Source organism: Serratia ficaria (assembly GCF_900187015.1).
Lineage (GTDB): Bacteria > Pseudomonadota > Gammaproteobacteria > Enterobacterales > Enterobacteriaceae > Serratia > Serratia ficaria.
In genome coordinates this window covers 2,044,086-2,157,881 of the sequence record NZ_LT906479.1, presented here as the reverse complement: position 1 = coordinate 2,157,881, position 113,796 = coordinate 2,044,086, and the positions used below count along the sequence as shown (strand labels likewise).

Sequence of the window (113,796 nt, the reverse complement as noted above, 5' to 3'; positions counted from 1 at the left end):
CGGCGCCCCCAGCCTCGGACCGCACGACAGCACATCGCCGCGCTGCAGCGGCCGGCCCTCGAGTCCGCCGAAGCCACCACGCAGAGCGGTACTGCGCGAGCCCAGCACCAGCGGAACATCAATACCGCCGGCCACACACAAATAGCCGCGCGCGCCGCGGCGGGGAAAGCGTAGTTCCAGCATCTGGCCTTTACGTACCGCGCAGCCCCACCAGGCCGGTAGCTCTGCGCCGTCAAGCCTGGCCCGGCAGTCGGCGCCGGTGAGCGCGATCCAGGTATCCGCCAGGAAACGCACGCGGAAGGGAAACATCTGCACTTCGATTGCCGCCGCGTTTTCCTCGTTTCCCAGCAGCGTGTTGCCGGCACGCAGCGCCAGCGGGTCCATCACGCCGCTCACCGAGACGCCAAGGTGGCGCCACGCCGGGCGGCCTAAATCCTGGATCGTATTTAGCGATGCGCTTTGTTCAATCTCAATCACAGTTCGACTCTCTCCGGCAGAAAACGGATGATATCGCCTGGCGCCATCAGCGCAGGAATGGCGGCATGGGGGTTGAATACCTCAATTTCCGCGTAGCCGATGGCGTTCCAGCCGTTCGGCCCGGTCAGCACCGAGACTCCGGCCTGCGGCCCGCCGATGGTGACCGTCCCCTTGAGCATATTCAGCGAAGGCACCTTTTTACGCGGCGTCGCCAGGCGCGGATCCAGGCCGTGCAAATAGCCGAACCCCGGCGCGCTGCCGAGCGCCACCACGGTGTAGACGCCCTGCGAATGCCGACGAACGACCTCCCGGGCGGAAAACCCGGTATGACGACAAACCGCCTCCAGATCGGTGGCGTGTTCCCCGCCGTAGCACACCGGGATATCAATCTGCCGTCCTTCGACGTTGAGCGCCTGCGCCGCCAGCCAGCACTCGCGCAGACGGCGCTCCACCCCCGTCGGCTCCTCCGGCGTATCGCGTAGCAGCACCAGTAAATTGGTCACGCCGGGGATCAAGGACTCCACCTCCGGCCACTGCTGCAGGCTTTGCGCCAGCGACCAGATGCGCCGCTGCGCCGGAAGGTCGAAGGCGCCGGGCGCTTCGATAAGCCAGGCTCGGCTACCCATCATGGAGATCCGCGCCGGGGCGCCGGCATGAAGCTCAATGCGGCGCTCGGGTAACAAGGTTTTCGATGTCGGCGTCATACTTATTCCAGCGGTTCAAACGTGAGGCTGGATAGCGGCTGTACCCGTTCTTCGCGGGCCATTTTGTATTCGGTGTTCGGTCCAATCCAGGTATTCCAGATTTTGTCTATCGTCCCGTCGTCATCCATCGCCTTCAGGCTTTCATTGACGCTGGTCAGCAGCTGCGGTTCGCCCTGTTTCATCCCCACGCCGATGGGTTCAAGCGCCATCGGCTCTTTAATCATCGCCAGATTGATGCCGTCCTTTTTCGCCTGGCCGATCATTTTGATACCGGTCATGGTGTTGGTGACGAAGCCCTGCGCTTTATTCTGTTCAAGGGCAAGGAAGGCCGAAGCAGCGTCCTGGAAGGTAACCGGCTTGCCGCCCTTCAGCACGATGGATTGTTCTGAGGTGGTGCCCTTGGTAGCGCTGATGCGCTTGCCTTTGAAATCGGCGAGGGTTTTATCGGCATTCGCCTCTTTGACCAGCAGCATCTCTTTGGCGACGTAGTAAGGGTCACTGAACTGGATCTGGCGGCCGCGCGTTTTGGTATAGGCAAGGTTGGCGATCAGCACGTCGGCTCGCCCGGTGGCGATGACCGCGATACGCGCTTCAACGGAGGTGGGAACCAGCTGCGCCTTGACCCCCATCTGTTTCGCCAGCGCATGGCAGAGCTCAACGTCCATCCCGACCAACTGACGGGTTTGCGGATCCGGCGCAGAAAACGGCGGCACATCGGAATAGACCGCGCACCTCAGCTCACCGCGCGTATGAATATCCGCCAGCATGTCGGCGCACGCGGCGCCGGACACCGACACCAGCGTCAGAGCCAGCGCTAAACCCGCATTTCGCTTCAGTTTCATTATTGTTTCCCTCGGTCTGGATAAAAGAGTACCGACGTCCGGTAAGGGGTTCCCCGTTTCGCCAGTATGGCTAACCACTTGTCGCGACTATATCGGCATTGTTTGCGCGGCGGGTAAGAGGGAAACGCTGTCGGGAGATAGGTGATTTATATGACCGCGCCGGCGGGGAGAAATAAGCAAAAATTATCCTGACAGAACGAAATTATCTTATCTACCCACCCTGCGCACCCTCTACTGTAACGCCAAGCGCGACATCCACGCCGCGCCCCACCGCGACCGTTAACCGAAGGTAGTCACATGAACGCCCGACCTGGGATTTATCTAAAAATACTCTCCACCCTGTGCGCGACCTTAATGCTGGCCTGCGTCAAAGGGCTACAGGGGGCGATTCCGACCGGCGAAGTGATTTTCTTCCGCTCCTTTATCGCCATGTTCCCCCTGCTCATCTGGTTAAAAATTCAGGGCAACGTGCTGGCCAGCATTAAGACAAAAAATATTTTCGGCCATTTGATTCGCGGCTTTTCCGGTACCGGCGGGATGTACTTCAACTATCTGGCGCTGGTGTCGATTTCCCTCGCCGATGCCACCGCCCTGAGCTATGCCGCGCCGCTATTCACCGTCATCATGGCGGCCTTACTGCTGAAAGAGCGGGTGCATTTTTCCCGCTGGCTGGGGGTGCTTGTCGGTTTTTCCGGCATCCTGTTTATGCTCTCCGCCAGCTTGACCGCCAGCGGCTCCCTGTTCGCCGGCGGCCAGCCGCCGTCCGGAATGGCCCTCGGGGTCGTCTTCGCTCTGCTGGCCGCGCTCTGCACCGCCACCTCCAACATTCAGATCCGTTTTCTCAACGGCATCGAAAAACCCGGCGCCATCGTCTTTTACTTCTCGCTGATGACCAGCCTGATTGGTCTGGCAACCAGCCTGTTCGGCTGGGCACGGCCAACGCCGGGGCAGCTTCTGTTGCTGGTGGGCTGCGGTTTTTTCGGCGGTATGGCGCAGATTCTGGTCACGCTAAGCCTGCGCTTTGCCGACGCCTCGCTGCTGGCGCCGTTTGATTACACCACGCTGGTCTGGTCGATGGCGATTGGCTACCTGTTCTTAAACAGCCTGCCCGGTTCGTCAACGCTGATCGGTGCGGGGATGGTGGCGCTGGCGGGGATCTTCACCCTGTGGTGCGACCAGCGGCGGCGGCGGGCGCATATTGCGCGCGCCTCGTCATGATTTTGGCAGATGACCCGCGCTGGCTGCGGGGGACTTGTCATCCTTCAGGCTAGCAGGACGATAGTCCGCGATCCCTACTCGCCGGCAAGAATGGCCTGTCCGTGCGAGCGCCGTTCGGACAAAAACGCCCTCTGCTGGCGACTCCGCGCCGACAGAAGCGGCTGGATCACATATGGCAGCGGACGTCAGCAGTTTGCTGACACTGTATATCTGGCCATTGAACGGTATGCGGAACTGGTCAACAATCCCCCAGATCGGGATCCCACCACCACGCCAACCTTCTGATTGATCCTCTGTGCGTGTTCAATGGCATCCCCATGAACAATCCATATCTGACGGTAAGACTGAAAGCATGAAGCGCAGCAGAGAACCACAAATCTGCGGGGATTAATGCAATCCTGTCCCAATTGCCATGTTCAACATTATTTCGCCGCTTCTGGCTATCTGTCTGGATAATTAAAAACCATACCTTATCAAGCGATATCCTAATCTATTAATTATAAGGTCAAACTTGATTTGCAATGGTTAATCAATACTCACGCCGTTTCAGACAAAATTGGGAGCGGGAGCCGTGGTTTCATGTAACAAAACTACATGTGACACGGGCTACAAATTTATTTTATGCGTCATTTTATACTGGCTGCACAAATCATAGTGAAATTGATAAACCGCGTAGAAACAATGGCGCATATGGCTTCGCCGTACCGCAAGTTCTGAGTAGCTACAGGCGTTGTTAGATAGATATTCCGGCATCTTATCTCCGTTAGCATCGGTCATAACGGCCCATGCTGAGTACACATGTTTGCGTAATTAAGGTGTGTTTATGTCTGCAAATGGAAAACATGGCGCCTACGAAAAGCTGAGCCTTAAAGAGAAAATTGGCTACGGCATGGGCGATGCCGGCTCCTGTATGATATGGAGCGTTCTGGCGCTGTATCTGACCTGGTTTTACACCGATGTTTACGGTCTGGAACCCGGCATCGTCGGGACATTATTTTTGGTCATCCGTATTTTTGACGCTTTCAGCGATCCGGTGATGGGCGCGGTTTGCGACCGCACCAAAAGTCGCTGGGGTAAATTCCGCCCGTGGCTGCTGTGGATGGCTCTGCCCTTTGGTCTGGGCGCAATAGCGATGTTCACTACGCCAGACCTGAGCATGAGCGGGAAAATCATTTATGCCTGGGTTACCTACCTGATTATGTCGCTCATTTATACAGCGATAAATATTCCCTACTGTTCGGTAGCGGGAGTTATTACGTTAAATCAGAAAGAGCGCATGAGCTGTCTGTCATGGCGTTTTTTCCTTAACGGCCTGGCAACCCTTATCATCTCCTCCAGCATTCTTCCCCTGACCGACTGGTTGGGTAACGGCAACCGGGCTTCCGGCTTTCAGATGACGATGATAATTATGGGTGGCGCCGCCACCCTGATGTTCCTGTTCTGCTTTTCCAGCATTAAGGAGCGCGTTGTGTCGGTTAAGGCCAATGATTCATTAATGCGGGATTTGAAAGATATCGCCAAAAACGACCAGTGGCTGCTGATGATCTCTATTACGTTCCTTAACGTCTTTCCGGCATTTATTCGCGGCGCGGTCACCATCTATTACGCCACTTACGTGATGCACGCCTCCGTCGGGTTCATTACCTTTTTTATGGCGCTTGGTGTCGCCTGCAACATGTTGGGCAGCGTTATTGCAAAGCCGCTCACCGATCGCTTCGATAAAGTTAAGCTATTTCGCGTTATCAACGTTATTTTGGGTATCCTGTCTTTCGCGCTGTGGTTTGTCGACCCGACATCACTGACCCCCTTGTTGACGCTGTTTATCGCCATCAACATACTGCATTTGGTTCAGTCCGGTCCAATCCTGTGGGCCATGATGTCCGACGTTGATGACTATGGCGACTGGAAATTTGGCAAACGTCTGACCGGCATCTCCTTCGCTGGCAATTTGTTTATGCTGAAAATGGGTCTTGCGGTAGCCGGGGCCATTGTCGCCTGGATCCTGTCGTATACCGGCTATATCGCCAATAAGCCCGGGCAAAACCCGCAGACGATTCAGGGAATTATTATCATGTTTTCGTTGATGCCAATGGTGAGCTATTTCATCAGCGCATTTATGGCACGCTATTTCAAGCTCAATAATCATTTCCTGGAAAAGATCAAGGTCGATCTCGCGAAACGTGAACTGGAAAGTGGCAAATCAGAGTCACCGTCGCATAACGAGGTTCCTGCTATCCAGCCTACACATTAATTAATGCATATAAACGAGGTGTGGCCGATATCGGCCGGTCTCTGCTCGACTGTATATTGTAGAGGAGTAGTTATTAATGGCCAGTAAAAATTATTACGACGTAACCGAATGGGGTGTTGGCAATCCGCATCAGGATATCGGCATGGTAATTAACAGCATTATTGCGGATATTAAAAACCGGCAGACGCAAACAGACATTAATGATGCTGGAAAGCCAGGTGCGGTTATTTACATTCCACCGGGCGACTACCACTTAACCACCCAGGTAGTGATTGATATCAGCTATCTTAAAATTATGGGGTCCGGCCACGGGTTTACCTCTTCGAGCATCCGCTTCAATACTCCCCAAAGCGACTGGAAAAACTGGCATGAAGTGTGGCCGGGCGGTAGCCGCATCCTGGTCGATCTTGTTCCTCAGTCCGGTGATGAAGAGTATAAAGGCGCCGCATTTTACGTTAGGCGGGACGGCGAACCACGTATCAGTTCGGTTGAGTTCGCTGATTTCTGCATCGACGGTTTGCACTTTGTGAACGATAACCCGGGCCATAACGAGCCGGAAAACAGCTACGTTAACGGCAAAACGGGTATCTATATCGCCAGCGCTCAGGACTCATTTCGCATTACTGGCATGGGGATAGTCTATCTTGAGCATGGGGTGACTATCTACAATGCGGACGCGCTTTCTGTCCACGATAATTTTATCGCCGAGTGCGGCAACTGCATTGAACTGCGTGGTGCCGGGCAGGCATCCAAAATCACCGATAATTTGATAGGCGCCGGTTATAACGGCTACTCAATTTATGCACAGAACTTTGGTGGTCTGCTCATTGCAGCAAACAATGTCTTCCCGCGCGGTTCCAGCAGCGTCCATTTTTCCGGGGTGATGCGCTCAACGATTACCGGCAACAGGCTCCACTCGTTTTATCCGGGTATGCTGGTGCTTGAGAATAACTGTTCGGAAAACCTGGTTTCAGCCAACCACTTCTTGCGCGAGCATGAGCCCTGGCCCCCCATGCAGGGATATGATAATGGATTAGATGACTCATACGGCCTGCTCTATCTTAGCGGTGATAATAACTCCGTTATCTCTAACCATATTTCGGAAAATATCGACACTCAATATCTTAAACCATCCGGCATTAAGCCTGTGATTATCCGCGTTGTGGCAGGGAAAGGTAATTTTATCACCAGCAATCACATCGTTGCCACCACAGAAACTTCAGCGGAAAAATCCCCGGCAACGCACTCGTGCTTTGATGCGCAGGTGGGCGCGTTGCTGACGGTCGAAGCCCTTGAACCGCTCGATGTGACTGCCGTACAGGTGGAGAAAGCCGCACAGCAAAATACAGTCCTGGATTCGGGAACTGAGACGCAGGTTGTTATGGACAGAACGGTAAATGCGTTCCGGGCAACGCCTGCGCCTGGAGTGTAGTTAGCCTAGTCTCCTTGATTTGAATTGCAGAGGTGAGTGCCCTGATGGCACTCACCTCTTTCGTTGCGGTTTAAGACAACAGGATAAAAATAAAAAACAACGCCTACGACCGGGGCATGTCCTAGTAAAGTCACTCGCGAGATATAAATTAACAAAGCGTCGGAATTATATGTTTGTCATTGTCATCCCCAGACTGCTTCCCCGAACAATAAGCCTGGTGGTTAATATTATTGAGTCGACATGCTCTTTCTTTTCCGTGCTGCTTATTAGCTCGAAAGCCAGCTTTCCCATTTCGTTAATGGGCTGAGCGATACTGGTAATATTCAACATCTGCGCGATAATCGTATTATCGAAGCTGGCTACGGCAATGTCCTGGGGGATCTTAATGTGCCGACGACGGAGGTGTTCGATAACATAACTTGCGGCCACGTCGTTATAGATAAACAGGCAGTTTATTTTATCTTCACAGGCCAGAATGTTATCGATAATATTATCGAGCGAATGAATATGCCCACGGTTATGTTCACCATCCCCTTTAGGGATCCAGTAGCTGTCGCGTTTGTCCACCCGATAACCATGACTGAGAACTTTTTTACAGTAGGCTGACATCTTACGGTTGTCGACGCCATCCTGGCCGATAAAGCCAAAGCGAGTACGACCAGTATCGATAAAATGCTCAGCTATCGTCTCAGCTCCGCGTTCCTGGTTGTTGGAAACCGAATTAAAAAAGCGGGAGGTTTGTGTCACCACGGCGGTATTGATGCCAGTGGCCTGCAGCCAGCCGGAGATTGACGCTTCCACCTCGGTGGGCACCCATATCAGAGCCTCTATCCCCATGCCGGCCAACGCCCTGACCCGTTGCCGATCCTGAAATGGCTGATTCTGGTGGGTCTTGACCAGAATCGTCTTGCCGACATAGCGGGCCTCTTCTTCGAGGGTAGCTAACAGCTCGCAAAAATGCGGATTGATGAGATTGGGTACCACCACACCGATCAGCCCGGAACACTTGCCGCTAAGCTGGACGGCATTCCTGTTGGGAACGTAGCAGAGAAAGTCCATTGCCTCATGTACTGCGCGGCGGGTTTCCACGGTGACGCTGGGATGGTTATTGATTACCCGGGATACGGTGGCGGTGGAAACCCCCGCTCTGGTTGCTACATCTTTGATCGAAGCCATCGTCAAAATGTTACCGCTTACATCAGTTACATGGGTGGTAACCAGTGTAACGCCTGCAATAGCTCAATAATGTCGGCCAGATCTCATGTTGTTTTGTTACATGAACATCAGATCGCGATCACAGATATTTGACGAAAGGCAATAATCTCTATGAAATTTATTGTCTAAAACAAATCATCAAAGAGTATGAATCCACCGTTCGGCATAGCAACAGGCTACCGCCGAGTTATGCTGTAAGGATATCCTGTCACAATAATTATATCTCGAACCTTTAGGGCATGTTTTTCGGAAAGCTGACAATAAGGCACCTTACTGTGCTATGGTGAATTTTTTGCCACTAAAAGAGGATAATCCAATGATTGTAAGGACTTGGCATGGATGCGTTCCGCTTAAACATGCGGAAGGTTTTGCGAAACACCTTGAAAGGACAGGTGTGGAGCATGCAAGGAGCATACAGGGGAATAAAGGCGCATTCGTGCGCAGGGAAACTCAAGGTGCCTTGGAACACTTCTTTCTGGCAACCTATTGGCAGGATCTTCAGTCGGTAAAGGCATTTGCCGGAGAAAACTATCATGTGGCGGTGACTTACCCTGACGACGAAGCATTTGAGCTACTTTCCGATCCCTATGTGTTCCAGCATGTTGTGAATGCCACTTCACCGCTTTAACCTCATTTCCAGGGTAACCTGTCGGTTACTCGGATTTGCCATAACATCCGTATTGTTTCAAAAGGCCAGGGTCCGCTTCTGGCACAAAAAGCCCGATACAGAAGCACAGTCCGGAATGAGCGGAAGCGGACATCCTCATGGACCCTGGTGCATTACCTTTTCATCGAAAAGTTTTCATGAAGAGAATGCCGTTACTTTCTTCGTAACAGGAACAGTAACAACGATATTAGACAGGCTGCTGCCTGTATGCCCCCCAATGAGATAGCCGCGGGGAAAACCAACACCGAGCCCAACCAGGTTGTGACTGCAGCTGCCCCCATAGTAAGAAATCCCAGCAACGCGGATGCCAGCCCGGCCTGTTTCCCAAAGGGGCCCATGGTGATTGCCGTTCCCAACGGATTGGCTAACCCCATGCCCCAGAGAAACATAACCATCGACAGGGTATACCAACCCAAGCCGGGATCTTCTGGCCCGATCAACAACAGGCTACCGCCGAGCAATGCCGTAAGAATGCCTCCCGAAGCAATGAGTTGCGGGCCATAACGGTGCGCCAGCCGCGGTGCCGCCATACCCGCGGCAAAGACCACGAATACGGTGGCGGCAAAGTACAACCCGGCTTGCAATGATGACAACCCCATCCCGTTCATCAGGATGGCGGGGGCGGCGCCGAATGACGCAAACAATCCGCTCATCAACAGGCTCATCGACAGAGCCGGAAGGATAAATTTCCCGTCAACAGCCAGTTTGCCATATGCAGCAATAACGCCCGAAATTGAAAATGGAGTGCGCCTTTCGACAGGATGCGTTTCTCCCAATGTATTGGCATAGAATACGGCGACAGCGAAAGCGGCAAGGCCCACCAGGATGAAGATTGCCCTCCAACCCAAAGTTATCGCCAACACGCTGCCCGCCAACGGCGAGAAACCGGGTGCGGCCGCAGTGGCTATCATGGTCAGGGATAGTGCACGCGCCAATGTTTCACCTTCGAACAAATCACGTGCAATGGCACGAGCCAGAACTGCAGCGGCACATACGCCCAACGCCTGAATGACGCGTCCGACAATAAGCGTTTCAAGTGAGCCGGCAAGCCCCCCCACGACCGTCCCGACGATGAATACCGATAGCCCCCCCAATATAAGTTTTTTCCGTCCGTAACGGTCCGCCAGCGGGCCGACCACGAGTTGTGCCAGCGCATAAGTGATGAAAAAGCTGGAAAGCGTAAGGCCAAGCTCGCGTGCTGATATCCCCAACTGCGCGCCGATATCCGGAAACGCAGGAAGGATAATATTCGTGGACAGTATGCTGATGGCCGAAAGCCCCGCCAGCAACAAGATAATTTTTCCTGTTAGCCGCCCGGGCAACGCGGCTTCAGGCACGATTGCGGTAGGAGAACTTCCTGGATTCATAATAAACGCTCGCAGTATGTTGCTGGACATGGCAATGTTTTTTTTGTCTGAGTCATACCCCACCTCGGGGCCTTCTGAAAGTGTTGGCACCCGTCAATCCCTGCTCCTGCTCCGCTCACTGAAGAAAGGTTTCTTATGCCCGAACGGCCTTCAAGAAACCTGCGCAGACGGTCTCTGCACCACATCCCAGGGGACTGATAACGCCGTCTTCAGGGACGCCGGGATCGGATCCGGCGCCCCTCCGCTTCAGGCGATCGTCACACCGCCGCCTGCGTTTCCGTACGCTTGCGATCGTCAGGACCTATCCTGAACCAGATGGCATACATGGCCGGCAGGAAGACCAGCGTGATGATGGTGCCGCCAAAGGTCCCGCCAATCAGGGTATAGGCCAGCGTTCCCCAGAACACCGAGTGCGTCAGCGGGATAAACGCCAGAATGGCCGCCATCGCCGTCAGCAACACCGGCCGGGCTCGCTGCACCGTCGCCTCCACCACCGCATGGAATGGCGCCAGCCCTTCCCGTTCGTTGTGATGGATCTGACCTATCAGGATCAGGGTGTTACGCATCAGAATACCCGACAGCGCGATTAAGCCTACCAGCGCATTGATGCCAAACGGCTGGTTGAAGAGCAGTAGCGTTGGCACCACCCCAATCAGCCCCAGCGGCGCGGTGAGGAATACCATCACCATCGCCGACATCGATCGCACCTGCAGGATGATAATCAACAGCGTCATGGCGATCATGATAGGGAACAGCGGCGCCATCGCTTTGGTGGCTTTGCCGGATTCTTCAATAGAACCCGCCTGTTCAATGCGGTATCCGGCCGGCAGCTTATCGATGACCGGCTGCAACTGTTTCATAATGGCCGTGGAGACATCCGGCGGCTGCAGATTTTCGGCGATATCGCCCCTGACGGTAATGGTCGGGGTACGATCGCGTCGTCGCAGCACAGGCTCTTCCATTTGCACCTCAACCTCCCCTATCTGTGAGAGCGGAATGCGCTGGCCGGAAGCCCCCACCAGGGTAAAGCCCGCTATTTTTGCCGGATCGAGCCGGATATCCCCCGCCGCACGCCCCATCACCTGCACCGAACGAATGTCTTCGCGCACAGAGGTGATCGGCACGCCTGAAAGCAGGAACTGCAGCTGCTGCGCGACCGCGTTCGATGTCAACCCCACCGCCTGCAGGCGGTCCTGATTGAGCGTGAAATGCAGCGTCGGCACCCGCGGCCCCCAGTCGGTGTTGACGGTTCTCATCATCGGGCTGGCCTGCATCACCTTTTCTACTTTGTCGGCAATTTCGCGCAGTTTAGTCGGATCCGGCCCCATAACGCGCCAGGCCACCGGATAAGGTGAATACGGACCAAACACCAGCTGGGTCACGCGCACGCGCGCCTCAGGTGCCAGGCCGCCGGCCGCCGCTTCGCGTAGCCGGAACTTAAGCGCCTCGCGCGCATCCTGGCTGGCCGTCAGCACGACAATTTTTGCGAACGACGGGTCGGGCAGCTCGGGCGCCATGGCCAGATAAAAACGCGGCGACCCCTGCCCGATGTAGGACGTGACGATTTTTGCCTCTTTCTGCTTTTTCAGCCAGGCTTCAATTTTCGCCGTGGTGGCACTGGTCTCCTCAATCGAGGTGCCGTAAGGCATCTGCACTTCAACCAGCACCTCCGGGCGATCGGATGTCGGGAAAAACTGTTTTTTCACCACTCCCATGCCGAGAATAGCAACGGTAAACACGGCAACAACGGTGCCGGCCACTATCCATTTTCGCGCGATAACCCGGGTCAGTATCCGGCGGAAGCGGTTGTAATGGCGGGTGTCGTAAATGGCCGCATGCCCGCCCGCCACCGTTTTGATTTTCGGCAGCATTTTCACGCCCAGATAAGGCGTAAACACCACCGCCACGACCCACGAGGCAATCAGGGCGATACCGACAATCCAGAACATGTTGCTGGTGTACTCACCGGCGGTGGACTGCGCAAAGCCGTTGGGCATGAAACCGACGGCGGTGACCAGCGTGCCGGCCAGCATCGGCGCCGCCGTGTGGCTCCAGGCATAGGCAGAGGCTTTGATGCGGTCGTAGCCCTCTTCCATTTTCACCACCATCATCTCGATGGCGATGATGGCATCATCGACCAGCAAACCGAGCGCCAGGATCAATGAACCCAGCGTAATACGGTCGAAGTTCTTGCCGGAAGCCTCCATCACCACAAAGACGATAGCCAACGTCAAGGGTACGGCAGCGGCAACCACCACGCCCACGCGCCATCCCATACTGACGAAGCACACCGCCATGACCACCAGCAGCGCGACAAAGAATTTGATCATGAACTCGTCAACGGCTGAGCTGATGTTGACGGACTGATCGGTCACCTTCGTCAATGTCATGCCGAGCGGCATGCCTTCGTTGATTTTGGCCGTTTCCTCATCCAGCGCCTTGCCCAAATCCAGGCCGTTCCAGCCCTCACGCATCACGATCCCCAGCAGCAGCGCCGGTTCATCTTGGTTGCGGACCAGGAAGGTCGCAGGATCTTCATAGCCGCGCTCAACGGTTGCCACGTCGGAAAGCTGCAGGGTTCGGCCCTGTGCGACGATGGGCGTTTCGCGGATCTTTTCCAGTTTGTCGAAGGCGCCATCAAGGCGAATAAACACCTGCGGCCCTTTGGTGTCGATCGAGCCGGCGGGCGTCAATACGTTCTGGCTGTTGAGGGCGGCGAAAATATCCTGAGGAGAAATGCCCAGCGTGGCCAGCCGGTCATGCGAGAACGAAACAAAGATGCGTTCGGCCTGCTCCCCGATGATATTGACCTTCTTGACCCCGGGGACATGCAAAAGGCGCTGGCGCAACGATTCCGCATCGCGCACCAGCCGTCGCTGCGGCTCCCCTTTCGCCTTCAGCGCAAAGAGCGCAAAGGTCACATCGGCGAATTCGTCATTGACCATCGGCCCGATAACGCCCGCCGGCAGGTTTTCGGCCTCATCGCCGAGCTTCTTACGCGCCTGATAGAATTCTTCCTGCACCTGCGAAGGCGGCGTACTGTCCTGCAGTGACAGCATGGTAAAAGCCAGGCCGGGGCGGGTGTAAGTTTCACTGCGGTCATACCACTTGAGTTCCTGCATGCGCTTTTCAAGCGGTTCGGCCACCTGATCCTGCATTTCCTGCGCAGTGGCCCCCGGCCAGGCGGAAATAATGGTCAGCTGCTTGACCGTAAAGGGGGGATCTTCAGCCCGCCCCAGCTCGAAGAACGAAAGAATCCCGGCCACGGTAATCAGGATAATAAGAAACAGTGTGATTGAGCGCTCACGCACGGCGAGCGCTGAAAGATTGAATCTCCCCTCGCTCATGGCTGGCTCCCGGCGACGCCGACGTCGCGCTGTTCGGTACGGACGGCCTCACCGTCGTGCAGCAAATGCGCCCCCAGGGCAACCACCTGTTCACCGGGTTTGAGGCTACCGGTTACCCTTGCAGCATCGTCACCCACCCCCAGCACCTGAACGGAACGCCATGACACTTTGGCGGGTTTAGCTGAAATGCTCCAGACGCCCGGCCCCTTTCCCGGATCATAAATTGCAGCCAAAGGTACCTGCATCACCTGGTGGGCCGCCTTATCTTCTGCAATATGGAGCGTAACGGTGGAGCCGAGCGGTGCGCCTGCCAGCGCCCCCTCAAGCACATATCTCGCCTCGAAGGTGCGTGTTACCGGGTCGGCGGCATCGGAGAGCAGGCGCAGTTTCGCGGGAGATGACCGTTTTCCGGTACCGTAGAGCGTTGCCTGCGCCTCGCTTCCTGGAGCTGGCCGCAGCGTTTCGGGCAACTGTACGATGGCCTCGCGTTGACCGGCTCTGGCCAACCTGACCACCGCTTGCCCGGCACTGACAACCTGCCCGGGTTCGGCCAGCGTATCCATGACCACGCCGTCGGCATCGGCCAACAGCACGGCATAGCCCGTCGCATTTTGCGCCACATTCGCCTGCGCCTGGGCAGCGCTGAGTTCTGCTTTGGCCGTATCGGCGGCGGCTTTTATCTGATCGTAGGCCGATGCCGACACCGCGCCTGTCGCGACCAGGCCGCGATAACGCGCCTCATCATCAGCGCTCTGTCTGGCGCGAGCCCGTGCGGCCGCGACGGCCTGTTGCTGAGCCTGCGCCTGCAGGCGCAGGTCAACGGGATCCAGGCGCATTAACGGCTGACCACGTTTAACGGTCTGCCCGGTATCGACCAGACGTTCAAGGATCTTGCCTGGTACTCTGAAACCGAGGTCGCTTTGCACCCGGGCGACAACGACGCCGGTAAATGCGCGGGAGGCATCGACGGCACTTGCTACGGTTGCCGCCCTGACCAGAGGCGGCTGAGTGCGAGGATCGTCGGTGCCGGAAGGCTCGCCGCAGCCCATGAGGGCAAGCGGCAACAGGCATACGGCAAAGGTGACAGGTTTGAGCCTGAGCATGGGTTCCCTTCTTGATTTGACAGGACAGTAACCGCATTCTCAGATCAGTGACCATTAATGTCAATGGTCACTCGGGATGACAGACTTCTCAATAAATGCTCGGCCGCGGCTGCCACGACCTGATCGCGGATACTGTGGCCCCATCACCTCGTGTGGGATATACATTTTCCTGCCTGGTCATTTTTCCATGCTTAGCCCAATGCCCCTGGTTGACAATGAGTAACCATCCTTAAATTAAGTCACCTCACTAAACTGAGCCAAGGATATCGGCATGATTCGCGAGAAATAACCCAGGGTATTAACAGGACAGCAAAAAATGACGCATTATTCACTTCGCCAGAGTGAACTCCTTATCGATCAAGTTATTAACATTCACCTGATGTGGCAGTATTTTTAACCGATAAAACAAATCGGCCACTGGCTGCAACACATTAATGTCCTGCTGATTGACGCTATGCGCGCCCTTTGACGTCCGATCCGCAATGTGCCGGGCGGTTTCCGGCGGCAAACGCGTCAGTTGTGCGTAAACCCTGGCGTATTCCTGCGGATGATCGATCGCCCACTGCCGCGCCCTGGCGACGCGTTCGGCAAAGTCTTTGATGGCCGCTCGCTTGTCCGGATCGGTCAACGAGGGCGTAGTGGCGGTTAAGAAACCGAGCGACGGGGTCAATCCCCGACCATCGCGCAGCAGGCGCGCGCCGCTTTGCTCCGCAACGCCCAAATAGGGATCAAAAACCGCCCAGGCCGCCACCTTGCCAGTGCTGAACGCTGCGCTGGCATCGGTGGGCATGACGAATTGAATCTTCACATCCTCCCGCTTCAGCCCAGCCTCCTGCAGCGCCGCGTACAGCAGGTTTTGCGAGATGCTGCCACGCGCCGAGGAAACCACCACCGTTTGCCCTTTCAGCTGCTGAACGCTGCGCAACGGCGAATCCTTCGGCACAATAATCCCGTTAGACTGGCCATAGCCGACGTTGGTCTGAATCAGCTTAAAATCCACCCCGCCCGCCGCCGCCATTAATACCGGCAAATCCCCGGCATAGGCCGTATCTACGGCTGCTGCGCGCTGCGCTTCAAACAACGGCGCCGCCCCCTGGAAATTGGCCCATTGATACTGATAGGGCGCATCCTTCATCACGCCGGCGGCTTCTACCAGGCTACGCAGCCCACGGGCCTGATCGCCCAGAACCAGTTTGGCATCGCCGATTGCCCCCTGTGCCAGCGATGCGGTTAATAACAAGGCGCTCAGCCCCACGCCCCTCAGTAATACCGAAAAATGCGCCATACTTTCCCTCTTTGCCGGTGATGGTCATGCGTATTGTCGGATGATTCAAAGCACGGTAAAGCCATGGGTTGCATCGCGCTCAAGCTGTTCCACCAGCCCGAACTCCCAGTCCAGATACGCTTGCATCGCTTCACGCGGATTGTCCGTGCCTTCGTACGGGCGGCGATAACGGTCAATGCGCGGCGCGGCTAACCGCCCTTCGCCCTTTTCCAACGGCCGATTTTCGGCTATCCACGCCTGGGTGCCGCCGGCAAGCAGCTGCACCGGCTTGCCGCTCAGCGCCACCACTTCCGGTACCGCGTAGCGCGCCAGCTGGCTGCTGCCGCAGGTCAGCACATAGCGTTTCGCCGGCGGCAGGTTTTCCAGCGCCAACGGCAACTGTGAACGAAGGACCCAATGCGCGCCGGGAATATGGCGCGCCACATAGTTGGCGCTGGTGGTGAAATCCAGCAGCACCGTGCCTTCCTGGCCCAACAGTGCGGCCAACCGCGCCGGGGCTATCTCATCCGCCGGCGGCGGCGGCGGCAGCTGCGCCGCCGGATCGCCCCGCTCGCTAAAGTCGGCGCCCTCCAGCCCATCGAGTACCGCCGCATCCCAGCCCATTTGCGCCAGCCAGGAAGCGCTCATATTGGCACGCACGCCGTCGTCATCCACCAGCACCACGCGGGCGCCGCGCACGCTGGCATAGTGATCCGTTTCCTGCACCAGCTGCCCGCCGGGCGCACCGTAACTGCCCGACAAATGCCCGGCGCGGTACTCCTCGGGGCTGCGCACGTCAAACAGATAGGTGGTGCGCGCCGCATCCTGCTGCCACAGCCCAAGCGTCTCGCGGTCAATGCGCCGTACGCCGGCCGCGTCCGCCACTCGCCGCGCCCGCTGCTGCGCCAGCGCCAGGTTGTCCACCTTCTCGGTGTAACGCCGCTGCCGCTGACTTTCCAGCGCAAACCCCGCCAGCCCCCAGCCGATTGTCCCGTTGCGCAGCGCCGCCACCGGGTTGCTGATGCCGGCGTTGATCAACGACTGGGCGCCGATAATGCTGCGTGTACGGCCGGCGCAGTTAACTATCACCTGCGTATCAGGATCCGGCGCCAGCGCATTGATCCGCAGCACCAGCTCCGCCCCCGGCACGCTGGTGCTGGTGGGGATACTCATGGTTTGGTATTCATCAAAACGGCGCGCATCGACGATCACCACATCGGCATGCCGATCGATCAGGGCCTTAACCTGCTGCGCAGTCAGCGATGGCGTATGCCTGCGGCTTTCCACCCATTCGCCGAAGGCCTTGCTCGGCGTATTTACGTCCTGGAAAAGCTCGCCACCAGCGGCTTGCCACCCCGCCAGGCCGCCAGTCAGCAGGGCGACATCCCCATAACCGAACTGCCGTAGCCGCCTGGCCGCCCGTTCAGCCCGCCCATCGCCGTTGTCATAGACGGTAATCGGGGTACTGCGGCGCGGAATGCGCCGGTAGACTTCCAGCTCCAGCTTGCTCAGCGGGATGTTCACGGCGAACAGCGGGTGGCTTTCAGCAAATTCGGCTTCTTCACGCACATCGATCAGCGCCAATTCCCGGCGGGCCAACAACGCGGCGCGCAGGGTGGAAAAATTACGGTAAACAAAGGCAGGCATAATTACACTTCCTTAGAAAGGTCCCAAATATTAGGCAGTTGAGTATTGGAATAACCGGAGATAAAGGGCTTCACCGCGCCACTTTCGCCATACACGGCGCGCTTAACGGCGCCGATATTGCCGCCATACACATGAATGCTGATTGACACGCGATCGTTAAACGCATTGCGGACCTGGTGAATGTCGCCGTCCTGTTCGGACAGTTTCGCCACCTGCCCGGCGGTTAACCGCTCGGCGCCGCCTTCAGGCTGGGGCACGCCCTGGCCGTCAAGCAGGTAACGCTGGTTGATTTCAGCCCCGCGCAGCATGCCAATCAGCCCCCACACCCGGTGATCATGGATCGGCGTGACCTGCCCCGGCCCCCAAACGAAGCTGACGATGGAAAAACGCTGGGCGGAATCAACGTGCAGCAGGTACTGCTGGTAATGTTCAGGGTGTGGGCGGGAGTACTCTTCTGCCAGCCAGTCATCCTTGCCGACCAATTCGGCAAGCCATTGCGCCGCGTTATCGAGCCGCGCCGCGTCGCCCAGCGGCTGTTGGTGCAATTGGGCCAGCCGCGCGATGAACTGGCGTAAACGGTCTAAGCGTAAGGGCGTTGTCATGAGGCATTCCTGTCTGAAGGACTGCTTATCACGCTAACAAAGAACTTTTTATTATTTAAATGCATTTTTGTAATAAACTAAAATGCAAAATACACATAAAGAGAATTTCCATGCGTACAGATGATATTGACGCACTGCTGGCGGTGGTGCAATTCGCTTCGCTTAACCAGGCCGCGGAATACCTTGGCATTAGCCAATCCGCCATGACCCGCCGCCTGCAAAGCTTTGAACAGAGCCTGGGCGCCACGTTGCTGGATCGCCAAACCAAACCACTGAAGCTGACGGCCATCGGTCACCGCGTCTATGAACAGTGCCTGACGATCAAGCGCGAAACCAAGCGGCTGGAAAGTTTGCTTAATCAGGATGCGGAACCCAGCGGCCCGCTGCGCCTGGGGATCCCGCAAAGCCTGAGTGAGATAGCCCTGCTCCCGGCGCTCATTGCCCTGGGCGAGCATTACCCGCAGTTGCGCCCGCAGGTGACCTGCGGTTGGGGCGGGCAGCTGATAAAACGCCTGGAAAACGTTGAGCTGGACAGCCTGCTCGCCATGGGGCCGGCGCAGCAAATCTTCGATGACCACCTGGTGACGAAGGCACTATGCCCGTTAGAGGTTGTCGTGATCGCCGGCAAAAGTCTTCGCATCCCCGCCGCCCGGCTCAGCGGTTGCGCCCATTATGGCTGGGTGTTAAACCCTGATGGCTGCGGCCTGCGCGCCGGGTTAGACCGCGATCTGCAGGCGCAAGGGTTAGGGCTGAAAATCAATGTGGAGACCACCGGCACCCAGTTGCAAATCGGCCTGGTGGCCCAGGGGCTCGGGCTCGGGTTGGTGCCGAAGGCAGCGCTGGCGCACAGCCCGCATCGAGGCGACATCGCGATTGTTGAGCTGAGCGATTTCCGGCCAAAAGTTCAACTGTGGCAGGTCAGCAGCCCGGGGCTGGGCAACCTGCAAAGGCCCACCACCTTTTTTGCCGAAAAGATCGTTCGGAGCTTAGCATTTAATTCCATGAATGATAAGGAGTTAACCTTATAATTAACTTTATGCATATTAAGATATGATAAAAATGCATTTAAATCATTAGAACATCGCGTATAGGGTATAAACACCATGCTGCTTATTGCCAGACATTATGGCCGGCAGCCAGACCCTATCACGATCCCTGACAAGGAGTTCTAATGAGCGTCCAATTTTTAGGCATGATCGGTCACCGTCTGTCTTCGGAAATCATCCCTCCGGCTGGCCCAATATTTGACCGCGATTACATTGTGCGTTTTGCGCAAACCCACGAGGCCGCCGGTTTTGATCGCCTGCTGGTCGGGCATTGGTCCGATCAGCCCGACGGCTTTTTAGTCACGGCGCTGGCCGGGCTATCCACGCAAAAAATCAACTTCTTGCTGGCGCACCGGCCGGGCTTCGTCTCGCCGACCTTGGCGGCGCGTAAATTCGCCACCCTGGAACACCTGTTGGGCGGACGCCTGGCGGTGCATATCATTAGCGGCGGGAACGACGCAGAACAGCGCCGCGACGGCGACTATCTCGACCACGATCGGCGCTATGCCCGCACCGAGGCATTTTTGGAGATCGTGCGCCAGGTCTGGACCCAGGAACGGCCGTTCGACGCCCATAATGACTTCTATCGGGTCGAACAGGCTTTTTCGGCAATAAAACCGCTGCAACAGCCCCATATCCCGATTTTCTTCGGCGGCTCATCCGACGCGGCGATCGCCGTGGCCGGCAAGCATGCCAATGTGTTTGCCCTGTGGGGCGAATCGCTGGCGCAAACCCGGGAAACCATCCAGCGCGTGCGGGCCGAAGCGGCCAAACACCAGCGCCAAATCGACTTTAGCGTGTCATTCCGACCGATTATCGCCGCCACCGAAACGCAGGCTTGGGAAAAAGCCAAAGAGATCCTGCATGTCGCCACTGAACATGCCGCGCAAACCGGCGCGGGCCATAAGAACAAGCCCAACAGCGTGGGCGCTCAGCGTCTGCTGCAAACCGTGGCGCAAGGCGATGTGGTGGATAAACGTCTGTGGACCGGCATCGCCAGGTTGGTCGGCGGCGGGCACAACTCCACTGCGCTGGTGGGTACGCCGGAGCAAGTGGCCGATGCCCTGCTTGATTATTACGATCTGGGCGTGCGCAACTTCCTGATCCGCGGCTTTGATCCCCTCAACGACGCTCAGGAATACGGTAAAGAACTGTTGCCGATCGCCCGCGCCAAAATCGCCCAGCGCGGCGCCAAGCAAAGCGCCTGATGGGTAACGGAAGAGACGCCGGTATGAATTCTGTCCAGTCTACCCGCCAGCTTGCGCGGCGACGGCACATGCAGCCGCCGCTTGAGCAGATCACCGAGCAACTGGCGCAGCAGGCTGCGGCGCTGGATCGCAGCGGCGCATTCCCGCACGCCAATCTGGCCTTGCTGCATGAATATGGGCTGCTGGGTCTGGCCTGCGAGCAGCGTTATGGCGGCGCCGAAGCCAACCTGTTCACTTTGCAGCAGGTTGTCGGCGCCATCGCGCAGGGCGAACCCTCAACGGCGCTGATCGTCTGCATGCAGTACCTGCACCACCTGCGCCTGGCTTCCAACCCCAGTTGGCCAGAATCGCTGCGCGGCGCAGTCAGCCACGGCGCGGTGCAGAACGGGGCCTTAATCAACAGCCTGCGGGTAGAGCCGGAACTGGGTTCCCCTGCGCGCGGCGGCTTGCCCCACACCGTGGCGGCTCGCACGTCCGCCGGCTGGCGGCTCAACGGCCATAAGCTCTATACCACCGGAATCGAAGGGCTGAGCTGGCTGGCAATCTGGGCTCGCAGCGATGATGCCGACCCGCAGGTGGGCACCTGGCTGGTTCCGCGCGATAGCCCGGGCATCACCATTAAACGCAGTTGGGATCATCTGGGCATGCGCGCCACCGGCAGCCATGAGGTGATACTGCGCGATGTGCTGGTACCGCTGCCCCATGCGGTGGAGATTTATCCGGCCGATCGGCCGCCGGCGCCGGATACGGCGCAGATCCAGGCCGCCGCCAATGCGCATGCCGCCCTGCTGCCGGCCATCTATGACGGCGTCGCGCGGGCGGCGCGCCGCTGGCTGATCGCCTGGCTGCAGCAACGGGTGCCGGCCAGTCTGGGCGCCCCGTTAGCCAGCCTGGCCCGCGTGCAGGAAAACCTTGGGCAAATCGATGGCTTGCTGCTGGTCAATCAAAGTCTGCTGCGCCAGGCGGCGGCGCGGGCATTCAGCACTGAACAAGCCAACCTGGCAAAAGTGACCATCACCGAAAACGCGATAGCGGCAGTGGAAAAGGCGCTAACCCAGAGCGGCAACCACGGCCTGAGCCGCCACAACCCGCTGGAGCGCCACTACCGTAACGTACTCTGCGGCCGGATACATACCCCACAAAACGACAGCGCATGGATCAACGCCGGCAAGGCTGCGTTAAAACCATAGGACGATAATCAACATGTTGCATATTAAACACACCCTGGGCGCCCTATTGCTGTTCGGCCTGGCAGGCCAGCCGTCGTTCGCCGACGCACGCATCACCCTGCATATCGCCGATCAAAAAGGCGGTATGCGTTCACAAATGGAAGCGGCCAACGAACTCGCCAACCTGCCTTACGACATCAAATGGGCCGAGTTCCCCGCCGCCGCACCGCTTGCCGAAGCATTGAACGCCGGCGCGGTTGATGTCGGCATTATCGGCGATGCCCCATTATTGTTTGCCCTTGCGCAGGGCGCGCCGGTTAAAGCGGTCGCGGTGGACAAAAGCAACCCGGCAGGCACCGCGGTGCTGGTGGGCGAACACTCGCCGCTGAAAAGCGGCCAGGATCTGCAAGGTAAACGCATCGCCACCGGCAAAGGTTCTATCGGCCACTTTGTGGCGTTGAAGGCGCTGCAGCAAGCCGGCCTGAGCGCGGCGGACGTACAGTGGGTCTTTTTGGGGCCAGTGGACGCCAAGGTCGCGCTGCTTAGCGGCTCGGTCGACGCCTGGGCCGCCTGGGAACCTTATACCACCCAACTGGTTAAAACCGGGCAAGGCCATGTGCTGGTCAGCGGCACCGGCCTGCTGCCGGGAAATACCTTCCTGGCGGCCACTGATGCAACGCTCGCCGATAGCGCGAAACGCCAGGCGCTGCAGGATTACCTGAACCGCCTGGCAACGGCGGAGCGCTGGGCCTATGCCAATCTCGACAGCTACGGGAACACCCTGGGGAAAATCATTAAATTCCCGCCCGATATCGCGCGCGAACAGTTCGCCAGCCGCCAACTGCGCTGGCAGCAAATCGATGAGACGACCGTACGCCAACAGCAGGCCACGGCCGATTTTTATCAGGCCAACGGTCTGATCCGGCAACCACTCGACGTTACCCATACCTTTGATAATGGCTTTAGCGTGCCGCCGTTGGCGCAGACACAACAGGAAGGTCGACCATGAACCCCATTGCTCATCATTCGCGCCGCAGATTCCTCCGGCTGGCCGGCAGCCTGCTGGCGGCCCCGGCGTTGGCCGGCATCTCGTCGCAGCTGTTCGCCCATGATATGGCAACCCGGCATCAGGGTAGCGACCACGCACTGCGCCTGCCCGAACCTTACAAGTTGAAACTCGCCATCAACCAGAGCGCGGTATGCATTGCCCCCGTCACCGTGGCGGAGCGGCAGCGCTTCTTCAGCAAGTACAATTTGGACGTAGAATTTGTCAACTTCGGCAACTCGACCGATCTGCTGTTGGAAGCGATCGCCACCGGTAAAGCCGATGCGGGCATCGGTATGGCCCTGCGCTGGCTGAAGGCGCTGGAGCAAGGCTTTGACGTAAAGCTCACCGCCGGCACCCACGGCGGCTGCCTGAATCTGCTGACCGCCAAAAATGCGCCCTTTACCAGCCTGGACAAGCTGAAAGGCCAAACCATCGGCGTGACCGATATGGCCGGCCCGGACAAGAACTTTTTTGCCATTCTGCTCAAACGCCACGGCGTAGACCCGATCGCCGACGTGCAATGGAAGGTTTATCCCGCCGATTTATTGAGCGTCGCGTTGGATAAACAGGAAATTGCCGCCATCAGCGGCAGCGAGCCCTTTAGCTACCGCTTATTGGAGACCGGCAAATACCAACTGCTGGCAAGCAATATGACCGGGGAATACGCCAACCTCAGTTGCTGCGTGGTTGGCGTCAGCGGGTCGCTGGCCCGCCAACACAAAGCCGTAGCGGCGGCGTTAACCCAGGCGCTGCTGGATGCCCACAGCTATGCGGCAGAGCACCCGGAGAGCGTTGCCGAAGCCTTTATGGCCCACGCGTTAAACACCAACGTCGAAGAAGTGGCCGGCATTATCCATGGCCAGGCCCATGGGCATCATGCCGTTGGGGAAGCCTTCGTCCAAGAGCTTACCCAGTACGTCAGCGATTTACAGCGGGTACAGGTGATTAAACCCGGTACCGATGCCCATCAGTTTGCGGAGAGCATCTATGCCAACGTATTTGCTTGATCGCACCATAAAAGGTGAAAAAAACGCCGGCGAACGATGCTGGCTCACCGGCCTGCTTGCCGCCGCGGCGTGGCTGGCGGCCGGGCTTTTCACCACCTATTGGCCCGACGCCAACCGCCAGTGGCCATACAGCCAGGCCTGGGCTTATCTGCAACTGGCGCTGGGGGTGGCGTTGCTGGCCCTGGCGCTGAGCTATCGGCGCTGGAACGGCCGCGGGCAGCGCTTGCAGCGCGCCGGACAATGGCTGGTCGCGCTGCCGCTGTTTTTCAGCCTGTGGCAGCTGCTCACGGCGAAAACCGGGGTGCTGCCGGTGCCGTTCTTCGCCCCGCCGCAGGCGCTGATTGAGGTTTACCTCACCGACTGGCCGCGCCTGCTGAACAGCCTGTATCACTCGCTATCGTTATTGTTGCTGGGGGTAGCGATCGGTACCCTGGCCGGCTTTGTCAGCGGCGTGGCGATCGGCTGGTCGCAGCGCATTGGCTACTGGGTGCATCCGATACTTCGCATTCTCGGGCCGGTGCCTTCAACCGCCTTGCTGCCGCTGTGCCTGTTTATCTTTCCCAGCAGCTTTGGCGCCAGCGTGTTTCTGATCGCTCTGGCGACCTGGTTCCCCGTTACCGTTCTCACCTGGTCGGGCGTCGCCAACATCGATAAGGCCTATTACGACGTGGCGCGCACCCTGGGCGCCAGTCAGCGCTTTTTGATTTTCCACGTGGCGATCCCCGCCGCCCTGCCCAGCGTGTTTGTCGGCCTGTTCATGGGGTTAGGGGCATCTTTCTCCGTGCTGATCGTCGCGGAAATGGTTGGGGTCAAAGCCGGCATCGGTTTTTATCTGCAGTGGGCGCAGGGCTGGGCTGCCTATCCCAATATGTACGCCGCGCTGATTGTGATGGCCTTTCTGTGCTCGGGGCTGATCAGCCTGCTGTTTTTCATACGCGATCGACTGCTCGGTTGGCAAAAAGGAGTGATGAAATGGTAGCGCAAGCCGCACAGGCTCAGATAAAAGCCACGGGTACGGCGATTGACGTGCGAAACGTCAGCCACAGCTTCACCCTGGGGAAACGGGAAATCGCCGTACTGGATAACATCAGCCTGAGCATTGCCCCCGGTGAAAGCGTCGCACTGCTCGGCCCTTCCGGCTGTGGGAAATCCACGCTGCTACGCCTGCTGGCCGGACTGGAACCGTTGCAGACCGGCCAGCTGCTTGCCGATGGCCGCCCACTCGGCGCCCCCAGCCCCGAGCGCATTCTGGTGTTCCAGGATCCCACGCTTTACCCATGGCGGACGGTGCGGCAGAACGTGCTGCTCGGGCCGCAGGCGCAGGGGCTGAGCGGCCAGGAACGGCAGGCAGACGACCTGATTAGCCGTATCGGCCTCGACGAGTTCGCCAACGCCTACCCGAAGCAACTGTCCGGCGGGATGGCCCAGCGCGCCGCGCTGGCGCGCGCGCTGCTCAACGAGCCGCGCCTGCTGTTGCTCGATGAGCCGCTGGGAAAACTGGATTCACTGACCCGTATCGGTATGCAGCGCGAATTGATTAACCTCTGGCAAAGCCAGGGCTATACCAGCCTGCTGGTCACCCACGACATCGAAGAAGCGCTGCTATTGTGCGATCGGGTGATCGTGCTGTCGCCGCGACCGAGCCGAATTCTGGCGCAGTTTGCCGTGCCGCTCGCCTACCCGCGCCACCGGGACGCCCCGCTGCTGATTAAACACCGGCAGGACATTTTGAAAATCCTGGGCCAAGAGATCGATTGGTAACGTTACTGCCCATCGCTGCCGACACTTATCAAACCACCATTAACGGGAGTTGTTATGTCTTTGGTATCTACCCCTACCGCCAATGCCGGCGAGGTAAAAAACGGCGTCAGCCAGGAAGAGTGGCAGGAGCGCGTCAAGCTGGCCGCTGCCTATCGGTTGGCTGCCCTGTATAACTGGACCGATCATATTTATACCCATTTCTCGGTGCGCGTACCGGGTGCGGAAGAGCATTTCCTGATTAACGCCTACGGCCTGTTGTTCAGTGAAATCACCGCCTCCAACCTGGTGAAAATCGATTTGGACGGCAACATTCTCGCCGACCCGACCGGGTTCGGCATCAACCGGGCCGGCTTTGTGATCCACAGCGCCATACACCGCGCCCGGCCCGATCTGAAAGCCGTGCTGCACACCCACACCAAAGACGGCGCGGCGGTATCGGCGCAAAAAGACGGCCTGTTGCCGCTGTCGCAACATGCGCTGGCTTATTATTCGCGTATTACCTATCACGAATACGAAGGCGTTGCGCTTGATCTGGATGAGCAGGAACGGTTGGTCGACGATCTGGGCCACAGCAACGTGATGATTTTGCGCAACCACGGTTTGCTGGCCGGCGGCGTAAGCATCGAGCACGCGTTCCGCGAACTGCACGGTTTGGAGCGCGCCTGCAACATTCAGGTGGCGGCGCTCGCCGGCGGACGGGACAACTTGCACTACGCGCCGCCGGCCGCGATCGAAAAGGTCAAGGCGCAGTCTGTTCGTTTTCGCGGCGGCTCGGATGAAATCACGCAAAAACACTGGGCGGCGGCCATCCGCCAGCTGGAAGCCAGTGGTTTATCCCGCTTTAACCAGTAACCTGTTATCGAGGTTAACGGCTCGCGCCCCGATATCGTTTTGCCATGCAAGGGCGCGGCAAGTATGAAAAGACCGTGACTTGTTTTTCCTGCCAAAAGTAGTAGTTACGGGTTTTTGCTGACCGTATCATCGTTTAACATTTAAATCGCAGCGGTTGTTCTTGCGGTAAAAAATTCACGCCCAGCGTGGATTTTTTATGAATGATCATACACTCCGAGCGCTTCTCTACAGTTTCTTAAAGCATAGGCAGCTTCAACCCGAACTTCTTCGCCATGGCAATGGCTTGCTCGTAGCCGGCATCGGCATGTCGCATTACGCCAGAACCGCAGTCGTTAACCAGCACACGCGCCAGGCGTTTGTCTGCCTCTTCACTACCGTCGCAGACGATAACCATGCCTGAATGCTGTGAATACCCCATACCCACCCCTCCCCCATGATGCAGACTAACCCAAGAAGCACCTCCGGCAGTATTCAGCATCGCATTGAGTAATGGCCAGTCGGAAACCGCATCGGAACCATCTTTCATAGCTTCAGTCTCGCGATTAGGGCTGGCCACCGAGCCAGTATCCAGATGATCGCGCCCAATAACGACCGGCGCTTTGAGTTCTCCTTTGCGTACCATTTCATTGAAAGCCAGCCCCGCCACATGCCGCTCCCCCAATCCCAGCCAACAAATACGCGCCGGCAGTCCCTGGAAGGCGATACGTGTACGCGCCATATCCAGCCAACGGTGGATATGTTGGTTTTCAGGAAACAGCGCCTTGACCTTTGCATCGGTTTTATAGATATCTTCGGGATCGCCCGACAAAGCTACCCAACGGAACGGCCCTTTACCCTGACAGAACAGAGGGCGGATATAAGCCGGAACAAAACCGGGAAAATCGAAGGCGTTTTCCACGCCCCTGTCATAGGCTACCTGACGGATGTTATTTCCATAGTCAACGGCCGGTACCCCCATCTCCACGAAGTCCAGAATAGCACGCACATGAGAAGCACAGCTTTTAGCTGCCGCGTCCGTCAATTCAGCATGTTGCGACGGATCATGCTGAGCGGCCTTCCACTGCGCAACGCTCCAGCCTACCGGCAGGTAGCCATGGACAAGATCGTGAGCAGAGGTCTGATCGGTAACCAAGTCAGGTTTAATCTCCCCCGCGTGGGCACGTCTGACCAACTCAGGTAGCACTTCTGCGGCATTGCCAAGCAAACCGATCGACACCGCCTGCCCAGCATCAGTATGTTCCTTGATCAAGGCCAGTGCTTCATCCAAGTCCTTAGCCTGTTTATCCAGATAATGGGTCCGCAGACGAAAATCCAGACTGCTCTGCTGGCATTCGATATTCAATGACGCTGCGCCGGCCAGCGTAGCTGCCAGCGGTTGCGCTCCCCCCATCCCTCCCAATCCGGCAGTGAGGATCCAGCGCCCCGCCAGTTTTCCACCATAGTGCTGGCGGCCTGCTTCCGCAAAAGTCTCGAAAGTCCCCTGAACGATGCCCTGGCTACCGATATAGATCCAACTGCCAGCGGTCATTTGGCCGTACATGAACAAACCTTTACGATCGAGTTCGCTAAAATGCTCCCAGTTAGCCCATTGCGGCACCAGATTGGAATTGGCAATCAGCACTCTGGGGGCATCCGAATGGGTCTTAAACACGCCGACCGGCTTGCCGGACTGTATCAACAAGGTTTCATCCTCATTGAGGTCCTTGAGCGAATTCAGGATCTGGTCATAACATTGCCAGTTACGCGCGGCACGGCCAATACCGCCGTAGACCACCAGTGCCTGCGGGTTCTCAGCAACCTCAGGATCCAGATTGTTCTGAAGCATGCGATACGCGGCTTCGATCGGCCAGTTCTTACAGTTCAATTGATTGCCGCGCGGCGCGCGAATGTCTCGGGTTGGATCGAGGCGTGGATCAATAGTCTGAGTCATGGATTATCTCCTAATACACGGCATACATGGGGTTCCCGCCTATCTGACAGGCAGATGAGTGGGCGTACCGCTCAAATCAAACGCCCGTTTAAAACGTCGTCGTTGGCTATAAGGAACCGTACAATCGACAACGCATTTTCTGATGCGGCTATCCGACTCCCGCTCGTCATAGAAACGAGATTGCGTGGGGTCGAGCGGATTAGCGGGAAACAAAGCGCTGACATGAATATCCAGATCTAGGCGTGCTCGGGTACACAGAGCCCAAAGAACATCATTCACCGAATAGGGATCGACATCTTCATCCACCAGTAACAAATTTTTGAGGGATGGCACTTCCTCAAACAGCATCTTCGCTACCTCAACGACGAGCCGATCGTCTCGGACATCGCGTTTAGCCACTTGTAATACCGTAAGGAGATGCCCGCCCCCCGAAGGCAATGCCACCACGTTACGCACCAATCTGGCGTGTTCCCCAACCCGCAACCTGGCCAATATCGAGCATTCTTGCCCCAAGCCCAGCAGGATAGACTGCTCGAACCCAGGTCCCGATAGCGTCTGGTATACCGGATTGGGTCTGTGGGTCAGTACCTGGATGCGTAGCGTTGCCGCCATGCCACATTGCGAGCGATAACCCAAGTATTCAGGGATGGAAAAACCTGACGTCATCGCAGACTCCGGTTCCCTTTCTGCCCCCAGTGTTCCCTCTATGACAAGTTCGGCATGATCGATATACCCCCCTTCGTTGGCGTGACACGGCGCAATATCCACGGGCCTGCCGCGAATGGCACCAGCGATACCCAACTCGTCGCACCCGTACGCAATACAGGGGCGAGTCAACGCGGAGGCGAGGTAAACTGCAGGATCCAATCCGATGTTAATGGATATCGGCAGAGATTCTCCGCGCGACACATGGGCAGCAAGCATTGTCTGCAGGTGGCCATGCGAGTCGATACCAACGACAGCAGAATTACCCTTGAAAGCTATCCGATGATAAGAGCAGTTAGCGATGCCGGTGCGCCTATCGTGCGCGTATATCAATCCAAGCGTCACCGTTGGCCCAGGGTCGTCCAACGCATAGCGTAATGCCGGTAAAGCGGCCAGAATATTGTTAGATTTATTCACCGTACGCGATAAACGCGGCCTCTCCAGCACTCTGGGGCCTATAGGGGCGCTCGCAGCCTGCAGCAAAAGTTGAGCTTCCGAAAGTTCCGGCGGTTGACAACCGGAGGGGTCCAGAAACAAGCGGCACCGCCGGCGCGTGCCAAATACGCCCATCAATACCGGGAATTTCCCCCGTGTCGGTTGCTGATATACCCGCAGGGGCTGTTCATCAGCAATCCCGCCGCTTTGGCGACTCTCGGCGAGAAAGTCTTCTACCAACTCAATGTCCGGAGAAATGGGGCGTTCTATTAAAGTCATTTCTCCTTCAACCTGGCTCAGTAACTTCAAGGCTGAACGCAAATCGTAAATGCTGGGCATGCATCCCCCTTACTCTGCTTGTGGAGCGAAACGGGCGGCCAATATGATACCGGCCACGGACAGCAGCGCCGAAACACCAGCAAGAACGATAGACAGCATGTAGCTCTGATATAGGTCATACAGCAAACCGGCAACGCTGCCCCCGGCTACGGCCGCGAGACCTACGGCGACATACAGAGCACCCAGGATAGCGCCCAGATTGCGCGTGCCGAACCAAGTGCTGACCACTGCCGGGTACAGTGCAATGCAGCCCCCGTTTGCCGCGCCAAACAACAAAGCGAAGACGACCAACGCAGTAAAGCTATGCGCCATGCCCCACAGACCACACAGTACTGCGAGGCTAATAGTGACGACGATCAGGAAACGCTGGGCGCCCATTCGGTCGCCGATGCGTCCAAGAACCAGGCGACCACCGATATTGCCTACGCCGATCAGGCCTATCAACAGGTTGGCCTGCGTAACGTCCAGCCCCTGCTGTTGCGCATAGGGATTGATGTGAACCAAAGCGAGGAACAACCCGATTGAACCAAAGAAAATCGCCGTAAAAAACCACCAGAACTGCGCCCGCCGTATCGCCTCTCGCAATGTCACGCTGTTGTTGAGCGGCCGCGCCTGCTCGTAGGCTATTTCAACAGGACGTATGCCATCGGGGTACTGCCCCACATCCTCGGGCTGGCCTTGCAAGCAGGCAGCGGCGGCCAGCCCCAGCAGTGCAATAGCCCCGGCGTAAATCTGCATGGTGCTTTGCCAAGATAAGTGCTGCATCAACACCCCCGCGACCACCGGCCCCACAAGAGTGCCCAGGCCGGTTCCGGCCAGCGCCAGACCGGAAGCCGAACTGCGGTGAATGATGAACCAGCGCTGTATGGTCGAGATAGCCGGTACATAAACCAGACCGACCCCCAACCCAACCAGGACACAGAACGCAATCAGGAATGGCATAAGCGATGACGACAACAGGCTACTGGCCCCAAAACCCAACGATAGCAGGAGGATCCCGACGCTGGTCACCGTTCGAACCGAGGTGCGATCGCTCCATGCGCCAGAAAACACCCCAACCAGGTAGTAGATCAACGCCGTCAGCGAGAATATCGACGCCGTGGAGAAACGTCCTGCTTCGAAGTTGCTCTGAAGAGCAGTAAAGAATGCGCCGAACGAATAAGCTGCGCCAAAGATCAGAGCCAGCAGAATGTGCACGGCCCCCACCATGTACCAACCGCGAAATTGCCGTGCATTTTTCATAATGGCTTCCTTTTCCATTCAATAGTTAACGCCAACGACAACCGAGAACTCACCGCTTACATCCACTTCAACGAGCGATGTCACCGGAATACCTGTCGCTTTCAAAACACGCTCAGAACCGCCGTAATTAATCTTTTCCGCAACGCAAACAATGCCTGATACTTCGGCTCCGGCCAGCCGTACCGCCTCGATCAACCCAAGCAGCGTCCCCCCGGTACTGATAAGATCGTCCACAATATAGACTTTGTCGCCAGGCTCTACGCCGTTCAAGAAGAGGCTCCCGTCGGTGTATTCACAGTCGAAATCAACCCGCACCTGTCCTTCCAGACCGGAGGGATACCAACGTGCGATACCATAAGGCATGCCCGAGAGCAGAGAAACCGCGGCCAGCAGACCGCCCCCCTTATCTTCTTCACCAACCAGTTTGGTGCCCATAGGAAACCGCGCAGCCTCGCATACCCGCCGAGCGGCCTCTCGCAATAGTTCTGCTGATGTAGCCGGTACTTGTTCCGTCAGAGAATTCAGAAGGAATTGCCGTCCCTGGATTGCCACCAACGGTTGCCGATCAAAAGACGCTTTGAGGATATCCCCTTCGTTAACGTCGAAAGCCGCCGCAGCGCGGTTTTGCCGAGCATCGGCAACGGCGTCCAGAAAAACACGGAGCCGTACAGGGTCTTTACGTCGCTCAGACTGCGATACCCCTGAGCTGACATCAATGGCGGATGGAGAGTAATGCCGAATGAGGTGTCTGACATTACCCGCATGAAGTCCGCCCGCCACAATCACGGGGCGGGAAAATGTTATGTTTTGCAGCAGACGCCAATCGAACGATTGCCCGCTTCCTCCGTCCAGCCCCTCATCCCATGTGTCCAGCAGATAAGCGCTCACCTGATATTCGTTTATCCGTTCCAGCGCCAAGGTATTGGCGACGCGAAAACCTTTAATAACCGGCACCTCAAACAGCTGGCAATACGCGTTACTCTCATCCCCCTGAAGTTGGATTGCCGACAGACCGCAATAACGGATGACGCTTTGCACCCGTTCGCTGGTTTCATTGACGAACACGCCGACCACGTAACTGAACGGTGGAAGACGTGCAATGATAGAGCGAGCATCATCCGGTGATATCTGACGCGGGCTCGGCGAGAAAATGAAACCCAAAGCATCAGCGCCCGCCGCCAATGCCGCCAGAGCATCCTCATGATGTGTGATGCCGCAGACCTTTACACGTGATCTCATACATCGTCTCCTTGAATCGTTTAAGTACCTGGCAAGCCCGCCCGCTATCCAACGCTTGTCGCGCAAGCGCCGCCGCTTCGCTGAATGAATCCGCCTGGCCGGCCAATACCAAGGCGGCTCCGGCGACAACTATCGTTGCTTCCCTGTAAGCCCCTGATTCGCCATTCAATACAGCCTCACAAATCCGGGCATTGTTCTCTGGAGAACCTCCACGCAGTGCCCGCAGTTCACAGGGAACGACCCCAAAATCCTCTGGCCGTACAGAAAATCTGCGGATGGAACCGCCGCTAACGCTCAGGATCTGGGTTTCACCTACGCAACTGACTTCGTCTATACCGCCAGCGCCATGTACGACAAAAGCCGTGATGCCCCCCATCCGCATCAGCGTGTCGGCCATAGGTTCCAACAGTGAACCCTGAGCAACCCCAATAAGCTGATGTGTGACGTCAACGGGATGTGCCAACGGCCCAGCCAGATTAAAAAGACTGCGGATGCCCAGCGCTCGACGCACGGCGGTCAGAGTTTCTGGAAATACGTAGCAAGTCGAAGTGGAGATAAATGCGAAATTGCTTGTTTTCAGCGTTAAACGTATCGAGGCTTCATCGCTACTGCGAACAACGTCGATCCCCAGAGCGGTGATCATGTCGCTGCTACCGCTGGCACTAGTCACGCGGCTATTGCCGTGTTTGACCACGGGTACTCCGGCAGCGGCAACGACCAAAGAAGCCGTCGTGGAAATATTGAAGGTGCCCGCCCGATCGCCACCTGTGCCACCAATGTTCAACGCTCGAGGCACTTCAATCGCCAAAGGTGGATGGCGCGCGGCAATAGCATCTACAGCACCGGCAATTTCGTCGGGCACCTCTCCTTTCATGGCCATGGCGGTAAGCAGAGCGCCAATATGTAAGGGGTCGAGCCGTTGCTCCAGCATAGCCAGAACCAGATCACGGGTCTGCTTTCGGCTCAGACTGGCACGTTTTTCGACCAGGGTGCGCATGACGCTCCCGAACAGCTCGGTATCAGGATTGACGATATTTTTCTCAATCATTCCACCGCCTCGCGCATGCGCAAAACGTCAATGACTTCGACTAAGTCTTGTACCTTCCCGAATACATAATTAATGTTCTCAAGTGCAGCGTCATGCCGCTCAAGATTGGTGCCTGCTACACATTCGCGCGGTACGACTACGTGATAGTCCAATTGCATTGCATCCTGTGCAGTAGCACGTACGCAGACATCGGTGGCCACACCAGTCAGCACTAAAGTATCAACGCCAAGCCCGCGCAGAAGCAGGTCCAAATCGGTAGCGAAGAACGCGCTATACCGGCGTTTGATCAGCACCAGATCGCCGTTCTGAGGGCAAAGTTGGGGAATAATATCGACGCCTTGCGTGCCCTCAAGGCAATGCAACGTCTCGCCGTAATCAAGCTCTCGACCAAAATCCACGCGGCTGGTGCGATGAGCCTCTTGGGTGTAGATCACCGAAATACCTTCGCCCCGGGCAAAATCCAGCAACATATGTAGGGACTCAACGATATCCAGTCCCCCAGAACAGGGGATGGGAGCATCCGCATCCAAAAAGTCATGCTGCATATCAATCACCAGAATGGCTGCGCGGTGGCCACAACCTTGAGTTTGTCGTTGCATGGCTCCCTCCATAAAGCGCCGTAATGACATCGGTGTTCTCACCTCTTACCCCCGCTTACGCAAAGTGCGTAGCAACAATTTCCTGCAAAGCGCGGTAGCTATCCCGTATAGGCAATAATTCCTCCAAATGATCGAATCCCATGACGTGCAGTACGCCAAAACCACCAGACAACGACTGCATTTCTTCAATACGTTCGCGTACAGTCGCCTGTGAACCGAGGAGCCAGCAGTGTTTTGCGCAGTATTCGACGGTGACTTCGCTGTCGGCTACGTCTGGATGGTGTTTGAATAGCCCTAGTGCATTGTTACCGGCAATCATCGGCAGATAGTCTTCGCGGAAATAACGCCCCATTTCGCCTTCAACGGCAAGCTTCCATGCTTGCGTATCCGTCTCGGCAACCACGATCGGTCGGCTAACGCGCCACATATCCCTGGAAGGCGTCACCCGCCCGCTGAGAGCCGCCCCCTCTTCGACGACCTGCCAGTGGGTATGGAGGTATTGCGGCGTGAAGCAAAAACTGATTGGGATCCAGCCGTTACGACCGGCAATTTTCAACGTCGCCGAAGAAGCAGAAAGGCCTGTTACGCCTATGGGTGGATGGGGGGATTGGTGCGGTTTAAGATGGTATCCGGAGCACTTGTCCATTTGGTCCGCCGGGCGTCGTACGGTCCAGTACTTACCGCGATACTCAAACGGCCCGGGGCTATTCCAAAATCGCGTCATGATTTCGATCGACTCAGCGGTCATTTCCCTATGTACACCTGCCTTGTGGTCAATATTGAACATTTCCAAATCCAACGTCGTTCCGCTGGCGCCAATGCCGACCATCAGTCGACCGTTAGAAATATGATCCAACCAACAGATGCGATGAGCCAGTTCGGCAGGATGGTGAAATGGCAGCATAAACGCACCAGTTGCCAGCTTAATTTTCTTTGTCAGCAAAATGGCTTGGGCAATGAGCAAATCCGGCGATGGGCACGGCTCTGCAGGCATCATGTAGTGTTCACCAATCCAGGCCTCATCGAAGCCGCTCCTATCCAGATACTGCAGAGTATCCAGATCGTGATAGTGGCCGTCGTGTAATGAGCGATAACGTGGATGTGCCGGCATTAAAAATGCGCCAAGCTTCATGATCGATTCTCTCCTTGGGTGGACAACACTAATTAGCCCGTAAGAAAGGCTAAATTAACATTCACACTGTGAATTCAATGCCTACAAAAACAATTTAAATAAATAATTTTAAAATAAAAATTGATAACCATACGCATCGAGTAATTGCCAGAAACATATAATTCAGCGGATTTCAGACTATTATTTATCGTTTATTTCTTTTACACATATAATTGTATATACAAGATACAAGCAATAGTGAATTGTTTGATTTGTGATCAATAACAAGTTTACAACACGCGCAAGAAAGGCAAAAATCGGATGTTATTTCTTAATTACGCGGAATGAAAAGCAAGTGAGAAAAGAGAAAGGCAAAGTCCATTACATTGTTAATCAACATAAAATAAAACGCTCTGGGGGAGCCCCCGCCACAGAGAAACCTATCGAATGCTGTATGAAATTAAACGTAACTTTATTCACGTCCAAGGTAACGTCACGTATAAGGATTTTATCTATGATCATTTATAACCATAGATAGTAAGAATAAATTATCACCACAGTCATTAACAAAAAAATAATAACCATTATTTTCAATTATTTTTCATTCATTAGAGAAACACAGATATGCTTAGCGAGCATGACAAAAAATAGCTTCCTGTAGCGAATATCTTGAGAAAAAAACCATATCCCTTCACTGACATCGCTACAATCATCGATGGCATACTAGCCGATTATTCTGCATTTTTATCTTCAACTGAAACACTCAGACAGTCCGTGAGTGGCAACGCTAATACCACCATTGGAAATAATAGCGGCAATATCACCATCACTAACACACCGGGAGAAAAGGCACCTCAATTAGTGTTGAAGCGCCCGGTGCCCCCCAATTTGGATAGCCTGTCGGACCAAACGAACACATTTGCCAGCTTATCGACGGCACACGGGTCACATTGACGGGTAAAAGCACGGCAATGAACATCGGTAATGCCGAATGGAAAGAAATCTCCATCATCACCGGTGAATGCGCCGGTCAGTATGGTTGGGTAAACTCAACGGCGCTCACCTACCGGTAATCGGTTGCTGCGTTCACCGCGCCCGCAGCACCCGGTCCACCAGCCCCCATTCCACCGCCTCGTCGGCGGTCATAAAGCGGTCCCTGTCCAGCGCGCGTTCTACCTCCTCGTAGCGGCGGCCGCAGTGCTCGGCGTACAGGCCGATCACCCTATGCTTGGTGCGCTTCATCTCTTCGGCGTGGATTAAAATATCCGACGCCTGGCCCTGAAAGCCGCCCAGCGGCTGGTGCACGTGCAGGCTGGCGTTGGGCAGCGCCATGCGATGGCCCGCCGCGCCGGCCATCAGCAGGAAGGATCCCATCGAGCGCGCGGTGCCCATGCACAGCGTATGCACCGGCGCGTTGATGTACTGCATGGTGTCGTAAATGGCGAAACCGCTGGTGATCGCCCCGCCGGGCGAGTTGATGTACAGATTGATCGGCCGCTCGGGGTTTTCCGCCTCAAGAAACAGCAGCTGCGCGCACAGCATTTCGGCGATCTCGTCGTTCACCTCACCGTTGAGGAAAACGATGCGATCGCGCAGCAGCCGCGAGTAAATGTCGTAGGAACGTTCTCCCCGGCTGGTCCGTTCCACCACCATAGGGACGAGCAGCATCTTTTCACGCATTGGTGAACTCCTGGGTTGGCACAAAAGAAATGGGTCTACGGCGTCAGGCGGCGAGCATCATGACGTTCAGGCCGTCGTTGGCGGCGTCCAGCTGATGGATAATGCGCAGCAGGCTGCCGCCGGCGGTATCGGGCAGGATCTGCAGCGTCACCACGCTTTCCAGAAACGGCGGCTGGTCGTCGCGCATCCGATAGCGGATCCGCTCGCCCGGCGTGGCATCCAGCGGTTCAACGTCCGCCAGCGCGCGCCCCGGCAACCACCGCTCGCGCAATTCGGGAATGCTGAGCGCCCGCCAGACTTTCTCCGGCGGCGCATCCAGCGGATATTCGAGCACCAATTGCCGGTCATCGGCCTTTTTCATTGATCCAACTCCTGCAGCAGGGTTTGCAGCGCCTCGATGCGCTCTGGCCAATAGGCGCGGTATTTCGCCAGCCATTGGGTGATTTGCGCCAGCCCCGCGGGGTCAACCTGATAATTGACGAAGCGCCCCTGCCGCCGCTCTTGCACCAGCCCGGCATTGCGCAGCACCGCCAGGTGTTGCGACATCGCCGATTGACCGATCGGCATGCCCTCGCGCAGCGCGCTGGCGTTCATGCCGCCGGCGGCCAGCTTATCGAAGATGCGGCGGCGGGTGGGATCGGCCAGCGCCTTGAAGATATCGTTTTCGTTCATGATTAGACATTAGTACATACTAATGTATTGCGCCAATAAAAAGCCGCGCGGCGACGCGGCTTAGGCATTACGATTTGATCGGGATCACCAGGACATCGATATTCAGCTGGTTGATGGCGTTGCGGGTGGAGGAAAACAGGTTGCTCCACAGGTCGTGATGATGGCCGAACACCAGCAGATCGATGCCCTTCTCCGCCACCGCCTGCTCCAGCTCAACCACAAAACCGCCGCGCCCGATAATCACTTCCGCGATCGGGTAATTGACGTTTTGGGTGGTGGGTTCCAGCTCTTTTTTGATTTTCTCTTCCAGCGGCACGCCGTCGTAGCTTCGCTCCGAGAAGCCGATCGCCGCATGGTAGGTATCGTAATGCACATCCACGTAGATCAATGAAAGCTTGGCCTGCAGCGCCTCGGCCAGCAGCGCGCCTTTTTCCACCAGCCGTTTGCCGTCATCGCTCAGGTCCGTGGCGACCACAATATGTTTGTAGCTCATAGCGCCTCCTGTCATGGACTCGGTAGAGAGCCGAGGCTCCGGTATCGCAGCGGCGATATCGTTATGGTTAATTTTAGTTCACAAACGCGCGGTTCGGGCGGGATATCACGGCGGGAAAAAGCCCCGTTGCCGGGGCCTGGTGCGGGATTAACGTTCGCGCTGCACTTCAAACCAGACGTTGCACAGCGACAGGATCAGCGTATTGGCGTCCTTCAGCATCACGTTGTCGCCGGGCACGCCTTCGGTGCCCTGATCGGTGATGCCCTTGATGGTGACGTCGGCATGCTGGATGGTGACCCGCTGCACCGACGGCGTGCTGATGCCAAGCATCGGGAAATCGATGTAAGAACTGCTGCCGGAGTTGTCTTCGACAAACTCCTGCGCCTCAACGGTGCTGAGGGTGGCGCCCTCGCTCTTCAACGCGGTGTCGTTCCAGCTGAAGCCGTCCGCCTTGTAGTTGATCTTGCCGCCGATCAGGCTTTGCGCCTGTTGTTGATCCCAGCAGCCGACGGTCTGGGTCGGCACTATCTTGCTGACGCGCCAGTTGCCCAGCAGCTGTTTGGGGATCGGGCCGGTGTCGCCTTCCGCCGCACGGACCTGAGTCGCCGACACGCAGGCCAAAACCACCAGCGGCAGCAGTGCCTTGCTCCAAGTGTTCAATCGCATTGTCTTTATCCTTCGTTCAGTGCCCAGTCTGCCCTCGCGGGCCTGCGGCTATCATAATAAGCCAGCCGAACCGCCGTCAAAACAAACTGACCGCCAGGGCACAAAGGGGGCGCTTGTCGCGGCGCCGCCGCCGCTCATAGCAAATCGCTATTAATCATAGTGAATCAGTATTTTATTTTAGCCAAGCGATTACCTAGAGTCACAGCCACTATTCTGCCTGCTGCAATCAGCAGACAATGTTGACAAGGACTCTGGGAAGATGACATTTACGCTGAAAAAACTCGCCCTCTCGCTGGCCGCCGCCGGCACGCTGCTGCTGACCGCCTGCGGCCCGGCGGCGCAGGACCAGCACCATATCAAGGTCGGCATCAGCGCCGGCATCGATCAATCGCTGTGGGCGGTGGTGCAAAAGGTCGCCAAACGGCAGTACGATCTGGACGTGGAGGTGGTGACCTTCAACGACTACGTACTGCCCAACGAAGCGCTGAACAATGGCGATCTGGACATCAACGCCTTCCAGCACCGCCCGTACCTGGAGAAACAAATGCAGGAACGCGGCTATAAGCTGGCGGCGGTCGGCAACACCTTCGTTTACCCGATCGCCGGTTACTCGAAGAAGATCAGCGCGATCGGCCAGCTGCCGGACGGCGCCCAGGTGGCGGTGCCGAACGACCCCACCAACCTTGGCCGCTCGCTGCTGCTGCTGCAAAAACAGGGGCTGATTAAGCTGAAGGCCGGCGTCGGGCTGCTGCCGACCGCGCTGGATATCGTCAGTAACCCCAAGAAGCTGAAGATAGTCGAGATCGAAGCGCCGCAGCTGCCGCGCGCGCTGGATGACAAACAGGTGACGCTGGCGATCATCAACACCAACTATTCCAGCCAGATCGGCCTGTCGCCGGCCCGGGACGGGCTGTTCGTCGAGGATAAAAACTCGCCGTACGTCAACATTTTCGCCAGCCGCATCGACAATCAGGACAGCGACAAGGTGAAGAACCTGGTCAAGGCCTATCAAACCGATGAGGTGGCCGCCAGCGCCGCCGAAATCTACAAAGGCGACGCGGTAAAGGGCTGGTGATTCATTTCAATCAGGGCGCCGCCACGCAGCGCCCTCTCCCCCTCACTGCTTCGCCGCGTACTGCTGCATATTGGCCGGCGTCACCAGCTCGAACGGGATCCAGTAATACGGCTCCAGCTTTTCGCCCCTGATCATCCGCTGCGCCACCTCGACCGAGGCCCGGCCCTGGCCGACGGCGTCCTGGAATACCGTTACCTGCATCTTGCCGGAGGCCAGCGCCTTCAGGCCGTCCGGCGTGGCGTCGATGCCGCCGATCAGCACCTTGCGGTCTTTTTTTCCGGCCTGCTGCAGCGCCATAATCGCGCCAATCGCCATTTCGTCGTTATTGGCGGCGACGATGTCGATAGCTTCACCGTTGGTGATCCAGTTCATCATCAGATCCATGCCTTCGCTGCGCGAATAGTTGGCGCTTTGCTTCTGCACCAGCTTCATTTTCGGGTATCTGGCCACCACCTGCTCCACGTCTTTGGTGCGCTGCAGCGCGCCGGCGTCGGTCAGGTTGCCGATCATGACGGCCACGTTGCCCTGGTAATTGGCCAGGCGCGCCAGCGCTTCCATCTGCAGGGTGCCGGACTCCCGCTCGTCCGAACCGACGAACACCACGCCCGGGGGCAATGCCTTGTCGCCCGGGGTGCGGTTCACGTACACCAGCGGAATGCCGGCGGCCCGGACCATTTTGGTCATCATCGGCGTGCTGGCCGAGTTGACCGGATCGACGATGATCGCGTCCACCCCGGCGCTGATGAAGCTCTGCACCTGGTCGGTTTGCCGGCCGACGTCGCCGCGCGCATCTTCGAACTGCACGCTGATGCCGCGCGCCTTGGCTTCTTTATCGATCGACTGGCGGATGATGGTCAGAAAATTCTGGTCGAAATAGGCCATCGACACGCCGATGGTGTCCGCCAGCGCCGAAGTGGAACAGCACAGCACCGCAGCCAGCACCATCTTTTTCACGTATTTCATGATGATTTCCCCGAGGTAAAAAAAAACCGCCGGCCAAACGACGCCGGCGGCAATTCACGGCAATCAGTGTTTCTTGCGGTTGCGGCGCATGTCGATAGCCACCGCGGCCACGATGATGATGCCTTTGATGATGTCCTGAATGTAGGAATCGACGCCGATAAAGGTAAAACCGCTCTTGATCAGCCCGAGGATCACCGCGCCGATCAGCGTGCCGGTAATGCGCCCGACGCCGCCCATCAGGCTGCTGCCGCCGATCACCGCCGCGGCGATGGCGTCCAGCTCATAGGACATCCCCATGCTCGACTGGCCGCTGCTGACGCGCGCCGCCAGCACCACGCCCGCCAGGCCGGCCAGGCCGCCGGCGATGGTGTAGACCGTCACCAGGTATTTGTTGACGTTGATGCCGGACACCCGCGCCGAGGTCATGTTGCCGCCGATGGCGTAGATGTACTTGCCGTAGCGGGTGTGTTTCAGCGCAATATGGAAGATCACCGCAATCACCAGGAAGATGATCACCGGCATCGCGCCCTGGCCGATCGAGGTGAAGCCGTCCGACAGGAAGCTGACCGGGTTGCCCTTGGTGTAGTACTGCGCCAGGCCGCGCGCCGATACCATCATGCCCAGCGTGGCGATAAACGGCGGAATGCCGGTGCGGGTGATCAGGAAGCCGTTCACGAAGCCGCAGACGATGCCCACCCCGATGCCGGCGCCGATCGGGATCGCCGCCGGCAGGTCGAGCAGCCCCGGATACATCGGCGAGATGCTGTCGGAGGTCTGCGCCAGGCTGGCCGCCACCACCGCGGTGAGTGCAATCAACGAACCGGACGACAGATCGATGCCGGTGGTGATGATGACCTGGGTCACCCCCACCGCGATGATGCCGATAATCGCCACCTGCAGCACGATCAGCAGCAGGCGGTTCGGGTTCATCAGGAACGACTGATCGCGAATGTACCAGCCGAGAATTTCGAAAATCAGCGCAATGCCGATCATCACGATGAAAATGCCGGTGTCTTTCGGCATCTTGCCGCTCAGGCCGGAAAACAGCGCTCCCTTGCCCGCCGAACCGGAGGTGAGCGGCTTCTCAATCTTTACGTTACTCATGATGTTCACCTTTCGTTATTCAGAGGCCAGCGCCAGGATCTTTTCCTGGTCCGCGTCATCTTTGTCCAAAATGCCGGTGATGCGACCGCCGTGCATCACCATCACCCGATCGCTCATGCCGAGGATCTCCGGCAGTTCGGATGAAACCAGAATGATGGCCACGCCCCGGTTGGCCAGCTCGCTGATCAAGCGATAAATTTCCGCCTTGGCCCCCACGTCGATGCCGCGCGTCGGCTCGTCGAGGATCAGGATTTTCGGCTGCGCCAGCAGCCAGCGGGCGATCAACACCTTCTGCTGGTTGCCGCCGCTGAGGTTGTTGATGATCTGATCCATGGTGGGCGTCTTGATGTTGAGCTTCTTGATCTGCTCCATGCAGTCCTTGGCCATCTGCACATGGCTGACGAAACCGTTCTTGCCGATATATTCCGACAGGTTGACGATGCTCATGTTCTCGACCACCGACAGCACCAGGAACAGGCCGGATTTCTTGCGATCCTCGGTGAGGAACGCCAGGCCGTTTTCGATCGCCTTGGCCGGGGAATCCACCTTCACCGCCTTGCCTTCGATGAAAATGTCGCCGCCGTCCGCCGGGTGCATGCCGAACAGGCTTTCCATCACCTCGCTGCGGCCGGCGCCCACCAGCCCGGCGACGCCCAGAATTTCACCGCGCTTGACGCTGAACGAAACATCGTGGAACCAGTCGCTGCGGCGCAGCCCCTCCACCCGCAGCACTTCTTCGCCGATGTTGTTGTTGAATTTGGGAAACATCTGCGTCAGTTCGCGGCCCACCATCATGGTGATCAGCGACTGCTTGGTCAGGTTTTCGGTTTTATCGCAGGCGATAAAGGCGCCGTCGCGGAAGATGCTCACCTCGTCGGTGATGGCGAAGATCTCGTCCATCTTGTGGCTGATGTAGATGATGCCTTTACCCTGCTCGCGCAGTTCGCGAATGATGGCGAACAGGTGTACCACCTCGCCCTCGGTCAGCGCCGAAGTCGGCTCATCCATAATCAGCACGTCGGCGTTGTAGGACACCGCCTTGGCGATCTCCACCATTTGCTGATTGGCGATGCTCAGATCGCCGACCAAAGTCTCGGGCTTCAGCTTGATGTTCAGCCGCGCCAGCAGCTCGCGGGTCTGGTTGTTCAACTCGTCGTGGTTGACGAAGCCGAGCCTGGCGGGCTCTCGCCCCAGCCAAATGTTTTCCGCCACCGTCATGTAAGGCACCAGGTTAAGCTCCTGGTGGATCATCGAAATGCCCGAATGCAGCGCCTGCAGCGTATCGCTGAAGGTGACCGGCTGGCCTTTTATTTTGATGGCGCCTTCATCCGGATGATAAATGCCGATCAGACATTTCATCAGCGTCGATTTACCGGCGCCGTTTTCGCCCATCAACGCGTGCACGCTGCCGGGTTTGATTTTAATCGAGACCTTATCCAGCGCTTTGACGCCGGGAAACTGCTTGCTGATGCCTTCGGCCTCAAGAACATAAGGGTACATACTGATAACCTCCGCACTCATTAATGCTTTCCTGCCGCGGCAGCCGCCCAAGGGCGACAACCGCGGCATGCCTTAACGCTTACTTTCTGTTCTTGTCGGCGAACTCCTGGTAGTTGGCCTTGGTGATCAGCTGATACGGGATCAGCACGCTGCTTTCCACCTTCTCGCCTTTCACCAGCTGAATGGCGGTTTGCACCGCGCCTTCGCCCTGGCCCTTGGCGTCCTGAAATACGCTCAGCGCCAGATCGCCCTTCTTGATGAATTCCAGCGCGTCCGGGGTGCCGTCGACCCCGGCCACCAGCACGCCGGATTTTTTGGCCTGCTTCAGCGCCAGGATCGCGCCGATGGCCATTTCGTCGTTGTTGGAAGCGATGGCGTCGATCTGCTGCCCGGACAGGATCCAGTCGGTAGTCACATCCACTGCCTCTTTACGGAAGAACTTGGCGGTCTGTTTGTCGATAATCTTGATGCCCGGGTATTTGGCCGCCACCTCCTCCACGCCGCGGGTGCGGTCTCGGGTGGCCTCGCTGGACAATTCGCCCATCAGGATCATCACGTTGCCCTTGCCGTTCATCAGCTTGGCCAGCTCTTCCATCTGCAGCTTGCCGGCCAGCTTGGAGTCGGATCCCACGTAGGCCATGCCGGCCGGCAGCGTGACTTCCGGCCGACGGTTGACGAACACCAGCGGGATCTTGGCGTTTTCGGCCAGCTTGATCATCGGCTTGACGCCCTGGGTATCCACCGGGTTGAGGATGATGGCGTCCACGCCCTGGCTGACGAAGTTTTCAATCTGCTGGATCTGCTGGGCGATATCGCCCTTGGCGTCTTCAAACTGGCCGCTGACGTTACCGTCGGCCTTCATTTTGTTCTGCATCGACTGGCGTAGAATGGTGAGGAAGTTGTCATCGAAGTAAGCCATGGAAACGCCGATCTTGATGTCTTTGGCTAAAACGCTGGCCGGCAACATGCACATCAATACCGAGGTGACGATCAGTTTCTTCAGCTTCATGTTCTTTACCCTTTAATCGTTAGAATGAGAGGTCTGTTGATTTGACCGCTAATGAAAAATATTTTTTACATTCAAACAACAATCCGGTCGGTGTTATCCCTTTGATACGGCGGAATTACCGGTTTTTTACCGTATTCAGGCGGTGTGCAAAATTTTGATCGATGTCTCAAAACAGATTAAAAACAATCAATTGAAATAAACCTTTGGCGTCATAACTTACGCCTTCGCATCATTATTAAATGTTTATTTCATAATTGAGATTATTGAAACTTTTTAACTCAAACAAGCGAAACATGCGTTTTGGAATGACCGATTAACAAAAACATGACACGGATCTAACAAATGGCGCAAAAGCGGTCAGAGAAGGGCACGCATTTGGTGCATTCAACGGTCGGCGGCCGATGCGCAAACTGCGAGCGCGCCCGCAGTTTGCGGTTTCCGCATTTCATGCCCATGCTTACTCGGCAATACTGGAGGTATCCCAATTTTCAGGAGGAACTGGCATGCAGCTCAGCGGTAAGGTGCGGATGAACCGGCTGTTTAATAACGGCAAATGTCTGGATGTGGCGATCGATCACGGCATCGCCAACGAACCGGATTTTTTAATCGGGCTGGAAGATATCGAACGGGTGATGGGCGACCTGATCGCCGCGCGCCCCGACGCCATTCAGGTCAACTACGGCCAGGCGGATCTGCTGCAGCGCGCGCCGCAGCGCGAGAAACCGGCGTTGGTGATGCGCACCGACGTCGGCAACGCCTACAACGCCGTGCGCCATCGCGAAATGTGGGCGGTGCTGCACAACCCGGATGCGCCAATTCTGGCGGCGCTGCAGATGGACGCCGCCGCGGTGGTGGTCAATCTGTACCACATCCCCGACGAACCGGGCATCTTTCGCCAGTGCGTGGAAAATATCGGCCGCCTGCGCCACGCCTGCGATAAATACGCCATGCCGCTGATGATCGAGCCGCTGGTGATGGCGCCTGCCGGCCAGGGCGCCGCCTATGGGTCGCTGGGCGACGTGGAAAAAATGGTGCCGCTGGTGCGGCTGGCGCGCGAACTGGGCGCCGACATCATCAAGGCCGACCCGACCGAGCGCGTGGAAGACTTTCATCGCGTGGTGGAAGCGGCGCGCTGCCCTACGCTGGTGCGCGGCGGCGGTAAAGGGGAACTGGGGCCGGTGCTGGAAAAATCCGCCGCGCTGATGGCCCAGGGGGCCTCCGGCATGGTCTACGGCCGCAACGTTTACCAGCACAGCCATCCGTCGCGGGTGGTCAGCGCGCTGATGGCGATCGTCCATCAGGGCGCCAGCGGCCAGCAGGCGCTGGCAATCTATAACCAACCCTGACCCGCTTTTGTAACTAAAATAACCCCTCCGCTAACCGGCGGCATGCTATAACCTGCTGCCGGTAACTGCATCCCTTGATCATCCCCGCTAGAATACGCCGTAATATCGCCACTCGGAGAACCGCCATGCCCAAACCACGCGCCCCGCTCAAGCTCAGCACGTCCATCACGCTGATGGTGTCCGCCATCATCGCTTCGGTGCTGCTGGTGGTGTATGCGCTGTTTTTTGTGCAGATGAATCACGAGGGGCAGGACCAGCTGCGCCAGAAGGCCATGGCGATCGCCGAAACGCTGGCGCTCTCCTCCACCGTGGTCGACGGGCTGCAGCGGCAGGACCGCGGCGGCGCGGTGCAGCGCTTTGCCGAGCAGGTGCGCAATAAAAACGAGCTGCTGTTCGTGGTGGTGGTGGATATGCAGGGCATCCGCTATTCGCACCCTAAACCCTGGCTGATCGGCCAGCATTTTATCGGCGACGATCTGGCGCCGGCGCTGCAGGGGCAGGTCAACAGCGCCACCAACCGCGGCGCCCTGGCCCCGGCGCTGCGGGTGTTCGTGCCGGTTTACGATGGCGAACGGCGGCAAATCGGCGTGGTGGCGCTGGGCATCGCGCTGGATACCGTGCGCCGAGTGGTGGGCGAAAGCCGCTGGATCATCTCCTGGACCCTCGCCTTCGCCGCGCTGGTCGGCAGCCTCGGCACCTTCTTCCTGGTCAAGGCGCTCAAGCGCATTATGCTGGGCTTCGAACCCTACGAAATTTCCAATCTGTTCGAACAGCGCAACGCAATGCTGCAGTCGATTAAAGAAGGCGTGATCGCGGTCGATAATCAGTCGCGCATCACCATCGTCAACGACGAAGCCAAACGCCTGCTGCGCCAGAGCGGCCCGGTAGAGAACCTGATGCTGGGGTCCGCCAGCAAACACTGGCCGGCGCAGCTGCACCTGGCGGAAGTGCTGGCCAGCGGCAAACCGCTGCGCGACCGGCAAATCGGCTTCAACGGCAGCGAGCTGCTGACCAACACCGTGCCGGTGATCGTCAACGGCCAGGTGATCGGCGCCATCGCCACCTTCCGCGACAAAACCGAGGTCAGCCGGCTGGTGCAGCGGCTGAGTGGCATGGCGCACTACGCCGATGCGCTGCGGGTGCAGTCGCACGAGTTTATGAACAAGCTGCACGTCATTCTCGGCATGCTGCACATGAAGGCCTATCAGCAGTTGGAAAACTACATCATCCACACCGCCAGCAACTATCAGGAAGAGATCGGCGCGCTGCTGCGCAAGATCCACTCGCCGGAGGTGGCGGGCTTCTTTATCGGCAAAATCAGCCGCGCCCACGAGGCCGGCATCGAACTGACCATCGATGAAACCAGCCTGCTGCCGGAAACCGACGATGCGGAAACCACCCACGTGCTGATCAGCGTACTGGGCAACCTGATTGAAAACGCCATCGACGCCATCGACGGCGTCGAGGGGCATGAGATCAGCCTGAGCTTCCATCACAATGATAATCATTTACACTGTATCGTTAGCGACGACGGCCCCGGCATAGATCCGGCGCTCGGCGCGCGCATTTTTGAACAGGGATTTTCCACCAAGGGACAGGGACGCGGCATCGGCCTGGCGCTGATCCGCAGCCATCTGGAAAAGCTGGGCGGCAGCATTGATTTCGAATCAGAACCGGGTGAACTGACCCAGTTCTTTGTGCATATTCCCTATCAGGCCAAGAGCTGAACACATGATTAACGTATTGATTGTCGATGACGACCCGATGGTGGCGGAGCTGAACAAATATTACCTGAGCCAGGTCAGCGGATTTCACTGTCAGGCGACGGTGGCCACCCTGAGCCAGGCGCGCGCGCTGCTGGCCGACGCCGGGGGCAGCATCGATCTGGTGCTGCTGGACATCTATATGCAGCAGGAAAACGGCCTGGATTTGCTGCCCGGCCTGCGCGAACTGGGCGAGAAAACCGACGTGATCGTCATCTCGTCCGCCAGCGACGTGAATACGGTGCAAAAAGCGCTGCACTACGGCGTGGTGGACTACCTGATCAAACCTTTCCAGTTCACCCGTTTTAAAGAGGCGTTGAGCAACTATCAGCAGCAGACGCAAATTTTGGCCCAGCGCGAATTCTCCCAGGCCGACGTCGACAGCCTGCTGCGCCGCCAGCCCAACAGCCAGGAAGGCAAGAAGCTGCCGAAGGGCCTGACCAGCATCACCCTGAGCACGGTATGCGAATGGATCGAGCAGCAGCACAGCGGTGAATTTTCCACCGACAACCTGGCCAACGCCATCGGCATCTCGCGGGTATCCTGCCGTAAATACCTGATCTACCTGGCGGAAAGCGGCATTCTCGGCACCCGCATTCTGTATGGCACCACCGGGCGGCCGGTGTACCTGTATCAGCTGAAGCCGGATGCCATCGCCCTGCTGAAGGAATACTGCCGGCCGGCCTAGCGCAAAAAGCCCAGCAGCGCCGCCAGAAACGCGTCCGGCCGTTCCACGTTGGACAAATGCACCACCGGCAAGACCTGCAACGCCGCCCCCGGCACCGTCGCGGCCAGCAGCTCGCCGTGCGACAACGCGGTGACGGTGTCGTCCCGCCCGGCGATCACCAGCGTCGGCGCCTGGATCAACGCCGCCGTACGCCGCATATCCATATCGCGCACCGCGGCGAAACAGCCGGCCAGCCCCTGCGGCGGCGTCGCCAACAGCATGGCGCGGAACCGCGCGACGGTCGCCGCATGGCCGCCCCGATACGCGGAGGAAAACCAGTTGTTCAGAAAACCTTCCGCCACCGGCGCCATATCGACCGGCGGCCGCAGCGCGGCGATGCGCGCATCCCACTGCCCCGCCGGCCCCAGCCAGGACGACGTATTGGCCAAAACCAGCTTCGTCACCCGCTCCGGAGCGTGCACGCCCAACCACTGGCCCACCATGCCGCCCAGCGACAGGCCGCAGAAGTACGCCTGATCCCGCCGCAGTGCGTCCAGCAACTCCAGCGCGTCGCGCCCCAGCCGGGCCAGCGAATAAGGCCCGGGCGGCGCATCGGACGCACCATGCCCGCGGCTGTCATAACGCAGAATGTGGAAATGCTCGGACAACGCCGGGATTTGTTCGGCCCACATCGCCAGCGTGGTGCCGATCGAGTTGGACAGCATCAGCAGCGGCCGATCCGCCGCGCCGTCAAAGCGGTAGGCAATCCGGCAGCCGTCGCCGGTGGTGAAAAAGGCGGTTTCGTTCATGATCGCTCCCGATAAGGCCGGCGCAGGATGAGGCCCTGCGCCCGATATCCACTATGCTATAGGATTGAAAATCGCCGACCAGTGACTTAAATGACCGGCTGTGTAGCCTGACGGGACCCTATAGTGACCATCAACGATCGCCTTACCGGCATTACCACCTTTGTGCGCGTGGTCGACGCCGGCAGCTTTACCCTGGCCGCCGAACGCCTGCATCTGACCCGCTCGGCGGTGGGGAAAAGCATCGCCCGGCTGGAGCGGAGGCTCGGCGCGACGCTGTTTCATCGCCATACCCGCCGGCTGGCGCTGACCGAAGCGGGCCAGGCTTACTACGATCGCTGCCTGCGCGCCCTGAGCGAGCTGGACGCCGCCGACGCCCAGCTGAACAGCGGCCGCTTGCAGCCGCAGGGCACGCTGCGGGTGAGTGCGCCCAAGCTGCTGGGCCGCCACTGCATCGCCCCGGCGTTAACGCCGCTGACGGCGAGCCACCCCGAGCTGCGGCTCGAGATCAGTTTCAACGATCGGGTAACGGACCTGATTGAGGAGGGATTCGATCTGGCGGTGCGCATCGGCCCGCTCGGCGACAGCGCCAGCCTGGTGGCCCGGCGACTGGGCAGCCAACACCTTTCGCTGTGCGCCGCGCCGTCGTACCTGGCCCGCTGCGGCACCCCGCCGGATATTGCCGGCCTTCACGGCCACCGCGCCATCGCCTACCGACGCTTTGACGAGGACATCGGCTGGCGCACGCTGCTGGCCGGGGCGACGGGCCAGGATGTGCGGCTGGATATCCGCCTGCGGCTCGACGATTTGCATTCGCTGGCGGATGCCGCCATCGCCGGCGCGGGGCTGGTTTGGCTACCCTGCTGGTTGCTGGCGCGCTATCTGCGCAGCGGCGAACTGACGCCGGTGCTCAGACAAATCCGCCTGCTGCCCAATGATATTCACGCCGTCTGGCCGAAAACGCCGTATTTGCCGGCCAAAACGCGGGTGGCTGTCGATACGCTGCTGATGCGGCTGCCGGCCATGCTGCAGCCCGAATAGCGGTTAGTACTGCGGATGCGAAGCGAAGCAGGCCGCCTGCCGGCGAGCGTCTTTGGAATACGCCTTGCGGCAGTTGCGCTGGCCGTAGAGCGGAGCCTGCCGCCGCTTGCGCTCCTGCTCGGCGGCCGCGCGTTGCTGTTCCCGTTCTATCGCCCGCTCATCGGCCAGCGCCAGGCCCTCGGCACTCCATATCCGGTGCTGCAAGGCGCTGCGTTTTTTCTTATATTCCTCGGGGATTTTATTATCCTGCGGCGGCGCGGCATGATATTCCAGATCGAGCCGCGCCGCCGACGGCAAGGAACAGCACAGCGCCACACAGGCAAGAAAGATCCGTTTCACCAGTACACTCCTCAATAAAATTCAGCAGCTCATCGGCCGCCAGTTAACCCCCACGCGACAAAACACGCCGGCGTAAAAACGGTGCGGGCCAGCCACCGGCGCCGGGCGCAGCTGCACCGACAGACAACGAATGGCATCGGGCGCCCGAGCGCACTGCACCCCGCCGCGCAGGGCTGATTTATCCTTGCTTTGCGGCGGCACGCCGGCTTGCAACGCCTTGCGTTCCGCCCGCAAGCGCGCCAACAGCGCCTGCTCCGAACGGATCTGTTCCACCAGCCAGAGATGATGCAGCAGCAGCCCATCGGCCCGCTGCGGGTAATGTTCTGCGCCGCCGCGCGATGCGGCCGGCGCCGAATGGCGATCGACAAACGAATGGCAACAGGATGAGACCAGCAACGCCAGCGCTGCGGTCATGACCGAGGGTAGTTTCAATACATAGGCTCCATTAATGAATGCCGTGGCGGGCATGGCCGCGTCTTACAGAGAATTAACAGCCGCCGGATGACGCGTTCTGTTCCTCGCCGGGCTGCAGCGCGCGCTTGCCCTTGATCGGCGGATTTTTTTTCGCTTGCGCGTCACAATCGCTCAGCAGCGCCAGCTGCCCGACGTCGCGTTCCGGCGACGGGCAGCCCGCGTCCATCTGCTGCCACAGCCCGTGGACGAGACCCTTTAATTTCTTTTGAAACTGCACCGGCGACAGGGTTTCGCGTTCCCGATCGTAACGTGCCGCGCTGGCGTACGGGCCAACGGGCAATAATAGAAAGATGAGCATGGCGGGAACGATCTTTGCCATCATAACCTCCTGTAATTATGCCCCAACGGGCAAAACTCTCCATTAAACGAAGCTTTGTCTGATAATTAAATACGATGACGTATAATGACCACCAGAATAACCGCGAAAAGATAAACCCTATGTCAATAATCTGGCAATGACACTTATAATTCCCATAATTATATTTAGCCGATTAACGAACCCACAGCCGTGACCAATCGATAGTGCCGCCAATGCCGGCGCGCCCTTCATTCAACACCGCATTCGCGGACTCGCCGCCGATGATGCGCTGCCTTTGCTCACGCGTGACCGGCTGCGCCCCACCGACCGGGTAATAGCTGCCGGGATGCAGACCGCTGCAGCCCGTCAATAACATCAACAGCGCAGGAATTAAATATTGCGATGGCATAATTCGCCCTTAAAATAACCTTAACTACCCACCAGGGTAAATAAAAAATGACTTTCTTTAGTTTATTAACTGACGTTATTTATAATGCAGAAGGTAACGGCGACGACTCGATGTTAATTAACACCGCAACTCATTTAACCAAAAACAAACAGGCAATAGCGGGCAGCCCGCAAAGGCAAATAGCATCGCCAATGCGAAAGCACTGCGGCGCACGCCCCGTGCACCGCCGCGCTAGTCTTCGTTGTCAGCTTCCCAGGCCAGCAGATCGCCAGGCTGGCAGTCAAGAATGCGGCAGATTTTGTCCAGCGTCTCCAACCGGACGCCTTTGACCTTGCCGTTCTTCAGCAGAGACAAATTCTGCTCGGTGATCCCCACCTGTTCCGCCAGCTCCTTTGAACGCATCTTCCTTTTGGCCAACATGACATCAAGACTTACTATTATCGCCACTCTGTTCTCACACGAAAGAAAGCTGTTCTTCATTCAGCCGCAGCGCTTCCAAAAATACCCGGCTAAACACCAGGATTGCGCAGCCTACGATCAGCGAGCGCACCGACTCGCTGTTGACGCCATAATAAATTATAAACAGCATTTTTTCACCGGCGGTCAGCACCATTATCTGCAGCAGGCCGGCCAGCGACGGGAACAGCACGTCGACAATCAGCAAAATGCCGATAATCTGCAACAGCAACATATTGTTGCGCTGCCAAACGTTGCCGCGGAAGAATTGATAAAACAGGCCGGCGCCGCACAGCAGCGCGGCGTAATACGGCAGATAAACCAACATGTCGAGCAGCAGCGTGGCGCCGATCGCCCACCCCTGCTGCGGCGCGGCGTAGGCCTTCAGCTCGGGGTAATATTCCCGGTAAGACGCGACGATAGCGTCATAGGCTGCGCCCTGCACCCAGGGTTGAACGATCATGAACATTTCAACGCAGGTGCTGACTATCAGCAACGCCATAATCAGTAAACACAGGCAGCGCACATACGGCGGCAGTTGGATCCTTGGCGTAGCGCCCATAGCTCTTCCATCCTTGTAAAACAGCAATAACTTATCGTAAAACGATAAGTTATTGCTGTCAACGATCTACGGGACCGATGAGGCCCGCGACGCGCGCCTGGCGCCGGACAATAAAAAAGGCCGGGATAACCCGACCTTTTCTCGCCCCCTGACGGGTTTACACCAGTTCGATCACCTCGAACTTGGCTTCACCGCTCAGATCGGCTTCATAATCGACGCCCTGAACGCCAAAACCGAACAGGCGCAGGAACTCCGCCTTGTAGCCCTGGTAATCGGTCAGTTCATTGATGTTGTTGTCGTTGATCTGCTTCCAGATCTCACGGCAGGTGTTCTGCACGTCGTCGCGCAGTTCCCAGTCGTCCAGACGCAGACGGTGTTTCTCGTCGGTATCCGGCGCCGCGCCGCTGAACAGCTTGGTGGCGAACAGACGCTGGATCTGTTCGATGCAGCCTTCGTGAATGCCCTGCTCCTTCATGATTTTGAACACGATGGAGATATACAGCGGCATCACAGGGATCGCCGAGGACGCCTGAGTCACGACCGACTTCAGCACCGCCACGTAGGCTGCGCCGCCCTTGGCCTTCAGTTTCTGGTCGATGGCTTGCGCCGCGCGGTCCAGATCTTCCTTCGCTTTGCCCAGGGTGCCGTGCCAGTAAATTGGCCAGGTCAGATCGGTGCCGATATAGGAATAAGCAACGGACTGAACGTGGTCCGCCAGCACGCCGGCTTCGTCCAGCGCGTCCATCCACAGCTGCCAGTCCTGGCCGCCCATGACCTTGACGGTATCGGCGATTTCCTGCTCGTTGGCCGGCTCGACCACGGCTTCAACCAGCAGGTCTTTGTTGGTGTCCAGCGCGACGGATTTGTAGGGTTCGCCGATCGGCTTCAGCGCGGAACGCACCACTTCGCCGGTTTCCGGCATTTTACGCACTGGGGACGCCAGCGAGTAAACCACCAGATCAATCTGGCCCAGGTCCTGCTTGATCAGATCGATAACGCTCTGACGGCACTCGTTGGAGAACGCGTCGCCGTTGATGCTTTTCGCGTACAGGCCTTCTTCTTTAGCTGCCTTGTCGAAACCGGCGGAGTTGTACCAACCGGCGGAACCGGTTTTGCCTTCGCTGCCTGGCTTCTCAAAAAATACGCCGATGGTGGCCGCACCGCTGCCGAACGCGGCGTTGATGCGCGAGGCCAGACCGTAACCGGTGGATGCACCAATAACCAGCACCTTCTTAGGCCCGTTTTTCAGTTCGCCGCGTGATTTGACGTAGGCGATTTGCTCACGGACGTTGGCTTCACAGCCTGCCGGATGAGCGGTAGTGCAGATAAAACCACGAATTTTAGGTTTGATAATCATAGTAATTTTTTCTTGGTAGCTAAAAACCGAAGGCTAATATACCTGATTTTCTCAATATACTTAAGATGGGCGCACGGCAGAATCGAAACAAGCGCAGTGAACAGACCAGTTCCCCGGCGAAAAAACCGGCGCGACAACGTTGGCTCCCTTAGCCGATTCAGATCGTCGGCCGGATCACTGCATCACGCCTTGCTCTTTTCCAACTGCTCAATCAGGGTATAGCGCAGTGAGGAAGCATCGGCCGGCACGTTTTCCAGCGCGGTCACCTGCACCTTCAGACGGTAGCGATATCCCGGCTCGAAGGTGAAGCCCTCGATGCCGGTATAAAACAGTTCCCACGGCTGCTGCGCGGAATGGCGCACCTGCATGCACTTCATCGGGGCAACGCCGACGCAATCCACCAGCGCGCTGTTGACCAGCAACACTTCCGTATGGCCGCCGTTTTTGTTTGCGGGCTGATTCATAGCGGCTCCTTCCTGGCTGCAGCCGGCCAGAGCGGCCAATGCAACGAATAACAACGCTTTGATTTTCAATGTACTGCATCCATGTTTGTTGAGGTCGGACCATACTACCAAATCCGCCGGCGGATTGGCAGAGCACCGCCTCAGCCAAAGCGCACCAGTACGAAATCGGACCCACAACCGATGGCAAAACGCCTGATACGGATCAAAAATAACCCCGCTCACCGAGTGAACTCGCCGATGTTCATCAATAGCGCCGGCGCATGACAAAAACGGTTTATTGCCTGAGCGCGTCATTTGCCAGCCGCGACTTCTGGGTCTAACTTTATGAAACTGATAATCATTACGAGGTTCGCCATGCGTGCACTTTCTTGCCTTTTCATTGCGGGTTCAATGGCTTTACTGTCCGGCTGCGCCAGTCAGCCGCAGGTCACCAGCGATTACGATCACAGCGCCAACTTTACGCAATACCGCACTTACGGTTTTGCCGCCGACCCCGCAGGGCAATACCAGACGCTGACCGGCAAGTACATTCAGGCCGCCGTGGCGCAACGGATGGAGCAGCGCGGTTATAAAGCCAGCCCCACGCCGGATCTGCTGGTCTACAGCAATACCATGAAGCAGGATAAGGTCCAGATGGACGATTCCCCGGTGATGGTTGGGCGATTCGGCTACGCCGGTTGGGGCGGCTATAACCAAACCCTGTGGACCTACACCGAAGGCACCCTGACGGTGGACGTCGTGGACAGCAAGAAAAAACAGCTGGTATGGCGCGGCTCGGCCACCAATACCTTGAATTCAGACAGCAAAACGGTCAGCCAGGCGCAAATTCAGCAGGCGGTCGGCGCGCTATTCGCCACTTACCCTGCGCGGGCCGGAGCGGCGAGCCGCTGATTCACCGCGCCAGCGCAGCCAGCAAAAGACTGCAGCTCGGTTATGCAAACCTTAGAGCTGCAGTTAAATAATTAACGCCTCCGCATAAGTAGCCCTTTTAAATACATTAACGCCAGATCCGGCTTTAAAATTAATAAACCCCCGCCTTCTCATCACGCAATTAAATACCGTAAAAATAGTTTCTGTTTGTTATGCGAATCGATAATTACTGCCCGCCGTTTTTCTGTTAAAACAAACTGCTTGCGCAAGCTTAATGCCATTCAACTTAATCTGATCGATAAAGAGGGAATCTTATGCAAGAGATCGATGCCAAATATTTTCATCTGATCGCCGGCGCCGGCAACTTTGCCGATAAACGCGACGGCTGCGGTAGAGTCAATAACGCCGGCAAACAGGGCAAGAAAGGTTCGGCTGCCGACGGCAAAGGCTTCTATGGTAAGCACACCTCGCCTGACTGCGTTAACGGCATCATTAGCGGATCGTTGGCGGGGCCGCTTGGCATGGCCGCCGGCGCGCTCAATGGCGGATGCTTTAAGGATGGCCGCAGCGGCGGCGGTAATGTCGGAATGGGTAAAGGCGGCAATAAGTCTAACGGCAGCTGCAACAGCGGCAAGTCCGGCAGCTGCTCCCGCTAAGCTGATTGATTGACTAAAAGCATAAGTTGTTCCGCGCAACTTATGCTTTCATTTTACGGTGGACCGAATGTTTCAACTTTTTCGCGCTCTCTGTTATTTAATGGGTTTTTTAATTGCGACCTCATTGCTCAGCGGCGCCCATGTGGCTTTCCCGCAGGCCTACGCCGCGCCGAGGAACTTATCGAACTTTGTCATAACCCTGGTGTTTATCGGCAGTATTATTCGAATGATTCATCTGCTGCTTAAATTTTATTTCGTAGATAAATTCAACAGAAAAGATAAATAGCGGCGCGTAGTCCGCCGCAGGCTCAAGGCACCCGGCGCATCGCCGCCCACGCCGCGCCCCCTCCTACTTGCCGGCGGAAGGGCTGGCCAGGGGCGACAGCCGGACAAACAAAAGCCCCGGCGATAAGGCCAGGGCTTGAAATGGGATGGTGTGGCGGCCGGTGCTTATCTTCGGCTTACCTCTGAGGGCTGCAATTCGCCACAACATAAATAACATATTAAATTCTACCGGGAAGCGGTTAACAGTAAATGCTTTTGTCGCTTCCCGGCGACAATACTGCAGGTGATGTCACTGTCAGTGATGCAGCATGTCGTCAACCACCTGTTCGGTAGTCAACTGGAACGGATAGTACGTCGGCCAGTTATCCATTTCCGCCAGTAGCGCTTCCTGCGATGTGTTGCCCACAAAGATATGAAAGTGAGCGGACTTGCGCGGGGCGATGATGTGATCGCTGAACTGAACGTATTTAGGTGCCTGGCTGCCGGCATCCTTACATTCAAACAGATAACGAACCCCTTTTTTGCCTGAGGCGTAAGTCAGGATCTTGTGCCCGGCATAGGCGTACTGGCAGGAACTGGCTTTATTACCGCGGTGGAACTCCATAACGCCGTTTTCGATGCCTATGGTATCAATATCGGTGGCATACCCTTTGCGGTAGTACTCCTTGATCTGTTCGAACGTTTTGCCCTGCTCTTTCTCCGCCTTCTGCTTAAACACCGGATCAAGGTCGCCATTCTGCAGGTAAGGATGGACGGACTGCCACACGCCATCCCAATCCGTTAAGCTTCTGTCCTGCACGTTCTTATCATCGAACACCCCCTTAGACGCCTGCAACTCCACTTCCGACATCGGTTTGCCATGCGAATGATGGGCATGAGAAAGCGCGTAACCGCTGACTAACAGCGCGCCCAGCGCCAATGAAATTTTTCCAAAATAGTTCGCCACTGTATATCCCTCTATACCTTCCCAGAAAAACAAAACGTTACAATATAACATAACAAATATCAATATCATCTCCGGCAAATTTTATCGGGGATAAACGGCAAGAAAGCCACTATGGGCGATCGGCCCCAACGATAGGTTACGCCTTCTGGTTCAGCATAGGGTCGGCATGCTACTATCTACATGGTTAATAAGGGAAAAGTTAAATAATATAGTGGGATTTTAATGAAATGTTTAATCGGTTATCTCATTCTTATGAGCCCGATGTTGCTGCTAAGTCATTTTCTCGGCGATCTTGCTGTTTTCATCTGGGTTATAAACTCCGTCATACTTACGGCGCTCACTCAATACGTGATGAGAAGAAAACCCAAAGAGTATGATGATGTGTATTGAGGTCACACCGTTATAAAAGGAATGGCATGGCGGTTGTGCGACAAACGCGTCAGTTCGCCGCCCTGAGTTGTGATATCACGCCCCGCCGCAAGGGGGGATAGACGGAAAGCCGACACAGTGTTTAGACATAAGTCGGCATCGTCTCGTTTACCTTGATCACCCGAAAGCCGGTGTAAGGATAATAGCGCAGTGCTACCGGCATCCCCTTAATACACAAAAAAAGACCGAATACGATTCCTATATTCGGTCTAGGGAAATGGCTCTTGGGAGAGAGCCGTGCGCTAAAAGTTGGCATTTAGTGCAGGGCTTGTTCAGCCATGCACTTTAAGAGTAGCCTACCGCGCTATTTTTGCCAGCGGCCGGGCGGGCGGGTGATAGTTTCATGACGAAATCAATGCGGCGTGAATGCGTATCGAACGTCAGGATCCCGGCAAGCTGTTGGCGAACAAGCGGTTAATTATCGCACAGCTTCTCGGCGCGTTCGCGGAACGGCGCCAGGTTCATTTTATGGCCGGGGTTGGCGGCGTCATCGAGCAGGATCACATCCAGCGGCTGCGCGCGCTGCTGCCCCGCCTTCACCTGCGCTTCGGCGGCGTCGTTGAGCGGATACTGCATCAGGGTGCTGTTGTTGAGCACAAACAGCGCGCCGCCGCTGCGGCACTGCAGCGTCACTTCTTCTTTGGTGAACGCCCACTGCTTGCCGTACTCCAGCTTGGTGATGTTAACCAGTTTGTCTGCCGCCAGCGCGCCGGTCGCGGTTGCCAGCAGCGTAATGCCAAGTAATACCGATTTCATTTGATGGCCTTCAGGTTGCTATTTGACTCGATTTTCCCGCAGTTTACCGGCATCCGGCAAGCCGTAATCTTATACCGGCGCATAGGTTGCAAATAAACTGACCAGCAGCAGCACCGCCCCGCCCAGTCCCACTTCAATCCAACAGGCCAACACCAGCCCGCGCTGCGCCAGCTTCGGCACGCGGCTCATCGCCGGCACGATGGCGTAACGGTTGGCCAGCGCCACCATCACCATCAGCGCCACCAGCGCGGTTTTGAACAACAGCAAACGCTGATACGGCGAAGCCACGTTCAGCGGCCAGCTGCCGAGAATGATCAGGCTGTTGACCGCCCCGGTGACGATCACCGCCGCCACCGCCAGGTGGCCCCAGCGCGAGAAACGGATCAGGGTGGTGATGGCGTCGCGGCGCCATTGCGGCTGCTGCAGGTAGCGCAGGCAAACCAGCAGCGGCAACAGGCTGCCGAACCAGTAACCGGCGGCCAGCAGGTGCAGCGCATGGTTGGCGCGATGCAGTACGCCAAGCGCGCCTTGGTGCATCGCCGCATGGCCGATAAACGCCATGCTCACCAGCAGCAGCGTAGAGCACAGCGCCAGCGCTTGAATGCGCCTCGCCTCCGGCAGCAGCAGGCTCAGCAGCGCCAGCAGCGCAAGGCCCAAATGCCAGCGCCACACTTCGCCGAAGGTCGTGCCGAGCACCGCCCACCACACCTCCAGCCGCCAGGTATCCTCCCAGCCATCGCCCATTTGCCCGGCCTGTACCGCCAGCAGCGCCACGGCGGAAAGCCCGGCGAGCCAGGTGCAAGAGACCAGCAAAGGACGCACGTCACGGGTGAGATACGGAGAAAGGCGCTGCGGCGACAGTAAGGCGGTGAACAGGCTGACGCCAAACATCAGCATCACCGCCGCAAAGTGCGCCAAGCGACACAGAACGAACAGGGTCGCCAGACTCATTGATCAGTTGACGGTGAAGCTGTACTGGCCTTTGGTTTTATGGCCGTCGACCGAAACCACGTGCCAGCTGACGTTATATTTGCCGGCGCCAAGCTCGCCTTCGATCGGCAGATTAACCTGGGTATTGTTGTTCGGATCGAGTTTCAACTTGCCGGTTTTCACCGCGGCGTTGTCCGGGCCGGTGATCTTGACGCCGCTGAAGTTAGGCTCGATGCCTTCGGAGAAATTGAGCGTCAGCGCTTTCGGTGCCGGGCTCACGCTGGCGTCGGCCGCCGGGGTGACAACTTTCAGGTGGGCATGCGCCAGCGCCTGCTGCGAAGAAAGGCCGATAAACAGCACGAAAAGGGTGGAAAGCAGGCGATATGAGGAACGAATTTTACCGATCACAGTGGTATCCCTTAAAGCGAGGAACGAGGGTGATATGGGTTAGGCCATCAGCCAAGGCGATGAATCAGCGGCCCCAACCCACCGCAAATGATTGCGCCACGGGTAAACAGAATAAGGGGTTAATCAGCTAACCCGCTGTTTTGAATCTCTACCATCCCTGTAGCGTATCGCGGTAAATGATAACGATCGCCCCGCGGCAAGTCGAGCGCATCACTGGCATTTTGCGATCCGGCAGCACGTATCGCTGCATAGCCGCACAAACGTAGGGCATAAAAAAACCGCGCGTCAGGCAGCGGCCCGGCGCGCGGTTTTCTGCACCCGTTATCAGGCCTGGCCGTTGCCGTTCTCGGCGGCGCCCATTTTCTTCAAATCCTTGTCGATGAAGAACAGGCCTTTGCCGCTGGTGCCCACCAGCGCCAGCTTGTCCAATACGGATTTGAACAGCTTCTCTTCTTCGTGTTGCTCGGCAACGTACCACTGCAGGAAGTTGAAGGTGGAATAGTCGTGCGCCGTCATGGCCGCATGCGCCAGTTCGTTGATCTGACGGGTGATCAGCTGTTCGTGTTCGTAAGTCTGCTGGAATACGTCGGCCAGGGATTCGAACTCAACCGGCGGCGCGGCGATGGTGCCCAGCAGCGGCAGAGCGCCGGTATCGCTCAGGTAATCGAACAGACGCTGCATGTGCTGCATCTCTTCCTGAGAATGCTCCTTAAGAAATGCGGCGGCGCCTTCAAAGCCTTTATCGCTGCACCATGCGCTCATTTGCAGGTACATGTTGGCGGAGTAGAACTCCAGATTCAGTTGCTCATTCAGCTTCTTGGTCATTTCTTGCGTCAGCATAATGATTCCTTTTATTTTGCAGGTCGTGAATTTAATTTCGCGCATTATGCCTTGGGTAATTAAAAATAAAAACACCTGATTTACATTAAATCTTTAATTATTTAAAATATAAATAAAAACAACAAGATAAAATATCATTGAGTTGATTGTTTAAATTATTATGATAACTATTTACATCTACAGGGTCGCTCAAAAAGCGAATCGTTCTTATTTAAGAAAATAAACACATTGCATTACCCTTTCGGCAAGAAATAACCTTGCCCCCGCCGAGCGGTTATTTCACCGGCGCAATGGGCTTGCCAAGCGCCGCCGGGTGCATTACCTTCTGCGCAGATTCAATGCGGCAACGGTAAGGAGCAGAAGATGGGTTACAATCTGGCAGAGCTGTCCAAAGAAGAGATGGACAAGGTGAACGTGGATCTCGCCGCCTCTGGCGTGGCGTTCAAAGAGCGTTACAACATGCCGGTGATCCCGGAAGTGGTGGAGCGCGAACAGCCGGAATATCTGCGTGATTACTTCCGCGAGCGCGTGGCGCACTACCGCGTAGAATCGCACAAGTTTTCGCGCCTGCCTTACGAACCCAAATCCAGATAAAAAAGCCCGCCGCTATGGCGGGCCCTGCGCGTTACCTGCCGGCGAACCTGTCGGTGGCCAGCATCAGCTGGTGCAAAATGCCGGGCTCGTCGAACGAGTGCCCCGCCCCCTCCACGATGTGCAGCTCGGCTTCCGGCCAGGCCTGAGCCAAATCCCAGGCGTTTTGCACCTGACAGGCCATATCATAGCGGCCATGGATGATCACCGCCGGAATATGGCGGATCAGCGGCACGTTGCGCAGCAGCTGGTCGTCGCTGTCCAGGAAGCCCTGGTGGGTAAAATAGTGGTTTTCGATGCGGGCGAACGCCAGCGCGAAATCGTCCTCGCCAAACGAGGCGGATTCGGTGCTCGGCAACAGGGTCACGGTTTCCCCTTCCCATACGCTCCACAGCTTCGCCGCTTCCAGCTGCACCTGCAGATCTTCCGCGGTCAACCGCCGGCGATAGGCGGCAATCACGTCCTTGCGCTCCTCCGCGGACAGAATCGACAGCACCCGCTGCCATTTTTCCGGGAAGAAGCGCGAGGCGCCGTCCTGGTAGTACCAGTTCAGCTCCTGCTTGCGCAGGGTGAAGATGCCGCGCAGCACCATTTCGCTGACCCGCTGCGGATGCGTCTGCGCATAGGCCAGCGCCAGGGTGGATCCCCAGGAGCCGCCGAACACCAGCCATCGTTCTACCCCGGCCATCTCGCGCAGGCGTTCGATATCCTGCACCAGATGCCAGGTGGTGTTGTTGTCCAGGCTGGCGTGCGGTTTTGAGCGGCCGCAGCCGCGCTGATCGAACAGCAGCACCTTGTAGCGCTCGGGGTCGAACAGCTGGCGGTGATAAGGGGAAATGCCGCCGCCCGGCCCGCCATGAATGAATACCGCCGGCTTCCCGTTCGGGTTACCGCTCAGCTCCCAGTAGATCCGGTGGCCATCCCCAGTGTCCAGCCAACCGCTGTCATATGCTGCTAACGGCGGGTACAAACCTCGTAATTGTTCCATGGCGCTTCCGTCTCTAAGTGGGTCATGCCTTCATCAAAGCCGAAGCGGCCCACCAGGTCAACGGTAAAACCCGAAAACTCTAACGCTCTCCAATAACTCTGCGCGCGTTTGTTCAAAATGAAGGCGACTTGTCGCTAAAACGCCCGCTAGACCGAACGGTTCAGGTGCGCCACCGCGCTGATTTCCACCAGTTGCTCGGGCGAAGCCAGCCCGGTGACGCCGATCAGGGTGCCGGCCGGGCGATGATCGCCGACATAGTCTCTGAACAGCGCGACGCATCGGGCGAAATGCGCCGGTACGTCGGTCAGGTAAATTTCCACGCAGGCCAGATTCGACCTGTCGGCGCCATGCCCCGCCAACACCCGGTCGAGGTTGTCCAGCGTCTGCCGGGTCTGCGCGTCGATATCGCCCGCGCCGACAAAGCCGCCCTGCATATCGTGGGAAAACTGCCCCGAGATATAAAGCACGCCGTTGACGCAGTACCCCTGAGTCACTCCGTTCCCTTCTTCCCACTCCACCCCGTGATCGTAATGCCTGATGATGTTCGCCATGTCATTTCTCCTGCCGGTTATAGGGTTACGCTGAAGACTATAATCGGATGATTGACGAATGGACGTCGCCACAGAAACGACGCTGACGCCACCGCCGGCAAATCGAATCTGTTATCTTGGCCGCTGGGCCATCGGCTAATCGGGAACCGGGCATGCTGCGCGCAAATCTGAATGACATACAGGTATTTATGGCGGTCGCCGATGCCGGCAGCTTCGTCGCCGGCGGGCTGGCGATGGGGCTGTCGCGATCGGCGGCGGGGAAAGCCGTCGCGCGGCTGGAGCAACGCCTGGGAGTACGGCTGTTGAATCGCACCACCCGGGCGCTGAGCCTCACCGACGAGGGCCGGGAGTTTTATCGGCGCGGCCTGCAGGTTCTCGCCTCGGTCGACGACGCGGAGGCCAGCGTGGCCGGCGCTGGCGGCACCGCACGCGGCGTGCTGCGGCTAACCGTGCCCGCCGCCTTTGGCCGTTTGGTATTGCTGCCGCTGTTGCCGAAGTATTTGGCGGCCTGGCCGGAAGTGCAGGTCGAGATGAGCTTTTCCGATCGGCTGGCCGATCTGGTGGACGAAGGTTTTGACCTGGCGGTGAGGATAGGCGTAACGGCGCCGGACACTCGCCTGGTTTCGCGGCGGGTCGCCAAATACCGCGCATTGTTGTGCGCTTCCCCCGCCTACCTCGCCAGCCGGGGTGAGCCGCGGAATATCGATGCGCTGGCAGAACACCAGTGCCTGTTATTCAGCAGCCGCAGCCAAAAGCAGAGTTGGCGACTGCGTGACGCGCACGGCGATTGGGTCAGGGCGCCGGCTCGCGGCCGCCTGCGTTTCGACAGCGGCGAAGCGCTGCGCGACGCCGCTCTGACGGGGCTGGGCATCGCCTGCCTGCCGGATTTTCTGGCGGCGGAAGCGCTGGCCGCCGGCCGTCTGCGGCGGGTGTTGGCCGGGGTCGAGGGCGAAGAGGTGCGCATCGTCGCGCTCTACCCCAACAAGCGTTTGCTGGAACCGCGCGTCAGGCGCTTTATCGATTTGATGGTCGAGGAATTAAGCGGCTGACGCCGGGGTTATCCGGCCTTGCGCATGTGCGGCTCGCGCATTTCCTGCGCGGTTTTCGCCTCGATGCTCAGCTCGGCGGTGGGCCGCAACAGCAGGCGCGCCAGGCCTATCGGCTCGCCGGTTTCCCGGCAATAGCCATACTCGCCGGTTTGCAGCCGCGCCAGCGCCGCGTCGATTTTCGGTAACAGCCGGCTTTCGCGATCCAGCTGACGGAACAGCAAACGCAGCTCTTCTTCACGCGCCGCCTTGTCCGCTTCGTCGCCGCTGGCGTCGCCGCCGTCGATATCCCGCTTCAGCGTTTCGATATGCAGCAGCAGCTTTTGCCGCTCGTCCAGCAACTTTTGGCGGAAAAACGCCCGCTGCGCCGGGTTCATATAGTCGGACTCCGGCATCGCCAGCAGCTGCTGCGGGCTGAGTAACATCATGGCTGTCATTGCGCTCTCCGATAAATAGCTGATGTTACATTATAACATATCGATTGTTTTTGGCACCCGTTCAGCGAAAACAAAATTACGTGGATAAACAGCCCATTGTTCAAAATGCGCGCATTGCCGCTTGCATCCGGTCGGCGTAAGGGGGTTAATGGCTGAGCAACCCACCCAACCATAGGTAACTGAGAGGCCATCATGAGTAAGGGAATGGATAGCAAAAAAAATGCGAAGAAGAAGCCGTTGAAAACCCCAGCTGAAAAACGTGCCGATAAACGCGCCAAAAAAGCGCATCCATCTGGTGAGTAAGCGTCCTTCCACCCGTAGTTAAACCCGCCGAGGCGGGTTTTTTATTGCCCGAAATCGGCCTTCTGCGCGCCAGGGGTTGGCACGGCCGCGGCTGCCGGTTAAGCTGAATGCCTGCGGCAACTCCGAGGAAACCATGACTTTACGCGTAATAGATACCGAAACCTGTGGGCTGGACGGCGGCGTGGTGGAAGTGGCCTCCGTCGATCTGATCGACGGGCAAATCGCCAACCCGATGAGCGATCTGGTCAGCCCGGATCGGCCGATCGGCATCGAGGCCATGGCTATCCACCACATCACCGAAAAAATGGTGGAGGGTAAACCGCGCATCGCGGTGGCGATCGGCCGTTATCAGGGCAGCCCTTACTATGTGGCGCACAACGCGGCCTTCGATCGCGGCGTGCTGCCGGAAATGAACGGCGCCTGGATCTGCACCCTCAAGCTGGCGCGCACCCTGTACCCGGACATCAAATACGGCAACCAGTATCTGCGCTATGCGCTGGATCTGGACGTGCAGCTGCCGGAAGACGCCACCCTGTACCCGCACCGCGCGCTGTATGACTGCTACGTCACCGCCGCGCTGCTGCAGCGCATCATGAAGGATTCGGACTGGACGCCGGAGCAAATGGCGCAGATCACCGAGCAACCGGTGCTGCTGAAGAAGTTCAAGTTCGGCAAATACCGCGGGCAGGAGATCGATCGCATTGCGCAGGAAGATCCCGGCTATCTGCGCTGGATGCTGAAATCCATCGAAGATCTCAGCCCCGACATGAAGCACACGCTGAAATACTATCTGATCGGTTAAAACAGCGGGCGGCAGAGGCCACCCGCTCCACATTACACCGCCAGCGCCAAAATGAAGGCGTACTCCAGCGCGATATCCTCATAGGCTTTGAAGCGCCCGGACTTGCCGCCGTGGCCGGAATCCATATCGGTGTACAGCAGCAGCTGGCGATCGTCGGTTTTCAGCTCGCGCAGCTTCGCCACCCACTTGGCCGGCTCCCAATACTGCACCTGCGAATCATGCAAACCGGTAGTGACCAGCATGTGCGGGTAATCCTGCGCCTTCACCTGATCGTAAGGACTGTACTGCTTGATGTAATCGTAATAGGCCGGCTCGTTCGGGTTGCCCCACTCATCGTATTCGCCGGTGGTCAGCGGGATAGACTCGTCCAGCATGGTGGTCACCACGTCGACGAACGGCACCTGCGCCACCACGCCGTGGAACAGCTGCGGCGCCTGATTGATCACCGCCCCCATCAGCAAGCCGCCGGCGCTGCCGCCCATGGCGAACACCCGGCCGGCGTCGCCGTAGCCCTGTGCGATCAGCGCTTCGGTGACGTCGATAAAGTCATTGAAGGTGTTCTGTTTGTTGAACAGCTTGCCGTCTTCGTACCACAGCTGGCCCAGCTCGCCGCCGCCGCGAATGTGCGCCAGCGCGAACACGAAGCCGCGATCCAGCAGGCTCAGGCGGCTGGCACTGAACGCCGGATCCATGCTGCTGCCATAGGAGCCGTAGCCGTACACCATCAGCGGATTGCCGCCACGCTGGAAACTGTCCTGGCGGTAGACCAGTGAAACCGGCACCTCGACGCCGTCGCGCGCCTTCACCCACACCCGCTCGCTGCGGCAGTTTTCCGGGGTGAAATGCTTCACCTCCTGCTGCTTGAGCAGCACCCGCTCGCCGCTGTCCAGGTTGAGCTCGTACAGCGTGGTCGGGGTGGTCATCGACGAATAGCCGTAGCGCAGCAGGTCGGTTTCCGGCTCCGGGTTGTACGCCAGCCAGGTGGTGTAGGTCGGATCGTCGAAGGCGATGCGCTTCTCTTCGCCGCTGCGCCAGTGGATTTGACGCAGCAGGGTCAGGCCTTCGCTGCGTTCTTCCACCACCAGCCAATCGCGGAACAGGCTGAACCCCTCCAGCATCACCGCGGCGCGCGGCGCGATCAGCGTTTGCCACTGCGCCTCATCGGCCTGCTCGCTCTGATACAGGCCGAAGTTTTTGCCGTCCCTGTTGGAGCGGATATAGAAATGCTGGTGGTAATGGTCGATGGCGTACTCGTGATCCTTGCGGCGCGGCACAAACATCTGCGGCCGGCTGTCGGCGCGGTCGGCGTCCAGCAGCAGGATTTCCGAGGTGGTCGTGCTGCTCAGATGGATCAGGATAAAGCGTTCCGAGGTGGTTTTTTCCAGCCCGACGTAAAAGGTGTCGTCCAGCTCTTCGTAGATCAGTTCGTCCTGCCGCGGGTCGCTACCCACCACGTGGCGGTAGACCTGATAAGGCAGCAGCGTTTTGGCGTGCTTGCGCACGTAATACACCGTGGCGGAGTCGTTGGCCCACTCGAAGCTGCCGGAGGTGTTTTCCAGCACTTCGCCGCTCCAGCCGTCGTCGCTCAGGTTTTTGAAGCGGATGTCGTACTGGCGGCGCGACAGGAAATCTTCCGCCACCGCCAGCTTTTGATTGTCGGGGCTGACTTCCAGCCCGCCGAGGGTGTAGAACTCGCTGTTTTCCGCGCGCTGGTTGCCGTCGAGCAGCACCTGCCAATTTTCGCTCTCGGCCTCCGGCTGACGCACATAGAGCGCGTATTCATTGCCCGGCTCATAGCGGGTCTGGTAGCGGAAACCGTGCCTGACGTAGGGAACCGAATGCTCCTGCTGCGGGATGCGCGCCACCATCTCTTCATACAGGGTTTCACGCAGCGCCTGCTGCGGTTTCAGCATCGCATCGGTAAAGGCGTTTTCCGCCTGCAGATAGTCCAGCACCTGCCGGTCTGCGCGATCGTCGTCGCGCAGCCAGTAATAGTCGTCCACGCGCGTGTCGCCGTGAAGGGTGATGGGATAAGGGCGTTTTTCGGCCTTAGGGGGTGTCATCATTGCTAAATCATCCGCTTACATTGATTAAGGCAAGAGTGACACGATTCCCCCCGGCTTGCCAAGCGGCGCTATGCCAGCTCGCGCTTTTTCTCGTTGACGTCGTTTTCAATGCCCTGCTTGACGTCCGCCGGGATTTTCAGCGACTGCGCCAGCGCGTCGAGGTAGCCGCGCTCCATAAAGTGATCGACGTCGATCACCATGCAGCTGAGATAATAGACCTCCAGCGCTTCGTCTTCATTTTTCACGCTCTGGGCTATCAGGTCGGGGTTCAGCGGCTGGTCGATGGCCTCCTGCACCCAGGCCTGCGCCTCTTCCCCCACCTGCAGCTGCTCCAGGCTGTGATCGATGGCGCGCTTTTCGTCCGCATCGATATGCCCGTCGCTCTTGGCGGCGAACACCAACGCCTGCACCAGCCGCCGGGCGCGCAGATCCACCGGGGTGGTTTGCAGGCCAAACTGCGGCTCTCCCTGATGGCTTTCCCTGACCCGCTGCTTGTACTTGTTCCACAGCACCGCCCCCACCGCCGCGCTGCCGCCGATGATCAGCGCGTTCTTGCCGAATTTGCCCACCAGCTTGCGCGAAGACTTGTTCGCCAACAGCACGCCAACCAGCCCGCCGAGCGCGGTCGGCGCCAGCAGCTTGCCGATGCCTTCCGAGCCGCCGGCCTTCTGGCCGATCATCGATTGAATCTGCTGCATCCAGTTACTTTTCATCATCTACCCCTTGCGTAAGAAAACGAGGCGCGCAGGCACAGCCAGCCAGACCGCCGGTAAACCGCCAGATTAGGGGATTTTTTGTCAATTTACGTATGGGGGATGCAAACCTGTGTGTAGCGGGGGAAAAACGCTGACGGGCCTGCCCGGCCCGTCGTTAAGCGGATCAGGCCTGTTCTTCGCCCGGCTCTGCGTCTTCATCCTGCTCATACTCCGCCAGCTCATCGCGCATCGCCTGGATGGCTTCGCGAGCCAGCAACGCCAGCGTGCGGTAGAACCCGGTGGTCGAGTGCGCCTCCACCTTGCCGAGGAAACGGCCGCACCACGGCAGCAGATAGTCGTCAAACAGGGTGATTTGCGCCTGCGCTTCGTCTTCCTGCGACTGATCTTCCAGCCAGGAAGCGGCCAACAGCAGCGAACCGAAGTGATCGGCCGGCGCTTCGCCCAGCGGCATGCCGCGCTGCTGCAGGAAAGTGCGCACTTGCGCTTCGCTCGCCCCTTCAACGTAGGCGGAGCGGAACGGCGGCACGCTGCACTCGCCGCCGACGAACATGGCGTTGAAATCGGCGGACAACAGGTTGACGTCGCAGCCCTGCTGCAGCCGCGTCAGCAGCTCATCCTGCTCCAGCGGCCAGTGCTGCTGCAGTTTGCCCTCCTGGATCAGCGTGAACAGCGGCACCAGCAGCGGATCCTGCGGCTGGCGGTAGAACAGCGTACCCAGCACGCGACAGACGACGGAAAACTCATTCATGATAATGCCTTATACAATGCAGAAAAATTTGCCGGGACGATGTCACAAATCGGCCAATTCCGCAATCGCCGGCTTGCCGCGCCGCTCGAGAAAGTCCAACAGGCGGCGCGGGCTGACGTTGAGAATGCGCTCCTGCGGGAAGGCCACCTCTTTGATAATGCGTTCGCAGTGTTCAAAACCGCCCAGCGAAAACGCGATGTGCGAATCCGAGCCCAGCGCCAGCCAGCCGCCGGCGTCGCGCACCGCGGCGGCGATAGCCCGACAGTTGGCTTCGCTGCCCTTGCGCGAATGGGTGAACGACGAGTTGTTCAGCTCCAGCGCCACCTCGTATTTGGCGGCGGCGGCGGCCACCGCGGGAATGTCGATCGGATAGCGCGGATTGCCCGGGTGGCTGATGATGTGCACGTCGCCCTGCGCCATCGCCGCGATCATCGCTTCGGTGTGGGCGGCCCGGTCCTGCGGCGCGAATACCGGCTCGTGGAAACCGGCGATGATCACGTCGGTGGCGTTCAGCATCGGGCCGGTGCAGTCGATGTCGCCCTGCAGGTTTTTAATGTTGGCCTCGATGCCGCGCAGGATCCCCACGCCGTCCACCAGGCGCGGCCATACGTGCATATTCATAAAGTGCCAATAGTGCGGCGCATCGGCCATGTCCGGCCCGTGGTCGGTGATGGCGAACAGCTTGATGCCCTTCTGATGGGCTTCGGCGATGTAATCGTGCAGCGTGCTGTAGGCATGGGTGCTGGCGACGGTGTGCATATGCAAATCAACGGGGTACATTATTTCTCCTTCCTGACGTCCCGCCCGGAGAAGTGCGGGACGGGCACGGTGATAGTTTCAGCTTAGCAGTTACCTCACGCGGGCTGAAGGATCAGTAGCCACGTTGCCGGTCAACGACGCCCGCCGGCGGCTGCCCGGCCTCCAGCGCGCGAACGTTGGCGGCGATCTGATCCATTGCCTGCTGCGGCAAGGTGATGGCAGCAATATGCGGGGTAATGGTGACACGCGGATGACGCCAGAACGCATGCGTCTCGGGCAGCGGCTCGCGCGCGAACACGTCCAGGGTTGCCGCGGCCAATTGCCCCTGCTCCAACGCCTGCAGCAGATCCTCTTCCACCAGATGCGCGCCGCGGGCGATGTTGATCAGATAGGCGCCCGGCGCTATCTGGGCGAACAGCCGGCGGTTAAGGATGCCGACGGTTTCCGGCGTATTGGGCAGCAGGTTGATTAACAGCTTTACCCCGTCGAGGAAAGCCGCGCGTTGCGCCTCGCCGGCGAAGCTCTCCACGCCGTCGATCTGCTTGGGGCCGCGGCTCCAGCAGCGCACCCGGAAGCCGAACTCCGTCAGCTTGCGCGCCACGCTCTGGCCCAGTACCCCGGCGCCGAGAATGCCGATGGTGAAATCATCCAACGAGTGAGGATCGAGCGGCCGCCACTCCTGCCGTTGCTGCAACAGCTGGTATTCATCGAAGCGGCGGAAATAACGCAGCACATAGCTCAACGCGTATTCCTGCATCTGCTGCGACATGCCGGTATCTTCCAGCCGCAGCAGCGGCACGCCGGCCGGCAGCGTGCCGGGGTGCTGACGTTCCTGATCGAGAATGGCGTCAACGCCGGCGCCGAGGACGAATACCGCTTTCAAATCGCGGCGATTGGCCAGCATCGGGTGCGGCGGGCGCCACACCAGCGCATAGTCGGCCGCCCCATCGTCGCCGGGCCGCCATTCGCGAATGTTGGCCTGCGGCAGGCGCCGCTTGATGCCGCTCAGCCATTCCTGGGCGTTAAACAAGGGATGGTAATAAATGATGTTCATGCAGCTTGCTCCCGTCTGTTTTTTGTCTGTTTTCCTCAAGACTTCCGTGATTCAGCGGCGGATGCAAGCGATAAAGCCCAAAATGAAAACAGCCCCGACCAGTGGGGCTGTTTTTAACCGGCTATATTCAGGCGCTGACCGGCTCTTCGCGCCGGATCAGCCGCCGCAACAGCGGAATAAGGATCAGCATCACCATGCCGACGCCCGCCGCGCCCCAGCCCAGCGCGCTGAACACCTCGCTGTAGCCCGGATTGGTCTGCGCCGGGGTGCTGCCGCTGTTTTCCGGCATCAGGCCGGAGACGTAGCCCGCCAGCACCGACGCCACGCCGGTGACCATCATCCAGCAGCCCATCATCACCCCCTGATAGCGCGGCGGCGCCAGCTTGCCGATCATCGCGTAACCGATTGGGGAGAGCATCAGCTCGCCGATGCTTTGCAGCACGTAGCTGATAACGATCCATTTGAACGCCACCAGCCCGTCGCCGCCGGCCAGGCCGATGCCCAGCGGCAGCACCAGCATGCCCAGCCCGATGCAGAACAGCGAGCCGGAGAACTGCATGGGGATGTCGATATTGCAGCCGCGGGCGCGCAGACGATTGAACCACCAGGCCAGCAGCGGGCCGCCCACCACGATCACCAGCGTGTTGATATTTTGCAGCCACTGCGGCGCAACCCGCATGCCGTAAACGTTGAGGTCGATATTGTGTTCGGAGAACAGCATCAGGCCCATCGGGGCTAACTGATACAGCGTCCAGAACACCAGCGCGCCCAGCGCCAGGATCAGGTAGGCCGTCATTCTGCGGCGTTCGCCGCGCGGATGATGGCGCAGCGTCACCACGCACAGCATCAGGAAGATCAGCGCGCCGAGGCCAATCACGAAATGGCCGCTGAATTCGGCGTGGGTAAGCATCACGCGGATGATCGGCACCAGCGCCACCAGCACCGCCAGGCCGACCAGCATGCGCCAGCGGTATTGCGCGCGGCTGGCGTCGTGCAACGGCGTATTGAGATCCGCCAGAATGCGCCAGCGGCTGACGGCGACGATAATCGCCGCCGCGTTGCCCAGGGTGGCGAACAGGAACAGCGCCCGGTAGTTTTCGCTCAGTTGGAAATAGCCGGCCACGGTGAAGCCGACGAAGAAACCGAGATTCATGCCGGCGTAGTTCCACAGGAATGCCAACTCGCGCCGATCGTCATCCGGCTTGAAACGCTGGGTGAGCATCATATTAATGCAGGTGACGTTCAGGCCGCTGCCGGTGAGGAACATCGCCAGCCCCCAGTACAAACCCCAGACGCCCGCCACGGCGATCAGCGCGCAGCCGATCACCTGCAGCACCATGCCCAGCACGAACAGGTTGCGGTTGCTCAGGAAGCGCCCGCCGAGATAGCCGCCGAACATATGCAGGCCATAGTTGAAGGCGCCGAACCCCCCCATCATGGCGTTGGCGCTGCCCTCGCTGAAGCCGAGCCGCTTGGTGGCGTACAACACCAGCGTGGAATACAACACGGCGAAGCCGAGCGTGGCGAAAATCTGGATGAAGAACAGCGCCCCGGCGCCCGGGGGGATGGCATGGCGCGGCGGCGACGCCGGCATGGAGTCTGAAGGAGTCAAAGTGAACCTCTGCGGCATTATTATGTAATAGGTCAGTCCCTGTCTGCGTTATCGCCGGGCGCATCACCCGACAATCTGCGCGGCGGCGTGATATTCCTTGCCAAATCCGCCGCGCAAGCGCCCTTTCATTTAGCGACACATCTGACTAATAATCCAGTATTAATGCATATAACTACATAGCAACCTAAGCAATTGGCGATATATTGAGCTAACAACAAGAGCAAAGGTCAAATATTAATCTGAAATGATATTTTACCGCACGGTTCCCGCAGCGAGGGGCGAAAAACAGCCGCCTATCGCTCGGTAAATCAGCAAATTGCTGTAACTTTGGCTAAACGGTCATGTGAATGTCATAAGGGGGTTGACGCTGGGATCAGATTCTCCTACATTAGCGCCCGTCGACAGCGCAAAGCGTTATCGGCGACAAAACGGTGAGGTGTCTGAGTGGCTGAAGGAGCACGCCTGGAAAGTGTGTATACGCGAAAGTGTATCGAGGGTTCGAACCCCTCTCTCACCGCCATATTCTGAAGAGAAAGCCTGGATTCGCGTCCAGGCTTTTTTGCTGTCTGCAACCGGGCTAACGCCCGGTTTAGCGTCCCCGCCGCGCCTTACCGGCCCGCGGTTCGCCGCAGTTTCCAACAATCTGAACACCGCGTGAGCAGACGCGCCGAAACGCAGAAATTCTGCTTGACCGGTTCGCCCTCACTCCCTATAGTAGCGCCCCGTTGCAGCGATGAGTTCGCAACGAAAAATACGGTGAGGTGTCTGAGTGGCTGAAGGAGCACGCCTGGAAAGTGTGTATACGCGAAAGTGTATCGAGGGTTCGAACCCCTCCCTCACCGCCATATTCTAAAGAGAAAGCCTGGATTCGCGTCCAGGCTTTTTTTTATGCATGGCGCATTGGCCGGGAGGGGTGAAGGGTTCGACAAAACGCATTGCGTTTTGGACCGCCGAAGGCGGCCCGCAGGGTGAGCGCAGCGAATCGAGCCCTCCCTCACCGCCATATTCTAAAGAGAAAGCCTGAGCGAAAACTCAGGCTTTCTCGTTGTCTGGCCCCCCACCGCTCAGTGGTGGGTTCGCCCCAGCGCCGCCTGCGGCTGCGTCAGCGCGCGGCGCCAGTCGCCCGGCGTTTGGCCGAACTGGCGTTTGAAGCTGCGATTGAACGACTGCTGCGAATCAAAACCCAATGAGATCGCCACGCTGACGATAGGCTCGCCGCTGTTGGCCAACCGCTCGGCAGAAACCTTCAGCTTCTGCATGCGAATGTACTCCCCCAACGCGTAGCCGGTCTGGCGCTTGAACATGCGCTGCAGGTGCCACTTGGAGTAACCCGCGCGATCCGCCACGGTGTTGATATCCAGCTTCTCTTCCAGATTGTTGTCAATCCACGCGATCAAATCAGTAATAAAGCCCGTATTGTTCATGCTGACGCTCCCATCATGCTGGCAGGTATGCCCGCTGCCCGATGCCAATACGTTGCAGCAGTTTTGCACTAAATGCAATTTTTATTATTGCATTTATAGGAAACCCACTCCTATAATCCACCCGATTAATGTAACCGATATTGATACATTAATGTGACAACAATGTGTTTCAAAACTTAACGCGGTGTCGATGAACGACGCCGCAGCTCCGCCGCCGGTCGCAGGCCAGGGACGTTACCCGGATTACAGGGCCGGGTGTATGGCCTGACCGCGCTTACTTATCGGAAATAAAAATAATGCCAAGCCAGCCAAACTCATTGTTCAACGTCAGCGGCCGCCTGCACGGCGCCGCCATCGGCCAGCGCCTTTCCGGGGTGGCGCTGCTGGTCGCGCTGCTCGCCGGGTGCGACAACGGCGTCGCCCAGAACGCCGCCCCGCCGCCGCCGGCGGTCAGCGCCGCCAATGTGGTGATCAAACCCATCAGCCAGTGGGATGCCTTCAACGGCCGGATCGAAGCGGTGCAGAGCGTGCAGCTGCGGCCGCGAGTGTCCGGCTATATCGATCGGGTCAACTACACCGAAGGCGACGAGGTGAAAAAAGGTCAGGTGCTGTTCACCATCGACGATCGCACCTACCGCGCCGCGCGCGAGCAGGCGCAGGCGGAGCTGGTGCGGGCGCGCAATCAGGCCGCATTGGCGCGCAGCGAATCTTCGCGCACCGAAAAACTGATCGGCACGCAGGCGATCTCCAGGGAAGTCTGGGAACAGCGGCGCTCCTCCGCCGCCCAGGCGCAAAGCAACGTGCTGGCGGCGCAGGCCCAGCTCGATATGGCGCAGCTGAATCTGGACTTCACCCGGGTGACCGCGCCGATCGACGGACGCGCCAGCCGCGCGATGATCACCGCCGGCAACCTGGTCACCGCCGGCGACAGCGCCAGCGTGCTCACCACGCTGGTGTCGCTCGACAAGGTGTATGTCTATTTCGACGTGGATGAGGCGACCTTCCTGCGCTACCAAAGCCAGGGCCAACGCGGCGCGCAGCTGCCGGTCAGGGTTGGGCTGGTGGGCGAAGAAGGCACGCCGCATCAGGGGCTGGTGGATTTCACCGACAACCAGCTGAACGCCGGCACCGGCACCATCCGCATGCGCGCCCTGCTCGACAACCGCGAGCGCCGCTTCACGCCGGGGTTATTCGCCCGGGTGCAGATGCCCGGCAGCGCCGAATTCAACGCCATGCTGATCGACGACAAGTCGGTGATGACCGACCAGGATCGCAAGTTCGTCTACGTCGTCGATAAAGACGGCAAGGCGCAGCGCCGCGATATCGAAGTGGGCCGCGTGGCCGAGGGGCTGCGCATCGTGCAAAAAGGCCTGTCTGCGGGCGATCGGGTGATCGTCGACGGCATGCAGAAGGTGTTCATGCCGGGCATGCCGGTCGATGCGAAAACCGTCGCCATGGCCGCCAATACCCCCGCACTCAACTAAGCCTCCAGCAGAGAATCCTGACCCATGGACTTTTCCCGTTTTTTCATCGACCGCCCGATCTTCGCAGCGGTGCTGTCGATTCTGATTTTTGTCGGCGGGGTGATCGCCATCCCGCTGCTGCCGATCAGCGAGTATCCGGACGTGGTGCCGCCCAGCGTGCAGGTGCGCGCCGAATACCCGGGCGCCAACCCGAAAGAGATCGCTGAAACGGTGGCCACGCCGCTGGAGGAAGCGATCAACGGCGTCGAAAACATGATGTACATGAAATCGGTGGCCGGCTCCGACGGCGTGCTGGTGACCACCGTGACCTTCCGCCCCGGCACAGATCCCGATCAGGCCCAGGTGCAGGTGCAAAACCGCGTGGCGCAGGCCGAAGCGCGGCTGCCGGAAGACGTGCGTCGCCAGGGCATCACCACCCAGAAGCAGTCTCCGGCGTTGACGCTGGTGGTGCATCTGGTGTCGCCTTCCGGCAAGTACGATTCGCTGTATCTGCGCAACTACGCCACCCTGAAGGTCAAGGATGAGCTGGCCCGGCTGCCCGGCGTCGGCCAGGTGCAGATCTTCGGCGCCGGCGAATATGCGATGCGCATCTGGCTGGATCCGAACAAGGTCGCCTCGCGCGGGCTGACCGCTTCCGACGTGGTCAGCGCCATGCAGGAACAGAACGTGCAGGTCTCCGCCGGTCAGCTGGGCGCGGAGCCGATGCCGACCCGCAGCGACTACCTGCTGTCGATCAACGCGCAGGGCCGGCTGCAGACCGAGGAAGAGTTCGGCAATATTATCCTCAAGAGCGGCGACAACGGCGAGATCGTGCGGCTGCGCGACGTGGCGCGCATCGAGATGGGTTCCGGCAGCTATGCGCTGCGCGCCCAGCTCAACAACAAGGATGCGGTGGGCATCGGTATCTTCCAGGCGCCGGGCGCCAACGCCATCGAGCTGTCGGACGCGGTGCGCGGCAAAATGGCCGAACTGGCCACCCGTTTCCCCGACGGCATGAGCTGGAAGTCGCCGTATGACCCGACGGTATTCGTGCGCGACTCGATCCGCGCGGTGGTGGATACCCTGCTCGAAGCGGTGATCCTGGTGGTGCTGGTGGTCATCCTGTTCCTGCAAACCTGGCGCGCCTCGATCATTCCGCTGCTGGCGGTGCCTATTTCGATCGTCGGCACCTTCGCCGCGCTGTACCTGCTGGGCTTCTCGCTCAATACGCTGAGCCTGTTCGGGTTGGTGCTGGCTATCGGTATCGTGGTGGACGACGCCATCGTGGTGGTGGAAAACGTCGAGCGCAATATCGAAGAGGGGCTGACGCCGCTGGCGGCGGCGCATCAGGCGATGCGCGAGGTCTCCGGGCCGATCATCGCCATCGCCGTGGTGCTGTGCGCGGTGTTCGTGCCGATGGCGTTTCTGTCCGGCGTCACCGGTCAGTTTTACAAGCAGTTCGCCGTCACCATCGCCATTTCGACGGTGATCTCCGCCATCAACTCGCTGACCCTGTCGCCGGCGCTGGCGGCGCGCTTGCTGAAACCGCACGGCACGCCGAAAGACTTGCCATCGCGGCTGATTGACCGGCTGTTCGGTTGGCTGTTCCGGCCGTTCAACCGCTTCTTCGCCAGCGGCTCGCAGCGCTATCAGCGCGGGGTATCCCGCGTGCTGGGCCGGCGCGGCGCGGTGTTCGCGGTGTACCTGCTGCTGCTGTGCGCCGCCGGCCTGATGTTCAAAACCGTGCCGGGCGGCTTTATCCCCACCCAGGATAAGCTGTACCTGATCGGCGGCGTCAAGATGCCGGAAGGCGCGTCGCTGGAGCGCACCGACGCGGTGATCCGCAAGATGAGCGCCATCGGCCTGAGCGTCGACGGAGTGACGGACGCGGTGGCCTTCCCCGGCCTGAACGCGCTGCAGTTCACCAATACGCCGAATACCGGCACGGTGTTCTTCGCGCTCGAGTCGCTGAGCACCCGCACCCGCAGCGCGGCGCAGATCAACGCCGAAATCAACGCGCGCATCTCGCAGATTCAGGAAGGCTTCGCCTTTTCGATCATGCCGCCGCCGATCCTCGGCATCGGCCAGGGCTCCGGCTACTCGCTGTACGTGCAGGACCGCGCCGGCCTGGGCTATGGCGCGCTGCAAACGGCGATCAACACCATGTCGGGCGCCATTATGCAAACGCCGGGCATGGGCTTCCCGATCTCGTCTTATCAGGCTAACGTGCCGCAGCTGGATGCGAAGATTGACCGTGACAAGGCCAAGGCGCAGGGGGTGCCGCTCAACGCGCTGTTCAGCACGCTGCAGACCTATCTGGGCTCGTCTTACATCAACGACTTCAACCGCTATGGCCGCACCTGGAAGGTGATGGCGCAGGCCGACGGCCAGTTCCGCGACAGCGTCGAGGACATCGCCAACCTGCGCACCCGTAACGACAAAGGCGAAATGGTGCCGATCGGCAGCATGGTCAGCATCGGCACCACCTATGGCCCGGACCCGGTGATCCGCTACAACGGCTTCCCGGCGGCGGACCTGATCGGCGACGCGGATCCGCGCGTGCTGTCCTCTACCCAGGCGATGAGCGCGCTGACCCAAATGGCCGGCAAGCTGCTGCCGAACGGCATGAACATTCAGTGGACCGATCTGAGCTATCAGCAGTCGACCCAGGGCAATGCGGCGCTGGTGGTGTTCCCGGTGGCGGTGCTGCTGGCGTTCCTGGCGCTGGCGGCGCTGTATGAAAGCTGGACGCTGCCGCTGGCGGTGATCCTGATCGTACCGATGACCATGCTGTCGGCGCTGTTCGGCGTGTGGCTGACCGGCGGCGACAACAACGTGTTCGTGCAGGTCGGGCTGGTGGTATTGATGGGGCTGGCCTGCAAGAACGCCATTCTGATCGTCGAGTTCGCCCGCGAGCTGGAAATCCAGGGCAAGGGCATCGTCGAGGCGGCGCTGGAAGCCTGTCGCCTGCGTTTACGCCCGATCGTGATGACCTCGATCGCCTTTATCGCCGGCACCATCCCGCTGATCCTGGGGCACGGCGCCGGCGCCGAAGTGCGCGGCGTCACCGGCATCACCGTGTTCGCCGGCATGCTGGGCGTCACGCTGTTCGGGTTGTTCCTGACGCCGGTGTTCTACGTCACGCTGCGGCGCATGGTGGCGGGCAAGGCGCAGCAACAGCCGGCGTAATCGCCTGCAGCAAATGCAAAAAGGTCGGGTGAAAACCCGACCTTTTTTATTTGCGTACCGGCTGGCGAATTATTTGCCGGCGGCCTCAGCCTCTTGCGCCGCGGCGTATTCCGCACAGGCGCGCTTGTCGCCCCGCTCCAGCTCGGCCAGCGAATCGGCCACGGTATGGCGCGCCAGCACGGCGAGCGACGCCTGCTCCGCTTCGTTCACCACCGATTTGAAATACCAGCAGGCGTTGGCGCTCACCAGGCAGCGGGCGGGCACTTCAGGGCGCGCAGCCCAGATGCGTTTATCGTCGATCACCGCCAGATAAATATCCCGCAGGGTGATCTGTTCCGCCGGGCGGCCGAGGTGAATCGAGCCGTTACGGCCCAGGGTGGAGACGATAATGCCGTCTTTGGTCAGCGGCACCATCAGTTTGCGGATAAAGCTGGGGTTGGCTTCCAGACCGGCTGCAAGGATCGCGCTGGTTGAACGCACGCCCTGCTTCTCAGCTACGGCGACGCTAAGGACCATTTGCAACGCTGTCGGAAAGCGGAAATCTAACATATCGTTATCTCTGGGAGACGAAATTCTCGGTTTGCCGGTACGGCTCAGCGCTATACAACATCGCGCTCAATTGCACAATAATATAACAAACGCGGCGGCATTTTTGAAGTTATGCCCGGTGAAATCGCACGCATACATTAGGCTTGAAACCGCCGCGCGGCGGGAGACAGAAAGCAGAAACCCGCGTCAATGTTAACGCCGCTCGCTTAACCGGGTTAAACGATCAGAACTAACACTATCCGCGGGTTTAATTCTTGCCCCTGCAATCAGGCTTTGTTCAGCACCAGTTGGCCGCTCTTGTCCAGCGGGATCTGGGTGCCGGGATCGTGATCCATGCGGATCTTGCCCTGCTGATTGCCGATTTTATAGGTCACGTCATAACCCAGCATTTTCTGCGATTTGTCGTAGACCGTTCTGCAACGCTGCTGCGTGCTGGTGCGTACGTCGTTGTTCTGCATCGCGCCCTGCACCTGGTTGCCGGCATAGCCGCCGCCCAGCGCGCCCACGACGGTGGCGACGTCACGGCCGCGGCCGCCGCCGAACTGGTGGCCAATCACGCCGCCGGCTACCGCACCCAGCACGGAACCGGCGATGCGGTTTTCATCCTGCACCGGCGCACGGTGGGTCACGGTGACGTTGCGGCATTCCTGACGCGGGGTTTTGATGGTTTCTTTAATCGGCGTTGCGGCGAGAACCTGCGCGAATTGCGGACCGGAAGAAAAAACGTCCAGGCTGGCTACCGCGGCAATCCCCAGAGCGGCAGCGATGCCGATGCCAACACCGGCTAACATTGACTTGTTCACAGGAAACCTCCTGAAAGTGTTACCACGCATTTTATCCCGGGAGACGCTACCAACATTGCACCGCGCTTATTATTTTGCGCATGGGCGGCACGTGGTATCCCGGTTTACGGCGTGCGCGACGCGCCGTCTGTAAACGAGGTAAAGTCTGCACAATGTTCTGAAAGCCCGCAATAAGACAAAGGGACCAAAAATGCTGGAAATCCGGCGTTTCGCCGCTGTTTAGGAGAAATCTTAAGAATTTTGCCTATTTCGGCAACAGGATATTCTGGCCGATACCGCGCCCGCAGCATCGGGGGATAAAAAAACCCGCGCGGGCGAGCCGGCGCGGGCGGGGTTCGGCGCGGGGTGTTCAGTGCATTTTCAAACGCGGGCGGATCACCCGGTTAATGCCGCCCACCAGCATCATCAGGCCGGTTTTGATGTAACCGTGCAGCGCCACCTGGTGCATGCGGTACAGCGAGATGTAGACGAAGCGCGCAATGCGGCCTTCCACCATCATCGAACCGCGCATCAGGTTGCCCATCAGGCTGCCGACGGTGCTGAAGCGGGAAAGCGACACCAGCGAGCCGTGGTCCTTGTAAACGTAGGGCTTCAGCGTCTGGCCGTTGAGCAGCGCCAGAATGTTGGTGAAGCAGCGCGATGCCATCTGGTGCGCCGACTGGGCGCGCGGCGGCACAAAACCGCCGCCCTCTTTCGGGCAGGAAGCGCAGTCGCCAATCGCGAAGATGTTCGGATCGCGCGTGGTTTGCAGCGTCGGCTCAACCACCAGCTGGTTGATGCGGTTGGTTTCCAGCCCGCCGATGTCCTTCATAAAGTCCGGCGCCTTGATGCCGGCCGCCCACACCATCAGATCGGCATCGATAAACTCGCCGCCCTTGGTGTTCAGGCCGTTGGCGTCGGCGCTGGTGACCATGGTGTTGGTCAGCACCCGCACGCCGAGCTTGTTCAGTTCCTGGTGCGCGGCGGCGGAGATGCGCGGCGGCAGCGCCGGCAGAATGCGCTCGCCGGCCTCAACCAGCGTCACGTTCAGCGCGCGGTTGTCCAGGCCTTCGAAACCGTAGCTGTGCAGCTGTTTCACCGCGTTATGCAGCTCTGCGGACAGCTCCACGCCGGTGGCGCCGCCACCGACGATGGCGATGTTGACGCGCTCTTTCTGCCCCGGCTGAGCCGAGAACTTCAGGAACAGGTTGAGCATTTCATTGTGGAATCGACGCGCCTGATGCGGGTTATCCAGGAAGATGCAGTGTTCTTTCACCCCCGGCGTGCCGAAGTCGTTCGAGGTGCTGCCCAACGCCATAACCAAAATGTCGTAAGACAGTTCGCGCGCGGGCACCAGCTCGCCGCCCTGCTCGTCGCAGATCTGCGCCAGCTGCAGCGTTTGGGTTTCGCGGTTGATGTCGGTCAACGACCCCAGCTGGAAGCTGAAATGATGGTTGCGGGCGTGCGCCAAATAGCTGAGCGCGTCCACGCCGTCATCGAGGGACCCGGTGGCGACTTCATGCAGCAGCGGCTTCCACAGGTGGCTGTGGTTGCGGTCCACCAGCGTGACCTCGGCCTTGTTCTTGCGACCGAGCTTATGCCCCAGGCTGGTCGCCAGTTCCAAACCGCCGGCGCCGCCGCCGACAATGACGATTTTCTTCTTTGGCGTTGTCAAAATAACCCCCTAAATGTGAACCAATTGTTATCCTAGGGTAAAGAAATAATATCCTTAGAATACATAGGGTTCGCGTAAAATAACCTGCTGTCTGCAGCCAGAATAGCATGTGGGGTTATTTGGTCATACCAAAATTGACGTGCATCAAACTTTTTTGGTTAAAGGCTGGACGAGGGACTTTTTTGAGGATTGCGTATCAAATAGTTAGCGCTGCGTCACAGTTTTGAATTCCGCCGCGGGCTCGCCGAAAACGGGCGCCGTTGCGCATAAAAGCCGCGGCTTATTGTGCCGAAAAGCAATAATCGCGGCCCGTTACGACGTTATGAAACTGTTAACCCAGGCTCTTGAACGCCTTGATGCGCTGCAGGTGCGGCGAGATGTTTTTGAACTTGTGGGTCTGCTGTTCATCCCAGACGATTTCATAATAGTGATGCAGCAGTGCGGCGCTGCGCCGGCTGTCCAGCACCTCATCATGGCGCGACAGCACCACCAGGCAGCGATCGCGGTTTTTCTCGCGGAAGTCCCCGACGCACTTGGTGGCGATATCCCGATATTCTTCGGGCCGGTCTATCTTGCCGTGCATGAGTTCTTCGGGATACAGATTGGGATTGAACATCGCCTGACGGATGCCGCACAGGAAGCCGATACGCTCGGCCCAGAAACCGCCGAGGCCGACGCCGCAGATCAGCGGATGGGGGTCTCCGCCCTGCTGCACCGCCTTGTCCACCTCTTTCAACAGATGCTGCATGTCGTGACGCGGATGCAGGGTGCTGTAGCTGATAAAGCGCACGTCCGGATCGATGAACTGCAGCTGTAACACCTTTTCATGATTGCCGGGACTGGTGGAATCGAAGCCGTGCAAATAGATAATCATGAGGATCCTCGCAACAAGCTGAGGGCTGCGGGCGCAGCCCCCATCATTTCCGCTCTACGCCGCAGCGCGGCGTCCTGGACTCACCCCCGGGAATGCGACTTGCCCTCTTCCCAGCGATCGCTGAGCGCGCTCAGCGCCTGGTGCGCCTGCTGCCAGCGCTCGGAGTCGCGCAGTTCCTGGCGGGTGAACTGACCGCGATGATATAACCGCTTCACCTTCTCTGCTTTGACCGGGGACAGGTTATCCAGCACGCTGACCGCGCCGGCGCGGTTATTGCACACCAGGATCATGTCGCAACCGGCATCCAGCGCCGCCTGGCCGCGCTCGGCATAGCTGCCCATGATCGCCGCCCCTTCCATCGACAGATCGTCGGAGAAAATAACGCCGTCGAACCCCAGCTCCTGCCGCAGGATCTGCCGCAGCCAGTAAGGCGAACCGCTGGCCGGGCGGGGGTCCGCTTCAGTATAGATGACGTGCGCCGGCATCACCGCGTCCAGCAGGCCGCGGTTGATCAGCTCGCGAAATATCGCCATGTCATGCTCGCGGATCTGCGCCAGCGGGCGCGGATCGCGCGGGGTTTCCTTATGCGAGTCGGCGCTGACCGCACCGTGGCCCGGGAAGTGTTTGCCGGTGGTTTTCATGCCGGCGCTGTGCATCCCCTGAATAAAGCGCTCGGCCATCGCCAACGCCTGCTGAGGATCGCTGTGGAACGAGCGCTCGCCGATCGCGGCGCTGCCGTGGCCGATATCCAGCACCGGCGCAAAGCTGATGTCGATATCCTGCGCGATCATTTCCGCCGCCATCAGCCAGCCGGCTTCCTGCGCCAGACGGCCGGCTTCCTGCGGATCGTTCAACGCGGCGAACGACTGCGCCGCCGGCAGGCGGGTAAAGCCTTCGCGGAAACGCTGCACGCGCCCGCCTTCCTGATCCACCGCCACCACCAGCCGATCGTGCGACGCCGCGCGGATCTGGCGCACCAGCTCGCGCAGCTGCTGCGCATCGTGGAAGTTGCGGGTGAACAGGATCAGCCCGCCGACCAGCGGGTGTTTCAAGATCTCACGTTCTTCGGCATCCAGCTCGTAGCTGGCGACATCTAACATTACTGGGCCCACGGCCACCTCACTTCATTATTCATTCAGAACATGGGGATGATGATAAACAAAAACGCCGGCGCAAGGCTGCGCCCCAGCGCAAAAACTCGGCGTCGCCGCTTTGGCGCCAACGCACTTCAAACCACATCAGCATCAGATAGTCCACCCACGGCAGCCAACGCCGCACCTGGGCGTGCAGCCGGCCCGCGTCCGGGTAGCCGCGCCGCGCATAATGCCGCAAAAAAAGCTGCTGCTGTGCGAAGGACCAGCCGTTGCCGCGAAACAGCGCGGCGATGTCCAACGCCACGTCGCCGTCGGCGGCGTACTCCCAGTCGATCAGCCGCAGCCCCTGGGCGGAGGCGATCAGGTTGCCCGGGTGGATGTCCATATGCAGCGGCGCCAGCTGCAGCGGCGCGGGCGGCTCAGCCTGCAGGAAGTGGCGCTGCCAGCGCAGCCAGGCCGGGGTCAGGCGCCGCCGGTCCACTCGCTGCCAATAGGCGGCGAACTGCCGCGGCAGATCCACCGGGTAGCCGCTGAGCGGCCGCCGATGCAGCGCCGCCGCCATCGCCGCCAGTTCACCGCGTTGATTCAGCGCTGCGAAAGCGTCATTTGTGACGGCGTCACCCATGAGCCATTCGAGGATAATCCATTGATTATTTTGCGCTAAAACTCGCGGCCCCAGCCCTTCGCCGCAGCGGCGCAGCAGCCGGGCCTCGCGCCGACGGCAGACCCCCAGCGCGGTTTTTTCCGCGCTTTGATGGCGCGCCAGCAGGGTGACGCCCCCGCCGTCGATACGCCAGCTTTCACCGGTCAACCCCTGCACCGGGCTGAAACGACAACCGGCGGTATTCACCGCCGGCAGCCCGTTATCCATCAATTGTCGCAGCGCGGACTCAGCGTTTAACGGCGCCATTGCCCGACCAGACGATTTCACCGGTTTGCACCAGCATCAGCTGCATATCCAGCGTCGGCGACTTCACATCGCCGCTGACGTCGCTGTACAGCACGTACTGCGCGCTGACGATGCGCGCCAGGCCGATAGCCTTGCTGCGCGAACCTAGGCTGTCATCGGAAGATAGGCCCAGCGTCTGCTTGGCGCTCGCCAGCTGCGCTTCCGGCACCACGCTGAAGGTGGAGTTGGACGCCAGCGCCTTGTGCAACGCCGAGGTGGCCTTCGCCGTTTGCAGCGAACCGTTGGTGTTGTTTTTCACGCTGTCCAGCAGCAGCACGCTGCCGGCGGATACGCCATCGGCCTTGAGCATCTGGTTCACCAGCGGCTGCACGCTGCCCAGCCAGTCAAGCTGCTGGATTTTCGGCGGCTGCGGCACCGGTTCGCTGGTTGGCGGCTGCGGCTGTTCGACCGGCGGCTGCGGCGTCACCGGCTCGACGGTAACCGGCGGCTGCGGCTGATCCGGCGCGGGCGGGCGCGACAGGCAGCCGCTCAGGGTTAATGCGGCCAACGCCACGAATAAATACTTTTTCATTCTTTCTCTCCAAGCCAGGCAAGCGCTTACAAGTACAGATACAGACGCGCGCGTTTGGCGTCCAGATTACCGTTGATCGAATAGATTTTGGCCTCCGAGCCCGGCGCCACGACGATCTCGCGCGGCTTTTCGAAGGGCCGAATATCCAGCCCCTGCGCGTCGTACCAGTAGAAGCGGTAATGCAGGGTCACCGGCGACGTTTGGCTGTTGCTCAGCACCGAGGTGGCCATCACCCGCCCGGACGCGTTAGCGATCGCCGGGGTGTCGGCCAAAATGCCCGCGGTGAGCACCGATGAGTCCATCACCACCGTCTGCCGCTGATTGACCGCGATGCCGGCTGGCGAACTGCAGCCCATCAGTATCACGGCGGGTAACGTCAGCGCCATCAGACAACGCAGGGTTTTGCTATAGCGCATGATTTTCCTCGGTTAACGTGACAGCAGCGGCCCCAGCGAACGGCCGCCGACCAGATGCATATGAATATGATAGACCTCCTGGCCGGCATGGCGATTGCAGTTGAGGATCAGGCGGTAGCCGTCTTCGGCGACGCCTTCCTGCTCGGCGATTTTCGCCGCGGCGGTGATCATGCGGCCCAGCGCCGCCTCGTGCTCGACGGTGACGTCGTTCACGGTCGGGATCAACACGTTCGGCACGATCAGAATATGGGTTGGAGCCTGAGGAGAGATATCACGGAAAGCGGTGACCAGTTCGTCCTGGTAAACCACATCAGCAGGGATTTCGCGGCGGATAATTTTACTGAAAATCGTTTCTTCGGCCATCTGGCATTCCTTGTTTTGCACAATAAGCTGTACGCAGTATGAGTGACAAATTCTACTGCTTTCAACCTGATTGCGCACTTTCCGCGTCGAGTGATGCAGATTCGCGCAGCCGGCGCCGATCATCTGACTTTTTTCACTTTGGTTATTCACTATTGTTGCTTTACTTGCGCCCCGCCGCAGCCAATATTAATCCCATGATTAACAAAAGGATAGAGAGCATTATGCAACTCGGAACCCTGGCGTTGGGCGCGCTGCTGCTGTGCGGCGGCGCCCTGGCGGCCCCTGCGGGCATTATCGATCTGCAGGCCAACCGGCAGCCGCTGCGCGCGGCGAAAAACCCCGCCGCCATCGCGCTGATCCCGGCGGATTACCATTTTGCCGTGCCGGGCAAACTCACCGTGGCGGTCGCTTCCGAGAACTCCCCGCCGCTGGCGCTGTTCGCCGAAGACAACAAAACGCCGATCGGCAGCGATCCGGATATCGCGCGGCTGGTGGCCGACAGCCTGGGGCTCGAGCTGAATCTGGTGCCCACCTCCTGGGAGGACTGGCCGCTGGGCATCACCGCCGGTAAATACGATGCGGCCATCTTCAATATCGCCGTCACCAGGCTGCGCAAAACCAGGTTTGATTTCGCCACCTACCGGGTGGACACGCTGGGCTTCTACGTGAAGTCCACCAGCAAAATCACCGCGATCAACCGGCCGCAGGACGTCGCCGGGCTGCGCGTGATCGTCGGATCCGGCACCAATCAGGAAAACATCCTGCTCGGCTGGGACCAACAGAACCGCGCCAACGGCCTGCCGGCGGTGCAACCGATCTACGTGACCGACGACGCCGCCGCCAACCTGAGCATTCAATCCGGCCGCGCCGACGCCTACTTCGGCCCCCACTCCACCGGCGCCTACAAGGCGGCGCTGACCGGCAAAACCAAGATGGTCGGCATCGGCCCCAGCGTTGCCTACGTGGCGGTGACCAGCAAAAAAGGCAACGGACTGGTGAACGCCATCAACGCCGCCATCAACGGGGTGATCGTCAGCGGCGAATACGCCAGCGTGCTCGATCGCTGGGGCGAGCACGACGAGAAGGTCGAAAGCTCGGTCATCAATCCACCCGGCATCGGCGACTAATCGCCAATCAGCTGCGGCGCGTTCCGGCGCATCCATTCGGCCAGCGAATCCAGCGTCGGCCGCAGCGTTTTGCCCAATGCGGTTATCTGGTATTCCACCCGCGGCGGCACCTCGGGAAACACCTGGCGCGTCACCAGGCCGCGCTGTTCAAACTGCCGCAGCTGGCGCGTCAGCTCCTTTTGGGCGATCGGCGCCACCGCGCGCTGCAGCTCGCTGAAGCGTACCGGGCCGTCTATCAGTATCAGCCGATAGAGGATGGGGATCGCCCATTTTCCCGACACCAGGTTGACGAAGTCCACCATCGGGCAGGGTCTGCCCGCGGTGGGCAAGCGCGCTAAAATATTTTTTGCCGGCAACGGCGCTTCCGTGGTCATTTCATCCCTCCTCGTTCTTTAGTATCCAAAAGGTGCCTACTATGCAAAGGAAACTATAGCGCAAATAATGGCGTAACCAACAGCAAAGAGGAAAGGGTTATGTCACGACTGAAGGGCAAATACGCATTGATCACCGGCGGCACCAGCGGCATCGGCCTGGAAACCGCACGCCAGTTTATCGCCGAGGGCGCCACGGTGGCGATCACCGGCCGCAGCCAGAGCGGGCTGGAGGCCGCCGGAAAAGCCCTGGGCCCGGCGGCGCTGCTGCTGCACAGCGATGCCGGCGATATTCCCCGGCAGCATAGTCTGGCGCAGCGGCTGAGCGCACAGTGGCCGCGGCTGGACGCGCTGTATATCAACGCCGGCGACGTCACGCACCGTTCGCTGCAGGATTGGGACGAGCAGAGCTATCAGCGGCTGATGGACATTAACCTTAAAGGGCCGTTTTTCCTGATCCAGGCGCTGCTGCCGCTGCTGGCCAACCCGGCCTCGATTATTTTGTGCGGCTCGGTGAGCGCGCATATCGGCCTGCCGCAGAGCAGCGCTTACGCCGCCAGCAAGGCCGGCCTGCTGTCGCTGGCCAGAACGCTGTCCGGTGAGCTGCATCCGCGCGGCATCCGGGTCAACGGCCTGAGCCCCGGCCCGACCGAAACCCCGGCGCTCGGCAAGCTGGGGCTGCCGGATACCGACGAACGGGCGCTGCGCGAGCAGATCCACGCGCTGGTGCCGATTGGCCGTATGGGCACCACGCTGGAGCTGGCCAAGGCGGCGGTATTTTTGGCCTCGGACGAGTCGGCTTTTATGGTCGGCGCCGAGCTGCAGATGGATGGCGGCGTGGGGAATCTATAACGTCAGATGACAGAGGCCGCGCGCGGCCTGCCGAGGATCAGGCCAGGCCGGGGATCGCCACGCCGAAGGTTTGCAGCAATAGCACCATGTTGAGCAACACGATGACCACGGTGCCGACGATGGCCGCCAGGCTGGTCCATCGGCCGTTGGCGAACTCGCCCATGATGTCGCGGCGGCGGGTGAACATCACCAGCGCAATCATCGGCGCCGGCAGCGCCAGGCTCAGCACCACCTGGCTGTAGACCAGGGCGTCGGTGGCGTTGACCCCCATCGCCACCACGATAAACGCCGGCACCATGGTCACCAGACGGCGCACCCATACCGGAATGCGGAAACCGACAAAGCCCTGCATGATCATCTGCCCGGCCATGGTACCCACCACCGAGCTGGAAATGCCGGAGGCGATCAACGACGCCAGGAAAATGCCGGCGGCCGCCACGCCGAACAGCGGCGTCAGGGTATGGTAGGCGGTGCCTATCTCGGCCACGTCGCTGTTGCCGGCATGGAAGGCGCTGGAGGCCATGATCACCATGGCGATGTTGACCATCCCGGCGATCGCCAGCGCGATGATCACTTCGATATTGGAAAAACGCAGCAGCTTGCGGCGCTCGCCGTTGTCGCTCGCCGGGCTGCGGTGCTGGGTCAGACCGGAGTGCAGGAAGATGGCGTGCGGCATGACGGTGGCGCCGATGATGCCGACCGCGATGGTCAGCGCCTGCGCATCCGGCAGCTGCGGCGTCACCATGCCGAGCCCCGCCGCCTGCCAGTCCACCGGCACGATGAACATCTCGACCAGGTAGCACAGGGCGATAATGCCCACCAGCCCGCCGATCATCAGCTCAACCGGGCGAAAGCCTTTCTTCTCCACCATCAGCAGCGCATAGGTGATCACCGCCGTCACCCCCATCCCCGCCAGCAGCGGCATATGGAACAGCAGCGCCAGCGCGATCGCCCCGCCGAGGAACTCCGCCAGATCGGTGGCCATCGCCGCCACTTCGCTGAGCAGCCACATGCCGATCACCACCGGCCGCGAAAACTGGTCGCGACACATCTCCGCCAGATTGCGGTTGGTGACGATGCCGAGCTTGGCCGACAGCGCCTGAAACAGCATGGCGATCAGGTTGGCCATCACCACCACCCACAGCAGGCTGTAGCCGTATTTCGCCCCGGCCTGAATATTGGTGGCGAAGTTGCCGGGGTCCATATACGCGATAGAGGCGATCACCGCCGGCCCGGCGAACAGCAGCGGCGTGAAGGCGCCACGCTTGCGCCCGGCAAGGGCTGCGCCGATGGCCAGGTTGGTTCGTTCGGTTAACGATGTGGTGGTCGCCGCATCTCGCATGATTTACCCTCAATCTTTAACTGGTTATTTTTCCACCTGCCCTACAGGCAATGTAGCATCGGCTACACTTTATGCAACAGGCAAAATAAAATGGCTTTGTGTATAGATATTTCTAAATACCAGATTGCGGGGTATCGAATTGATAATGTGTGCTCTTTGGACTAACTTAGGGCAAACCTCCCGGCTTGGACGGGAGCCGTCAGTTTTTATGCTTAAGGACGCCTCACCATGGTAACAAGCGCGCCAGATAACGCCGAACGCCCTGCCCAGACCGAAATGCCGGATGAGGCAGAGCACGCACTGCGTTTTACCCGCGCCCGTGAAGCGCAGTCCAATGCGTTGATCGAAGATTACGTCGAGCTGATTGCCGACCTGCTGCAGACCACCCGCGAAGCCCGAACCACCGATATCGCTCGCCGCTTCGGCGTTTCCCACCCGACGGCAATTAAAAACATCGCGCGGCTGAAAAGCGCCGGGCTGGTGGAATCGCGCCCCTATCGTGGGGTGTTCCTGACCGAAGAAGGCGAACTGCTGGCGCAGAAGGTGCGCCGCCGCCACCGGATTGTGGTCGATCTGTTGATGTGCCTGGGCGTGCCGAGCGAAACCGCCGAGCTGGACAGCGAAGGGATTGAGCACCATATCTCCGACGACACCCTGGCGGTGTTCGAACAGTTTTTGCACCAGCATTCCGCGAAGTAACCCCGCAGCCATAAAAAGGGGGATTTCGCCTCTACATTAATAAAAATAATCCCGCTTACCCTGGGATTAACAATGGATTATTAGCTATCAAGAACTTCATTCAGTCCTGCGATGAGGCCGGGGAAATAGCTCTGATCGATGAGCATTCCCCCTTGCATAGTCCACAAAGTCAACATGCTAGGACAAACTTTGAAGTTGAAACCTATGACGTCAGTATCTTCAGCCTGGACGATTTCACAGTTAAAAGTTGGAATACGTGGAGAGTAGCTGATTTCTTTAGGACAGTCCCCGTGTGATAGAGACTGATAAAATTGCTCTAATTGATCGCGCAATGTCTTAATATCAAACAGACTAAATTCGCACTCGCATTGCAGACTCATCCCAGAGCCCTGCACCTCCAACCAGCAGATAATCAGGTCTTGATTTCTGTCTTCAATTTCTTCCAATCTTTCAACGAACGTGAACCTAAACAGAGAGTCGTCTGCTTTTATCTCAAACATAATCGCTTTTCTCAAAGGGAGTTATCGTAATGAAAGTGCGTAATCGTCCAGTCTTTTTCTCTGACGACCACGTGCAATTTATAACGTGTGCGTACATATTGAAGCTGGTTGCCTACTTTGCGTTTAACCAGCCTGCTCATTTCTGCACGGTAAACAAACTGCCCTGCGACCCCATGAGGGTCAGAACGCCTGACACCATATCTGATGACTTTTTCCTGAATTTGCAATGGCACAAAACGCCCGGGATCTCTCATTCGCCGAGCAACGGTTTCCGTGACTTTTAGGTTCCGCGCCGACAGCCCTAACTTTAGGCGTCCACGTAGAAAACTCATCGTTGCATCACTGAGTTTCACCGAGATGGCAGCCTTAGTACCAGCCTCTAACAGCGCCCGCCCCGTACGAAGAATGCGGAACACACCAAACGCTAGCAATGCAAGATCGGTGGGGTCGATAAGCGGACTTTCTAAAGGAGCCTCTTCCATTCGTACGAATGTGCCCTCTGCATCGTATATCCGCCATAAACCGGGAGCCTGTGTGACAGAATAGCCGATGCACATCCCCGTTTGGTCATCCAAAATCGGTTGCGAATTTAGCGGCTGATTACGAGGTGTAAACTCAAAAAAAACACCTTCTGGAAGCCGTGATTGAAAAGTGTAAAATTTACCCGGTTCTTCCTGTCTTAGGGAGGACGTTCCTGTCACCGTATTACTCCTTTGAGCCCATATAAAAGGATTGTTTATGGGTTATTCCATAGATTTCGAGATCTCGGCCATAGTCACGAGTGCATAACCGCAAAAATGATAGTGCATGTTTTATCAACAAATTCCATTGATACAAAGAGAAAGATTCGTCGACGCTCGCATTGACATAGTTATAATTTATTTAAACGCAAAAAAATAACCATAAAAAAAGGGAGGCTTTAGCCTCCCTCGTCACTCCCCTGCCTGAATCAATGATTACGGATGTATTCGTCCATATCGGTTTTCAGGTTATCGGATTTGGTGCCGAAGATGGCCTGAACGCCAGAGCCCGCCACGACAACGCCGGCTGCGCCCAGTTTCTTCAGGCCAGCCTGGTCAACCTTGGATACGTCGGCCACGCTGACGCGCAGACGGGTGATGCAGGCATCCAGGTTGGTGATGTTGTCCTTACCGCCGAACGCCTGCACCAGCGCCGCAGACATTTCGGAACCGCCCTGCGCCACCTGCTCGGAAGCGGTGTCTTCGCGGCCTGGGGTCTTCAGGTCCAGCTTGGCGATCAGCACGCGGAAGATGGTGTAGTACACCAGACCGTAGATGATACCGACGATTGGGAACAGCCAGATTTTGCTGCTGTTGCCGCTCAGGACGATAAAGTCGATCAGACCATGCGAGAAGCTGGTGCCGTCACGCATGCCCAACAGGATGCAGATTGGGAACGCCAGGCCGGCCAGGATGGCGTGGATCGCATACAGGATCGGCGCAACGAACATGAACGAGAACTCGATCGGTTCGGTGATGCCGGTCAGGAACGAGGTCAGCGCCGCGGAGATCATGATGCCGCCGACTTTAGCGCGGTTTTCCGGCTTGGCCGAATGCCAGATGGCGATAGCCGCAGCCGGCAGGCCGTACATTTTGAACAGGAAGCCGCCGGACAGTTTGCCCGCGGTCGGGTCGCCCGCCATGTAACGCGGGATATCGCCGTGGAACACCTGGCCCGCCGCATTGGTGAACTCGCCGATCTGCATTTGGAACGGCACGTTCCAGATGTGGTGCAGACCGAATGGCACCAGCGCACGCTCAACCACGCCGTAGATGCCGAAGGCCACTACCGGGTTCTGATAAGCCGCCCACTGGGAGAAGGTCTGGATCGCCGTACCGATTGGCGGCCAGATGAAGGACAGCACTACGCCCAGAACGATCGCCGCCAGGCCGGAGATAATCGGCACAAAACGCTTACCGGCAAAGAAGCCCAGATATTCCGGCAGCTGAATGCGGAAGAAGCGGTTGAACATGTAGGCGGCGATGGCGCCGGAGATAATCCCCCCGAGCACGCCGGTATCCGCCAGGTGTTTGGCCGCAATCTCTTCGGCAGGCAGATGCAGCACCAGCGGCGCTACCACCGCCATGGTTTTCACCATGATGCCGTACGCCACCACCGCCGCCAGCGCGGAAACGCCGTCGTTATTGGTGAAGCCCAGGGCGACGCCGATAGCGAAAATTAACGGCATGTTGGCGAAAACAGACCCGCCCGCTTCCGCCATCACGTGGGAGACTACCGCAGGTAGCCAGCTAAAGTTGGCGGAACCGACGCCCAGCAGGATACCTGCGATAGGCAGTACGGAAACCGGCAGCATTAGCGATTTACCTACTTTTTGCAGGTTTGCAAATGCGTTCTTGAACATAGTTGAGTGTGCTCCTGAGTAATAATGCTTTGCTACTTCTCGCGATTGTTCGCGTTGCAAGGGGGGGAGAAAAACCCCTGCAATTCAGGGCGTCTGAGCACCCCTTGAATTTATTACGCAGAGTAAAATAAATGCCCTGCACAATGTTTGATGGCAATCACGTTTCAATGAACAAAGGCGGCAATTTTTCTTGAATCGGCTGTTTTTTGACAAAACAGACGGAAAAACGCTCGCCAGCCGTCCGAAAACGGCTGGGAACATTACCCGTTTCATCGATTAATTACGAGCTTAAAAAAAATTCAGCCGATCGTGACCCCAGCTATAGCCTAGGCCAAAGATCAAAGTTCAATGTGAAATAAGCGTGAAAAGTTGGCGGTGGTGGCTTCGGCCAGGCTTTCCAGGCTGACGCCCTTCAATACCGCCATGTATTCAGCCACATCGCGCACATAGGCGGGTTGGTTTTCTTTGCCGCGGTGCGGCACCGGCGCCAGGTACGGCGAGTCGGTTTCCACCAGAATGCGATCCAGCGGCACATAGCGCGCCACCTCGCGCAGCTGTTCGGCGTTGCGGAAGGTCAGGATGCCGCTGAACGAAATGTAAAAGCCCAAGTCCAGCAGCGCCTCGGCGGTAGCCCGGTCTTCGGTAAAGCAGTGCAACACGCCGCCGCAGTCCTGTGCGTTCTCTTCGCGCAGGATCGCCAGCGTATCTTCACGCGCATCGCGAGTGTGCACGATCACCGGTTTGTTCAGCTCACGGCCGATGCGGATATGTTCGCGGAACGACGCCTGCTGCAGCTCGAGATTGTCTTTCTGATAGAAGTAATCCAGCCCGGTCTCGCCCAGCGCCACCACCCGCTCCTCCGCCGCCAGGCGACGCAGCTCGGCGTAATCGTAGCCGTCTTCGATGTTCAGCGGGTGTACGCCGCAGGAAAAGGCCACGTCGTCACGCGCGCCAATCAGCTGGGTCATGGCCTGATAGCCCGGCAGCGTCGTGGCGACCGCCAGCACGTAGCCCACGTCGCGCGCTTTGGCCTTGGCCAGCGCATCGTCGACGTTTTGATGCAGAGTTTGGTAATCCAGGCCGTCAAGATGGCAGTGAGAATCGACTAACAACATAATTTTTAACTCTTTAACTTACAGCGAATGGGGTTGGACAGGGCCGGCAGCGCCAAGCATCTGCTCCCAGCCCAGTAATTGTTCGGTCAGCAGCAGCTCGCGGTTAACGCCGACCACGCTGAGCAACCGGTGGCGGCAGGTCAACCACTGCTGCACGATTTGCTGCAGCGAGGCGCTGCTCAGCCGGCTGGCCAACTGATGCACCAGCGGCTGCTGATCCTGATTGAGCGCGTAGCCCTGCGCGCCCTGCTGCCACTTCATGGCGTCCACCAGCAATGCGCATAACCAGTGTAGCCGCTCGGCGACCTCCTCGTGGTTCAACACCGGCAGCAGCGACAACATGTCATGCTGAGGCAATGCGGCGCTCAGCGCGGCGCACAGGGCGTTGCGCTGCTGCCAGCGTTCCGGCTGCAGCAAGCGTTCGGCGGCGATCGGCGCACCGTCGTGCAGGCGCAGCGCGGTAAGATGATCGACCGGGTTGCCCGGCGTTTGGCGGTTCAGCCATTGCAGGCCCAGCTGCTCGTCCGGGCTGGCCAAATGCCAGTACAGACAGCGGCTGCGCAGCGTCGCCAGCAGGCGCGAGGGTTCGCGGCAGCCCAACAGGAAGTAGGTTTTCTCCGGCGGCTCTTCCAGCGTCTTCAGCAGCGCATTGGCCGCCGCCTCGGTCAGTTGCTCCGCCTGCGCCAGCCAGATCACCTTGGCGCCGCCCTGCTGCGCATGGGAATAAAGCTTTTCGATTACCTGGCGGATAGGCTCAATCCCCAGGCTGCTTTTGCCTTTTTCCGGCGCCAGCACGTGGTAATCCGGATGGTTGCCCGCCAGCATCAGCCGGCAGCTGTGGCATTCGCCGCAGCTCTTCTCACCGTTGCGCCGCTGGCAGATCAGCCAGCGGCTCAGGCCATAGGCCAGCGCATCGTCGCCGTTGCCCGCCGCCGCATGCAGCAACAGCGCATGGTGACCGCGGCCGGTGGCGTACTGGCCGACCAACTGGCGGTAAGGCGCGTTCAACCACGGATACCAGTTCATTACGCGCCTTCCTGCCGCCGCAGCCAGCGGTTGACGCTGGTACGGATGGCGGCGGTAACCTGCTCCAGCGGCTGCGAGGCATCGACGGTGACGATCGTCTCATCCTGCGCCGCCAATTCCAGATAGCGCGCGCGGGTACGTTCGAAGAACGGCAGCGCCTCTTGTTCGATGCGGTCCAGCTCGCCGCGGGCGCGGGCGCGCTGCAGGCCGACTTTCGGCGGCAGATCCAGGTAAAGGGTCAGATCCGGGCGGAACGCCCCCAGCACGGTATCGCGCAGCGAGGCCATCAGCTGCGGATCCACACCGCGCCCGCCGCCCTGGTAAGCCTGCGAAGACAGATCGTGACGATCGCCGACCACCCAGGCGCCGCGCTCCAGCGCCGGCTTGATGACGGTTTCCACCAGCTGCACGCGAGCGGCGTACAGCATCAGCACTTCAGCCTTGATGGTCGGCAGCTCGCCCTCGATGCCGCGCTTGAACAGATCGCGCAGCTTTTCCGCCAGCGGCGTGCCGCCCGGCTCGCGGGTGAAAACGATATCGTCGACGCCGTGTTCGCGCAGCACGTTAACTACGGTGTCGCGCGCGGTGGTCTTGCCCGCGCCTTCCAGTCCTTCGATAACCACGAATTTACTTTTCATTCTTTTCCTTTAGCGCCTGACGATAAACGCGCACCGCCTGGTTATGGCTCGCCAGGTTGGTGGTGAAGGTATGCCCGCCCTTACCGTCGGCGACGAAATAGAGGTAAGGCGTCTTGGCCGGGTTGGCGGCGGCTTTCAGCGAGGCCTCGCCCGGCATGGCGATCGGCGTTGGTGGCAGGCCGGCGATCACATAGGTGTTATACGGCGTGGCGGTTTCCAGATCCTTGCGGGTGATGTTGCCAGTATAGCCGTCGCCCATGCCGTAAATCACCGTCGGATCGGTCTGCAAACGCATGCCGATACGCAGCCGGTTGATGAACACCGAGGCCACCTTGCTGCGCTCTTCCGGCACCGCGGTTTCCTTCTCGACGATCGAGGCCATGGTCAGCAGATCTTCCGGCGTTTTATACGGCAGGCGGGTGTCGCGCTCATCCCAGGCGGCCTGCAGCGCTTTTTCCATGCGCAGATGCGCGCGCTTCAGCAAGGCGATATCGCTCATGCCGGCGGTATACAGGTAGGTATCCGGATACAGCCGCCCTTCCGGGTGGCCGCCTTCAGGCATGCCCAGCGCAGCGGCGATTTCCGCTTCGCTCTTGCCCGCCAGGGTGTGTTTCAGGTATTTGGACTGCTGCAGCACCTGCAGCCAGTCGCGCAGCCGCGAACCTTCGATAAAGCGCGCGCTGAATTGCGCCTCTTTGCCGCTGGCCAGCAGCTTCAGCATTTGCCGCACCGTCATGCCCGGCGTAAAGCGGTAGGTGCCGGCCTTGAATTCCGCCAGCTCCGGCTCCACCCGCAGCAGCCATGGGAACCATTTGCCGTTGCGGATCAGTTTGTCGCGCACCAGCAAGCCTTCCAGCGCCACGCGCCCGGTCCCGGCCGGCAGTTTGAATATCGCTTCCTGCTGAATGGCCAACGGCGTATCGGCAAAGCGTTCGACCTTCTGGTAACCCCAGAACAGCAGGGCCAATGCCAGAACAACAATAAGGGACAGGATCTTCAGCTTTCTTTTCTTCATCAATCAGCCATGGTTAACAGTGTGGACGTAAAAAATCATACAGTTGCCGCGAATGATAACGCCATGATTGCGCAATATTTACCGGCAGCAACGGCATCAACGCATTGCTTACCAGCACTTCATCGGCGTCGGCCAGCGTATCCAGCGGCTCACTGACGCAGTGCAGGCGGTATTCGGTGCCCGCCAACAGCGCGATCACCCGCCGCCGCATCAACCCGGCGACGCCCGCCTGACTCAGGTCCGGCGTAAACACCGCTTTCCCCTTGCGCCAGAACAAATTAGCCGCACAGCATTCCACCAGCATACCGGCAGTGTCAAGCACCAGCGCCTCGTCGGCGGCCGTCTGGTCAAGATGCGCGCGGATCAGCACCTGCTCCAGCCGGTTAAGGTGCTTCAGGCCCGCCAGCAGCGGATTGCGCGCCAGCGGCACCGGGCTGAGCGCCAGGCTGATGCCCTGCTCGCGCCACTGCAGGTAGTGCGCGGGATAGCCGCTGCGCGCGACGATGCGCGTGGGGTTTTCGCACCCCGCCGGGCTGTAGCCGCGCCCACCGCTGCCGCGCGTCAGTATCGCTTTGACCACGCCCAGCGGGATAGATTCTGCCGCCTGCGCCATCTCCGCTTCGAAGGCCGCCCAGTCGGTGGCGGGCAGCATCAGCCGCTGCGCCGCCTGCTGCATACGTTCGATGTGCCAGGGCAACAGGTCGACCTTGCCGTCCCGAACCCGGGCGGTAGTAAAGCAGCCGTCGCCAAACTGCAAACCTCGGTCGCTCGGCGCCAGGGCGGCGTGTCGCTGCCCGTTAATCCAGTACATAGCTCCTCCGCAATATCATCGTGGCTGCGCCGTTATCGACAGGCGCCTGAACGCACAAAACGCATGGTATCCCAAATGGAACGCGCATTCAGCGCACGTTTTCCGCTTAACATAGCCTCTCGCCCGCTCGCATCACCTTAGGTTTGCTCCGACTTTGCGCCGGAGCGCATGGCGTCAGTAAAGCCTATCGCATTAATTTTCGAGCAAAAAAGTGCTAAATCTGCGGCGGCGGAAAAAATTCGGGCATAAAAAAAGCCCGGTTAAAAACCGGGCTTTTCTGCCGACCTGCACAGAGGTTATTACACTCTGCGGAAGATCAGGGAACCGTTGGTGCCGCCGAAACCGAAGGAGTTACACAGCGTGTACTGCAAATCACTCACCTGGCGCGCTTCATGCGGAACGAAGTCCAAATCGCAACCTTCATCCGGGTTATCCAGGTTGATGGTCGGCGGTACCGCCTGATCGCGCAGCGCCAGCACGGTGAAGATCGATTCAATCGCGCCCGCCGCACCCAACAGGTGGCCGGTCATCGATTTGGTCGAACTGACCATCACGCGTTGCGCATCGCTGCCGAATACCGATTTCACCGCCTGCGCCTCGGCCTGGTCACCGGCCGGCGTAGAGGTGCCGTGCGCGTTGATGTAGCCTATTTGTGACGTGGTCACACCAGCGTCAAGCAGCGCATTTTCCATCGCCAGCGCAGCGCCTGCGCCGTTTTCCGGCGGTGAGGTCATGTGGTAGGCATCGCTGCTCATACCAAAACCGACCACTTCGGCGTAGATCTTCGCGCCGCGTTTCTTGGCGTGCTCGTACTCTTCCAGCACCATCATGCCGGCGCCGTCGCCCAGCACGAAGCCGTCGCGGTCTTTGTCCCAGGGGCGGCTGGCCGCCTGCGGGTTTTCATTGCGGGTAGACAGCGCGCGCGCTGCGCCGAAGCCGCCGACGCCCAATGGGGTGCTGGCTTTCTCTGCCCCGCCGGCCAGCATCACGTCTGCGTCATTGTAAGCAATGATGCGCGCCGCATGGCCGATGTTATGCACACCTGAGGTACAGGCGGTGGCGATGGAGATGCTTGGGCCACGCATGCCGTACATGATTGTCAGGTGGCCTGCAATCATGTTCACGATGGTGGATGGCACGAAGAACGGACTGATTTTCCGTGGGCCACCGTTAACCAGTGAACTGTGGTTTTCTTCGATCAAACCCAGGCCGCCAATGCCGGAACCGATAGCGGCCCCAATGCGGCTGGCGTTAGCCTCGGTGATGTCCAGCCCCGCATCCTGCATGGCTTGCATGCCGGCAGCGATACCGTACTGGATAAAGGCGTCCATCTTGCGCGCATCTTTGCGCGAGATGAAATCCTCTGAATCAAAGTTCTTTACCAGGCCAGCAAACTTGGTCGCATAGGCAGTGGTATCGAAATGGTCGATCAGGCTGATGCCACTCTGACCGGCAAGAAGAGCGTTCCATGTGGACTCTACCGTATTGCCGACAGGAGACAACATGCCCAGTCCGGTCACAACTACTCGACGCTTAGACACGTTTGTCCTCCAAGGAGGGAAAAATATGACACTAGGGATAGAAAAAACTTAGGCGGTCGAGTGACCGCCTAGATATGTTCTCTTACTGCTGGCTAGCGTTGATGAAATCAATAGCTGCCTGAACAGTAGTGATCTTCTCAGCTTCTTCGTCTGGAATCTCAGTGTCGAATTCTTCTTCCAGTGCCATTACCAGCTCAACGGTGTCAAGAGAATCAGCGCCCAGATCTTCAACGAAAGAAGCGTTATTTAAAACTTCTTCCTGTTTAACACCCAGTTGCTCAACAATGATTTTCTTAACGCGTTCTTCGATAGTGCTCATACTCTTAAATTTCCTATCAAAACTCGCTTTCGCGATGGTTTTCGTAGTGTATAAAATGTTGAAAAAGATGCAACTAAATCCCGGCTGGTCAAACCACGATTTTACGCTATTTTGCGGTTTTTACCCCAAATAACGCAAATAGTTTTCGCATTTTTTAAATCATGTACATGCCGCCATTGACATGTAACGTTTCACCGGTGATGTAGCCAGCCTCATCAGAGGCTAAAAATGCAACAGCGCTGGCGATTTCTTTAGCATCGCCCAGCCGGTTGGCTGGAACTGATGACAAAATGCCTGCACGTTGATCATCTGTCAACGCCCGTGTCATGTCCGTCTCAATAAAGCCAGGTGCCACGACGTTGACCGTAATGCCACGCGAAGCGACTTCACGTGCCAAAGACTTGCTAAAACCAATCAGACCGGCTTTAGCCGCCGCGTAGTTAGCCTGCCCTGCGTTACCCATGGTGCCGACAACGGAACCGATGGTGATGATACGGCCAAACCGCTTTTTCATCATAGCGCGCATTACCGCTTTTGACAGACGGAATACGGAAGTCAGGTTGGTGTCCAGGATATCCTGCCACTCATCGTCCTTCATACGCATCAGCAGGTTATCACGCGTAATACCGGCATTATTCACTAAAATGTCGATTTCGCCAAATTCAGCACGAATAGATGCCAGCACGCTGTCGATAGATTGCGCATCGACAACGTTCAACATAAACCCTTTGCCGTTTGCGCCCAGGTAGCTGCTGATAGCCTCAGCGCCGCTCTCGCTGGTCGCGGTACCGATCACTTTGGCGCCGCGTGCCACAAACGTTTCTGCAATAGCCCGGCCAATCCCGCGGCTGGCGCCGGTGACCAGAACAACTTTACCTTCGAAGCTCATCATTTTCCTCTTTATTGTTCAAGCGCCGCAGACAGGCTGGCAGCGTCATTTACCGCCGCCGCCGTCAGGGTGTCAACAATACGTTTAGTCAGACCGGTCAGAACCTTGCCCGGGCCAACTTCCAGCAGCGACGTCACTCCCTGTGCTGCGATAAATTCTACGCTCTCGGTCCAGCGCACCGGGCTGTACAGCTGGCGCACCAGCGCGCTGCGGATCGCTTCAGGATCGGTTTCGGTGCGCACGTCGACGTTATTCACCACCGGCACCTGCGGCGCGCTGAAGGCGACGTCCTGCAGCGCCACGGCCAGCTTGTCGGCGGCCGGCTTCATCAGCGCGCAGTGCGAAGGCACGCTCACCGGCAGCGGCAGCGCACGTTTGGCGCCGGCGGCTTTACAGGCGGCGCCTGCACGCTCAACCGCTTCTTTGTTGCCGGCGATGACGACCTGGCCCGGCGAGTTGAAGTTGACCGGAGAAACCACCTGCCCCTGAGCCGACTCTTCGCACGCCTTGGCGATGGCGGCGTTGTCCAGGCCGATAATGGCGTACATCGCGCCGGTGCCTTCCGGCACCGCTTCCTGCATCAACTTGCCGCGCAGTTCGACCAGGCGGATCGCCGCCTTGAAGTCCAGCACGCCGGCGCACACCAGCGCCGAGTATTCGCCCAGGCTATGGCCGGCCATCAGCGCCGGGGCTTTACCGCCCTGCTGCTGCCAGACGCGGAAGATCGCCACCGAGGCGGCCAGCAACGCCGGCTGCGTCTGCCAGGTTTTGTTCAGCTCTTCCGCCGGGCCTTGCTGCACCAGCTGCCACAGGTCGTAACCCAGGGCGGCGGAAGCTTCGCCGAAGGTTTCTTCGACGATCGGGAACTGTGCGGCCAGCTCGGCCAGCATGCCAAGGGTCTGCGACCCCTGACCAGGGAATACAAAAGCAAATTGCGTCATTTTTTCTTCCTGTCAAATCAGAAACGAACCAGCGCCGAGCCCCAGGTAAAGCCGCCGCCGAAGGCTTCCAGCAGCACCAGATGGCCGCGCTGAATTCGCCCGTCGCGCACCGCTTCATCGAGCGCGGCAGGAACAGAGGCGGCAGAGGTGTTGCCGTGACGATCGAGCGTCACCACCACTTTATCCATGCCCATGCCCAATTTTTTGGCCGTTGCGCTGATAATGCGCAGGTTGGCCTGATGCGGCACCAGCCAGTCCAGCGCGCTGCGTTCCATGTTGTTGGCCTGCAGCGTTTCATCAACGATGTGCGCCAGTTCGGTAACCGCAACCTTGAAGACTTCGTTGCCCGCCATGGTGACATAGGCCGGCTTGTCCCGATCCTGACGATCCTTGAACGGCAGCGTCAGCAGGCCGCCGTAGCTGCCGTCGGCGTGCAGATGCGTGGACATGATGCCCGGCTCTTCCGAAGCGCCCAGCAGCACCGCGCCCGCGCCGTCACCAAACAGGATGATGGTGCCGCGATCTTCCGGATCCAGGGTGCGCGACAGCACGTCCGCGCCGATCACCAGCGCATGCTTCACCGCGCCGTTTTTCACGTACTGATCGGCCACGCTGAGCGCATAGGTAAAACCGGCGCAGGCCGCAGCCAGATCGAACGCCGCGCAGTCCTTGATGCCCAGCATCTGCTGCACCTGGCAAGCGGCGCTCGGGAATGCGTGAGTCGAGGTGGTGGTCGCCACCACGATCAGCCCGACGTCTTCTTTAGCCACACCCGCCATTTCCAGCGCTTTTTCAGCCGCATGGAAGCCCATCGTCGCTACGGTTTCATCAGCGGCGGCGATGCGGCGTTCACGGATACCGGTACGCGTGACGATCCACTCGTCGGAGGTATCCACCATTTTTTCAAGATCAGCATTGGTGCGCACTTGTACGGGTAAATAACTCCCCGTACCGAGAATCTTTGTATACATGTACGATCAGTCACTCTTAGGTAATACAGCCTCAAGGCGCGCAGCAATCCTTTCGGGGACTTGCCGCTGCACCGCCTGCACAGCCTGTTCGATTGCGACTGCAAACGCGTGAGGGTTCGCAGCGCCGTGGCTCTTGATTACGGTGCTGCGCAATCCTAACAGACATGCGCCATTATACTGGTCGGGGTTCAGGTGGCCGAAGCGCTTCGCCACCCGTTTTTGCAGCCAACGGCCCAACAATTTTAACCACCACGCCTGCTTGCCGCCGTCTCCGGACGATTTCAGCAGCGATAAGAACACTCTTACCACCCCTTCCATGGTCTTCAGGGTGACGTTACCCACAAAGCCGTCGCAGACCAGCACATCGGTTTTACCGGTGAGCAGATCGTTGCCTTCCAGATAACCAATATAGTTGATTGCCGGAGTATTTTTTAGCGCGGCGGCCGCTTCGCGGATATTATCCAGGCCTTTGGTCTCTTCTTCACCAATATTCAGCAGCGCCACACGGGGTTGCGCAATGCCGACCACCTCTTCCGCCATCACCGCGCCCATCACCGCAAACTGCACCAGCATGGTGCTGTCGCACTCGACGTTGGCGCCCAGATCCAGCACCACGGTTTTGCTGCGCAGCTGATTCGGGATCACCGTCATCAGCGCCGGGCGTTCAATGCCTTCCAGCGGTTTGATCAGCAGCTTCGCCAGCCCCATCAGCGCGCCGGTATTGCCGGCGCTGACGCAGCCCTGCGCCCGGCCGCTGTTGATCAGTTCCAGCGCAACGCGCATCGAGGTGCCGCGGCTGGCGCGTATCGCTTGTGAAGGTTTGGCGTCGCCGGCAATCACTGACTCGGCGGGCACGACTTGCAGACGCTCCAGAAGAAGAGGATCGGCTTTGGCAAGCAAGGGAGAGAGGGTGTCGGGATCGCCGACCAGCAGGAGATGAAGCTGTAAATTAGAGGCCAGTGCCTGCAATGAAGCAGGCACTGTGACGCAGGGACCGAAGTCCCCGCCCATTGCATCTAACGCCAGGGTTAGACGAGTCAAGGTACCGCTACTTAGCCGATAACCTTGCGACCGCGGTAGAAACCGTCGGCAGTGATGTGGTGACGACGATGAGTTTCACCAGAAGTCGCATCTACAGACAAAGTGGTGGTGGTCAGCGCATCGTGTGAACGACGCATGCCACGTTTGGAACGGGTTGGTTTATTCTGTTGTACGGCCATGGACCTTACTCCTCAATTACTTACGCTTTAAACTGGCTAATACGGCAAACGGATTCGGTTTCTCCGCCTCTGCAGGCAGTTTGCCAAATACCATGTCCGCTTCGGACACTTCACAGTGTTCAGATTCATGTACCGGAACGACAGGCAGTGAAAGAATAATTTCGTCTTCAATCATTGCCAACAGATCGACTTCGCCAAATTCGTCGACTTCGATCGGTTCGTACGCTTCCGGTAATGCCTCAGCCTGCTCATCATTGACGACCGGGCTAAAACAATATGTTGTGTGAACATGATGCTCGAACGGGACACCACAGCGTTGGCACATCAGCGTTACCGCGACGTCCGCATGCCCTGTTATCACCGCGAGGCGTTGGTTGTCGATATTAAACGACAACGACGCATCGACATCGCTGTCCACACTGACCACGGAGGCGGCGACACGTGTAACCTGCTCAGGGGTATAGACACCTGCATAATCCAGGCGTCGCTGAGCGGTACGTACCGCATCAATGGTCAAGGGTAATTTTACCTTTTGCATAGGGCGCGCATATTAACTTTGTAACGACGTAGAGTCAAAGAAAAAGGCCGTAAAACGGCACCTTTCACCAATATTCGCTTCCACAGCGGCCGACAGTTTAAAATGCCCTACCTATTTACGCCATGGTTTGCGAAAAAAATTATGCAGAGATTGCTGTTAGCCTCGACTTCACCCTACCGGAAAATGCTGCTGGAGAAGCTGCAACTGCCCTTCGCCTGCGCCGCGCCGGAGGTGGACGAAACCCCGCTGGCCGATGAAACCGCCGAGGCGCTGGTGCTGCGGCTGGCGGCGGCCAAGGCCCAGGCGCTGGCCATCGCCTATCCCGACCACCTGATCATCGGCTCCGACCAGGTCTGCGTGATCGACGGCAAAATCACCGGCAAGCCGCACAGCGATGAAAACGCCCGGGCGCAATTGCGCCGGGCCAGCGGCCAGACCCTCACCTTTTATACCGGCCTGGCGCTGTACAACGGCCGCAGCCGACATCTGCAGGCGCTGTGCGAGCCGTTCCACGTGCACTTCCGCACGCTGAGCGAGGCGGAAATCGACGCCTATGTGCGCCTGGAACAGCCGCTGAACTGCGCGGGCAGCTTCAAGAGCGAAGGATTGGGCATTGCGTTGTTCGAGAAACTGGAAGGGCGCGACCCGAATGCGTTGATCGGCCTGCCGTTGATCGCGTTGCTGGACATGCTGCGGGCCGAAGGCATCAACCCGCTGAGCTAGTAGTCTGGCTTATTTAACCGCCTGCCGGCGCAATACCTGCAGGCAATGGCGCAGTTCTTCATCCATCGGCGCCTCGACGCGCAGGGTTTCGCCGGTGGACGGATGTTCAAAACGCAGCGCCGCGGCGTGCAGGAACAGGCGTTTCAGGCCGGTGCTCGCCAACTGCCGGTCGAATTCGCGATCGCCATAGCGATCGTCGAAGGCGATCGGATGCCCGGCGTGCAGCGTATGCACGCGGATCTGGTGGGTGCGCCCGGTGATCGGGCTGGCCTTGACCAGCGTGGCGAATTCATAGCGCTCTTCCACCTTGAAGCGGGTTTCCGACGGTTTGCCTTCGCTGTTGACGCGCACGATGCGCTCGCCGCTCTGCAAAATGTTTTTCAGCAGCGGCGCCTGCACCGCCTTGCAGTGGGATTGCCACTGGCCGCGCACCAGCGCCAGGTAGTCCTTCTGTATCCCCTTCATCCGCAGCTGTTCGTGCAGCGAGCGCAGCGCGGAACGCTTCTTCGCCACCAGCAGCACGCCGGAGGTATCGCGATCCAGCCGGTGCACCAGCTCCAGGAAGCGCGCTTCGGGGCGCAGCGCGCGCAGCCCTTCGATCACGCCGAAACTCAGGCCGCTGCCGCCGTGTACCGCCGTGCCCGAGGGCTTGTTGAGGATCAGCAGGTGATCGTCTTCATACAGAATGCAGTCGGCCAGCGCCGCCACCTTATCGAGCTTGGCGGAGACCGGCGCCTCTTCGCGCTCGGCCACCCGCACCGGCGGCACGCGCACCACGTCGCCCGCCGCCAGCTTGTATTCCGCCTTGATGCGTCCTTTATTTACCCGCACCTCGCCTTTGCGCACGATGCGATAAATCATGCTCTTCGGCACGCCTTTCAGGCGAGCGAGCAGAAAGTTGTCGATTCTCTGACCGGCTTCGTCGTCAGAAATCGTGATTAATTGTACTGCCGGATTGTTCGTTTTCATGGACCGGGATTCTAAATAGAGCGCGTTAATAGCGCCACATCTTTTTCTGTGCTTAACTGTCTCTCTGACGGCGGGCGAAACCCCAGCGGACAATAAGGCAGCAAGCCGGTTTGAACGTTTGCGATTTCTACCGCAGTTAAGGAAAAGTCACCTTGCTATAACGGTATCAGCAGTGGAATAATGCAGTTACTTTCCGCGTTGATTCTCGTTAAACAGGGAAAACGGTGGAATTATAAAATTTGTCTGATCGCGCAAAAACGCAGCAATGGCGTAAGACGTAATGCGAAATCAAACAATTAGCGGGCTGCGGGTTGCAGCTTGGCCGGCAAATGGAATCAGATCTGTCGACGTAAATCAGAGGCTATTCCCCTAGTAAAAGTGCTGTCTTTCACAAAGAAATACAGGCTTACCGAGATAATGCGCCCCTATGCAGGCGACAACCGTGAGGTTGACGGCTTTGCGAGAAGACACGGGGTTTTCGGTTTTAATCCGGCCATGAGGTTATTTTGCCCGCAGCTTTGTCGATAATGTAAAAATAACGAGTAAGTTAAGATGAAAAGAATGTTGATTAACGCAACTCAGCAGGAAGAGTTGCGTGTTGCCCTCGTAGATGGACAGCGGCTGTATGATTTGGATATTGAAAGTCCGGGTCATGAACAGAAAAAAGCGAATATTTACAAAGGCAAAATCACCCGCATTGAACCAAGTCTTGAAGCAGCGTTCGTGGACTACGGCGCAGAACGACATGGTTTCCTCCCTCTTAAAGAAATCGCCCGCGAATACTTCCCAAGTAACTATTCTTCCCATGGCCGCCCGAACATCAAAGATGTGCTGCGCGAAGGCCAGGAAGTCATCGTTCAGGTAGACAAAGAAGAACGTGGCAACAAAGGCGCCGCCTTGACCACCTTCATCAGCCTGGCCGGCAGTTACCTGGTGCTGATGCCGAACAACCCGCGCGCCGGCGGCATTTCCCGCCGCATCGAGGGTGACGACCGCACCGAACTGAAAGAGGCGCTTTCCTCTCTGCAACTGCCGGACGGCATGGGCCTGATCGTTCGCACCGCGGGCGTCGGTAAATCCGCCGATGCGCTGCAGTGGGATCTGTCCTTCCGCCTGAAGCACTGGGAAGCGATCAAGAAGGCCGCCGAAGGCCGCCCTGCTCCGTTCCTGATCCACCAGGAAAGCAACGTCATCGTGCGCGCATTCCGCGATTACCTGCGCCCGGACATCGGCGAAATCCTGATCGACAACCCGAAGGTTCTCGATCTGGCCAAAGAGCACATCGCTGCGCTGGGCCGCCCGGATTTCAGCAGCAAAATCAAATTGTACAGCGGTGAAATCCCGTTGTTCAGCCATTACCAGATCGAATCGCAAATCGAATCCGCCTTCCAGCGTGAAGTGCGTCTGCCTTCCGGCGGTTCGATTGTCATCGACAGCACCGAAGCGCTGACCGCCATCGACATCAACTCCGCCCGCGCGACTCGCGGCGGCGATATCGAAGAAACGGCGTTCAACACCAACCTGGAAGCGGCGGACGAGATCGCCCGCCAGCTGCGCCTGCGCGACCTCGGCGGCCTGATCGTTATCGACTTTATCGACATGACCCCGGTGCGCCACCAGCGTGAAGTTGAAAACCGCCTGCGCGACGCCGTGCGTCAGGACCGCGCGCGCATCCAGATCGGCCGCATTTCCCGCTTCGGCCTGCTCGAGATGTCGCGTCAGCGCCTCAGCCCGTCGCTCGGCGAATCCAGCCATCACGTCTGCCCGCGCTGTAACGGCACCGGCACCATTCGTGATAACGAATCGCTGGCGTTGTCCATTCTGCGTCTGATTGAAGAAGAAGCGCTGAAGGAAAACACCAAAGAAGTTCACGCCATCGTGCCGGTTCAGGTTGCTTCTTACCTGCTGAACGAAAAGCGCGAATCGGTTAGCGCGATCGAAAAACGCCAGGGTGGCGTGAAAGCGGTCATCGTGCCGAACGATCAAATGCAAACCCCGCACTACTCGGTGCTGCGCGTGCGCAAGGGCGAAGAAACCCCAACGCTCAGCTACCTGCTGCCGAAGCTGCATGAAGAAGAGATGGCTCAGCCGCTGGAAGATGCGCCGATGGAGCGCAAGCGCCCGGAACAGCCAGCCTTGGCGTCCTTCTCTCTGGCCGCTGACGCACCGCCGCCGTCCGAAGAGCCGGCCGTTGCCCAACCCGCCGCCGCCGCCAAACCTGCAGCCGTGGTCGCCGCCAAGCCGGGCCTGTTCGGCCGTCTGTTCGGCGGTCTGAAAGCGCTGTTTGCCGCCGAAGAACAACCTGCCGTCGTCGAAGCCAAACCGGTTGAAGCGCCGAAGGCGGAAAGCACCGGCGAAAACCGTCGCCAGGATCGTCGCGGCCAGCGCCGTCAGGGTACCGGCCGTAAAGAACGCGGCGAGCGCGGTGAGCGTAGCGAACGCAACGATCGTCCGGAACGCGGCGAGCGCAAAGAGCGCGGTGAAGGCCGCGGCGAACGCGACAACCGTGAAAATCGCGAGCCGCGCGACAACCGCGAAGGCCGCGAAAACCGCGAGTCTCGCGAAGAGCAGCGCCGCAACCGCCGCAACCAGCAACAAAATGCGCCGGTTGTCGAAGAGGCCGTGTCGGAAGAAGCCGCTAAAGCGCAGCGTGAAGAACAGCAGCAGCGCCGTGAGCAACGCGCGGAACGTCAGCGCCGCCGCCAGGAAGAGAAGCGTCAGGCTCAGCAGGAAGTGAAAGCGCTGGAAAGCGTTGAGGCTGTAGTTGAAAGCGATGAGGAGCAGGAAGAGCGTCAGCAGAACATGCAGCGTCGCCAGCGCCGCCCTCTGACGCAGAAAGTCCGCGTGCTGTCCGCCGAAGCCGAAGAAGAACTGCATCGCGCAGCGGAAGAACTGCTGGCGCCAAAAGCGCCGATCGCCAAAATCGAAGACGTTCAGCCGGCAAGCGCCGAAGACGGCGTGAAACTGCTGCCGGAAACCGTAGCCGCTCCGTCCGAAGACGATGCGCAGGGCGAACGCGCTAATGGCGAAAACGGCATGCCGCGCCGCTCACGGCGCTCACCGCGCCACCTGCGCGTCAGCGGTCAGCGCCGTCGCCGCTATCGTGATGAGCGTTATCCGCTGCAGTCGCCAATGCCGCTGGCCGGGGCTTTCGCCTCGCCGGAAATGGCATCGGGCAAAGTGTGGGTAAGCTACCCGGTCACGCAAACTGCACAGGCCGAAGAAGTTGAAGTTCAGGCCGCAGCCAGCGAAATCGCCGCCGACAACGTGATGGCGCCGGAAGCCGCCGCCGTTGCCGTTGCCGCGCCGGTTATCGCTGCCGTAGCCGAGCCAGCGAAGGTCGAAGCGGAAGAAACCCAGGCTGCGGCGGAAGCCGTCGAGCCGGCGGTCGACAGCCAGCCGGTTGCAGCCGCTGCAGAAACCGCCGTCGAAGCTGAAACCGTATCCGTAGTGGAAGAAACAGAAGAAACTGCGGTAGACCCTGAAGCGGAAGCCGTTGAGCCGGCGGTTGCAGAAGAAACGCCGGTCGCCGTCGCGGCGGAAGAACCGGCCGTAGAGCCTGCGCCGGCGGTTGTCGAAGCCGAGCCGGCGGTTGAAGCGGCACCTGCCGCCGCTGCTGAAGCTGAAACCGTTGCTGAAGAAACTGCGGAAGTGGTTGCAACGGTGGCGGAAGAAGCGCCACAGCAGGAAGTGGCGGCCCCGGAGGTTGTCGAAACTGCGCCGGTCATTCAGCAGCCAACGCCGGTGAAAACCGTGCAGAACGCGCTGTATAAGCATATCGCCACGGCGCCGATGACCAAGGCCCCGGCGCCAGCCTATGTGCCCGAAGAACGCAAGCACAGCGACTGGCAGCGCCCTTCCTTCAACTTCGAAGGTAAAGGTTCCGCCGGCGGTCACGCCGCGGTGAACCAGGCGACGGCGCCGGCCACCAAACCGCAGCCGGTTAACGAATAAGTTAGCCCATGCGATAAAAAAACCCGCCATTCGGCGGGTTTTTTCTTACCTGCGGTCAGGCAATTTTCTTCAGCTGCTTGATATCCAGCAGGTCCAGCTTGCCGTCTACCTGGCTGACAAACCGCTGAAAATGCGCCGTGGCGTTGTGTTTATTCAGCGCTTCGCTGCTGGCCCAGCGTTCGAAAAACACGAAGGTGCCCGGCTGTTCCAGATCGCGATGCAGATCGTACTGCAGATTGCCCAGCTCCTGGCGGCTTGGTTCGATAATTTCATGCACCGCCTCGCTGACGGCGGATGCAAACTCGGGTTTCGCCTGCAGGGTGGCAATAACGCGTACTTCCATTTCTCTCTCCCTTTCCAGATGATAAAGGTCGACCGCCGGGCGGGTGCCGGGATCGTTAAAATCCTTGCCACTATGCGCCCGACAGCCTACTGATTTCAACTTGCCTGCAACAAACAGATGCATCGCGGGCGCTTTCCGCTTATCCTTACACCCCGGCGTGAATAACCCCCATTATTCGCTTTTACTTAGACGTTTTCTGACCGCCGGAGCCCTGCAACATGACCGCACAACCTCAAGCCCTGAAAATCCGCCGCCCTGACGACTGGCATATCCATCTGCGTGACGACGAGATGCTGAAAACGGTAGTGCCCTATACCAGTCAGGTGTTTGGCCGGGCGATTGTGATGCCGAATCTGGCTCCGCCAGTCACCACCGTGGAGGCTGCGCGCGCTTACCGCGATCGCATTCTGGCCGCGGTGCCGCAGGGCCATAACTTTACCCCGCTGATGACCTGCTACCTGACCAACTCGCTGTCCGCCGCCGAGCTGGTGAACGGCTTCGAGCAGGGCGTGTTTACCGCCGCCAAGCTGTACCCGGCCAATGCCACCACCAACTCCAGTCATGGCGTGAGCGATGTGAAAGGCATTTATCCGCTGTTCGAACAGATGCAGAAAATCGGCATGCCGCTGCTGATCCACGGCGAAGTGACCGACGCTCACGTCGATATCTTCGACCGCGAAGCGCGCTTTATCGACCAGGTGATGGAGCCTATCCGCCAGCAGTTCCCCGAGCTGAAGATCGTCTTCGAGCACATCACCACCCAGGAAGCTGCTCAATACGTGCAGGAAGGCAATCGTTTCCTCGGCGCCACCATCACGCCGCAACACCTGATGTTCAACCGCAACCACATGCTGGTTGGCGGCATCCGCCCGCACCTGTTCTGCCTGCCGATCCTGAAACGCAATATCCATCAGGAAGCGCTGCGCAAAGCGGTCGCCAGCGGCTCCGACCGCTTCTTCCTCGGCACCGACTCGGCGCCGCACGCCAAGCACCGCAAAGAGTCCAGCTGCGGCTGCGCCGGCGTCTTCAACGCGCCGAATGCCATACCGGCCTACGCCACCGTCTTTGACCAACTGGGCGCGCTGGAACATCTGGAAGCCTTCTGTTCGCTGAACGGGCCGCGCTTCTATGGCCTGCCGGTCAACGAAGACTTCATCGAGCTGCAGCGGGCGCCGACCACCCAGCCGCAAGAGATCGCGCTGGGCGACGAATCGGTCATTCCGTTCCTGGCCGGCGAAACCCTGAGCTGGTCGCTGAAGGACTGACAATCTTTTTTTAACGCTGCCTATTGCTCCCGCCAAGGGTTGACTGTATAAATACACAGTAAATCGCTTCGGGGGCAATTATGCGTGTTGAAGTCACTGTAGATAAAACCAAACCCTTGCCGTCGGGGGCCATCGAGGCGCTGACCGGCGAACTGAGCAAACGAGTGAACCGCCAGTTTCCCGGCGCCGTGGTTCAGGTGCGTTATGCCGGCGCCAACGGGCTTTCCGTTCTGGGCGGCGCCAAAACCGACCGGGATCTGATAGAAGAAATACTCCAGGAAACCTGGGAAAGCGCTGACGAATGGTTCAGCGCAGAATAACACTGCAATGCTGTTTTTGCCGGGGGTCGCTCTCCGGCTTTTTTGTTTCTGGCGCCCGGTCCGTTCATCGCTTAACCTTAGTCTGAAATAAAGCCCGCATCTGGTTTGTACTGAATGTTTTAACAGGAGGTATTTAGCATGGCCCCGGACAAGGTGAAAACCGAAGAAGCAATGACCTTTGGCGAGTTGCTGGCGCTGATTGCCGATCAAAAAAGGCGCTTGAGCGTGCTGGAGGTCGCATTCTCTTATCTGGCGTTTGGTCTGGATGACAAAGCCAACCAGTTATTGATTCATAGCCTGAAGCTGGAATCGCAAAACCAGAATCGCGACGCCGAGACGCAAAAGCATTTCGCCCACCTGGCGGAAGAGTTGGAAAAACGCCTGCACAGCGCCCCGCCGTCGCCGGATACCCAATAGCCCGCCCGTTTTTAATCGCTCAACCATTCGCAGACGAAATTGTAGAATAATTGTTCAAATAAATATTTATTTTGCAAAAGAAGCAGGGAAATGCTCCAACGATGAAAGCAGATGCGTATACTGTAATTGCTCTCATGATGATGAGCCGCATTGATCCTCGTTAGTCACTCACGGTAGTTACTACTCAATAAGGGGTCTTTATGGACAGAAATGATGAAGTAATTCAGACACACCCGCTTGTTGGTTGGGATATCAGTACTGTCGACGTTTATGACGCCATGATGATACGCCTTCATTACCTGTCTTCACTAGACCAAACGCCCGAAGAAGCCCAAGTAGACAGAACGCTTTGGCTAACTACAGATGTCGCCCGTCAATTAATCAATATTTTAGAGGCCGGCATCGCCAAGATCGAAGCTACGGATTACCAGGACCTTGACAGAAGAAAGCACTAATTCACCAAACTCAACCCCCTGAGGCGCCGCGATTATTTCCGGCGCCTTTTTCTTTGCCTGCATGGCGCACAACGGATGCATTGCGGCGCTCAACCTTTTATCATAATGCGAAAAGCGACATCAGACAGAGAGGGTATGGCACGTGGAATATGACTTGATTGTGGTGGGCAGCGGTTCAGTAGGCGCAGCCGCGGGCTATTATGCCGCACAGGCCGGCTTGAAAGTGCTGATGATCGACAGCGCCATGCCCCCGCACCGTAACGGCAGTCATCACGGCGACACCCGCATTATCCGGCACGCCTACGGTGAGGGTGAAAAATACGTGCCGCTGGTGTTGCGCGCCCAGGCCTTGTGGAACGCCCTGATCCAAAAAACCGGTGAGGAGCTGTTCCAGTCCTGCGGCGTACTGAACCTGGGGCCGCAGCAGTCCGAATTCATCAGCAATGCCCAGCAGAGCGCGCAAAAATTTCGCCTGAATACCGAAACCCTCAGCGCCGAACAGATTATCCAGCGCTGGCCCGAATTCAAGGTGCCGGCAGGCTATGTCGGCGTCTTTGAGCCGGATGCCGGCTTCCTGCGTTCGGATCAGGCGGTGGCCAGCCTGATCAGGCTGACCAATGAGGCCGGCTGCGGCCAGCTGTTCAATTGCCCGGTCAGCGCGGTAGAGCCGATTGACGGCGGCGTCGAGGTAGTGACCCCCGAAGGGCGTTTCCGCGGCCGCAAAGCGGTGGTAACCGCCGGAACCTGGGTGAAAGCCCTGCTGCCGCAGCTGCCTGTAGCACCGCTGCGCAAGGTGTTTTCCTGGCATCAGGCGGATGGGCGCTACAGCACCAATAATCGCTTTCCGGCCTTCACCGTTGAAGCGCAGGACGGCAACCACTATTACGGCTTCCCGGCGGATAACGACGGGCTCAAGCTGGGCAAACACGACGGCGGGCAGCCGATGGACGCGCCGGAACAGAGGAAACCTTTCGGCAGCTATGCCAGCGACGGCACCGAAGTGTTCGATTTCCTGCGGCAGTTCCTGCCGGGTGTAGGCGTATGTTTACACGGTGAAGCATGCAGTTATGATATGAGCCCGGACGAAGACTTTATTATCGACACCCTGCCGGAGTGCGATAATCTGATGGTCATTACCGGCCTCAGCGGCCACGGCTTCAAATTCGCCAGCGTGTTGGGTGAAGTGGCCGCGTTGTTCGCCCAGGGTAAAGCCCCACCGGTGGACGTCTCGCCGTTCGCACTGAAGCGCTTTGACTGAGTCTTTCCAGCGCGTCCCGCCCCGGCCCTTGGTCCCGGCGGGCAGTCGGCGCCCTGAGTTACAATTCATTAATCTGCTAACTCTTTTAAATATCAAGTAAAAAAGCAGATGACGGAAATTTCTTATATTTGCCCGTCGAATTTCCGAATTGATCCCCCAGGGTGTAAGCCCTATTTTACAGTGGATATACCCCTATCGGTTTTAGCACCATCAACAAGGACGTCACCATGAAACTGCTAGTCGTGGACGAATGCTGCTTCACCCGGGTCGGTATCGCCAGCTATTTTGCTGACAACGGTTTCGCGGCGGTCAAATGCTGCCGCAGCATAGGGTCCGCCATACCGCTGCTGGCCAGCTTTCAGCCAAGCCATATCCTGGTGAACCTCACCAATCACTGCCGTTATGGCGAAGATGACCAACAGCTGCAGGCATTTATGGCGGCCAGTCGGTCGGCGTTGGCCTTCATCTATCTGGATACGCCCTACCCTTACAGCGAAACGCCAATGCGCATCGCCGATAACGCATTCCTGTTCAACAAAAGCGTTCTCCCCTTCGCCCTGCGCAGCCTGCGGGAAAATCCGTTCCCGTTGCTGGACGACAGCGTCGAACACTCGCTGTTCAGCCCGCAGGAGCTGACGGTGATGAAATATTGGATGGCGGAAATGCCCAACT

General features: G+C 58.6%; 114 protein-coding genes and 2 tRNA genes (2 of these 116 running past the window's edge). 37 read left to right on the top strand and 79 right to left on the bottom strand.

Features of this window, described 5'->3' with window-relative positions:
- The 3 genes in view from CKW09_RS10215 to CKW09_RS10205 are tightly spaced (at most 2 nt apart) and all read right to left on the bottom strand, a layout consistent with a single transcriptional unit that may run on beyond the window.
- A protein-coding gene (locus CKW09_RS10215) for a 5-oxoprolinase subunit C family protein (protein WP_095097070.1) crosses the window boundary here: on the bottom strand, positions 1-477 show its 5' portion. Its footprint begins 507 nt before the window's first position; 477 of the gene's 984 nt are visible here — the first part of the coding sequence; the start codon lies at positions 475-477; its stop codon lies off the left edge, out of view.
- Positions 474-1,181, bottom strand: a complete 708-nt coding sequence (pxpB, locus tag CKW09_RS10210) for a 5-oxoprolinase subunit PxpB (protein ID WP_095097067.1) — start codon at positions 1,179-1,181, stop codon at positions 474-476. The genes CKW09_RS10215 and pxpB overlap by 4 nt, the downstream gene beginning before the upstream one ends.
- Before the next feature lie 2 nt (positions 1,182-1,183).
- Positions 1,184-2,023 carry an ABC transporter substrate-binding protein gene (locus CKW09_RS10205; RefSeq protein ID WP_061799108.1) on the bottom strand — a complete coding sequence of 280 codons (840 nt, stop codon included), beginning with the start codon at positions 2,021-2,023 and terminating at the stop codon, positions 1,184-1,186.
- A gap of 297 nt (positions 2,024-2,320) precedes the next feature.
- Between CKW09_RS10205 and CKW09_RS10200 the strand changes: the two genes are divergently transcribed.
- The 3 genes from CKW09_RS10200 (at position 2,321) to CKW09_RS10190 (ending at position 6,924) form a co-directional block, all read left to right on the top strand.
- Positions 2,321-3,241 (top strand): DMT family transporter, encoded by a 921-nt coding sequence (locus CKW09_RS10200; protein WP_061799106.1) that lies wholly within the window; start codon positions 2,321-2,323, stop codon positions 3,239-3,241.
- Positions 3,242-4,064: 823 nt separating this feature from the next.
- Positions 4,065-5,492: a glycoside-pentoside-hexuronide (GPH):cation symporter gene (locus CKW09_RS10195; RefSeq protein WP_095097064.1), complete on the top strand. Its 1,428-nt coding sequence runs from the start codon at positions 4,065-4,067 to the stop codon at positions 5,490-5,492.
- Positions 5,493-5,568: 76 nt separating this feature from the next.
- A complete protein-coding gene (locus CKW09_RS10190) occupies positions 5,569-6,924 on the top strand; it encodes a NosD domain-containing protein (protein ID WP_095097061.1) in 1,356 nt (451 codons plus the stop codon).
- A gap of 165 nt (positions 6,925-7,089) precedes the next feature.
- Here CKW09_RS10190 and CKW09_RS10185 read toward each other — a convergent pair whose 3' ends face one another.
- A complete protein-coding gene (locus tag CKW09_RS10185) occupies positions 7,090-8,100 on the bottom strand; it encodes a LacI family DNA-binding transcriptional regulator (RefSeq protein WP_095097058.1) in 1,011 nt (336 codons plus the stop codon).
- 355 nt (positions 8,101-8,455) lie between these two features.
- Here CKW09_RS10185 and CKW09_RS10180 point away from each other — a divergent pair, with 355 nt between their 5' ends.
- The gene (locus CKW09_RS10180) at positions 8,456-8,767 is read left to right on the top strand and encodes a hypothetical protein (protein WP_095100114.1); all 312 of its coding nucleotides are present in this window, start codon (positions 8,456-8,458) and stop codon (positions 8,765-8,767) included.
- Between the two features lie 191 nt (positions 8,768-8,958).
- Here the strand turns inward: CKW09_RS10180 and CKW09_RS10175 are convergent, their stop codons facing one another.
- The 6 genes from CKW09_RS10175 to CKW09_RS10150 all read right to left on the bottom strand — a co-directional run bounded on the left by CKW09_RS10175 (position 8,959) and on the right by CKW09_RS10150 (position 18,136).
- Complete coding sequence (locus CKW09_RS10175; RefSeq protein ID WP_095100111.1) at positions 8,959-10,173, bottom strand: Bcr/CflA family efflux MFS transporter; 1,215 nt, start codon at positions 10,171-10,173, stop codon at positions 8,959-8,961.
- Positions 10,174-10,430: 257 nt separating this feature from the next.
- A complete protein-coding gene (locus tag CKW09_RS10170; RefSeq protein ID WP_095097055.1) occupies positions 10,431-13,520 on the bottom strand; it encodes an efflux RND transporter permease subunit in 3,090 nt (1,029 codons plus the stop codon).
- A complete protein-coding gene (locus CKW09_RS10165; protein WP_061799104.1) occupies positions 13,517-14,623 on the bottom strand; it encodes an efflux RND transporter periplasmic adaptor subunit in 1,107 nt (368 codons plus the stop codon). The genes CKW09_RS10170 and CKW09_RS10165 overlap by 4 nt, the downstream gene beginning before the upstream one ends.
- Positions 14,624-14,951: 328 nt before the next feature.
- Positions 14,952-15,908: an ABC transporter substrate-binding protein gene (locus tag CKW09_RS10160; protein ID WP_197701096.1), complete on the bottom strand. Its 957-nt coding sequence runs from the start codon at positions 15,906-15,908 to the stop codon at positions 14,952-14,954.
- Between the two features lie 45 nt (positions 15,909-15,953).
- Positions 15,954-17,534, bottom strand: a complete 1,581-nt coding sequence (locus tag CKW09_RS10155) for a rhodanese homology domain-containing protein (protein WP_095097052.1) — start codon at positions 17,532-17,534, stop codon at positions 15,954-15,956.
- A 2-nt stretch (positions 17,535-17,536) separates the two neighbouring features.
- Entirely contained in the window at positions 17,537-18,136 is a 600-nt protein-coding gene (locus CKW09_RS10150; RefSeq protein ID WP_095097049.1) for a cysteine dioxygenase family protein, read from the bottom strand.
- 110 nt (positions 18,137-18,246) lie between these two features.
- Between CKW09_RS10150 and CKW09_RS10145 the strand changes: the two genes are divergently transcribed.
- From CKW09_RS10145 to CKW09_RS10110, 8 genes are all read left to right on the top strand, one after another.
- Entirely contained in the window at positions 18,247-19,164 is a 918-nt protein-coding gene (locus CKW09_RS10145; protein ID WP_095097046.1) for a LysR family transcriptional regulator, read from the top strand.
- 143 nt (positions 19,165-19,307) lie between these two features.
- Positions 19,308-20,390, top strand: coding sequence for an LLM class flavin-dependent oxidoreductase (locus CKW09_RS10140; RefSeq protein ID WP_061799094.1), 1,083 nt, complete (start codon positions 19,308-19,310; stop codon positions 20,388-20,390).
- Between the two features lie 23 nt (positions 20,391-20,413).
- Entirely contained in the window at positions 20,414-21,580 is a 1,167-nt protein-coding gene (locus CKW09_RS10135) for an acyl-CoA dehydrogenase family protein (RefSeq protein WP_095097042.1), read from the top strand.
- A 13-nt stretch (positions 21,581-21,593) separates the two neighbouring features.
- Positions 21,594-22,568 (top strand): ABC transporter substrate-binding protein, encoded by a 975-nt coding sequence (locus CKW09_RS10130; protein WP_061799090.1) that lies wholly within the window; start codon positions 21,594-21,596, stop codon positions 22,566-22,568.
- Positions 22,565-23,614: an ABC transporter substrate-binding protein gene (locus tag CKW09_RS10125; RefSeq protein ID WP_061799089.1), complete on the top strand. Its 1,050-nt coding sequence runs from the start codon at positions 22,565-22,567 to the stop codon at positions 23,612-23,614. Before CKW09_RS10130 ends, CKW09_RS10125 begins: the two co-directional genes overlap by 4 nt.
- Complete coding sequence (locus tag CKW09_RS10120; protein ID WP_095097039.1) at positions 23,595-24,593, top strand: ABC transporter permease; 999 nt, start codon at positions 23,595-23,597, stop codon at positions 24,591-24,593. The genes CKW09_RS10125 and CKW09_RS10120 overlap by 20 nt, the downstream gene beginning before the upstream one ends.
- The gene (locus CKW09_RS10115; RefSeq protein ID WP_061799086.1) at positions 24,587-25,375 is read left to right on the top strand and encodes an ABC transporter ATP-binding protein; all 789 of its coding nucleotides are present in this window, start codon (positions 24,587-24,589) and stop codon (positions 25,373-25,375) included. Before CKW09_RS10120 ends, CKW09_RS10115 begins: the two co-directional genes overlap by 7 nt.
- A 54-nt stretch (positions 25,376-25,429) precedes the next feature.
- Positions 25,430-26,227, top strand: a complete 798-nt coding sequence (locus CKW09_RS10110; protein ID WP_061799085.1) for a class II aldolase/adducin family protein — start codon at positions 25,430-25,432, stop codon at positions 26,225-26,227.
- Positions 26,228-26,462: 235 nt separating this feature from the next.
- Here the strand turns inward: CKW09_RS10110 and hutU are convergent, their stop codons facing one another.
- The 12 genes from hutU to CKW09_RS10050 all read right to left on the bottom strand — a co-directional run bounded on the left by hutU (position 26,463) and on the right by CKW09_RS10050 (position 38,386).
- The gene (hutU, locus tag CKW09_RS10105; protein ID WP_095097036.1) at positions 26,463-28,157 is read right to left on the bottom strand and encodes a urocanate hydratase; all 1,695 of its coding nucleotides are present in this window, start codon (positions 28,155-28,157) and stop codon (positions 26,463-26,465) included.
- A 39-nt stretch (positions 28,158-28,196) separates the two neighbouring features.
- Positions 28,197-29,636 (bottom strand): UbiD family decarboxylase, encoded by a 1,440-nt coding sequence (locus CKW09_RS10100; RefSeq protein ID WP_083950384.1) that lies wholly within the window; start codon positions 29,634-29,636, stop codon positions 28,197-28,199.
- Between the two features lie 9 nt (positions 29,637-29,645).
- The gene (locus CKW09_RS10095; protein WP_061799146.1) at positions 29,646-30,878 is read right to left on the bottom strand and encodes an MFS transporter; all 1,233 of its coding nucleotides are present in this window, start codon (positions 30,876-30,878) and stop codon (positions 29,646-29,648) included.
- Between the two features lie 18 nt (positions 30,879-30,896).
- Entirely contained in the window at positions 30,897-32,117 is a 1,221-nt protein-coding gene (gene trpF / locus CKW09_RS10090; RefSeq protein ID WP_095097033.1) for a phosphoribosylanthranilate isomerase, read from the bottom strand.
- Positions 32,077-33,165 (bottom strand): anthranilate phosphoribosyltransferase, encoded by a 1,089-nt coding sequence (gene trpD, locus CKW09_RS10085; protein WP_061799081.1) that lies wholly within the window; start codon positions 33,163-33,165, stop codon positions 32,077-32,079. Before trpD ends, trpF begins: the two co-directional genes overlap by 41 nt.
- Positions 33,162-33,764, bottom strand: coding sequence for an isochorismatase family protein (locus CKW09_RS10080; protein WP_061799145.1), 603 nt, complete (start codon positions 33,762-33,764; stop codon positions 33,162-33,164). The genes trpD and CKW09_RS10080 overlap by 4 nt, the downstream gene beginning before the upstream one ends.
- A gap of 55 nt (positions 33,765-33,819) precedes the next feature.
- Positions 33,820-34,896 (bottom strand): LLM class flavin-dependent oxidoreductase, encoded by a 1,077-nt coding sequence (locus CKW09_RS10075; protein WP_061799080.1) that lies wholly within the window; start codon positions 34,894-34,896, stop codon positions 33,820-33,822.
- Between the two features lie 1,065 nt (positions 34,897-35,961).
- On the bottom strand, positions 35,962-36,555 hold the full coding sequence (locus tag CKW09_RS10070) for an ATP-dependent Clp protease proteolytic subunit (RefSeq protein ID WP_061799078.1): 594 nt from the start codon (positions 36,553-36,555) through the stop codon (positions 35,962-35,964).
- A gap of 43 nt (positions 36,556-36,598) precedes the next feature.
- Entirely contained in the window at positions 36,599-36,916 is a 318-nt protein-coding gene (locus CKW09_RS10065; RefSeq protein WP_061799076.1) for an SRPBCC family protein, read from the bottom strand.
- Positions 36,913-37,227 (bottom strand): ArsR/SmtB family transcription factor, encoded by a 315-nt coding sequence (locus CKW09_RS10060; RefSeq protein WP_061799074.1) that lies wholly within the window; start codon positions 37,225-37,227, stop codon positions 36,913-36,915. The genes CKW09_RS10065 and CKW09_RS10060 overlap by 4 nt, the downstream gene beginning before the upstream one ends.
- A 67-nt stretch (positions 37,228-37,294) precedes the next feature.
- Entirely contained in the window at positions 37,295-37,720 is a 426-nt protein-coding gene (locus tag CKW09_RS10055) for a universal stress protein (RefSeq protein ID WP_061799073.1), read from the bottom strand.
- A gap of 147 nt (positions 37,721-37,867) precedes the next feature.
- Positions 37,868-38,386, bottom strand: coding sequence for a hypothetical protein (locus tag CKW09_RS10050; protein ID WP_061799071.1), 519 nt, complete (start codon positions 38,384-38,386; stop codon positions 37,868-37,870).
- A 259-nt stretch (positions 38,387-38,645) separates the two neighbouring features.
- On the opposite strand from CKW09_RS10050, the gene metQ reads away from it, so the two are divergent.
- Positions 38,646-39,461 (top strand): methionine ABC transporter substrate-binding lipoprotein MetQ, encoded by an 816-nt coding sequence (gene metQ / locus CKW09_RS10045; RefSeq protein ID WP_061799070.1) that lies wholly within the window; start codon positions 38,646-38,648, stop codon positions 39,459-39,461.
- 42 nt (positions 39,462-39,503) lie between these two features.
- Here the strand turns inward: metQ and CKW09_RS10040 are convergent, their stop codons facing one another.
- The 4 genes from CKW09_RS10040 to CKW09_RS10025 form a co-directional block, all read right to left on the bottom strand.
- Positions 39,504-40,424, bottom strand: a complete 921-nt coding sequence (locus tag CKW09_RS10040; RefSeq protein ID WP_061799143.1) for a sugar ABC transporter substrate-binding protein — start codon at positions 40,422-40,424, stop codon at positions 39,504-39,506.
- A gap of 63 nt (positions 40,425-40,487) precedes the next feature.
- Positions 40,488-41,528 carry an ABC transporter permease gene (locus tag CKW09_RS10035; protein WP_061799141.1) on the bottom strand — a complete coding sequence of 347 codons (1,041 nt, stop codon included), beginning with the start codon at positions 41,526-41,528 and terminating at the stop codon, positions 40,488-40,490.
- 15 nt (positions 41,529-41,543) lie between these two features.
- The gene (locus CKW09_RS10030) at positions 41,544-43,028 is read right to left on the bottom strand and encodes a sugar ABC transporter ATP-binding protein (RefSeq protein ID WP_061799068.1); all 1,485 of its coding nucleotides are present in this window, start codon (positions 43,026-43,028) and stop codon (positions 41,544-41,546) included.
- A 79-nt stretch (positions 43,029-43,107) separates the two neighbouring features.
- A complete protein-coding gene (locus CKW09_RS10025) occupies positions 43,108-44,037 on the bottom strand; it encodes a sugar ABC transporter substrate-binding protein (protein WP_061799066.1) in 930 nt (309 codons plus the stop codon).
- 503 nt (positions 44,038-44,540) lie between these two features.
- On the opposite strand from CKW09_RS10025, the gene CKW09_RS10020 reads away from it, so the two are divergent.
- The 3 genes from CKW09_RS10020 to dcuR all read left to right on the top strand — a co-directional run bounded on the left by CKW09_RS10020 (position 44,541) and on the right by dcuR (position 47,834).
- Positions 44,541-45,383, top strand: coding sequence for a class I fructose-bisphosphate aldolase (locus tag CKW09_RS10020; RefSeq protein WP_061799065.1), 843 nt, complete (start codon positions 44,541-44,543; stop codon positions 45,381-45,383).
- A gap of 125 nt (positions 45,384-45,508) precedes the next feature.
- Positions 45,509-47,110, top strand: a complete 1,602-nt coding sequence (locus CKW09_RS10015) for a sensor histidine kinase (protein WP_061799063.1) — start codon at positions 45,509-45,511, stop codon at positions 47,108-47,110.
- 4 nt (positions 47,111-47,114) lie between these two features.
- The gene (dcuR, locus tag CKW09_RS10010; RefSeq protein WP_095097030.1) at positions 47,115-47,834 is read left to right on the top strand and encodes a two-component system response regulator DcuR; all 720 of its coding nucleotides are present in this window, start codon (positions 47,115-47,117) and stop codon (positions 47,832-47,834) included.
- Here dcuR and pcaD read toward each other — a convergent pair.
- Entirely contained in the window at positions 47,831-48,622 is a 792-nt protein-coding gene (pcaD, locus tag CKW09_RS10005; protein ID WP_061799060.1) for a 3-oxoadipate enol-lactonase, read from the bottom strand. The two genes, dcuR and pcaD, sit on opposite strands and share 4 nt — an antisense overlap.
- A 129-nt stretch (positions 48,623-48,751) precedes the next feature.
- Between pcaD and CKW09_RS10000 the strand changes: the two genes are divergently transcribed.
- Positions 48,752-49,660 carry a LysR family transcriptional regulator gene (locus CKW09_RS10000; protein WP_095100105.1) on the top strand — a complete coding sequence of 303 codons (909 nt, stop codon included), beginning with the start codon at positions 48,752-48,754 and terminating at the stop codon, positions 49,658-49,660.
- A gap of 3 nt (positions 49,661-49,663) precedes the next feature.
- Here CKW09_RS10000 and CKW09_RS09995 read toward each other — a convergent pair whose 3' ends face one another.
- The 8 genes from CKW09_RS09995 to CKW09_RS09960 form a co-directional block, all read right to left on the bottom strand.
- Positions 49,664-49,999, bottom strand: coding sequence for a hypothetical protein (locus tag CKW09_RS09995; protein ID WP_061799059.1), 336 nt, complete (start codon positions 49,997-49,999; stop codon positions 49,664-49,666).
- Positions 50,000-50,020: 21 nt separating this feature from the next.
- Positions 50,021-50,431: a hypothetical protein gene (locus CKW09_RS09990; protein WP_231922137.1), complete on the bottom strand. Its 411-nt coding sequence runs from the start codon at positions 50,429-50,431 to the stop codon at positions 50,021-50,023.
- Between the two features lie 55 nt (positions 50,432-50,486).
- Positions 50,487-50,795 (bottom strand): hypothetical protein, encoded by a 309-nt coding sequence (locus tag CKW09_RS09985; RefSeq protein ID WP_095097024.1) that lies wholly within the window; start codon positions 50,793-50,795, stop codon positions 50,487-50,489.
- A gap of 169 nt (positions 50,796-50,964) precedes the next feature.
- The gene (locus CKW09_RS09980; RefSeq protein WP_095097021.1) at positions 50,965-51,180 is read right to left on the bottom strand and encodes a hypothetical protein; all 216 of its coding nucleotides are present in this window, start codon (positions 51,178-51,180) and stop codon (positions 50,965-50,967) included.
- A gap of 231 nt (positions 51,181-51,411) precedes the next feature.
- On the bottom strand, positions 51,412-51,627 hold the full coding sequence (locus CKW09_RS09975) for a helix-turn-helix domain-containing protein (protein WP_061799052.1): 216 nt from the start codon (positions 51,625-51,627) through the stop codon (positions 51,412-51,414).
- Between the two features lie 7 nt (positions 51,628-51,634).
- Positions 51,635-52,198 carry a DUF2975 domain-containing protein gene (locus CKW09_RS09970; protein WP_061799050.1) on the bottom strand — a complete coding sequence of 188 codons (564 nt, stop codon included), beginning with the start codon at positions 52,196-52,198 and terminating at the stop codon, positions 51,635-51,637.
- A gap of 157 nt (positions 52,199-52,355) precedes the next feature.
- Entirely contained in the window at positions 52,356-53,555 is a 1,200-nt protein-coding gene (gene fabV / locus CKW09_RS09965) for an enoyl-ACP reductase FabV (RefSeq protein ID WP_061799048.1), read from the bottom strand.
- A 182-nt stretch (positions 53,556-53,737) separates the two neighbouring features.
- Entirely contained in the window at positions 53,738-54,088 is a 351-nt protein-coding gene (locus tag CKW09_RS09960; protein WP_061799046.1) for a DUF4377 domain-containing protein, read from the bottom strand.
- A 321-nt stretch (positions 54,089-54,409) separates the two neighbouring features.
- Between CKW09_RS09960 and CKW09_RS09955 the strand changes: the two genes are divergently transcribed.
- Together CKW09_RS09955 and CKW09_RS09950 are read left to right on the top strand one after the other, a co-directional pair.
- A complete protein-coding gene (locus CKW09_RS09955) occupies positions 54,410-54,910 on the top strand; it encodes a DUF4136 domain-containing protein (protein ID WP_231922136.1) in 501 nt (166 codons plus the stop codon).
- A gap of 293 nt (positions 54,911-55,203) precedes the next feature.
- A complete protein-coding gene (locus tag CKW09_RS09950; protein ID WP_061799042.1) occupies positions 55,204-55,545 on the top strand; it encodes a hypothetical protein in 342 nt (113 codons plus the stop codon).
- 580 nt (positions 55,546-56,125) lie between these two features.
- On the opposite strand, the gene zinT is transcribed toward CKW09_RS09950, so the two are convergent.
- The 5 genes from zinT to ftnA form a co-directional block, all read right to left on the bottom strand.
- Positions 56,126-56,776, bottom strand: a complete 651-nt coding sequence (zinT, locus tag CKW09_RS09940) for a metal-binding protein ZinT (protein ID WP_095097018.1) — start codon at positions 56,774-56,776, stop codon at positions 56,126-56,128.
- 843 nt (positions 56,777-57,619) lie between these two features.
- Positions 57,620-57,961, bottom strand: coding sequence for a YebY family protein (locus CKW09_RS09935; RefSeq protein ID WP_061799036.1), 342 nt, complete (start codon positions 57,959-57,961; stop codon positions 57,620-57,622).
- A gap of 69 nt (positions 57,962-58,030) precedes the next feature.
- Positions 58,031-58,912: a copper homeostasis membrane protein CopD gene (gene copD / locus CKW09_RS09930; RefSeq protein ID WP_095097015.1), complete on the bottom strand. Its 882-nt coding sequence runs from the start codon at positions 58,910-58,912 to the stop codon at positions 58,031-58,033.
- A gap of 3 nt (positions 58,913-58,915) precedes the next feature.
- Positions 58,916-59,299, bottom strand: a complete 384-nt coding sequence (gene yobA, locus CKW09_RS09925; RefSeq protein ID WP_095097012.1) for a CopC domain-containing protein YobA — start codon at positions 59,297-59,299, stop codon at positions 58,916-58,918.
- A gap of 324 nt (positions 59,300-59,623) precedes the next feature.
- The gene (gene ftnA, locus CKW09_RS09920) at positions 59,624-60,139 is read right to left on the bottom strand and encodes a non-heme ferritin (protein ID WP_061799139.1); all 516 of its coding nucleotides are present in this window, start codon (positions 60,137-60,139) and stop codon (positions 59,624-59,626) included.
- 363 nt (positions 60,140-60,502) lie between these two features.
- Between ftnA and CKW09_RS09915 the strand changes: the two genes are divergently transcribed.
- Positions 60,503-60,733 (top strand): DNA polymerase III subunit theta, encoded by a 231-nt coding sequence (locus CKW09_RS09915; RefSeq protein WP_061799031.1) that lies wholly within the window; start codon positions 60,503-60,505, stop codon positions 60,731-60,733.
- A 31-nt stretch (positions 60,734-60,764) separates the two neighbouring features.
- Here CKW09_RS09915 and pip read toward each other — a convergent pair whose 3' ends face one another.
- Entirely contained in the window at positions 60,765-61,718 is a 954-nt protein-coding gene (gene pip / locus CKW09_RS09910) for a prolyl aminopeptidase (protein WP_061799030.1), read from the bottom strand.
- Between the two features lie 146 nt (positions 61,719-61,864).
- The gene (locus CKW09_RS09905; protein WP_061799028.1) at positions 61,865-62,269 is read right to left on the bottom strand and encodes a RidA family protein; all 405 of its coding nucleotides are present in this window, start codon (positions 62,267-62,269) and stop codon (positions 61,865-61,867) included.
- Between the two features lie 152 nt (positions 62,270-62,421).
- Here CKW09_RS09905 and CKW09_RS09900 point away from each other — a divergent pair, with 152 nt between their 5' ends.
- Positions 62,422-63,318 (top strand): LysR family transcriptional regulator, encoded by an 897-nt coding sequence (locus CKW09_RS09900; protein ID WP_095097010.1) that lies wholly within the window; start codon positions 62,422-62,424, stop codon positions 63,316-63,318.
- An 8-nt stretch (positions 63,319-63,326) separates the two neighbouring features.
- Here the strand turns inward: CKW09_RS09900 and dksA are convergent, their stop codons facing one another.
- Complete coding sequence (gene dksA, locus CKW09_RS09895; RefSeq protein WP_061799026.1) at positions 63,327-63,752, bottom strand: RNA polymerase-binding protein DksA; 426 nt, start codon at positions 63,750-63,752, stop codon at positions 63,327-63,329.
- Positions 63,753-64,188: 436 nt separating this feature from the next.
- Between dksA and exoX the strand changes: the two genes are divergently transcribed.
- A complete protein-coding gene (exoX, locus tag CKW09_RS09890) occupies positions 64,189-64,857 on the top strand; it encodes an exodeoxyribonuclease X (RefSeq protein WP_095100099.1) in 669 nt (222 codons plus the stop codon).
- Positions 64,858-64,889: 32 nt separating this feature from the next.
- Here exoX and CKW09_RS09885 read toward each other — a convergent pair whose 3' ends face one another.
- The 6 genes from CKW09_RS09885 to CKW09_RS09860 form a co-directional block, all read right to left on the bottom strand.
- Entirely contained in the window at positions 64,890-66,923 is a 2,034-nt protein-coding gene (locus tag CKW09_RS09885; protein WP_095097007.1) for a S9 family peptidase, read from the bottom strand.
- Between the two features lie 68 nt (positions 66,924-66,991).
- The gene (locus tag CKW09_RS09880) at positions 66,992-67,636 is read right to left on the bottom strand and encodes a tellurite resistance TerB family protein (protein ID WP_061799136.1); all 645 of its coding nucleotides are present in this window, start codon (positions 67,634-67,636) and stop codon (positions 66,992-66,994) included.
- 166 nt (positions 67,637-67,802) lie between these two features.
- Positions 67,803-68,387, bottom strand: coding sequence for a TorD/DmsD family molecular chaperone (locus tag CKW09_RS09875; protein ID WP_061799024.1), 585 nt, complete (start codon positions 68,385-68,387; stop codon positions 67,803-67,805).
- A 42-nt stretch (positions 68,388-68,429) separates the two neighbouring features.
- On the bottom strand, positions 68,430-69,167 hold the full coding sequence (locus CKW09_RS09870) for a phosphatase (protein WP_061799023.1): 738 nt from the start codon (positions 69,165-69,167) through the stop codon (positions 68,430-68,432).
- A gap of 91 nt (positions 69,168-69,258) precedes the next feature.
- The gene (gene ghrA, locus CKW09_RS09865; protein ID WP_061799021.1) at positions 69,259-70,200 is read right to left on the bottom strand and encodes a glyoxylate/hydroxypyruvate reductase GhrA; all 942 of its coding nucleotides are present in this window, start codon (positions 70,198-70,200) and stop codon (positions 69,259-69,261) included.
- 127 nt (positions 70,201-70,327) lie between these two features.
- Positions 70,328-71,794 (bottom strand): peptide MFS transporter, encoded by a 1,467-nt coding sequence (locus CKW09_RS09860; protein ID WP_095097004.1) that lies wholly within the window; start codon positions 71,792-71,794, stop codon positions 70,328-70,330.
- Between the two features lie 448 nt (positions 71,795-72,242).
- Here CKW09_RS09860 and CKW09_RS09855 point away from each other — a divergent pair.
- Both CKW09_RS09855 and CKW09_RS09850 read left to right on the top strand, forming a co-directional pair.
- Positions 72,243-72,332, top strand: a tRNA-Ser gene (locus CKW09_RS09855).
- Positions 72,333-72,567: 235 nt separating this feature from the next.
- Positions 72,568-72,657 (top strand) — tRNA-Ser (locus CKW09_RS09850).
- 219 nt (positions 72,658-72,876) lie between these two features.
- On the opposite strand, the gene CKW09_RS09845 is transcribed toward CKW09_RS09850, so the two are convergent.
- Entirely contained in the window at positions 72,877-73,236 is a 360-nt protein-coding gene (locus CKW09_RS09845) for a helix-turn-helix domain-containing protein (RefSeq protein WP_095097001.1), read from the bottom strand.
- A 296-nt stretch (positions 73,237-73,532) separates the two neighbouring features.
- Between CKW09_RS09845 and CKW09_RS09840 the strand changes: the two genes are divergently transcribed.
- Positions 73,533-74,720 (top strand): efflux RND transporter periplasmic adaptor subunit, encoded by a 1,188-nt coding sequence (locus CKW09_RS09840; RefSeq protein ID WP_061798365.1) that lies wholly within the window; start codon positions 73,533-73,535, stop codon positions 74,718-74,720.
- 24 nt (positions 74,721-74,744) lie between these two features.
- The gene (sdeB, locus tag CKW09_RS09835; protein WP_095096998.1) at positions 74,745-77,888 is read left to right on the top strand and encodes a multidrug efflux RND transporter permease subunit SdeB; all 3,144 of its coding nucleotides are present in this window, start codon (positions 74,745-74,747) and stop codon (positions 77,886-77,888) included.
- 69 nt (positions 77,889-77,957) lie between these two features.
- Here sdeB and CKW09_RS09830 read toward each other — a convergent pair whose 3' ends face one another.
- The 9 genes from CKW09_RS09830 to hinT form a co-directional block, all read right to left on the bottom strand.
- Positions 77,958-78,437, bottom strand: a complete 480-nt coding sequence (locus CKW09_RS09830) for an RrF2 family transcriptional regulator (protein WP_061798362.1) — start codon at positions 78,435-78,437, stop codon at positions 77,958-77,960.
- 266 nt (positions 78,438-78,703) lie between these two features.
- Positions 78,704-79,240, bottom strand: coding sequence for a glycine zipper 2TM domain-containing protein (locus CKW09_RS09825; protein WP_167387242.1), 537 nt, complete (start codon positions 79,238-79,240; stop codon positions 78,704-78,706).
- Positions 79,241-79,589: 349 nt separating this feature from the next.
- On the bottom strand, positions 79,590-80,894 hold the full coding sequence (locus CKW09_RS09820; protein WP_095096995.1) for an NAD(P)/FAD-dependent oxidoreductase: 1,305 nt from the start codon (positions 80,892-80,894) through the stop codon (positions 79,590-79,592).
- 331 nt (positions 80,895-81,225) lie between these two features.
- Positions 81,226-81,768, bottom strand: a complete 543-nt coding sequence (gene ycfP, locus CKW09_RS09815; RefSeq protein ID WP_095096992.1) for an alpha/beta hydrolase YcfP — start codon at positions 81,766-81,768, stop codon at positions 81,226-81,228.
- An 80-nt stretch (positions 81,769-81,848) separates the two neighbouring features.
- A complete protein-coding gene (gene nagZ, locus CKW09_RS09810) occupies positions 81,849-82,868 on the bottom strand; it encodes a beta-N-acetylhexosaminidase (protein WP_095096989.1) in 1,020 nt (339 codons plus the stop codon).
- Between the two features lie 31 nt (positions 82,869-82,899).
- Positions 82,900-83,772, bottom strand: a complete 873-nt coding sequence (locus tag CKW09_RS09805) for a phosphotransferase (protein ID WP_061798356.1) — start codon at positions 83,770-83,772, stop codon at positions 82,900-82,902.
- On the bottom strand, positions 83,753-84,343 hold the full coding sequence (lpoB, locus tag CKW09_RS09800) for a penicillin-binding protein activator LpoB (protein ID WP_061798355.1): 591 nt from the start codon (positions 84,341-84,343) through the stop codon (positions 83,753-83,755). Before lpoB ends, CKW09_RS09805 begins: the two co-directional genes overlap by 20 nt.
- A gap of 26 nt (positions 84,344-84,369) precedes the next feature.
- Positions 84,370-84,759 (bottom strand): YcfL family protein, encoded by a 390-nt coding sequence (locus tag CKW09_RS09795; protein WP_061798354.1) that lies wholly within the window; start codon positions 84,757-84,759, stop codon positions 84,370-84,372.
- Positions 84,760-84,771: 12 nt separating this feature from the next.
- Positions 84,772-85,122, bottom strand: coding sequence for a purine nucleoside phosphoramidase (gene hinT, locus CKW09_RS09790; protein WP_061798384.1), 351 nt, complete (start codon positions 85,120-85,122; stop codon positions 84,772-84,774).
- 221 nt (positions 85,123-85,343) lie between these two features.
- Between hinT and CKW09_RS09785 the strand changes: the two genes are divergently transcribed.
- Complete coding sequence (locus tag CKW09_RS09785; protein ID WP_061798353.1) at positions 85,344-86,249, top strand: transporter substrate-binding domain-containing protein; 906 nt, start codon at positions 85,344-85,346, stop codon at positions 86,247-86,249.
- Here the strand turns inward: CKW09_RS09785 and CKW09_RS09780 are convergent.
- Positions 86,246-86,623 (bottom strand): winged helix-turn-helix transcriptional regulator, encoded by a 378-nt coding sequence (locus tag CKW09_RS09780; RefSeq protein WP_073970317.1) that lies wholly within the window; start codon positions 86,621-86,623, stop codon positions 86,246-86,248. The two genes, CKW09_RS09785 and CKW09_RS09780, sit on opposite strands and share 4 nt — an antisense overlap.
- 99 nt (positions 86,624-86,722) lie before the next feature.
- On the opposite strand from CKW09_RS09780, the gene CKW09_RS09775 reads away from it, so the two are divergent.
- Positions 86,723-87,472: an SDR family oxidoreductase gene (locus tag CKW09_RS09775; RefSeq protein WP_095096986.1), complete on the top strand. Its 750-nt coding sequence runs from the start codon at positions 86,723-86,725 to the stop codon at positions 87,470-87,472.
- Between the two features lie 37 nt (positions 87,473-87,509).
- Here the strand turns inward: CKW09_RS09775 and CKW09_RS09770 are convergent, their stop codons facing one another.
- Complete coding sequence (locus tag CKW09_RS09770) at positions 87,510-88,814, bottom strand: Nramp family divalent metal transporter (RefSeq protein ID WP_061798350.1); 1,305 nt, start codon at positions 88,812-88,814, stop codon at positions 87,510-87,512.
- A 228-nt stretch (positions 88,815-89,042) separates the two neighbouring features.
- Here CKW09_RS09770 and mntR point away from each other — a divergent pair, with 228 nt between their 5' ends.
- Positions 89,043-89,513, top strand: a complete 471-nt coding sequence (gene mntR, locus CKW09_RS09765) for a manganese-binding transcriptional regulator MntR (protein WP_061798349.1) — start codon at positions 89,043-89,045, stop codon at positions 89,511-89,513.
- Between the two features lie 80 nt (positions 89,514-89,593).
- On the opposite strand, the gene CKW09_RS09760 is transcribed toward mntR, so the two are convergent.
- From CKW09_RS09760 to yceD, 16 genes are all read right to left on the bottom strand, one after another.
- Positions 89,594-90,013 (bottom strand): WapI family immunity protein, encoded by a 420-nt coding sequence (locus CKW09_RS09760; RefSeq protein WP_095096983.1) that lies wholly within the window; start codon positions 90,011-90,013, stop codon positions 89,594-89,596.
- A gap of 11 nt (positions 90,014-90,024) precedes the next feature.
- The gene (locus tag CKW09_RS09755; protein WP_181907837.1) at positions 90,025-90,714 is read right to left on the bottom strand and encodes a hypothetical protein; all 690 of its coding nucleotides are present in this window, start codon (positions 90,712-90,714) and stop codon (positions 90,025-90,027) included.
- A 248-nt stretch (positions 90,715-90,962) separates the two neighbouring features.
- Positions 90,963-92,396 carry a PTS glucose transporter subunit IIBC gene (gene ptsG / locus CKW09_RS09750; protein WP_061798348.1) on the bottom strand — a complete coding sequence of 478 codons (1,434 nt, stop codon included), beginning with the start codon at positions 92,394-92,396 and terminating at the stop codon, positions 90,963-90,965.
- Positions 92,397-92,734: 338 nt separating this feature from the next.
- Positions 92,735-93,511: a metal-dependent hydrolase gene (locus tag CKW09_RS09745; RefSeq protein ID WP_061798347.1), complete on the bottom strand. Its 777-nt coding sequence runs from the start codon at positions 93,509-93,511 to the stop codon at positions 92,735-92,737.
- A gap of 18 nt (positions 93,512-93,529) precedes the next feature.
- Complete coding sequence (gene holB, locus CKW09_RS09740; RefSeq protein WP_095096980.1) at positions 93,530-94,537, bottom strand: DNA polymerase III subunit delta'; 1,008 nt, start codon at positions 94,535-94,537, stop codon at positions 93,530-93,532.
- The gene (gene tmk, locus CKW09_RS09735; protein WP_095096977.1) at positions 94,537-95,175 is read right to left on the bottom strand and encodes a dTMP kinase; all 639 of its coding nucleotides are present in this window, start codon (positions 95,173-95,175) and stop codon (positions 94,537-94,539) included. The genes holB and tmk overlap by 1 nt, the downstream gene beginning before the upstream one ends.
- Positions 95,165-96,190 (bottom strand): endolytic transglycosylase MltG, encoded by a 1,026-nt coding sequence (gene mltG, locus CKW09_RS09730; protein WP_095096974.1) that lies wholly within the window; start codon positions 96,188-96,190, stop codon positions 95,165-95,167. The genes tmk and mltG overlap by 11 nt, the downstream gene beginning before the upstream one ends.
- A gap of 13 nt (positions 96,191-96,203) precedes the next feature.
- Entirely contained in the window at positions 96,204-97,001 is a 798-nt protein-coding gene (gene pabC, locus CKW09_RS09725; protein ID WP_061798342.1) for an aminodeoxychorismate lyase, read from the bottom strand.
- Between the two features lie 299 nt (positions 97,002-97,300).
- A complete protein-coding gene (gene fabF, locus CKW09_RS09720; protein ID WP_061798341.1) occupies positions 97,301-98,542 on the bottom strand; it encodes a beta-ketoacyl-ACP synthase II in 1,242 nt (413 codons plus the stop codon).
- 82 nt (positions 98,543-98,624) lie between these two features.
- Positions 98,625-98,861, bottom strand: coding sequence for an acyl carrier protein (acpP, locus tag CKW09_RS09715; RefSeq protein WP_004719003.1), 237 nt, complete (start codon positions 98,859-98,861; stop codon positions 98,625-98,627).
- A gap of 154 nt (positions 98,862-99,015) precedes the next feature.
- Positions 99,016-99,750 (bottom strand): 3-oxoacyl-ACP reductase FabG, encoded by a 735-nt coding sequence (gene fabG / locus CKW09_RS09710; protein WP_061798339.1) that lies wholly within the window; start codon positions 99,748-99,750, stop codon positions 99,016-99,018.
- Between the two features lie 11 nt (positions 99,751-99,761).
- Positions 99,762-100,691: an ACP S-malonyltransferase gene (gene fabD, locus CKW09_RS09705; RefSeq protein WP_061798338.1), complete on the bottom strand. Its 930-nt coding sequence runs from the start codon at positions 100,689-100,691 to the stop codon at positions 99,762-99,764.
- Between the two features lie 17 nt (positions 100,692-100,708).
- A complete protein-coding gene (locus tag CKW09_RS09700) occupies positions 100,709-101,662 on the bottom strand; it encodes a beta-ketoacyl-ACP synthase III (protein ID WP_061798337.1) in 954 nt (317 codons plus the stop codon).
- 6 nt (positions 101,663-101,668) lie between these two features.
- Positions 101,669-102,703, bottom strand: coding sequence for a phosphate acyltransferase PlsX (gene plsX / locus CKW09_RS09695; RefSeq protein WP_073970316.1), 1,035 nt, complete (start codon positions 102,701-102,703; stop codon positions 101,669-101,671).
- An 11-nt stretch (positions 102,704-102,714) separates the two neighbouring features.
- Positions 102,715-102,882 (bottom strand): 50S ribosomal protein L32, encoded by a 168-nt coding sequence (rpmF, locus tag CKW09_RS09690; RefSeq protein ID WP_004943042.1) that lies wholly within the window; start codon positions 102,880-102,882, stop codon positions 102,715-102,717.
- A gap of 16 nt (positions 102,883-102,898) precedes the next feature.
- The gene (yceD, locus tag CKW09_RS09685) at positions 102,899-103,420 is read right to left on the bottom strand and encodes a 23S rRNA accumulation protein YceD (protein ID WP_061798335.1); all 522 of its coding nucleotides are present in this window, start codon (positions 103,418-103,420) and stop codon (positions 102,899-102,901) included.
- A gap of 141 nt (positions 103,421-103,561) precedes the next feature.
- Between yceD and CKW09_RS09680 the strand changes: the two genes are divergently transcribed.
- The gene (locus tag CKW09_RS09680; protein ID WP_073970315.1) at positions 103,562-104,143 is read left to right on the top strand and encodes a Maf family protein; all 582 of its coding nucleotides are present in this window, start codon (positions 103,562-103,564) and stop codon (positions 104,141-104,143) included.
- Between the two features lie 9 nt (positions 104,144-104,152).
- Here CKW09_RS09680 and rluC read toward each other — a convergent pair whose 3' ends face one another.
- A complete protein-coding gene (rluC, locus tag CKW09_RS09675) occupies positions 104,153-105,112 on the bottom strand; it encodes a 23S rRNA pseudouridine(955/2504/2580) synthase RluC (RefSeq protein ID WP_095096972.1) in 960 nt (319 codons plus the stop codon).
- Between the two features lie 552 nt (positions 105,113-105,664).
- Between rluC and rne the strand changes: the two genes are divergently transcribed.
- Positions 105,665-109,066 carry a ribonuclease E gene (gene rne / locus CKW09_RS09670; protein ID WP_095096969.1) on the top strand — a complete coding sequence of 1,134 codons (3,402 nt, stop codon included), beginning with the start codon at positions 105,665-105,667 and terminating at the stop codon, positions 109,064-109,066.
- A gap of 55 nt (positions 109,067-109,121) precedes the next feature.
- Here rne and CKW09_RS09665 read toward each other — a convergent pair whose 3' ends face one another.
- Positions 109,122-109,409 (bottom strand): putative quinol monooxygenase, encoded by a 288-nt coding sequence (locus tag CKW09_RS09665; protein WP_061798328.1) that lies wholly within the window; start codon positions 109,407-109,409, stop codon positions 109,122-109,124.
- Positions 109,410-109,627: 218 nt separating this feature from the next.
- On the opposite strand from CKW09_RS09665, the gene pyrC reads away from it, so the two are divergent.
- From pyrC to CKW09_RS09635, 6 genes are all read left to right on the top strand, one after another.
- Positions 109,628-110,674, top strand: coding sequence for a dihydroorotase (gene pyrC / locus CKW09_RS09660; protein ID WP_061798327.1), 1,047 nt, complete (start codon positions 109,628-109,630; stop codon positions 110,672-110,674).
- An 80-nt stretch (positions 110,675-110,754) separates the two neighbouring features.
- A complete protein-coding gene (gene dinI / locus CKW09_RS09655) occupies positions 110,755-110,994 on the top strand; it encodes a DNA damage-inducible protein I (RefSeq protein ID WP_061798326.1) in 240 nt (79 codons plus the stop codon).
- Between the two features lie 138 nt (positions 110,995-111,132).
- Positions 111,133-111,411 (top strand): hypothetical protein, encoded by a 279-nt coding sequence (locus tag CKW09_RS09650; protein WP_061798324.1) that lies wholly within the window; start codon positions 111,133-111,135, stop codon positions 111,409-111,411.
- 200 nt (positions 111,412-111,611) lie between these two features.
- The gene (gene bssS / locus CKW09_RS09645) at positions 111,612-111,866 is read left to right on the top strand and encodes a biofilm formation regulator BssS (protein WP_004927812.1); all 255 of its coding nucleotides are present in this window, start codon (positions 111,612-111,614) and stop codon (positions 111,864-111,866) included.
- 142 nt (positions 111,867-112,008) lie between these two features.
- Entirely contained in the window at positions 112,009-113,124 is a 1,116-nt protein-coding gene (gene solA, locus CKW09_RS09640; protein ID WP_095096966.1) for an N-methyl-L-tryptophan oxidase, read from the top strand.
- Between the two features lie 227 nt (positions 113,125-113,351).
- Positions 113,352-113,796, top strand: partial view of a response regulator transcription factor gene (locus CKW09_RS09635; RefSeq protein WP_095096963.1) — the 5' portion only. Its footprint extends 182 nt past the window's final position; the window shows 445 of its 627 coding nt (coding positions 1-445); the start codon lies at positions 113,352-113,354; its stop codon lies beyond the right edge, outside the window.

Bases quoted from the DNA above. Each gene is read 5' to 3' on its own strand.
- CKW09_RS10145 (WP_095097046.1), top strand. From the start codon at position 18,247: ATGCGTACAGATGATATTGACGCACTGCTGGCGGTGGTGCAATTCGCT.
- CKW09_RS09785 (WP_061798353.1), top strand. From the start codon at position 85,344: ATGCAACTCGGAACCCTGGCGTTGGGCGCGCTGCTGCTGTGCGGCGGC.
- CKW09_RS10100 (WP_083950384.1), bottom strand. From the start codon at position 29,636: ATGCCCAGCATTTACGATTTGCGTTCAGCCTTGAAGTTACTGAGCCAG.
- CKW09_RS10115 (WP_061799086.1), top strand. From the start codon at position 24,587: ATGGTAGCGCAAGCCGCACAGGCTCAGATAAAAGCCACGGGTACGGCG.
- CKW09_RS09885 (WP_095097007.1), bottom strand. From the start codon at position 66,923: ATGATGACACCCCCTAAGGCCGAAAAACGCCCTTATCCCATCACCCTT.
- CKW09_RS09950 (WP_061799042.1), top strand. From the start codon at position 55,204: ATGCAAGAGATCGATGCCAAATATTTTCATCTGATCGCCGGCGCCGGC.
- CKW09_RS10080 (WP_061799145.1), bottom strand. From the start codon at position 33,764: ATGCAACGACAAACTCAAGGTTGTGGCCACCGCGCAGCCATTCTGGTG.
- exoX (WP_095100099.1), top strand. From the start codon at position 64,189: ATGACTTTACGCGTAATAGATACCGAAACCTGTGGGCTGGACGGCGGC.
- CKW09_RS10070 (WP_061799078.1), bottom strand. From the start codon at position 36,555: ATGCGTGAAAAGATGCTGCTCGTCCCTATGGTGGTGGAACGGACCAGC.
- pabC (WP_061798342.1), bottom strand. From the start codon at position 97,001: ATGTACTGGATTAACGGGCAGCGACACGCCGCCCTGGCGCCGAGCGAC.
- CKW09_RS10150 (WP_095097049.1), bottom strand. From the start codon at position 18,136: ATGACAACGCCCTTACGCTTAGACCGTTTACGCCAGTTCATCGCGCGG.
- CKW09_RS09830 (WP_061798362.1), bottom strand. From the start codon at position 78,437: ATGTTAGATTTCCGCTTTCCGACAGCGTTGCAAATGGTCCTTAGCGTC.
- CKW09_RS09955 (WP_231922136.1), top strand. From the start codon at position 54,410: ATGGCTTTACTGTCCGGCTGCGCCAGTCAGCCGCAGGTCACCAGCGAT.
- dinI (WP_061798326.1), top strand. From the start codon at position 110,755: ATGCGTGTTGAAGTCACTGTAGATAAAACCAAACCCTTGCCGTCGGGG.
- mntR (WP_061798349.1), top strand. From the start codon at position 89,043: ATGGTAACAAGCGCGCCAGATAACGCCGAACGCCCTGCCCAGACCGAA.
- trpD (WP_061799081.1), bottom strand. From the start codon at position 33,165: ATGATTGAGAAAAATATCGTCAATCCTGATACCGAGCTGTTCGGGAGC.
- CKW09_RS09760 (WP_095096983.1), bottom strand. From the start codon at position 90,013: ATGTTTGAGATAAAAGCAGACGACTCTCTGTTTAGGTTCACGTTCGTT.
- CKW09_RS09745 (WP_061798347.1), bottom strand. From the start codon at position 93,511: ATGTTGTTAGTCGATTCTCACTGCCATCTTGACGGCCTGGATTACCAA.
- pcaD (WP_061799060.1), bottom strand. From the start codon at position 48,622: ATGAACGAAACCGCCTTTTTCACCACCGGCGACGGCTGCCGGATTGCC.
- CKW09_RS09805 (WP_061798356.1), bottom strand. From the start codon at position 83,772: ATGGCGCCGTTAAACGCTGAGTCCGCGCTGCGACAATTGATGGATAAC.
- CKW09_RS10060 (WP_061799074.1), bottom strand. From the start codon at position 37,227: ATGAACGAAAACGATATCTTCAAGGCGCTGGCCGATCCCACCCGCCGC.
- CKW09_RS09915 (WP_061799031.1), top strand. From the start codon at position 60,503: ATGGGTTACAATCTGGCAGAGCTGTCCAAAGAAGAGATGGACAAGGTG.
- rne (WP_095096969.1), top strand. From the start codon at position 105,665: ATGAAAAGAATGTTGATTAACGCAACTCAGCAGGAAGAGTTGCGTGTT.
- CKW09_RS10095 (WP_061799146.1), bottom strand. From the start codon at position 30,878: ATGAAAAATGCACGGCAATTTCGCGGTTGGTACATGGTGGGGGCCGTG.
- CKW09_RS10175 (WP_095100111.1), bottom strand. From the start codon at position 10,173: ATGAATCCAGGAAGTTCTCCTACCGCAATCGTGCCTGAAGCCGCGTTG.
- mltG (WP_095096974.1), bottom strand. From the start codon at position 96,190: ATGAAGAAAAGAAAGCTGAAGATCCTGTCCCTTATTGTTGTTCTGGCA.
- acpP (WP_004719003.1), bottom strand. From the start codon at position 98,861: ATGAGCACTATCGAAGAACGCGTTAAGAAAATCATTGTTGAGCAACTG.
- CKW09_RS09935 (WP_061799036.1), bottom strand. From the start codon at position 57,961: ATGAAATCGGTATTACTTGGCATTACGCTGCTGGCAACCGCGACCGGC.
- CKW09_RS09985 (WP_095097024.1), bottom strand. From the start codon at position 50,795: ATGATGGCAAAGATCGTTCCCGCCATGCTCATCTTTCTATTATTGCCC.
- rluC (WP_095096972.1), bottom strand. From the start codon at position 105,112: ATGAAAACGAACAATCCGGCAGTACAATTAATCACGATTTCTGACGAC.
- CKW09_RS10055 (WP_061799073.1), bottom strand. From the start codon at position 37,720: ATGAGCTACAAACATATTGTGGTCGCCACGGACCTGAGCGATGACGGC.
- CKW09_RS10075 (WP_061799080.1), bottom strand. From the start codon at position 34,896: ATGAAGCTTGGCGCATTTTTAATGCCGGCACATCCACGTTATCGCTCA.
- tmk (WP_095096977.1), bottom strand. From the start codon at position 95,175: ATGAAAAGTAAATTCGTGGTTATCGAAGGACTGGAAGGCGCGGGCAAG.
- holB (WP_095096980.1), bottom strand. From the start codon at position 94,537: ATGAACTGGTATCCGTGGTTGAACGCGCCTTACCGCCAGTTGGTCGGC.
- ghrA (WP_061799021.1), bottom strand. From the start codon at position 70,200: ATGAACATCATTTATTACCATCCCTTGTTTAACGCCCAGGAATGGCTG.
- dksA (WP_061799026.1), bottom strand. From the start codon at position 63,752: ATGACAGCCATGATGTTACTCAGCCCGCAGCAGCTGCTGGCGATGCCG.
- CKW09_RS10030 (WP_061799068.1), bottom strand. From the start codon at position 43,028: ATGTACCCTTATGTTCTTGAGGCCGAAGGCATCAGCAAGCAGTTTCCC.
- fabD (WP_061798338.1), bottom strand. From the start codon at position 100,691: ATGACGCAATTTGCTTTTGTATTCCCTGGTCAGGGGTCGCAGACCCTT.
- CKW09_RS10190 (WP_095097061.1), top strand. From the start codon at position 5,569: ATGGCCAGTAAAAATTATTACGACGTAACCGAATGGGGTGTTGGCAAT.
- CKW09_RS09845 (WP_095097001.1), bottom strand. From the start codon at position 73,236: ATGAACAATACGGGCTTTATTACTGATTTGATCGCGTGGATTGACAAC.
- CKW09_RS09700 (WP_061798337.1), bottom strand. From the start codon at position 101,662: ATGTATACAAAGATTCTCGGTACGGGGAGTTATTTACCCGTACAAGTG.
- CKW09_RS09860 (WP_095097004.1), bottom strand. From the start codon at position 71,794: ATGCCGGCGTCGCCGCCGCGCCATGCCATCCCCCCGGGCGCCGGGGCG.
- fabG (WP_061798339.1), bottom strand. From the start codon at position 99,750: ATGAGCTTCGAAGGTAAAGTTGTTCTGGTCACCGGCGCCAGCCGCGGG.
- CKW09_RS10205 (WP_061799108.1), bottom strand. From the start codon at position 2,023: ATGAAACTGAAGCGAAATGCGGGTTTAGCGCTGGCTCTGACGCTGGTG.
- CKW09_RS10160 (WP_197701096.1), bottom strand. From the start codon at position 15,908: ATGGCGCATTTTTCGGTATTACTGAGGGGCGTGGGGCTGAGCGCCTTG.
- CKW09_RS09775 (WP_095096986.1), top strand. From the start codon at position 86,723: ATGTCACGACTGAAGGGCAAATACGCATTGATCACCGGCGGCACCAGC.
- pyrC (WP_061798327.1), top strand. From the start codon at position 109,628: ATGACCGCACAACCTCAAGCCCTGAAAATCCGCCGCCCTGACGACTGG.
- metQ (WP_061799070.1), top strand. From the start codon at position 38,646: ATGACATTTACGCTGAAAAAACTCGCCCTCTCGCTGGCCGCCGCCGGC.
- ftnA (WP_061799139.1), bottom strand. From the start codon at position 60,139: ATGCTGACGCAAGAAATGACCAAGAAGCTGAATGAGCAACTGAATCTG.
- CKW09_RS10195 (WP_095097064.1), top strand. From the start codon at position 4,065: ATGTCTGCAAATGGAAAACATGGCGCCTACGAAAAGCTGAGCCTTAAA.
- CKW09_RS09650 (WP_061798324.1), top strand. From the start codon at position 111,133: ATGGCCCCGGACAAGGTGAAAACCGAAGAAGCAATGACCTTTGGCGAG.
- yceD (WP_061798335.1), bottom strand. From the start codon at position 103,420: ATGCAAAAGGTAAAATTACCCTTGACCATTGATGCGGTACGTACCGCT.
- hinT (WP_061798384.1), bottom strand. From the start codon at position 85,122: ATGGCCGAAGAAACGATTTTCAGTAAAATTATCCGCCGCGAAATCCCT.
- dcuR (WP_095097030.1), top strand. From the start codon at position 47,115: ATGATTAACGTATTGATTGTCGATGACGACCCGATGGTGGCGGAGCTG.
- lpoB (WP_061798355.1), bottom strand. From the start codon at position 84,343: ATGAAAAAGTATTTATTCGTGGCGTTGGCCGCATTAACCCTGAGCGGC.
- CKW09_RS10170 (WP_095097055.1), bottom strand. From the start codon at position 13,520: ATGAGCGAGGGGAGATTCAATCTTTCAGCGCTCGCCGTGCGTGAGCGC.
- pip (WP_061799030.1), bottom strand. From the start codon at position 61,718: ATGGAACAATTACGAGGTTTGTACCCGCCGTTAGCAGCATATGACAGC.
- CKW09_RS10120 (WP_095097039.1), top strand. From the start codon at position 23,595: ATGCCAACGTATTTGCTTGATCGCACCATAAAAGGTGAAAAAAACGCC.
- CKW09_RS09840 (WP_061798365.1), top strand. From the start codon at position 73,533: ATGCCAAGCCAGCCAAACTCATTGTTCAACGTCAGCGGCCGCCTGCAC.
- CKW09_RS09680 (WP_073970315.1), top strand. From the start codon at position 103,562: ATGCAGAGATTGCTGTTAGCCTCGACTTCACCCTACCGGAAAATGCTG.
- CKW09_RS09795 (WP_061798354.1), bottom strand. From the start codon at position 84,759: ATGCGCTATAGCAAAACCCTGCGTTGTCTGATGGCGCTGACGTTACCC.
- bssS (WP_004927812.1), top strand. From the start codon at position 111,612: ATGGACAGAAATGATGAAGTAATTCAGACACACCCGCTTGTTGGTTGG.
- CKW09_RS10015 (WP_061799063.1), top strand. From the start codon at position 45,509: ATGCCCAAACCACGCGCCCCGCTCAAGCTCAGCACGTCCATCACGCTG.
- CKW09_RS09770 (WP_061798350.1), bottom strand. From the start codon at position 88,814: ATGCGAGATGCGGCGACCACCACATCGTTAACCGAACGAACCAACCTG.
- fabV (WP_061799048.1), bottom strand. From the start codon at position 53,555: ATGATTATCAAACCTAAAATTCGTGGTTTTATCTGCACTACCGCTCAT.
- CKW09_RS10040 (WP_061799143.1), bottom strand. From the start codon at position 40,424: ATGAAATACGTGAAAAAGATGGTGCTGGCTGCGGTGCTGTGCTGTTCC.
- rpmF (WP_004943042.1), bottom strand. From the start codon at position 102,882: ATGGCCGTACAACAGAATAAACCAACCCGTTCCAAACGTGGCATGCGT.
- CKW09_RS10050 (WP_061799071.1), bottom strand. From the start codon at position 38,386: ATGCGATTGAACACTTGGAGCAAGGCACTGCTGCCGCTGGTGGTTTTG.
- trpF (WP_095097033.1), bottom strand. From the start codon at position 32,117: ATGAGATCACGTGTAAAGGTCTGCGGCATCACACATCATGAGGATGCT.
- sdeB (WP_095096998.1), top strand. From the start codon at position 74,745: ATGGACTTTTCCCGTTTTTTCATCGACCGCCCGATCTTCGCAGCGGTG.
- CKW09_RS09900 (WP_095097010.1), top strand. From the start codon at position 62,422: ATGCTGCGCGCAAATCTGAATGACATACAGGTATTTATGGCGGTCGCC.
- ycfP (WP_095096992.1), bottom strand. From the start codon at position 81,768: ATGATTATCTATTTGCACGGCTTCGATTCCACCAGTCCCGGCAATCAT.
- hutU (WP_095097036.1), bottom strand. From the start codon at position 28,157: ATGACTCAGACTATTGATCCACGCCTCGATCCAACCCGAGACATTCGC.
- CKW09_RS09905 (WP_061799028.1), bottom strand. From the start codon at position 62,269: ATGGCGAACATCATCAGGCATTACGATCACGGGGTGGAGTGGGAAGAA.
- CKW09_RS09870 (WP_061799023.1), bottom strand. From the start codon at position 69,167: ATGTACCCCGTTGATTTGCATATGCACACCGTCGCCAGCACCCATGCC.
- CKW09_RS10065 (WP_061799076.1), bottom strand. From the start codon at position 36,916: ATGAAAAAGGCCGATGACCGGCAATTGGTGCTCGAATATCCGCTGGAT.
- CKW09_RS10165 (WP_061799104.1), bottom strand. From the start codon at position 14,623: ATGCTCAGGCTCAAACCTGTCACCTTTGCCGTATGCCTGTTGCCGCTT.
- CKW09_RS10130 (WP_061799090.1), top strand. From the start codon at position 21,594: ATGTTGCATATTAAACACACCCTGGGCGCCCTATTGCTGTTCGGCCTG.
- CKW09_RS09665 (WP_061798328.1), bottom strand. From the start codon at position 109,409: ATGGAAGTACGCGTTATTGCCACCCTGCAGGCGAAACCCGAGTTTGCA.
- CKW09_RS10155 (WP_095097052.1), bottom strand. From the start codon at position 17,534: ATGCCTGCCTTTGTTTACCGTAATTTTTCCACCCTGCGCGCCGCGTTG.
- CKW09_RS09880 (WP_061799136.1), bottom strand. From the start codon at position 67,636: ATGAAAAGTAACTGGATGCAGCAGATTCAATCGATGATCGGCCAGAAG.
- ptsG (WP_061798348.1), bottom strand. From the start codon at position 92,396: ATGTTCAAGAACGCATTTGCAAACCTGCAAAAAGTAGGTAAATCGCTA.
- CKW09_RS09970 (WP_061799050.1), bottom strand. From the start codon at position 52,198: ATGGGCGCTACGCCAAGGATCCAACTGCCGCCGTATGTGCGCTGCCTG.
- CKW09_RS09780 (WP_073970317.1), bottom strand. From the start codon at position 86,623: ATGACCACGGAAGCGCCGTTGCCGGCAAAAAATATTTTAGCGCGCTTG.
- pxpB (WP_095097067.1), bottom strand. From the start codon at position 1,181: ATGACGCCGACATCGAAAACCTTGTTACCCGAGCGCCGCATTGAGCTT.
- CKW09_RS10140 (WP_061799094.1), top strand. From the start codon at position 19,308: ATGAGCGTCCAATTTTTAGGCATGATCGGTCACCGTCTGTCTTCGGAA.
- copD (WP_095097015.1), bottom strand. From the start codon at position 58,912: ATGAGTCTGGCGACCCTGTTCGTTCTGTGTCGCTTGGCGCACTTTGCG.
- CKW09_RS10020 (WP_061799065.1), top strand. From the start codon at position 44,541: ATGCAGCTCAGCGGTAAGGTGCGGATGAACCGGCTGTTTAATAACGGC.
- CKW09_RS10200 (WP_061799106.1), top strand. From the start codon at position 2,321: ATGAACGCCCGACCTGGGATTTATCTAAAAATACTCTCCACCCTGTGC.
- CKW09_RS10125 (WP_061799089.1), top strand. From the start codon at position 22,565: ATGAACCCCATTGCTCATCATTCGCGCCGCAGATTCCTCCGGCTGGCC.
- nagZ (WP_095096989.1), bottom strand. From the start codon at position 82,868: ATGTTAGATGTCGCCAGCTACGAGCTGGATGCCGAAGAACGTGAGATC.
- CKW09_RS10025 (WP_061799066.1), bottom strand. From the start codon at position 44,037: ATGAAGCTGAAGAAACTGATCGTCACCTCGGTATTGATGTGCATGTTG.
- CKW09_RS10110 (WP_061799085.1), top strand. From the start codon at position 25,430: ATGTCTTTGGTATCTACCCCTACCGCCAATGCCGGCGAGGTAAAAAAC.
- CKW09_RS10135 (WP_095097042.1), top strand. From the start codon at position 20,414: ATGAATTCTGTCCAGTCTACCCGCCAGCTTGCGCGGCGACGGCACATG.
- CKW09_RS09980 (WP_095097021.1), bottom strand. From the start codon at position 51,180: ATGCCATCGCAATATTTAATTCCTGCGCTGTTGATGTTATTGACGGGC.
- CKW09_RS10185 (WP_095097058.1), bottom strand. From the start codon at position 8,100: ATGGCTTCGATCAAAGATGTAGCAACCAGAGCGGGGGTTTCCACCGCC.
- CKW09_RS10035 (WP_061799141.1), bottom strand. From the start codon at position 41,528: ATGAGTAACGTAAAGATTGAGAAGCCGCTCACCTCCGGTTCGGCGGGC.
- CKW09_RS10180 (WP_095100114.1), top strand. From the start codon at position 8,456: ATGATTGTAAGGACTTGGCATGGATGCGTTCCGCTTAAACATGCGGAA.
- CKW09_RS09875 (WP_061799024.1), bottom strand. From the start codon at position 68,387: ATGAATGAGTTTTCCGTCGTCTGTCGCGTGCTGGGTACGCTGTTCTAC.